Consider the following 113,750-nt stretch of genomic DNA (forward strand, 5'->3'; position numbering starts at 1 on the left):
CGGCACTGCGCGCCGCCGGTTGCGTCTTCGCCGAGGACGAGGCGGAGTTGATCCTCTCGACCTCCCGCACCCCGGACGAGGCCGCCGCCATGGTCGACCGGCGCGTCGCGGGCCTGCCCCTCGAACTCGTCCTCGGCTGGGCGGAGTTCGCCGGCCTGCGCATCACGGTGGAACCCGGCGTCTTCGTCCCCCGCCGCCGCACCGAGTTCCTCGTCGAGCAGGCCCTCGCCATCGCCCCCCGCGCCCGTGTCGTCGTCGACCTCTGCTGCGGCTCCGGCGCGGTGGGCGCCGCCCTGGCCGCGTCGCTCGACGGCGCCGAACTGCACGCCGCCGACATCGACCCGGTGGCGGTCCGCTGCGCCCGGCGCAACCTCGCGCCCTACGACGGCCACGCCCACGTGGGCGACCTCTACACCGCGCTCCCCGACCGACTGCGGGGCCGGATCGACATCCTCGCGGCGAACGTCCCCTACGTCCCCACCGGCGAGGTCCCGCTCCTGCCGAGCGAGGCCCGCGACCACGAGCCCCTGGTCGCCCTCGACGGCGGCACGGACGGCCTCGACGTCCTGCGCAGGGTCGTCGCCGAGGCCCCCGACTGGCTCGCCCCCGGCGGCTGCCTCCTCGTCGAGACCAGCCGCCGCCAGGCACCGCTCGCCCTCGACACCTTCCGCCGCTCCGGCCTCACCGCCCGCACGGCCGTCGCGGAGGAGGAACACGCCCACGTGGTGATCGGCACCAGAGCCTGAGGTCCCACCCGCCGGGTCCACGCGCCTGCCCCACCCGCCCGGCCCCTCGCGGCTTCCCGCACCTGATGTGGCCTTGCCCTCAGTCATTGTGCAACTAGTTGCACAATAGCCGTGGCGTCGCCTACAACCTTGCTGACGACGCCACACACGGAGGGCCCCATGAGCCGTTACCCGCATCTGCTGAGCCCGCTCGACCTGGGCTTCACCACACTCCCCAACCGCGTGCTCATGGGCTCCATGCACGTGGGCCTGGAGGAGGCCGAGCGCGGCTTCGAGCGCATGGCGGAGTTCTACGCCGCCCGGGCGCGCGGGGGAGTGGGCCTCATCGTCACCGGCGGCATCGCGCCCAACGAGGCAGGCCGTCCGTACGAGGGCGGCGCCAAGCTCACCACCGACGCCGAGGCCGACCAGCACCGCGAGATCACCGACGCCGTGCACCGCGAGGGCGGCCGGATCGCGATGCAGATCCTGCACTTCGGCCGGTACGCCTACCACCGCGACCTCGTCGCGCCGAGCGCCCTGCAGGCCCCGATCAGCCCGTTCGTCCCGCACGCGCTCACCGATGCCGAGGTCGAGCAGACGATCGACGACTACGCGAACGCGGCCCGCCTCGCCCGCCGGGCCGGGTACGACGGCGTCGAGATCATGGGCTCCGAGGGCTATCTGATCAACGAGTTCATCGCCGCCGCGACCAACCACCGCGACGACCGCTGGGGCGGTTCGTACGAGAACCGGATGCGTTTCCCCGCCGAGATCGTGCGCCGGGTGCGCGAGGCGGTCGGCGAGGACTTCATCGTCGTCTACCGGCTGTCGATGCTCGACCTGGTCCCCGGCGGCTCCACCCTCGACGAGGTGGTCACACTGGCGAAGGCCGTCGAGGCGGCCGGGGCGACCATCATCAACACGGGCATCGGCTGGCACGAGGCCCGTATCCCCACCATCGCGACCTCGGTGCCGCGCGGCGCGTACACCTGGGTGACGAAGAAGCTGATGGGCGAGGTCTCCGTCCCGCTCGTCACCACCAACCGCATCAACACCCCGGAACTGGCCGAGGAGTTGCTCGCCGACGGCCACGCCGACATGGTGTCCATGGCCCGCCCGATGCTCGCCGACCCGGACTTCGTCAACAAGGCGCGCGAGGACCGCTCCGACGCCATCAACACCTGCATCGGCTGCAACCAGGCCTGCCTGGACCACACCTTCAGCGGCAAGATCACCTCCTGCCTGGTCAATCCGCGCGCCTGCCACGAGACGGAACTCGTGCTCTCCCCGACCCGGCGGCGCAAGCGCGTCGCGGTCGTCGGCGCGGGCCCGGCGGGACTCGCCTGCGCGGTGAGCGCGGCCGAACGCGGGCACGAGGTCACCCTGTTCGACGCGGCGAGCGAGATCGGCGGCCAGCTGAACGTCGCCCGCAAGGTCCCCGGCAAGCAGGAGTTCGACGAGACGCTGCGCTACTTCCGCACCCAGCTCGACGCACACGGCGTCGACGTACGCCTGGACACCCGGGTCACGGCCGACGACCTCACGGCGACGGCGTACGACGAGGTCGTCGTCGCCACCGGTGTCACCCCCCGCACCCCCGAACTTCCCGGCGTCGACCACCCCAAGGTCCTGGGCTACCTGGACGTCCTGCGCGACGGCGCCCCCGTCGGCGACCGCGTCGCGATCCTCGGCGCCGGCGGTATCGGCTTCGACGTCGCCGAGTTCCTGACCGACGGCGGGGAGAAGACGAGCGAGGACCCGGCCGCGTACTTCCGGCAGTGGGGCGTCGACATGGACTACCGCGCCCCCGGCGGTCTCGCCGCCCCCGAGCGGCCCGCGCCGCCGCGCTCGGTCCACCTGCTCCAGCGCAAGACCACCAAGGTCGGCGCCGGACTGGGCAAGACCACCGGCTGGATCCACCGCACCGAACTCAAGCACCGCGGCGTCACCATGGTTCCCGGCGCCCAGTACGACCTGATCGACGACGCCGGGCTGCATGTCACCGTCGACGGCGTCCGCCAGGTGCTGGAGGTAGACACGGTCGTCCTGTGCACCGGTCAGGACCCGCGCCGCGACCTCTACGACGACCTGATCGCCGCCGGGCGCTCCGCGCACCTCATCGGCGGGGCCGACGTGGCGGCCGAACTGGACGCCAAGCGGGCGATCAAACAGGGGACGGAGCTGGCGGCGGCACTGTAGAAGGCGGTCGCGGGCGTCTGCTCGAGGGGGGCGGACCTCCGGCTGAGGGGGCGGGCCTCCGGTCTTCCTAGGATGAGCCCATGTCACTCCCGCACGCGATCCTCACCGCCCTGCTCGAGAAGCCCTCGTCGGGCCTGGAGCTGACCCGGCGGTTCGACAGGTCGATCGGCTACTTCTGGTCGGCCACGCACCAGCAGATCTATCGCGAGCTCGGGAAACTGGAGGGCGAGGGCTACATCCGGGCCCTGCCCTCCGAGCGGCCCGCCCGGGGCCAGAAGAAGAGCTACGAGGTGCTGCCCGCCGGCCGGGAGGAACTGGCCCGTTGGACCTCCGCGCCCCAGGACCCCAAGCCCTGGCGCGACGCGCTCTTCGTCCGGCTGCGCGCCGCCGCCGTGGTCGGCACCGACGGCCTGGAGGACGATCTGCGGCGCCATCTCGCGTTGCACCGACGGAAGTTGGCGGAGTACGAGCAGATCGAGAAGCGGGACTTCGGGCCCGGCCGGGACACCGCCCAGGACCGTCTCCAGCATCTGATCCTGCGGGCGGGGATCGATCTGCAGACCTTCTGGACGCAGTGGCTGAGCAACGCCCTGGAGGAGTTCTCGACGCTGCCGGGGGACACCGGCGGCGGCGAGGACGGCGGTGGGGCGGGCGCCGCGGAAGAGGTCGGTGCGGAAGACATGAGCGGGAAAGGCGTGAGCGTGAAGGACCTGAGCGCGGAAGGCGGCGGCAGGGTGGGGGGCGGCCGCGGTGAGGAAGAGCGCGCGAGGGAGGAGTAGCGGGCCCGGTGGTCACAGACGGTGCGGCTTGGCCCGGCGGCGCAGGTACCAGACGGCAGCTCCGGTGCCCAAGGCCACCAGCGCCCCGCCGCCGACGAGGGTGACGGTGCCGTACTCCCGGGTCGCGCCGCCGACGCCGCCCATGACGCCGCGCGCGGGCGAGGCCGTCGTGGAGATGGTCGGGGTGGCCGCCGTGACGATGACGGACTGGGTGCCCGCCGTGGTCCCGTCCTTGCACACCACGATCACGGTGTACGTGCCCGGGCCCACGTTCTCCCACGACGCGGACTGGGCGGTGCTGGTGCCGGTCAGGGTCACCTGACGCCCCTGGGAGAAGTTCGCCTGTCCGCCGGAGAGCAGCGAGGCGGTGCCGAACGTGCCGTTGGTGCTGTCGGGGCAATCGCTCGTGGTCACGCTGACCGAGGAACCCGTGGTGCTCACCGAGATGCCCGTCGGCACCGCCGAGGCCGGCTGCGCGGTCAGGGCGATCGGCAGCGCGGCGGCGGCCACCGTCAGGCCGGAGCGGAGGAGTAGCTGAGACGTACGCATGGTCTGCCCTCCAGCGGCACGGTCGCGGCACATCCCTTGCGCCGCCGAGGTTCGGGGGACCCGTGCTGCCTCAGGGTGAGCCAACGTGCCCGGCGCCCCGCCCGCATGCGGACGACACCCGGGCAGGTGACGGATACGGCCGTGCGGGGGACACCGCGGCCCTCACCCGCCGGTGGTGACCGTCCGCTCCACCGAGAACCCGCCCCAGGTCCCGTCCGGCAGCTTGGCCCGGATCCGCACGCGGTACGTCACCCCCTCCTCCCGGCCCACGTAGAAGTCGTACGAGGCCCGGCCCCGGGGCGGTGCTCCGCCCCACACGAGGGTGGTCGCCGGCCGTCCGTCGAGCTGGATCTCGTACTCCGTGACGATCCCGTCGACGGGCGGAGGAAGCCAGGACAGCTCGACGGAGTACGCCCCGTCGTCCCGGCGTGCTTCCGCACGGAACCCGGTGGGCGCGGTGCCCCGCCCGTCATCCGCTCCCGGACGGGTGCGGAGTCGTACCTCCGCACTCACGGGCGACACATTGTCCGCGGCGTCCCGGGCCCGCACGGTGAAGGAGTACCGGGTGCCGGGCCGCAACCCCGTGACCACGGCCGACGTCCGCTCCCCGCCCACACCGTGGATCTTCGAGCCGCTTTGCAGGATGTCGTACGACTCCACGTCCCGGTCGTCCGTCGACGGCTCCCACGACAACCGCACCGTGCCGCTCCCGAGCACCTTCCCGCCGAGGCGCTCCGGCCGACTCGGGGGCCGCCGGTCCGCCGGGCCGGCGGCGGGTGTCGTGGCGCGGACCCCCGCACTCGGCGGCCCGAGGTCCCCGGAGGTGCTGCGGGCCCGCACGGTGAACACATACGTGGTGGAGGGCTTGAGCCGGGTGACGTCCACCATGTGTTCGTCGCCCGGCACGTCCTTGACCTTGGTCCCGCCCCGGTACACCTCGTACGCGGCGATCTCCGTGTCCCCGGGTGCCCGGTTCCACATGACGTGCACGCTGGTGGCGCTGCCCGCGTCGGCGGTGACGCCGGGCGGGGCGGGCGGCGGGCGACCGCCGGGGCGCTCCTCGACCGCGCAGCCGGCCGTGAGGAGCAGCGAGCCACAGAGCGTGGGCACCAGGACGAGTGCCGCCACGGAAACGCGTCGCACGATCTGCTCCCCTCGATCGATGCGGGATTGGTCTGTACCTATCTCCATGTATGACATGACTGACGCGGTCACATCAAGAGGGGGGTTCGAGGTGGAGGCGGTTCACGGCTCCGTGGGCGGCTACGTATGCTGGTGCTCCGACACGGCGTGAACTCGCCTCTGTGCCAGGCCTGTTCATGCCGTAAGGCGCGGGCCGCTGTCGTCGCCGAACCCGCGCCGACGAGAGCGGCCGAGCGGCCGGGGCCGAGGCGGGCCCGGGCCCTCGGCCGCGCCCGTGGTCCGTCCGGCCCCCTTCCGGTGGCCGTCCTCTCCGACCCGCACCACCTTTGGGTGAGTGTCCGTCATGTCCCCCCAGGAGAGGGTTCCTCATCGTGCGAGTCCGCTCGTTGACGTTGGCCGCGGTCGGCGCCGCGCTGCTGGCCCCCGTCGCCCTGCCCGCCCTGGCCCATCCGCAGCGCCCCGCGCGGCACGAGGGCGGTGTGACCGCCGCCGAGCTGCTGGCCAGGGCGCGCGGCTGTGTCCGGGTCTCCGAGGGGCTGTACAGCAGTGACGCCGGGAAGCCCGCCGTGATCCCCGTCTGTGGTGTCGATGGCGCGGTCTACTGGAAGGCGGACATGGACATCGACTGCGACGGCCGGCCGAGCCCGCGCTGCAACCGCGAGACCGACCCGTGGTTCCAGCCCGCCACGTCCTTCCTTCAGTCCGACGGGCGCTACCTCCGCTCCGAGAGCCTGCCGTTCGTCGTCGTCCCCGCCCCGAGCCGCGTCTGGGACTTCCGGGTGCACGGCATCAAGGGCGGCTCCGTCGCCGCTGTCGTCCACGGGGACCGGGTCCAGTACGCCGTCGTGGGCGACACCGGCCCGCAGAACATCATCGGCGAGGCCTCCTACGCCACGGCCAAGAGGCTCGGCATCCGCCCCGACCCGCGCACCGGCGGCACGGCCTCCGGGGTCACCTACATCGTCTTCGAGGACTCCGAGGTGACCCCGATCGAGGACCACGGAGCGGCGGTCGAACTCGGCGAGGCACTCGCCCGAAAGTGGGTGGAGGGCGCGGGGCTGCGCCGAGGGGCGGCGATGCGGGGCGGGGCGACGAACTGATTCCGTCCGCGCTGGGGGCGCCGAACTGCCCTCGCCCGCCGCCGGCGGCCTGGCGGCACCGTGCCGATCGTCTGGCGGTACCGTGCGGACCGCCTGACGGCGCCGCGTCGGCGGCCCGCCGCCACCGAGCCGATCGCGCGACGGCGCCGCGTCGGCTGTTTGACACCATCGCGCCGATCTCCTTAACGGCGCCCACATCGGCCGCCTGGCACCAACGCGTCGATCCTCCGCCGTCACCGCGTCGATCTCCCCCGCCGCCACCGCATCGATCGCCGGACGGCGCGGCGTCGGCCGCCCGACACCGCCGTGCCGGGCGGACGAACGGCTTTCACCTCCCCGACTCGGCCGCTGGTCGCCGGCGGCTCGGGCCCCGTGAGTACCGTTCGTCGGTGGGGGTGGGGGTGGGGGTGGGGGTGGGGGTGGGGGTGGGGGTGGGGGTGGGGGTGGGGGGCGTGAGGTGCGGATGCTGGTGGGCTCGGCCGCGTGAGTTTCGATCGTCGGTGGGCTCGGGCCCGTGCGGGTCGGTCACTGGTGGGCTCGGGCCCCGTGGGTGTTGTCGCCCTCCCGTCGGCCGGAGTGTCACTCTTTCCGATACGTGTACGCCTCCGCGGCCGCGGCCGCCACCGTTGCGAGGTCCGCGCCCGTCGACGCCGTGACGACCGCCGCGACCGCGCCCTCGACGAACGGGGCGTCCACCAGACGCGTGTCCGCCGGGAGTTCGTCGCCCTCGGCGAGCAGCGCCTTCACGGTGAGGACCGCGCTGCCGAGGTCGGTCAGGACCGCGACCCCGGCACCCCGGTCCACGGAGGCGGCCGCCGCCGAGATCAGTTCCGCGCTGGTCCCCAACTCTCCGCCCTCGGTGCCCCCGGCCGGCGCGACGGGAACGGAGGCCCCCGCGCCGGCGAGCCCCTGTGCCAGCTCGGCCACCGAGGCGGCGACGGCGGCACTGTGCGACACCAGCACGATGCCGACCCGCTTCTCCTCAGCCATCGACGGCCTCCGGGTCGGCGGTGGCGGCGAGGGCCGCGATCAGCAGCGCGGCGGAGGTGGCACCGGGATCCTGGTGGCCGATGCTCCGCTCACCGAGATAGCTGGCCCTGCCCTTGCGGGCCTGCAGCGGCGTGGTCGCCAAGGCGCCCTCCTCGGCCGCGGCCCGCGCGGCGGCGAACGACCCCGCGAGCGCGTCGACCGCCGGGACCAGCGTGTCGATCATGGTCTTGTCCCCGGGTGCCGCACCGCCCAGCGTCATGACGGCGTCGACCCCGACGCGCAGGGCGTCCGTGAGCTGGGCCTCGCTCACCTCGGCGGCGTCGCCGAGCGCCTTGCCGGTCCGGCGCAACAGGGTGCCGTACAGCGGGCCGGACGCGCCGCCGACGGTCGAGATGAGCTGCCGCCCGGCGAGCACGAGGACGGCGCCGGGCGTGTCCGGGGCCTCCTTCTCCAGTACGGCCGCCACGGCGGTGAACCCGCGGTGCAGATTGCTGCCGTGGTCGGCGTCCCCGATCGGCGAGTCGAGCGCCGTGAGCCGCTCGGCCTCGCGTTCGACCGAGGCCGCGGTGGCCGTCATCCAGCGACGGAAGAAATCGGCGTCGAGCACGGAATCTCCTTGCTTGGTGAGTGAACTGACGGGCAGTGAGGGATGGAGCCGCGGCACCGGTGCGAGCGCGGCCGTCCGGTGTGCCCGCTCACACGCCCCAGCGCAGACCCGGCGTCCGCACCGGCGCGTCGTACAGCCGCAGCAGCTCCTCGTCGACCTGGCACAGCGTCACCGACGCGCCGGCCATGTCGAGGGAGGTGACGTAGTTGCCGACGAGGGTGCGGGCCACGGCCACGCCACGCTCGGTGAGCACCCGCTGCACCTCCGCGTTGAAGCCGTACAGCTCCAGCAGGGGCGTGGCGCCCATGCCGTTGACGAGCACGAGCACCGGGTTGCGGGGGCTCATGTCGTCCAGAATGGCGTTCACCGAGAAGTCGGCGATCTCCCGCGAGGTCATCATGGCGCGCCGTTCACGCCCCGGCTCACCGTGGATGCCGACGCCCAACTCCAGCTCTCCGGCGGGGAGTTCGAAGGTGGGGCTGCCCTTGGCCGGAGTGGTGCAGGCGCTCAGGGCGACCCCGAAACTGCGGGAGTTCTCGTTGACCTGCCGGGCCAGCGTCTCCACGCGCTCCAGCGGCTGCCCCTCCTCGGCGGCGGCCCCGGCGATCTTCTCCACGAACAGCGTCGCGCCCGTGCCGCGCCGCCCCGCGGTGTAGAGGCTGTCGGTGACGGCCACGTCGTCGTCGACGAGGACCTTGGAGATCTGGATGCCCTCGTCCTCGGCGAGCTCGGCCGCCATGTCGAAGTTCAGCACGTCCCCGGTGTAGTTCTTGACGATGAACAGCACCCCGGCGCCGCTGTCGACGGCCGCCGCGGCCCGCACCATCTGGTCCGGCACCGGGGACGTGAACACCTCCCCGGGACAGGCGGCCGACAGCATCCCGGGCCCCACGAACCCACCGTGCAACGGTTCGTGCCCCGAGCCACCCCCGGAGACCAGCCCCACCTTCCCGGCCACCGGCGCGTCCCGCCGCACCACTACCCGGTTCTCCACGTCCACGGTCAGCTCGGGATGCGCGGCCGCCATGCCCCGCAACGCATCAGCGACAACGCTCTCGGCCACGTTGATCAGCATCTTCACTGGTACCTCCCATAGACGTTATCAGGCGAGCGGATGACCTGCGTTTTTGCTGGTCAGTGCAGGTTTTCTCGGTTATTGATCTTGGCGGTTGACGGCGGTCCCACACGGTCTCCGGCGGTACTGGTGCTGACTTTGGTGACGGTGTGTCAGATGTAGGGGGTGGTAGAGACACAGGTCGGCGCGATCGCGTCTGCTGAAAGTATCGACCTTGCTGCAGCGAACGTCACGTGCGTGGGCGCCCATGAGCGTGCCGGGGCGCCCGAGGTTCTCTGTCGGTTCCTCCGTGGGCGGTTCAGAATGATGGGAGCGATGCGTACGCGCAGGCGCCTGGCGCGGCAGTGATGGGGGAGGGGACTCTCTGATCGGCACCCGCGCCTTGCCCGGCCGGGCCACCGCCCGCCCGGAGGTCTTCAGCTTCATCGAGACCTTCTACAACCGCCGCCGCCTGCGCAAGCACAAGATCTTCGGCTATCTCACCCGGGTCGAGACCAGGCAGCGGCATCGGCACGCCCTCGCGGCATCACGATCACGTGTCCGAGATCACGGAGACCTTCAGTGTCACTCTCGCGTGCAGTGCCCGAGTCGCATACGGCAAACAGCCCTCTCGACCTGGTGGTTGAGAGGGCTGTCGTGTTGGTAGCGGGGACAGGATTTGAACCTGCGACCTCTGGGTTATGAGCCCAGCGAGCTACCGAGCTGCTCCACCCCGCGTCGGTAGGACCACCCTACGCCACTGATGCCGTGCTCCCGACCGAATTCACGTAGACCATCAACAGGCCCTGGCGGGACGCGGCTCGTTCCCCTCCCGGGGCTGGCCCGCCCTTCCGTCTTGATTGCGACGGATACGAAGCGGGGGTTGCGGCATAGGAAGGGGTGCCTTGACCTGGTCGGAGCACCCGGTTTGGTGTGGGCCTGTTCAGGCCGCTGTGCGACGGTCGGGGGAGTCCTGCTGGACGGTGCGAGCCCAGACGTCTTTGGGTGGGATCACGCTGAAGGGGACTGGTCCGCCTCCGGTATGCCGATCGACCTTGGGAAGGACTACAAGGCAACAACGAGCGCGCAACGGGTGGGTGGCGACACTGCGGCCAGACGCCGCTCGCCCCCTACCATCCAGGGGCAGGGGGCCCACGCGCCCCCCGGACAGGGGCTAAGCATGTGGTCGACCACTTCACGTCCGGTGTTCCGGCGCTTCGTCGGCGCCGTCGCGGCCGGTGTGGCCCTGGCCGCAGCCTCAGGATGCAGCGTTCCCGTCGACGCCGTCGCCGGCATCTCCGTGACCGGCGACGGCCATCTGCTCGGCGTCATGATGGTCTGCGGACATCAGATCGATGGCGCGACCCTCTACGTGGACAGTGACGACATCGACAAGCAGCTGACGGTCGGTTCATGGACCGCCGACCGCCCCCTCATGCCGGGTCTCGCCACCTGGACCCTCGATTCTCCTGCCGCCGGCTGGACCGCAACCAGATCCCTCGCTCCGCTCACCGCCAAGACCACCTACGCGCTCTACGGCTGGACCAAGGACAACTCGTGGTCAGCGAGCAGCATCTCCTTCACCCTGGCCGACCGGGACCGGCTCACCCCGGGAAAGGTCCGCTACGCCAGCATCTCGGACAACGGCCACGAATCCGCAGTCACCGTCTCCATAGCGGAGTTCAAGGCCAGGGCCTGCCAGAACATGTAACGCCACGGCCCCTCGAGGCGCTCCCGCGGTCGGGAGGCACGCACTCAACCTTCGCCGCCGCAAGACACAAGATCACGATCTACAACCGGAGTACTAGTTCGGATAAGCACGCGTGTTCATGCTGGCAGGGGGTGCCGTAAGGGCGCCCGCAGGTGCCGAGGTCGAGTTCGACCTTGCGCTTGTCGAAGTGCTCTTCGAACTCGTCCCACTCGTCGCTGGTGACGTTGCGGCATTCGTCATCGGGGCGGAGCTGGCGACGTTCGTTGAGATGGGCGAGGTGGTGGCGGACGAAGTCTTCGTCGAACACGGCGACGTGGCCGCAGGTGGCCTGGATGTTGAGGTGGCCGAGCATCGGGGCGGGTGGCGCTGCCGCGAGAGAAGATCAGGTCACAGGGCTTCAACGTACCGCGCGGAGAAAGTCTTGCCCTCGTTGATCCCGAGACGGAAACGGAGTCCGTCTCCGTGGAGTCCAGGTCGGCGCCGGGGAAGGTGGCGGCGATCGCCTTCTGCGGGGCGGTTGCGGGGTCCTCCCACTGCGCGTAGGCATCGGGGTAGGCGGAACGCTGGACCTTCTGCGCGGTCTGGGTGACCGTCAGCTGCTCCCAGTCGTCCACCATGAGCAGCGCCTTGTAGAACCGTTGGCTCGCGTGGACGGGGTCGCGGATCTGGGCGGCGGTTCCCCAGCCCTGGCTCGGCGCTGCTGGAACAGCCCGAGGCTGTCGCGGTCGCCGGAGTTGAGGTTGCGCAGCAGGATTCCTGCATCGCGGTGGGGAGCACGATGATCTGGCCCTTCCTCGGCACATCCAGGCTGATGCCGGTGGCCACGATCGTGCGGGGCGTGAGGGATGACCTGCTCGACCTTGCCCGCCCACCACCTGCAGGCCGACTTGCGGACATGCCCGAAAGGCTTCGCGCGTGCAGCCGTCCGAATGGTGAGGTGGCACGGTGACCAACCATGATGAGGTGGCGAGAGGCCGACCGTTGACACTGGCCTGGGTGCGACGGCACCTGGAGGCCGGCGAGCGGATCGTCGGAGCCGAGGCGCTGTACGGCGGCGCCACCGCCGACATGCGGAAGCTGACCATCGGCACGCGGGACGGAGGCGCCCGGCACCTGGTGCTGCGCTCCTTCGTCGCCCCGACCCGGCAGGGGCCGGCCGAGGACCTGCTGCAGAGGGAGGCCGACGCCCTGACCACGCTCACCGGCACCGGCGTGTCGGCTCCCGAACTCGTCGCCGTCGATCCGATCGCCGCGCACTGTGAGTACCCCTCGCTCCTTATGACCCACCTGCCGGGCCGGCCGGTCCTCGATGACGAGGGGCTGGAGACGCGCCTGCCCCTGCTGGCCCGTCAACTTGTGGCGGTCCACGCGGTGCGGCCGGCCGTCCGTCCCCGGGAGTACGTGGCGCTGACGACCGCCGACACGGTCGTGACCCCCGAGGGTGCCGACGTCGCGGTCTGGGCCGCCGCGATCGACGTGATCCGCAGGCCCGCGCCGCGCTACGAAGGGAGGTTCCTGCACCGGGACTTCCAGCCAGGCAACGTGCTGTTTGACCTCCTGCCCGAGGATCCGGCCGGTGCCGTCGGTGTCCGGGTCACCGGCGTCGTCGACTGGGCGGCGGCCTCCTGGGGCCCGGCGGACCTCGACGTGGCGCACTGCTCCACCAATCTCGCGCTGCTGCACGGCCCGGCGTGGGGCCTGCGCTTCACCGAGGCGTACCAGGAGGCCGGCGGGATGCTGGCCGGGGCCGCGGACGAGCGGCTGTACTGGCAGGTGCGGGAGCCACTGGCGTTCTCGGAGGAAGTGCAATGGCTGGCTCAGCCGTGGCGGGAGGCAGGACGGACCGAGGTGACGACACGAGCCGTGGAGGAGCGGCTGGATGCCTATGTCATCTCCCTGATGGAGGCGCTGGGCTGAGCCGAGGCGGTCGGGGCGCGACCCCGACCTCATCTTTTACCGCTCAACTATGACAGAGCAGGCGGCGGGCCGACATGATCGCGATCTACGGCGGGAGACCAGGTCTGTCGGTGCGGTGAAGGCGGCGCGCCGGCACTCGAACGGGACGGGCGCAGCGCGTGGGCCGCGCGGGTCGGGCCCGGCTTCGGGCCGGAGGTCAGGTGCCCCCGGACGGGACGGGGGGCACCGTCCGGGCCGGGGCGGGTGGTCAGCCGGTCAGGCTGGGGAGGAAGGAGTCCAGCCTGTTGCCGCTCCGGGTGATCAGTACGTCCTCGTAGAGCAGGGCCTGGGGCATGGCCCCGTACTTGCCGGCGTCGACGTGACCGCGCCAGATCTGCTCGCCCGTGTCCGCGTCGAGGCCGGACAGATCGCCGTCGGGGCCGAAGAAGTACACGACGTTCCGGTGCGGCGACACCACCGGTCGTGCCAGGTCGGACCAGTTCGCCTCGCTGTCGGGCACCTTGATGCCGACCGGAGCGGTCCACAGGGTCTTTCCTGTCCTGAGCGAGTAGGAGGACGCCTGGCCCGCGCGGGACACGGAGATCAGACGGTCCCCGACGAGGGCCTTGGCGACCGGCGCCCCCTGGACCGGGTAGGACAGCGGGGTCTGCCTGCCCGAGCTGTCGATGACCGTCAGCCTCTCGGTCCTCGCCTTCTGCTCCTCCTTCTCGAAGACCACGCTCGTCCGCTCCGGCATCCAGGCCAGGACGATCCGGTCCCCCCAGGTCCCGACGACCTGCTGCCTGCCGGGGACGGACGTGACCTTGGTGGTCCGTCCGGTGGCCGGGTCGAGACGGAGGACGTCGGTCAGCCCGGGCTCCTTCGTGTCCGGCGAGCACAGCAGATAGGGGACGCCGCTCAGCGTTACCCGGTCGCACCAGATGCCCTTGCCCCAGCTGTGGCGCCACTTCACCTTGCCGGTCCGCGGATCGACGGCCGACAGCGTCCGGTCCCTCGGGGTGTTGGCCAGGACCGCGCCGTCGATGAGCAGGACGGCCTGGTCGTCGCGGTTGTCGCTCGCCAGCTCCACCGACCACAGCACCTTGCCGCTACCGGTGTCCACCGCCGTCAGGTCGGTGCCGGGGGCGTAGTTCCCGTCCGGCCCCTTCTCGGCGGTGTGGGCGCGGTAGACGTAGAGCACGCCGTCGCGCACGCCGACCGGTCGGCTGAGCACGGACACGGGCCCGGAGCCGTCGCCGATCGCCTTGACCGTCCACAGCCGTTCGCCGGTGTTCGCGTCGAACTTCACGGCGTCGTACTTGGACCCGGCGCAGTACAGCGCGGAGCCGTTTACCAGGCAGCCCCGGTCGACGGCGCCCCGGGCGTCGGTCCGCCACGGCTGCCAGCCCTCCGGCGACTGCGCCGCCGGCCGCGCCGGCCGGTCCTGGTCGCCGCCCCCGCCGTCCCCGAAACCGAACACCGCTCCCACGGTGATCGCGGCCACGGCCGCCGCCGTCCCCGCCACCTGCGAGAAGCGGCGCCGGGCGCGCCGCCGCAGCACCTTCTCGACCAGGTCGCCGGGCGCCCGTACGCGGTCCAGGTCGACGGCGTGCAGCGTCTCCCGGACCTTCTGCTCCACCAGTTCCGTCGTCATCCCTGAACCCCCTTCGGCGTAAAGCTGAGGTGCTGTGCCTGTTCGTCCGCGAGCCCGGCGGGCCCCAGTTCCGGTACGAGGGACCGGAGTTTGGCGAGCGATCTGTGTGCCGTGCTGCGCACGGTGCCGACCGGGCACCTCAGCAGCGCCGCGACCTCGGCCTCCGGCAGGTCCTCGAAGTAGCGCAGGACGACCACGGCCCGCTGCCGCTTCGTCAGTCGCGCGAGCGCCGCCCACAACGCGATCCGCAGCTCGGACTCCGCCCCGGCGTCGGCGTCGGTGCCCGATTCGGGCAGTACGGGCACCGTCGTCTCCGCGCGGTGTCCGCGCAGCCGCCACCGGTTGACCTGCTGGCGGTACATGACCTGGCGCACATACGCCTCGGGCTGCTCGATGCTCGACCAGCGCCCATAGACCTTCATCAGCGCGATCTGCAGCAGATCCTCGGCTCCATGCCGGTCCCCGCCCGTGAGCAGCACCGCGAGCCGCAGCAGCGCGGTGGAGCGCATCGCTACGAACTCCCGGAACTCGTCGTGACTCGACGCTTTCATCAACCCTCCCCCTTCTCGGCACGCCTTACGACGTGCCGAGCCGCGCACGGCTATCCCTCGTCGAGGAGGATTGTGCGTCCGCCTTCGGGGAGGGAAGCACGCGGCCGTCGAACGCACGGGTCCCCGCACCCCTTACGTAGGGGGCGGGGACCTGTCTCCATGTGCCGGCCGGCCGGGTCAGCGCAGTCCGGCGAAGAGGTCGTCCTCGGGTGTTGCCGTGCCGGTGGTGTCCCGGACGCGTACGAAGGTCTCCATGCCCATGTACTCGCCGAACCTCTCCTTGCCCATCTTGAGGAAGAAGATGTTCTCGCCCTGACTGGCGTGCGCGGCAAGCGCGTCGAATTTCTGACCACTGAACGCGGTGGTGTCCACCCACGTGGTGATCTCATCGTCGGGGAGACCGATCTCGGCCGTGGCGGCGGCCTCGGCAGGATCCGGTTCGGGCATGTCCGGATGGAACTCACGCATGATCTCGCCGAACCGCCTCATCATCGAGCGGGGCGCCGTGGTCCAGTACACCTTCGGCGTCAGCGCGGTCATGTCCAGCGCCGCCATCGTGATGCGGTGGGCCTGGATGTGGTCGGGGTGGCCGTAGAACCCGTTCTCGTCGTAGGTGACGACCACATCGGGCCGGTAGTGCTCCATGAGTTCCGCGAGCCGGGCCGCGCCCTCCTCCACAGGGGTCTGCCAGAAGGATCCGGGGGCGTCGTTGCTCGGCCAGCCGATCATCCCGGAGTCGGCGTAGTCCAGCATCTCCAGATCGCTGATCTTCAGGACGTCACAGCTCGCCTCGAGTTCTCGGCGGCGCAGCACGGCGACCGCCGCCGGATCGTGCCCCGGCTCACCCGGTTTGACGCCCCCTGGTCCGTCGCCGCAACCGCCGTCGGTACACGTCACGAGAACCGTGCGGATGCCTTCCGCCGCGTACCGCGCGAGGACTCCTCCGGTTCCGGTGGCCTCGTCGTCGGGGTGAGCGTGTACGGCCATGAGCGTCAAGGGGTGGTCAGTCATGCAACAGCCCTTCTGCAGAAGTACGTCTTGGTCTGGTGCGCGGTGAGAACTTCGCGCGCCCGGAGCTCGGATCGCGAGGAAGCGGACGGACGGACCGGTGATCGGACCGGTGATCCCCGCGCTTCCTGCCCCTCTGCCGATGCAACCGACCCGCCGGATGCGCTGTTCCCGGCGAGACAGCTTGATTTTCCGGTCAGGGCCGGCTTTCCGCGGGCAGGCAGTCGCCGGAGGTGAAGAGCTGGGGCCATGCGCTGTTCCCCTGGTACGCGGCGACGGTCCAGTGGGTGTAGTTCCAGCGCTTGTTGCGCTTGTACTCGGCGAGCAGCCTGGGGCAGGCGGTTCTGGTGACGACGTCCTGGAAGTGGGACTGCTGGGCGCGGCCGGAGAGCACCCCGGAGCCGTCCAGGGCCCACACGTACACCATCTTGTCGACGGGATCGAAACCGAGGGTGATCGCGTCGTCGTGGTCGAAGGGTTCCAGGCCGTGGCCCTCGGCGACGCGCGTGTCCCAGGCGGCGGTGATCGCCTCGACCGTGTCACCGGCGACACGGATCTCGTCCTTGTCGGCGCTGGGCACCTCGGCGGTGACGATGCCCTCGTCCGTGCCCTGGCGCTGTCCGGCCTCCTCGCTGTAGCAGCCGGTGGTGGCTCTGCCGAAACCGAGGATCGTGGCCTCGTCCTGGCCGTCGTGGTCCTTCCAGTAGACGGAGAACCTGCCGTACGGCCAGCTGCTCGGCGCGTCCTTGAGCCGGTGGGCCAGGGTGGTGCAGGCGGCCATCTCGCTCGCGCGACGGAAGACCTCCTTGTAGTCGTCGGTGAGGGTGGAGATCGGGCCTCCGGTGACCATCACCGTCTGCGCCCGGCGGTTGAAGGTGACCGTGGGTTTCATGAACGACATGTCCTTCGTGGTGAGCATGGCGGTCACCTCGTCGACGATGTCGGCCGCGGCCTTCCGCTCCTCCGCGCCGGTGGCGTACCGGCTGGCGCCCCACTCGCCGGGAACGGGCTGGGCCTCGTCGTCCGCGCGGGTGAAGGCGGGATCGGCCACCCCGGCGAGCGGGTCGGCCGGGACGGGCACGGCCCGTGGGTCGGTGACCGCCGGGCCGGTCGCCTCCGCGTCGGACACGGCGGAGGGCGACCGTCCGGCTCCCGCACCTGAGCCGCCCGTGCCCCTGGAGGTCGTCGAGGCCGTCGTTCCGGCACCGTCCGCCGAGTCCCTGCCGCTCCCGTCCTGGCGGAACGCCAGCACACCGCCGGCAGTCGCGCCGACGACGGCCGCCGCGACCAGGACGGCGACAACGGCCCGGCGTCGGGAGGGTTTCGCCGCAGGGACGTGTGCCGGTACGGGCCAGGACGGGTCGTCGGGGGCCGGGACGGACCACAGCGCGGTGACCAACTCGCCGACCGACAGGAGAGCGTCACCCTCTTCCGCCGCCTTGTCGCCGGCGAGCAGCTGGGTGGACTCCGCGGCCAGCAGCCGCGCGCAGGCGTCGGCCGCCCCGGCGGCGTCCGGCCGCTCGGCGGGTTCCTTGGCGAGGGCCTTCTCCAGGATCTCCCTGAGCGCGTCGGGGACACCGTCGAGATCCGGCTCGCCGGACAGGACCCGGTAGGCCACTGCCTCGGGAGCGCCGCTGCCGAACGGGAGGCGGCCGGTCGCCGCGTGGGCCACCAGCGCGCCCCAGGCGAACAGGTCGCCCTCGGCCGCGGTGACGCCGCCACGGTAGTGCTCGGGGCTGATCCAGCCAGGGGTGCCGGTCAGGATGCCGGTCCGCGTGACGCTGGTGCCGTCGGCGGCGTGCGCGATGCCGAAGTCCAGGACGCGGGGGCCGGCCGGCGTCAGCAGCACGTTCTGCGGTTTGACGTCCCGGTGCACGACGCCGGCGGCGTGGATCGCCGCGAGAGCCTGTGCGGTGCCGGTGGCGAAGGCGTACAACGTGCCCTCGCCCAGCGGTCCGTGGGCGGCCAGATGCTGAGCCAGGGTGGGGCCCGGGGCGTAGTCGGTCGCCAGCCAGGGGGCGTCGGCATCGGGGTCGGCCGCGAGGAGCGGCAGCAGGAAGGGGCCCTGGACCCGGGCGGAGAGCCGCACCTCACGGCGGAACCGCGCCCGGAACTCCGGATCGCCCGCCTGCAGGGGGTGGATCACCTTCACCGCCACCCGGGCGCCGTCGTCCGTGAGCGCGGCGTACACGGTTCCCATGCCGCCCGCACCGAGCCGGCCGACCACACGGTACGGGCCGACACGGGAGGGATCACCCGGGCGAGCGGGCTGTATCCGCCCGACCGATCCAGCAGCGCTCACAGACAGTCCGATCGGTCGTGCGGGAGACGTTCGAGGCTGGATGATATCCGGCTGTGCGTATCGGACAGCTGTCGTTCTGCGGCGTGATGGCGGCGCTCCCCATGGACCTCGCCGCTGGGACGTCTGCACCGCCAAGGGTGCCCGGCTCATCCAGTGGACTCGCGAAACCGGCTCCGACCCACTCTGCTCCAGTGATCGTGGAGAAGAGTCCACAGGGGTCGTGAAGATGAACTCAGGCGCGGTGCGGAGCTGTAGCACCCGTGCTGAAGATTGCCCCCCGAGGCCCGGAGCATGGCCACAGCACGGCGCCCCGGCCAACGGCGTCCGGTCCGGCCAACGAGCGTACGCGGCGGGAAAGTCGGGTCCTGCGGACGCCTGCCGGGCCACGGCACGGCTACGAACTGGGCGGGACCGGGAACACCATGCAACTGCTGGTGGCGTGGGCCAGCAGCCGGTCCTCGGAGTCGCGGAGCTCGGCCTGGGCCAGGGCGGTGCGGCGGCCGCTGTTGAGGACGGTGCCGATCGCACGGACCTTGCCGGTGTCCACGGTGACCGGGCGCAGGAACTTCAGGGTCAGGTCGAGCGAGGTGTAGCCCATGCCCCGCGGCAGCACGGACTGCACCGCGCAGCCGGCCGCCGAGTCCAGGAGGGTGGCGTACACCCCGCCGTGGACGCTCCCGATCGGGTTGTAGTGCTCCTCGCCCGGCACGAGGACGAAGACCACCCGGCCGTGCTCGGCCTCCTCCAGGGTGAAGCCCAGGGTGGCGGCCACCGGAGGGGCGGGCAGCCGCCCGGCGAGCATCTCCCGGAGGAAGTCGAGTCCGCTGTGGTCACCGACGGCTCGGGCGGAGACGGTGGGGTCCTCCCACGCGAACGTACGTGACCTGCGCATTTCGACTCCCGGAGTTAGCTGACTTCGCCAAATGAAGCTAGTTGGGTACACGTCTGGCTGTCAATCGCGAAGTCAGCCTAGGATGAGCACATGAGGTGGCTGGAGACGAGCGCGGAGAACTGCACGGTCCACCGGACGCTGGATCTGGTCGGCGAGAAGTGGTCGTTGCTGCTGCTGCGGGACGCCATGAACGGCGTACGGCGTTTCGACGACTTCCGGCGCCACGTCGGGCTGTCCGAGGCCGTCCTCGCGGACCGGCTGCGCAAGCTGGTCGCGGCCGGGATCCTGGAGACCGTCGCCTACCGCGAACCCGGCAGCCGCACCCGGCGCGAGTACCGGCTCACGCGCAAGGGCTGGGACCTGTGGCCCGCGATGATCGCCCTCAAGCAGTGGGGCGACCGGTACACGGCCGACCCCGAGGGGCCGCCGCTGGAGGTGAGTCACGCGGACTGCGGCGACACCGTGCGGACGGTGGTCGTCTGCGAGGAGGGCCACGGACCGCTGACCCCGTGGGAGGCCCGTACCCGCCCCGGACCCTCGGCGCGGTTCCTCGCCCGGGCGGACGTCCGCGGTGACGAGAACCGGCCCGCCACGGAACGGTCTTGACCCTCTTCATCGTGAAGCGCGAGGTGACGTTCGTGACCCGGGGGATGGTCTTCCCCCGCCCGCTGAGGAACGCCTCGTACGCGCCGAGATCGGCGACGGCCATCCGCACGAAGTAGTCCGGCGTACAGATCAGCAGCCCGAGCACCACGCCTGGGGGAAAGATGCCCAGGCCCGCCGAGAAGGAGTCGCGGACGCCCTGGGCGACTTGCACCCGCCCTCACCATCGGCGTCCACCTGGCCCTCGGCCGGTGCACCCTCCTCGGCGTCGGCGTCGGCGTCGGCACCGGCCTCTGAGTCCTCCTGCTCAACGCCCTCTGACGGGTCAGGGCTTGACGTAGGTGCAGATGGCGAGCGGCGAGTCCGGGCCGTACGGGGCCGCGTCGGACCAGTCGCCCAGGCGGCGCTCCGGTTCGAGGCCGGCGGCGCGGGCGTAGGCGTCGAACTCCTCCGGGGCGGTGAGTCGGGAGACCTCGGTGCCGACCCGGGTGGTGCCGTCGGACTCGTACCAGACGTGGGAGAGGTGCCACAGGGATCCCTCCGACAGGAGGACGGAGTGGCTCTGCAGTCCGGTGCCCGGCTCCGGGTAGGGCGAGAAGTACGTGGCGCGGGCGCTGCCCTCGTGCAGGGCGATGACGGCCGGCTTGTTGTGGGTCTCCACGACCAACCGGCCGCCGGGAGCGAGCAGATCGGCGGCGCGTCCCACGGCCTGCCGCTGCTCCTCCGGAGTCAGCAGCATGGAGAGGGTGGCGCAGATCGCGTACACGAGCCCCGCGGTGCCGTCGGCGGTGTAGGTGCGGATGTCGGCGTGCACGGGCTCAACGGGGGTGTCCTCGGTGAGGTCGCGGCGCAGCAGGGCGAGCATCTCCGGTGAGGAGTCGACGCCGGTGATCCTGCCGACCCGGCGGGAGAGCGGGAGGGCGATGCGCCCGTTCCCGACGCCGAACTCGACCGTCCCCGAGGCCGGGTCGGGGTGCAGCGAGGCCAGGAGATCCACCTCGGCGACGACGGACGCGTCGTCGGGGAAGAGACGGTGGTACCAGCCGTCGAACTGCCGGCCGTAGCCGATGTCGTCGACGATGCCGGAAGTGGTGGACGTGGTGGATGCGCTCATGGGTGGTGCCTCCGCTTCTTGGGTGTCGTGGTCCTCGGATGGGCGTTCCGTCTGGCCTGGGAGCAGGCACCGAGCAGCACCACGAGGGCGACGCCGAGAACGGCGGGGGTGCTGACGGCCCGGGTGGCGAGGAGGAAGCCGACGATGCCGAGGGCTACCACGGACGGGATGAGCAGAAAATCGTTCATGAACTTCTCCTGTCGGGATGTTTGCTCCTGTCGGGGGTGTCAGGACGCCAGGTCGCTGAGTTCCTGGAGCCGGGCGAGCCTGCGGTACAGCTCGCTGTGCCGGTGGAGTTCGTCGTGCGTGCCCACGGCGTGCACCCGCCCCCGGTCGAGCACGACGATCTGCTGGGCCTCGGTGACCGTGGACAGCCGGTGGGCGATGGCGATGACCGAGCAGAAGTCGGAGATCATCGCGATGCTGTCGCGCAGCGCGTTCTCCGACTCGGTGTCGAGGTTCGCGGTGGCCTCGTCCAGCAGCAGGAACCGGGGGGCCTGCAGCAACGTACGGGCGATGGCGAGGCGTTGGCGCTGACCGCCCGACAGCCCAGCGCCGCGGTCGCCGAGCGGGGTGTCCAGGCCCTGCGGCAGCGCGGCGATCACCTCGGTCAGGTTGGCCATGCGCAGTGCCTCGGCGATGTCCTTGTCGTCGGCGTCCGGCGCGCTGTAGGTGAGGTTCTCCCGGACGGTGCCGCGCAGCAGCGTGTGGTCCTGGTCGACGTAGCCCACGATGGACCGCAGCCGGTTGAGCGGCAGGTCGGTGATGTCCGTGCCGTCGATGCGGATCACGCCGGACACCGGGTCGAAGAGCCGCTCGATCAGCTGGAAGACCGTGGACTTGCCGCCGCCGGAGGGACCGACGACGGCGGTCAGCCCCTCGGCCGGGACGGTGAAGGAGACCCCGTCGAGGACGAGCTTGTCGCTGCCCGGATAGGAGAACCGGACACCCTCGAAGGTGAGTCCGGGCTCATACCCCCGCCCGAACGAGCGGGCGGCGCGCGGCCGTTCCGCCGGTCGGCCGTTCTCCGGTTCCGTCTCGACCTCGATCTTGCCCAGTTCCGCGAGCCGTTCCACCGAAGCCCTGCCGATCTGGAACTGCGCGATCGACTCGAACAGCGTCAGCAACGGCGCCACCAGATAGAACAGATAGAGGATGAACGCCGTCAGATCGGCGGTCGGCATGGCCCCGGTCGCGGTGCGGGCCGCGCCCAGACCGATGACGACCGTCAGGGCGAGCTGTGTGCCGATGCTCATGGTCGGGTCGAGCAGCGACGACATCACCGTCACCTTGATCCCCGACTTCCGGGCCCGCCGCGCGATGGCCGCGATCCCCTCGGCCTCCCTGGCCTCGGCCCGCGACGCCTTCACGGTGGGCATCGCCCCCAGCACCCGCAGCAGGGCGGTGCCGAAGGTACCCAGGTCGGTCTGGTTGCGCACCGACACCCTGCGCACCCCGCGCGCCAGGAAGAGCGAGACGACACTGGTCGCGCCGAGGCAGACCAGGGTGGCGGCCAGCAGCACGGTGTCGATCCAGGCCATCAGCACGATCCCGCCGACGACCAGGAAGCTGTTGTTGAGGATGCTGTCGATCGCGTGGGTCATCGTGGCGCGGGCCAGCATCGTGTCGCTGACCATCCGGGAGAACACATCCCCCTGCTGCAGACCGCTGTAGGCCTTGAACCGGGAGCGCAGCAGCCGTGCGGCCAGGGTCCGGCGGATGTCGTAGACGATGTTCTCCCCGGCCAGCCCGATGACATACGAGTGGGCTGCGCCGAGGAGCGCGTCGGCGATGAACAGCGCCGCACCCACCATGATCGGGCCGGTCAGCGAGCGGCCCTCGCCGACGGCGGCGACCAGGCCACCGATGACGGCGGGCTGGGCCAGGGACGTGGCGGCGCCGACCAGACCGAGGAAGATGCCGAGCAGGACCAGGCGGCGGTGCCGCCCCATGGCCCGCCATGGTTTGGCTCCCTCGCCCCACAGCAGATGCAGGTTGAGCTGGGGAACCGCCCGGTGGGCGGCGCGCCGCCCGGCACCGGCGCCGGTCTCCTTCTCCAGGTTCACCGGCGGGTCCTGCGGGCGAGTGTGCCGTCCGCGGCCGGCCGGGCGGTCACTCATCGCGAGCCCCCGGTGCCGCGGTGGCCGCCCGGACCCGGTTCACTCCTGCTCCCCGCCGTCCTCGTCCGACTCCGCGCGGTCCCGGGCGAGCCGCAGGCCCGCCTTGAGCAGGCCGACCGCGAAGATCAGCAGACCGAGGAGGATGAAGGGGGTCGCGTTGTCCATGGTCACACCTTTGCGGGGGTCTTGGCCGGGGCCCGCGTCAGCGGCATGCCCGGGGCCTGCGGGTCCAGGGGGACGAAGGGGGAGACGAACAGCAGTGAGGGACGGTGGCGCGTGTCGTAGCCGGTGTCCTTGGCCAGGGCGAACTGGAAGCCGCGGACGTCCGCGGGCACGGGCCCCCGGGACCTGACGAGGACGCGCAGGTGCTCGGTGATCATCCGGTATCCGGGGGTGCGCGCGGCGCTCTCGAAGCCGCCGAACTCCAGGGTCGGCAGGATGTCGGCGCACGCGTCGACGATCCCCTTGTCCGCGCGGCGGGTTGGGAACCACACGATGTGCTGGGGCTTGCGGGTCTCCGTCGCGAACGCGTCCTGCCATGCCGAGGCGCTGCCGTCCGCGTCCACCGTGCGGTACAGGAAGTGGCTGTCGTGCATACAGGGGTTGGGGGCGAAGAACCGCCAGTTCGGCACCAGGGACAGCACGTCCTTGGCACGGAACCGGGAGAACTGCTCGAAGGGGTGCTGGCCGGCGACGGTGACGACCAGCATGGCCGCGCCGGCGATCCGCCAGACCGCGCCCTCGCCGGTGAACGGGTTGCGCGACGGGAGACGTCGGGGGGTGCTCATCGGGCGGTCTCCTTGCCGAGCGTGACGTATCGGGCCGGCCGGGGAGCCCCGGCCGTGTCCTCGATGCCCTGGAAGAACGCGAGGACACGGTCGGTGACCTGGTGGGCGTAGCGGCTGTTGATCAGCAGCGAGTCGTGTCCCGCGCCCTCGACGACGACCGTCTCGCTGGGCGCCCGGCGGTGCGCCTCGGCGAGTTCACGGTGCATCAGCAGTTGCTCGGGGTCGCGGTCCACGGTCCGCTGGGCGGAGATCACCAGGGCGGGCACGCCGTCGATCCGGTCGAGCGGACCGGAGAACGTCTTGAAGTCCTCCTGCAGCGCCGCCCATTCGCGGCGGGCCGCGTACCACATCCGCGCGTCCCCGTACTGGGCGAAGACCTTGTCGTGGTAGGCGGCGGGCAGTTCCCTGATCCACCACGGGCGGGTCAGCAGGGCCCCGGTGCCCAGGCGCAGTGCCCGGCTCATGGACGCGAAGGAGCTGCCCAGACCGGCACCGGTCACGCGCTGCTGGGCGGAGCGGTTGAACTGGTCCGGGTGCGAGGAGTCGAGGTACACGATGCCGTGCACGCGGTCGCCGAGCTGCCGGAGGGCACGACGGGCGAGTTCGCCGCCGATCGAGTGGCCCACCAGGATCACCTTGCGGTGCGGTGCCACGGCCCCGTTCACCAGGTCGACGAGGTCGTCGACGGACTCCGTGAGCCGGTAGGCGGTGACCGCGCGGCGGCGGCTTCCGGCGTATCCGGCGCGGGCGTAGGTGATGACGCCGTACGTGGTCTCGTAGGACAGGCGCTCGCTGATCCAGGCGTAGTGCTCGCTGGTGGACAGCAGGCCGGCGGCCAGCACGAAGACCGGCCGGTCGGTGTCGCCCGCCGCCATCTCCTCGTACTGGAGCCGGTTGCCGTGACGGGTCGTCAGCACACGGGAGGTCCACCAGCCCTCGGTGGCACGCATGCGCCGCTGGACGGCGGTGACGGCCGCGGCCGCCGTCGCCCCCGCGAGCGCGGTCAGCGCCGCGGGCAGAGCGCGGTCGTCGCGTCCCGCGACGGCGGGGTGCGTGCGGGGAGCCGCGGTGTAGGCGATCAGGGGGTGCATCGCCGGGAACGCGGTCGCGAACCTGCCGAGCCCCATGAAGTAGCCGTTGGCCAGGTGGAACGCGGCGGCGCTCGCGAGCACCGGCCGGGTCAGCCGGCCGCCCTTGAGATAGGCCAGCGGGAAGAGGCACTCCAGCGCCAGCACGCTGTGGGCGAGCAGCCTGGCGGCCCGGGGGTTGTTCCGGATCCAGGTGTGCATGCCCTGGTGGCCGTAGGTGTGGGTGCGCATCACACCGGGCAGGGCGGAGCCGTCGCGCCAGTCGGGGCCCAGCAGCTTGACCCAGCCGGAGACCAGGTAGGAGAGGTTGGACTGCAGGGCGACGTACCACAGGAGGGCGTCCTTGGCGGCCGACGAGGGCACCAGACGGGCGCCTCCGGTGGCGAGTTGGACAAGGGTCGCCACCTGGTCGGCGCCATCGCTGCCGTAGTGCTGGCGGGGGCCGAGCAGGGCGGAGGTCGCGCCGAGGAAGAGGCTGCCCGCCCCACGCCAGGGCGACCTGCCCGGCAGCAGCATGGCGGAGGCGACCGCGGCGCGCGTCACGTGCAGGGCCGTCGTGGTCCGCGGACCGCTGGCGATGTCGATCAGTCGGCGCACCAGCGGGTTCGCGTGCGCGATGCTGTCCCTGGCGATCTCCCAGTCGTTCATGCCTCCTTTGCCCATCTCGTGGCGCTGGGTGAGGTATTCGAGGGACGAGGTGAGGCTCGTCGCGGCGGCCAGCCGCTCCGACAGGCCCAGCGCACGGTCCCGGCCCACCGGTATCGGGCTGAACACCGCGGAGGCGAACCGGCCCGGCAGGGCGGAATTGATCCTTCGGACGAGTTTCATGGAACCTCTTCTCCTGGTACTTTTGAGCACGTTTTGGCGTGCGGAGGAACCCGCTGCCGGACCAGAACAGCCCTCTGGTCCGGCAGCGGGTTCCTTATGCGTTCACCACCGGGTGTCCACCGCCGGGGGTCAGGAGGTGGGCGCGCCACCGACCGCGGCGAGAGCGGCGGCGTTCTGGGCGTTGGCCTCCGCCGCCAGGTTGTTGGCCTCGGCCGCCTGGGCGACACCGACCCCGGCGGTCGCCGCCGCCGCGATGGCCCCGACGCCCTCGGCCGCCTGGGCGATCCGGCCGACCCGCGCGATGCGCGGGGTGCCCAGGGTCGGGCGAGCGGCGACGTAGACGACACCCTCGACGGGGATTTCCACGCTGTTCAGCGCGTTCGCGGTGCTGCTCATTTCTTTTTTCCTCTCGCGTTCGGGGATTCGGAAGTTCTTTTCTTCCGGTGCCCTTATGGAGAAGACATTAGGCTCTCGCCGACCGCCTCCGCATCGATAAAAATACCTATTCTCGGCATCGTCCTCCGGGTGGCCTGAATTCCGTGGGAACGGCGAACGGAAAAGGCCTGGACCGATTGGGTCCAGGCCTTTCAGGAACGGGTGCGCTCAGGCCTTGCCGCGTCGCCGCCCGAGGTGACGCAGGGCGGACGCGGCGGCGTTCGCGCCGCACATGCCGTGGGCGCCGGCGCCCGGCGGCGTGGCCGCCGAACAGATGAACATGCCCGGCACGCCGGTGCTGTAGGGGTCGAGCGCGGCGCGAGGGCGCATGACCAGCTGGACGGCGGTGTTCGCCCCGGCGACGATGTCACCGCCGACGTAGTTCGGGTTGTACTCCTCGAACGCGGCCGGCGGGCGGACGGCCATGTCCAGGACCCGCTCGCGGAAGCCGGGCGCGAAGCGCTCGATCTGCGCGACGATCGCCTCCGTGGCGTCGCCGTCGTAGCCGTGCGGCACGTGCGCGTACGTCCACACGGGATGGAGGTCGCCCTTCGAGCGCCGGGGGTCGGCCAGATACTGCTGCCCGACCAGCACGAACGGCCTCTGAGGCATACGGCCGGCGTGCACGGCCCGCTCGGTGGCGGCGACCTCCGCGTAGGGCCCGCCGAGGTGGACGGTGCCCGCCCGGCGAGCCGCCGGGTTGGTCCAGGGCACTCCGCCCTGGACGGCGAAGTCCACCTTGAAGGCGCCGGGGCCCTGGCGGTAGCGCCGGTAGGCACGGGCCACCCGGCCCGGCAGCAGATCCCCCAGGATGTCGGCCACCGCCCCGGGGGCCACGTCGAAGAGGATCAGGTCGGCCGGGGGCAGGTCGGCCCGGGAACACACGCGCGTCCCGGTCTCGACGCGGCCGCCGAACTCCGTGAGCTGGGCGGCCAGCGCGTCGCTGATCGCCCGGGAGCCACCGGAGGCCACCGGCCAGCCGTGCCGATGGCCGGCGGCGATGATCGTCAGACCGATCGCGGCGCTCGCGGGCCGGTCGAACGGGCGGAAGGCGTGTGCGGCCACGCCGGCGAAGAGGGCGCGGGCGCTCTCGGACCGCCATCGCCGGGCCACCGCCGCGGTCGGCAGCAGGGCCCGGGGTCCGAAGGCCGCGAGGCGCACGGGATGGCGCGGCAGGTGCGCGAGGGGGCGCATGAGGTCCTCGGCCAGCGCGTCGTAGCCGTCCACGAGCGGCCCGAAGATCCGCCGCCACCTGCGGCCGTCGCCCGCGGGGAGGCCGTCCGCCGTCTCCTCGACCGACCGGTGCAGGACCCCTGCCTCGCCGGAGTCCAGCGGATGCGCGCAGTCGATCTCCGGCAGGCACCAGGTCAGCCCGTGGCGGGCGAGGTCCAGGCTCCGCAGGAACGGTGAGCCGACGGCCATGGGGTGGGTGGCGGAGCAGTGGTCGTGCAGGAGACCCGGCGTCAGTTCGCTGGTGCGGGTGCCCCCGCCGATGGTGTCGGCGGCTTCGAGGACGGTGACCTCGACGCCCTCCCGGGCGAGGAACACGGCCGCGGCGAGACCGTTCGGACCGCTGCCCACCACGACGGCCGTAGTCATACGTCTCCCGCGTCCGCTCGACGATCGTGCCTGGTCTGCCCGGCGGGCGCGAGGGTGGACGGAAAAGAATGGAACGGGCCCCGCGAAGGGCCCGTCCGAGCCGATTCACCACTCTGCGGGACGTAGGAAGGCTGTCCCGGCGCCTTTGGCTCTCCCACGATAGAGCGATCGGCCGTCCCGGCGCGATTCGCAGAATTGCCTAAATCGCGGCCGTCGGATCGCATAATTCTAACTGGCGTCCCAGCTCATGTCCGGTTCGGGCTCGGAGAGCGCGTGCGGCTTCGCGTGGCGTCCGGAGGTTCGACGGGAGACCGGACCCGACGCGGATCCCGGCGCGGCGCCCTCCTCGGATTCCTGGGGCTCGGATTCCTGGGGCTCGGCTTTCGGGAGCACCGGGAAATGCGCGATGAGCCACCAGCCGCCCTCGTCGTCCGGACCCGCCGTCAGGGAGCCGCCGACCGCCTCCGCCCGCTCCCGCAGCCCGATCAGGCCGTAGCCGCCACGACCGCCCGCGGGACGGGAGACCCGCCCCGCGGCCCCCTCGTTGTAGACGTCAACCCGCAGCAGGTCGTCGCGGGTGCGGTGGACGCGCACCGTGGCCTGGGTGCCCGGCGCGTGCCGCCGTACGTTGGTCAGCGCCTCCTGCACCACCCGGTGGACCGCCGAGCCCACCTCGGGCAACAGACCGCTTTTGCGGGCGGCTCCGGTGATCTCCAGCTGAGCGGTCGAACCGTCGCCCTGGCCGCTGAACTCCGAGACCAGTTTGGAGAGTTCGCCGTACGGCTCCTCGGGGCGTTCGAGGGAGACCTGTTCGCCGTCCTCGCGCAGTACCCGGATCAGACGGCGCATGGAGTCCATGGTCCGCTGCCCTGCCTCGGCGATGTTGTCCAGGATGGGGCCGACCTGGTGGGGCGCGCTCTCGTGGACGACACTGGCGGCGTGCGCCTGCGCGATGATGCCCGTCACGTGATGGGCGACGAAGTCGTGCAGTTCCCGGGCGAGTTGGATCCGCTCGGCGAGCCTGACGGCGGCGATCGTGCGACAGCGCCGGAGGTCCATGGTGCGCAGGTAGCACCCCGCGCCGATGGCGCCGCCGACCGCGAACGTCAGCAGGAACGGGTAGGTGAGGGTGATCCCCGTGCCCCCCGTGCGCAGGGGTTCGTCGATGACGCTGGCCCCCATCGCGGCGGCCAGCGCGAAGGCGACCCGGGGCCGGGCCACATGGCGGCAGGTGCGGGCGAGCAGGACCAGCATGCACGCCGTCTCCAGCAACCCCCACTGGGGCATGGCCCAGCCCATCAGGGAGATGCTCAGGGTCACCACTGACGAGCCGGCCGCGGAGGCAGCGGTACGCCAGGTGATACTCAGCCGTGAGTCGGGCACGAGCACCAGGGCCAGGGCGAGGGGGCCCGTCACCAGCGGCAACCAGTCGAGAGGGCCACGATGGTGCGACACGATGATGCCGACGTCGAGCAGCCACAGCACACCCAGCGCCGGGTACAGGGCGTGGCGGTCCAGCCGTCGCACGGGTAGCCGGGGGCGGCCGCGGTGTTGCGGCTGGGTTGCTTGTGCCGAGAGTGCCCCGAGTGACGAAGTTGTCATAGGACCGGAGGCTAGGCATGCACATGCCTCCCCGGCAGAAGGTGGATCGATGTGTGGGAAGCGTCATAGATCCATTACAGGGTGTTCGCGGAATCCCCGTCAGTGCCCGGTCCGTACCATCCCGTTGGCCCAGGCCCAGGCGGCCACCTCGACGCGGTTGCGTACGCCGAGCTTGTGATGGATGTGGCCCAGATGTGTCTTCACGGTTGACAGCGACAGACACAGCTCGTCGCTGATCTCCTGATTGGTCCGGCCCACCGCGACCAGACGGGCCACCTCCAACTCCCTTGCGCTGAGCGAGGATTCGGGCACCCCGGGGCCCTCCGCCGGGGCCGCCGACCGCTCCTCCAGATGCTTCAGCAGCCGGACCGTCACCGCGGGCGAGACCAGCGCGTCACCGCGGGCCGCCGCCCGCACCGCCTCGATCAGCAGCGCGGGCGCCGCGTCCTTGAGGAGGAAGCCGCACGCTCCGTTGCGCAGGGCGATGCTGAGGTAGTCGTCCTGGTCGAAGCTGGTGACCACCACCACCTGGGTCGGGTGTGTGGCCCCCGGTCCGGCCAGCAGCCGGGTCACCTCCAGCCCGTCGAGCTTCGGCATCCGGATGTCCACCAGACACACATCCGGCCGCAAGGCGCGCGCCGCCTCCACGCACGCGAGTCCGTCGGCTGCCTCTCCGATCACCTCGATGCCCTCCTGGGCGTCGAGGATGAGACGGAAACCGGCCCGGATCAGATCTTGGTCGTCGGCGATCATCACACGTGTGGGGGTGCTGCTCACGCGGCCGAGCATGCCATGGATCATCCGCCCGGTCCGGCGGTCCCGGGAAGCGGGCGGGCGAACTCCCTTGCTGAATAGGGCGGTTGGCGCATACCCCGCGAAAGTTCCGCCCCGGAGCGAGGGGCCGAGGCCGATCGGCCGATGACTACCGCCGGGTATCGGTCGAATGGTCGATGCCCATTGCCCGGGTGTCACGGAAGAGTCGCAGCGCAGCCAATGAACGACAGCGGGTTCTCGACCCCTACTTTGAACAAGGCAGGCACCCATGACAGTGGACAGCTCCGGCCGACTCAGCGCCCGGGAAATGGAGATCCTCCTTCTGGCAGCCCACGGCATGTCGGATGCGGACATGTCCCGTCAGCTGTCGATTTCACCCCGCACGGTGGCTTCCCATATGCGCAGCATCCGTGAGAAGTTGTGCGCCAAGAACCGTACGCATCTGGTGGTCACCGCGTTGCGCGCGGGAATCCTGACGCTGCGCACGGAACACACGGAACACACGGACCGGACGGCCTGGACGGACGGCATGGGGGAAACGTTCCGCTTGACGGGCCGGAGTGGAGTTCGTGCCCGGCCTGTCGGCATCGCCTGGCAAGTGGCCGAGCGTCGCATCGCCGAGTATCGGACGAACCGAGTGCCCCGGCCCTAGGGCCCTTCTGGGGCGCGTATGAGTCAGTCGCCGAACCAAGGCGGCGGCTTCGACCGCTGCCGTGACGGTGATCGTGCTGCTCGTGTGGACAGCAGAAGACAATCAGGGCGGACCGTGCAGGCTCAGGGCGCGCCGTCGACCGGCAGTTCCAGACGCAGCTCGTAGCCACCGTCGCCCAGATGCCTGGAGGTGACCGTGCCGCCGAGGAGTTCGGCCCGCTGGCGCAGACCGATCAGGCCGTGGTGGGCGCCCGGCAGCGAGAGGGCCGGGCGGCTGGGCGCGGTGTTCGTGACGGTCACCCGCAGCGTGGCGTCCTCCTGGCGCATCCGGATGGTGGCGGTGGCACCGGGGGCGTGCTTGCGGATGTTGGTGAGGGCTTCCTGCACGGTGCGGTAGACGGCACGCTGGACGGGCGGCGGCAGATCGCCCGGCAGGTCCGTCCGCAGGTCGGTGTCGATGCCGCTGCCGGTGACCAGCCGGTCGAGGTCGGCGAGCGAGGGCTGCGGGGTCAGTTCGGTGGGGCGGCTGCCGGAGGCCCGCAGTATGCCGACCATGTGCCGCAGCTCGTCCAGGGTCTGCACGCTCAGCCGCCGTATCGTGGCGGCCGCCTCCTTCGCCTCCGTGTCCCGGCTGCCCACCTGGAGGGCTCCGGCGCGCACGGCGATCAGACTGACCTGGTGGGAGACGGCGTCGTGCATCTCCCGGGCGAGCTGGGCGCGTTCCTTCGCCAGGACGCCCTGCGCGATCAGCAGCCGCTCGTGCTCGCGTGCCTCGGAGACCTCGACCAGACGCAGCGACAGCTCCCGGCGGGCCTGGACGAGCTGGCCGAGGAAGAGCGGCGCGGTCGCCTGCGCGACGCTGTAGGAGAGCGGGATCAGGGCCTGGCGGTCGTCGATGTCGGTGAACTCCGGTGACGGCCACGACCACCAGGTCAGGTCGCAGACCGCGAACCCCAGCGCGCACACGGCGAGCAGGACCCGGTGGTGGGTGCGCGAGGCGAGGGTGTACAGCGCCACCAGCGTGGCGAACACCGCGTCCGTGAACAGGGCCGTCGGCAGGGCGAGCAGGAAGGTCGGCAGTGGCAGCCGGCGGCGCACGACGAGCGCGGAGGCCGCGAGCAGGGCGGCGGCCAGCTCCGGGGGATGATGGGGGCCCACGTCGTGGATCCACACGTCCGCCAGGGAGACCGTGACGAGCACGGCGTCCGTGATCCACGGACGCGGGGCGCCGACGGGGGCCCTCATCCGACGCCACAGACGCGGGGCGCCGGAGAGGGCCCTCATCCGGCCTCCCGCCCGTGTCCGCCGCCACCGACGGACCGCGACCGCGACCGCCTGAGCAGACCGGCGCGTTCGGCCAGCAGCGCCGCCTGCACCCGGCTGCCCACCTCCAACTTGGTGAGCAGCGCGCTCACATGGTCCTTGACCGTGCCCGTGCTCAGATGCATCCGGTCAGCGATGTCGGTGTTGGACAGCCCCTCCGTGATGAGGACCAGGACGTCCCGCTCACGTTCGGTCAGCCGGTCCACGAGCCGGACGGCGGCCTCCCGGGGCCCGTTGTCCAGATAGCCGTCGACGACGGTCCGGGTCACCCGGGACGACAGCACGACCCCTCCGGCCGCCAACGTTCGTACGAGATACGGCAGTTGCTCCGGGTCGGTGTCCTTGAGGAGGAAGCCGGCCGCTCCCGAACCGAGGGCGGCCGCCACGTACTCGTCCATGTCGAAGGTGGTGAGCATGGCCACCACGGGAGGGCGGGGGAGTCTCCTGAGTTCGGCGAGGACGGTCAGCCCGTCCACGTCCGGCATACGGATGTCCAGCAGGACGACCTCGGGGCGCAGCTCCCGTACGGCGTGCACGGCCCGGCCGCCCGGAACCGCCGCGACCACGTCGATGTCGTCCGCGGAGTTGAGGATGTGCTCGAAGCCCGTACGGATCAGGGCTTCGTCGTCGACCACCAGTACCCGGATCACCTGTGCCCCGCTCGTCGTCGGACCACCACTGGACTTCTGCTGGAACCGCTACGACGCCCGAAGTCGCCGCCGGGTTCCCATTCCTCCCCATTTCCGGTCGCCTGGCGGGGAGGACTCCGGCTGGTCGGCGGGGATCTTCCAGCCACCCGCCGGATGGGAACGCGCCCCCCGCGCCCCCGACGCTGAAGGCCATGACACCAGACACGTCACCGGGCCTGTCGTCCCCACCCGCCGCGGCCCCAGCTCCCGCCCCCGCCGCAGCCCCGGCTCCCGCCCCGGCCCGCGCTCTCTCTCCCGTCCCGGCCCCCACGACCGTAGAAGGCTCCCAAGGGCCGTCCACCGGACGGCTGGTCGGCATCGATCTGGCCCGGGGCCTCGCGGTCTTCGGCATGTACGCCGCGCACGTCGGCCCGGACCCGGCGAACGGCGGGCCGCTGGGCTTCGTGATGGAACTGGCGCGGGGCCGCTCCTCCGCGCTGTTCGCGCTGCTCGCCGGCTTCACCCTCGTTCTGATCACCGGCCGCCCGCACCCCCGCACCGGGCGCGCCGGACGGCAGGCCGTCGCCCGGATGGTCATCCGTTCCCTCGTCCTGATCGTCCTCGGGTTCGCCCTGACCGCCCTCGACACCGAAGTCGACGTGATCCTCGCCTTCTACGGGCTGACCTTCCTCGCCGTCCTGCCGTTCCACCGCCTGCGCGTCCGGACGCTCGCGTTCCTCGCCGCCACGGGCGCCCTCGTCATGCCCCAAGTCCTGTACGGGGTAAGGCTGTCGATCGAGAACGGCCACTGGGCGGACGCGATCGTCGCCGCAGACCCGTTGGCCCGGGTCAGCGACACGGACGGCTTCATGGAGCTGCTGTTCACGGGCGAGTACCCGGTGCTCACCTGGATGTCGTTCATGCTGGCCGGCATGGCGGTGGGCCGGCTCGACCTCACCCGGAGCCCCGTCCGCGCCCGACTCGCGTCGGTCGCAGGCGCGTTGACCGTCCTCGGCTACGGAGGCTCCTGGCTGGCCCTGCGCCTCGTCCCGCACGCTCGGACAACCGTCGCCGCCGCCACGGACGGCGACGGGGCCGCCTCGGCCTGGTGGTCCGACACCGTCGGCTACCTCGTCGACGACACCCCGGCGGCCTGGCTCCTGGTGGGCGCGCCGCACAGCCAGACGACCTTCTCCGTCCTCGGCAACACCGGTGTCGCGCTGCTCGTCGTGGTGCTGTGCGTGACGGCCGTTGACCGGCTGCCGCGCTGCGCGCGCCTCACCCGGCCCGTGTGCGCCGTCGGCATGACGGCCCTGACGGCGTACGTCCTGCACATCCTCGCCATCCGGGAGTTCGGCATGGAGGAGGAGACCGGCCCGGCCCTCGTCGACCTCTTCCTCTACAGTCTGGTCGCCCTGCTGCTGGCCACCGCCTGGACCCGGTGGTTCCGCCGTGGACCGCTGGAACACCTGCTGCACGTCAGCACACTCCCGGCGCGCCACGTGAAGTGACCGGGATCGGGCGACGTGCGGGCGAACTTCGGCCAAACCACGTCCGTTTCACCACGTCGGCATGGACACCTCATGTCCGTCTGCGCGCAAGCTTCTCTCCGCACCATCGACTTGGTCCGATCATCGACCCGGCCCCGCCCATCGACGGCAGTCGGAACTCTCGACGGCAGTCAGAACCCTCGACGGCAGTCAGGACCATCGACAGCAGTCACGACGGTAAGGATGCGAACGCCTGTGAGAACGCCCCGCACTGCTCGAAGAGTCGCCCTTCTCGCCTCGGTCACCGCGCTGACCACCTTCCTCGCGGCGACCCCCGCCGGAGCAGGGACGGTCGCGCTCCCGACGGTGACCGCGACGAGCGAGTCCGCCGCGCTGTACGACGACGAGGCCGGTGGCAACTCCGACGCCGACGACCCGGCGATCTGGCGCGACCCCGCCGACCCGGACCGCAGCCTCGTCGTCGCCACCGCGAAGGAGGGCGGCCTGCGCGTCTACGACCTGGACGCCCACCTCGTGCAGTCCCTCGCCGCGCCCGAGCCGCCGACGCAGGACGACGCCCCGGGCCGCTACAACAACGTGGACCTCGTCACCGGCCTGCGCACCTCCGCGGGCCGGGCCGACGTGGCCGTGGTCAGCGACCGGGGCAACGACCGACTGCGGATCTACCGCATCGACCCCACCCGCCCGGACGGCCCGCTCACCGACGTCACCGACCCGGCCGCCGCCCCCGTCTTCTCCGCCGACCAGGCCGAGATCAACGACCAGCGCACCGCGTACGGCCTCGCCACCTGGACGGACAGGACCACCGGCCGGTCCTACGCCCTGGTCAGCCAACGCGAACGCACCCGCCTCGCCCTGCTCGAACTCCTCCCGGCGGCGAACGGCAGGGTCGGCTACCGCAAGATCCGCACCCTCGACCTGCCCGCCTCCTTCCGGCTGCCCGACGGCACCCGATGGAGCCCCTGCGCCGAACCCGGTGAACTCCCGCAGGTCGAGGGCATGGTCGTCGACCCCGCCACCGGCACCCTCTACGCCGGCCAGGAGGACATCGGCATCTGGCGCCTGCGCGCCGATCTCACCGGCAAGCCCGTCCTGATCGACAGGACCCGGGAGTACGGCGTCCCCGGCACGTTCGACGAGGAGACCGAGGAGTGCGTGCTCGGGGCCGACCCCGGCTACGGCGGGAAGCGGCTGTCGTCCGACGTCGAAGGACTGACGCTCTATCAGGAGCGGCACGGAGACGGCTACTTGCTCGCCTCCAGTCAGGGCGACGACACCTTCGCCCTGTACGACCGTGAGGTGAGCGAGGGCAACGAGTACGAGGGCGGCTTCCGCGTCGGGGCCGCGTCGGACACCCTCGACGGCGTGCAGGAGTGCGACGGCGCGGCCGTCCTCAACGCCCCGCTGGGCAGCCGCTACCCGCGCGGCCTGCTCGTCGTCCAGGACGGCCAGGAGACGCCCGAGGTCCCGGACGGTGAGGGCGGCACGCGCACCGCGACCGGCTTCAAGTTCGTCGACCTCGGTGAGCTGGCGGACGCCGCGGACCTGTAGCGCGGTCGGTCCTCTGCCGCCCCGAGGTGATCCTCCCCGGCGAGCCCGTCGACCTTGTCCACGCCTCGTCCGTGAGTGCACGAGGTGCCGCCCTGTACCGGGACCACTCCTGCTTCTCGCCCGAGGCGAAGCGCACACTGCCGAGGATCGGCACCGCACACACGATCCCGGTCCACCCGGATGCCGGCGGTGCGGGCCGCCTCGGCGTTGCCGCCGATCGCGTATGGCCACACCGATGAGGTGGGGGTCATCGGCCGGGTTCTCCTCAGCCCGGACAGGGAGGCCGCCCTCCGGGCCGTGCACGGCCCGGAGGGCGGGGAGGCGCAGCGGGGGCAACCGGTGGACGAGCGGCGGAGTTCAAAGGGACCACTACCTCGCTGGGGGCGGTGGAGTGATTCCTCCGAGTCCTCCGATGTATCTAGGACGTCGAGGACGCTACGACGGCATCACCGGGGCTGACGAGAGGGAGGTTGTCCAGCAGGAATTCGACCCTCTGTCCGGGCGGCACGGTCCGCACCTTCGGGGAACCCCCTGCGGGCAGCCAAGTCGTACATGTCGGATCTGTGAGCTGCGGAAAGCTCGGCGGCGGCCACATACATCCGAGGAATGCGTTGTCAGGGCGTCGAACTGCACCTAAAGTCGCGGTGCGCCATTCCTCCGATGAATGAACGAACCGCATGGCAAGGGAGCTGCCCCAATGAAACTGCTACGCGTCGGCGCTCCGGGAGAGGAGCGGCCCGCCGTCCGTACCGACGACGGCTCGCTGCTCGATCTGTCGTCCGTGGCCCGCGACATCGACGGCGCCTTCCTCGCGTCCGGGGGAGTCGACCGCGCCCGCGCGGCGATCGAGGCCGGCGCCCTTCCCGAGCTCGACCCCGACGGCCCGCGCATCGGCGCCCCGCTCGCCCGCCCCGGCAAGGTGATCTGCGTCGGACTCAACTACCGCGACCACGCCGCCGAGACCGGCGCCGCCATCCCGCCCCGCCCCGTGGTCTTCATGAAGGATCCGAGCACGGTTGTGGGCCCGTACGACGAGGTGCTGATCCCGCGCGGCTCGGTCAAGACCGACTGGGAGGTCGAACTGGGGGTCGTCATCGGGCGGCGGGCCCGCTACCTGGAGGGTCCCGAGGAGGCTGCCGAGGTGATCGCCGGGTACGTGGTCAGCCATGACGTCTCCGAGCGCGAGTTCCAGCTGGAGTACTCCTCGCAGTGGGACCTCGGCAAGTCCTGCGAGACCTTCAACCCGATGGGGCCCTGGCTGGTCACCGCCGACGAGGTCGGCGACCCGCAGGACCTCGGACTGCGGCTGACCGTCAACGGCGTCGAGCGCCAGCACGGGCACACCCGCGACATGATCTTCCCGGTCCACGAGATCGTCGCCTACCTCAGCCGGTACATGGTCCTGGAGCCCGGCGACGTGATCAACACCGGTACGCCCGCCGGCGTCGCCCTCGGCCTGCCCGGCACCCCCTATCTCCGCCCGGGTGACACCGTCGAGTTGGAGATCGACGGGCTCGGGAGCCAGCGCCAGACCTTCGGCCAAGCGTGAAGGGCACCCCCTTGAGCAGCCCCGTGACTGCAACCCACGCCAGGATCACCGCGGTCGACACCTACGACGTCCGGTTCCCCACCTCACGGGAGCTGGACGGGTCGGACGCCATGAACCCGGACCCCGACTACTCCGCCGCCTACGTCGTGCTGCGCACGGACGCCGGCGACGGTCTCGAAGGCCACGGCTTCACCTTCACCATCGGCCGCGGCAACGATGTCCAGGTCGCCGCCATCGGCGCCCTGCGGCCCCACCTGGTCGGCCGCTCGGTCGAGGAGCTGTGCGCGGACCCCGGCTCCGTCAACCGCGACCTGATCGGCGACAGCCAGCTGCGCTGGCTCGGCCCCGAGAAGGGCGTGATTCACATGGCCATCGGCGCCGTCGTCAACGCCGTCTGGGACCTGGCGGCCAAGCGCGCCGGCCTGCCCCTGTGGCGGCTGCTCGCCCAGGCCGACCCCGAGTGGCTGGTCTCCCAGGTCGACTTCCGCTACATCGCCGACGCCCTCACCCCCGAGGAAGCGCTCCGGCTGCTGCGCGAGGGCCGCGCCGGGCTCGCGGAGCGCGAGGCCGTGCTGCTGGAGCGCGGCTACCCTGGCTACACCACCTCACCCGGCTGGCTCGGCTACCCCGACGAGAAGCTCACCCGGCTGGCCAAGCAGGCCGTCGCCGACGGCTTCACCCAGATCAAGCTCAAGGTCGGCGCCGACCTCGATGACGACATCCGCCGTCTGCGCACCGCACGCGCCGCCGTCGGCGACGGCATCCGCATCGCCGTCGACGCCAACCAGCGCTGGAACATCGGCGAGGCGATCGAGTGGACCCGTGCCCTCGCCGACTTCGACCCCTACTGGATCGAGGAGCCCACCAGCCCCGACGACATCCTCGGCCACGCCGCCGTGCGCCGCGGCGTCGCCCCGGTGAAGGTCGCCACCGGCGAACACGTCCAGAACCGCATCGTCTTCAAACAGCTCCTCCAGGCCGAGGCCATCGACGTCCTCCAGATCGACGCGGCCCGCGTTGGGGGCGTCAACGAGAACCTGGCGATCCTGCTGCTCGCCGCCAAGTTCGGCGTCCCGGTCTGCCCGCACGCAGGCGGCGTGGGCCTGTGCGAACTCGTTCAGCACCTGTCCATGTTCGACTACCTCGCTCTCTGCGGCACCACCGAGAACCGCGTCATCGAGTACGTCGACCACCTCCACGAGCACTTCACCGCCCCCGTGGTGATGCGCGAGGGCCACTACGCCGCCCCCTTGACCCCGGGTTTCTCCGCGACCATGCGGGCCGGGTCGCTCGCCGAATACCGTTACCCGGACGGCACGTTCTGGGCCGCCGACCTCGCTGGACAGGAGGAAGTCGCATGACCGGGCAGACAGGTGAGCTGACGGGGCTCCGCGCGATCGTCACCGGAGGAGCGTCCGGGATAGGGCTCGCCACCGCCAGACTGCTGACCGCACGGGGCGCCCGGGTCGCGGTGCTCGACCTCGACCCCTCCGGGGCCTCGGCCCCGCTGATCGCCCTCAAGGCCGACGTCAGCGACGACGCCTCCGTACGGGCCGCCGTCACGGAGGCCGCCGAGCGGCTCGGCGGGCTCGACATCCTCGTCAACAACGCTGGCATCGGCGCGCAGGGCACCGTCGAGGACAACCCCGACCCCGAGTGGCAGCGCGTCCTCGACGTCAACGTCCTCGGCATGGTCCGCACCAGCCGCGCGGCCCTGCCCCACCTGCGCGCCTCCTCCTACGCGAGCATCGTCAACCTGGGCTCCATCGCCACCACCGCCGGCCTGCCCCAGCGCGCCCTGTACTCCGCCAGCAAGGGCGCCGTCCTCTCCCTGACCCTGGCCATGGCCGCCGACCACGTCCGCGAGGGCATCCGCGTCAACTGCGTCAACCCCGGCACCGCCGACACCCCCTGGGTCGGCCGCCTCCTCGACGCCGCCGACGACCCCGAAGCGGAGCGCGCCGCGCTCAGCGCCCGCCAGCCCCTGGGCCGTCTGGTCACCGCCGACGAGGTCGCCGCCGCCATCGTCTACCTGGCGAGCCCCGCCGCGGCGTCCGTCACCGGCACGGCCCTCGCCGTCGACGGCGGAGTGCAGGGCCTCAGACTCCGGCCGGCGGGCTCATGAGGAGCACGACCCTCGGCCGCACCGAAGTCCGCGTCACCGAGCTGGCCTACGGCGCCGCGGGCATCGGCAACCTCTTCCGCCCGGTGTCCGACCAGGAGGCCGCCGCCGCGATCGACGCGGCCTGGGACGCCGGCATCCGCACCTTCGACACCGCCCCCCACTACGGGCTCGGCCTGTCCGAACGCCGCCTCGGCGCCGCGCTCCGCGGCCGCCCCCGGGAGTCGTACACGATCTCCACCAAGGTCGGTCGGCTGCTGGTGGAGAACGAGTCCGCCGAGGGCGACGACCTGGGAAACGGCTTCGCGGTCCCCGCGACCCACCGCCGCGTCTGGGACTTCACCGCCGACGGCGTCCTGCGCTCCCTGGAGGCCAGCCTGCGACGGCTCGGTCTGGACCGGGTGGACGTGGTCCTCCTCCACGACCCCGACGACCACGTCGAACAGGCCCTGCGGGAGGCCTACCCGGCGCTGGAGCGGCTGCGCGACGAGGGAGTCGTCGGCGCCATCGGCGTCGGCATGAACCAGTGCGCCGTGCCCACCCGCTTCCTGCGCGAGACCGACATCGACGTGGTGCTGCTGGCCGGCCGCTACACCCTCCTCGAACAGGAGGGCCTGGCGGAACTGCTGCCCGAGGCCACCGCCCGGGGACGCAGCGTGCTCATCGGCGGCGTTTTCAACTCCGGCCTGCTGATCGACCCGAAGCCGCAGGCCACGTACGACTACGCCCCCGTGCGGAAGCCCGTGCTCGATCGCGCCCTGCGGCTGGGGGCGGTCACCGAGCGCCACGGCGTACCGCTGCGCGGCGCGGCCCTGGCGTTCCCCTCCGCTCACCCGGCGGTCGCGGCCGTGCTCACGGGCGCGCGCTCCGCCGAGGAGGTGCGCGACACGGTCGACCTGCACGGCCGCCCCGTCCCGGCCGCCCTCTGGGACGAGTTGCGCGCCGAGGGGCTGCTGAGCCCGAGCACCCCCGTCCCGCAGCCGAAGGAGCCGTCGTGAGGGTCGCCCTGCACACCAAGGTCCGCGCCGACCGCGTCGAGGAGTACGAGGCGGCCCACCGCGAGGTCCCCGGGGAACTGACCACCGCCATCCGCGCCGCCGGGGTGAGCGAGTGGACGATCTGGCGCAGCGGCACGGACCGACCTCGTCCCGTACGCCGACACCGTGCTGGACGCCTTCGGGCCCGAGCGGCTGATGTACGGCTCCGACTGGCCGGTCTGCCGACTCGCCTCCGACTACGCCGAAGTCCTGGACGTCGCCGACGCGTTGATGTCCGGACTCGGTGAGGCCGAACGCCGGGAGGTCTTCGCGGGCACCGCCGTGCGCGTCTACGGCCTGCGGATCTGAGGCTGAGGCAGCCGCGAGCCCGGTCCGGCGTCCGCCTCCGCGAGGGCCGCCAACTCGTCCGGTGTGCGCGGGCCCGCCTCCTCCCGCTCCAACAGCCCCTGCCCACGCAGCAGCCGGGCGACCGCGACACCCCAGGGGAGCCGCAGCCCCGCCTGGTGCAGGAGATCCGTGCGGGCGAGCATCTCCGCCACCGGGCCCGTGCGCGCGCCGGTCGGGGTGAGCAGCGCCGCGTCGTCGGCCCAGCGCAGCGCGAGGTCGACGTCATGGGTGGCCATCACGACGGTGGTGCCGGAGCGGCGCAGCTCGTCCAGGGTGGCGAGGAGCCGCTCCTGTCCGTCCGGGTCGAGTCCGGCGGTCGGCTCGTCGAGGATCAGGACCCGGGGCCGCATCGCGACCGCCCCGGCGATGGCGGTCCGCTTGCGCTGGCCGTAGGAGAGCAGATGGGTCGGCCGGTCGGCGAGGGCGGCGATACCGAGCGCGCCGAGCGCCTCGTCCACCCGGTCCCGCACCTGCGCGTCGGGCAGTCCGAGGTTCAGCGGTCCGAACGACACGTCCTGCGCGACGGACGCCGCGAAGAGCTGGTCGTCCGGGTCCTGGACGACCAGCTGGACCGTCGTCCTGAGCCGGGTGAGCCCCTTGCGGTCGTACGACACCGGCCGCCCCTCGACGGCCAACTCGCCCGCGCGGGGCCGCAGTCCGCCGCTGAGCAGCCGCATCAGCGTCGTCTTGCCGCTGCCGTTGCGGCCCAGCAGGGCGAGCGCTCGCCCCGCGCGCACCTCGAAGTCGAGTTCGCTGAGCACGGGCGGTCCGTCCTCGTACGCGAACGACGCGCCCCGCAGGGCGACGAGTACGGGCTCGCTCATGTCAGCGGCCTTTCCAGGACGAGGGTGAGGGCGGCGACGGCCGCCAGGAGCGCGACACTGGCCGTGGTGAACCGCACGGAGACCCGGGCCTCGGGCACCAGGACGCGCAGAGTGCCGTCGTACCCCCGTCCGGCGAGCCCGGTCTGCAGCCGTGCCGCCCGGTCGAAGGCCCGTACGAACGCGGTGGCGCCGAGCCCGGCGAGGGAACGCCAGGTGGCGGCCCGGGTGGTGTGCCCCAGCCGCGCCGCCTGCGCCTCCCGGATCCGGCGCATCGAGTCCAGGAGCAGAAAGCTCATCCGGTAGGTGACCAGGGCCACGTCCACGACCGGCGCGGGCACCCCGGCCCGGACCAGCCGGGGCAGCAGGTCCGACATCGGGGTGGTGAAGGCGAACAGGAGGACGCCGAGGGAGGCGGCCGAGGTGCGCAGCAACAGTTCCCCGGCGCGGACCGCTCCGCCGTCGGCCGGCGTGACGAACCCCTGCGGCCCGCCCACCTGCACGAGCAGCGGCAGCGCGCCGGTCACGCAGAAGCCCAACGGAACGCGGTAGGCCCGCCACAGCCGGCGGCCGGGCACGCCCGCGGGGCCCAGCAGCACCACGAGCGAGGTCAGCAGGACCAGGGCCGCGCCAGGCCAGGGCGGCAGGGAGATCGCGAGCACGGTGAGGCCGAGCCCGAGCACGGCCTTGTCCACGGGATGACGGCGGCGCCAGCGACTGCTGTGCGCCGCCGCGTCGATCGGCAGCACCCGGGTCAGCCCCGCCCGGCCGGGGCAGCCCCGGAGCGACCGGACGAGCCTTCGTCGCCGGTCGGGTCGGGGGTGTCGGACGCCCCCGACGCGCCCTTCGGGGCCGCGGCCGCCGGAACGCTCGCCGCAGGGCTGGACGCGCTCACCGTCGGGCCGGACGCGCTCGTGGTCGAGGCCGCCACGGTCGCGTCCACCGGCTTCTCCGGGGCCTTGTCGGTCTCCCCGGCCGCGTCCAGCAGCGCCCGCGCCCGGGCCTCGCCCTGGCGCCGGCCTTGGCGGACGCCGAAGTAGTAGGCGAGGACGCCCGCGCCGAGGGCCGCCTGGAGGGAGAAGAGCGCCGACTCGATCTCACCCGACGGCGGCTCGTACAGCGGGGAGAACCACGGCTCGTAGTCCGGCTCGATCTCGGTGATCGCTGTCTCCGCCTCGCCGTCGGCGCCCGAGAACGGCTCCTCCTTGTGGTCACCGAGGCCGAGGGCCAGCGGCAGGACGGCGAGCGCGGCCACGACGAGCAGCAGCAGTACGTTGATCTTCGTGTTCCGGTTCATCGGGCCACCGCCTCGGTCTCGTTCTCCCTCTCGGCCCCGGTGCGGCCCTGCCTGCCGGTCAGGAGCACGCCGAGCCGGGTGAGTTCGCCCTTGCTCGACTGCACCAGCAGACGCATCACCAGCACGGTGAGCAGACCCTCGCTGACCGCGAGCGGGATCTGGGTGACGGCGAAGATGGAGCCGAACTTGCCGAGCGCGCCCAGGAAACCGCTGCTCGGGTCGGGGAAGGCGAGCGCCAACTGCACGCTGGTGGCGCAGTAGGTGACCAGGTCGGCGACGAACGCGCCGAAGAACACCGTCACCATCAGCGGCACGTCGAAGCGTCGCAACAGCCGGTAGACGCCGTACCCCGCCCAGGGGCCGGCGATCGCCATGGAGAAGACGTTGGCGCCGAGCGTGGTCAGACCCCCGTGGGCGAGCAACAGGGCCTGGAAGAGCAGGGTGATGGTGCCGAGGACCGCCATGATCGGCGGCCGGAACAGGATGGCGCCGAGGCCGGTGCCGGTGGGGTGGGAGCAACTCCCGGTGACCGACGGCAGCTTCAGCGCGGACAGGACGAAGGTGAAGGCACCCGAGGCACCGAGCAGCAGTGTGCTCTCGGGGTGCTCCCTGACCTCACGGGTGAGTGCCCGTACTCCGTGGACGACGAACGGCGCGGACGCGACACCCCAGGCGATCGCGTGCGCCGGAGGAAGGAAACCCTCGGCTATGTGCATGGCTCAGCAGACCCTCTCCAGCACCTCGTGGATGGTTGACGCGCCTTGGCCGGTCTCCTGGCTTACGGGTGACACCGCCCGTGCTCCGCCTTCCCGGGTCCGAAGACCCAGTGGCTGTCCGTGAGGACCGGAGCCGGACTTCCCGATCACAGTGGCGAGGGCCGCACCGGCATCACACCGGATTTCCCGTTCACCAAGGCGTGGTGACAGTAGTGCCCAGATAAGGACGCTGACAAGCGGAGGCCAGGGGCGCGCGGGCGCCGTGCGACAGCTCACACCCGGGCGCACGCTCCGGCGCACGCCTCGCGCGTCGACAGGAGCCCACGGCTGACCGAAAGCAGACGCGAGCTTTACTGCGAGATAGTTGCAGCTGCCAACATGGCGCACAAGGCTGAGAGGACGCGACCGCACGCACCCATGGAAGAAGAGGCGCACGCCCCATGGCTCCTGGCACCGACACCGCCCCCTCGGCCACCGCCGGGCCGGGCGGACTCTCCTGGCGGCGGATCCGCTCCTCCCTGACGCGCGGGGAGTGGGCGAGCCTGGCCGGGATGGCCGGGTTCATCCTCGCTCTGCACCTCATCGGCTGGTTCACGCTCGTGGTGATCGTCGCCCCCGAGCACCACAGCGTCGGCAGCAAGACCTTCGGCGTCGGCATGGGCGTCACCGCCTACACCCTGGGCATGCGGCACGCCTTCGACGCCGACCACATCGCCGCCATCGACAACACAGCCCTGCTGGTCTGGCGGTTCGCGCGGATCGAGCAGAAGTGGACGACCGGCTGACCGCCGCACCTCGGCCACTCCCTAGTGCGCGTGCAGCCCGTCCCCGAGATGGCCGTGACTGTGCCGCCATCCGGCCCGGACGCGTCGGGCGCCCACCAGATGGGGGTGACCGGAGGGGAGCCCGGCGTGCACGTGGGACGTCGACGACGCAGGCCACAGCCGTACGGCCGTCAGCGCCGCGCCCAGCGCGAGCGAACCCAGGGCGAGCACGGCCCAGTTCAGCCCTGCCGTCGCCCCCAGCCATCCGGCCAGCGGATACGTCAGCAGCCAGCAGCCGTGCGAGAGGGAGAACTGGGCCGCGAACGCGGCCGTACGCTCCCCGGGCGCCACCGAGCGGCGGACCAGACGCCCGGCCGGAGTGAGCACCGCCGAGCACGCGGCACCGAACGCGGCCCAGAGCACCAGCAGCGCGGGCAGCCGCCAACTCCCGCCCTGCGCGCCGGTGACGGCCCCGAGCCCGGCGAAGACGCCGGCCAGCGACAGCGCGCCCGGCAGCATCACGGCACGGTCGGGGACCTTCTCCAGCACCCGGGGCAGCACCAGCGCCACGGCCATTGACCCCGCCCCGTACGCCCCGAGCGCCAGCGGCAGGGCGCTCGCGGACAGGCCGAGCACATCACGGACGTAGACGACGGAGTTCACCGTCACCATCGCCCCGGCCGCCGCGACCGCGAGGTTCAGGACGAGCAGGGCCCGCAGCTCGGGTACGCCGAGGAAGAGACGCGTCCCGGCGGTGGCCCTGGCGTACGCGCCGCCCGCCCACGGGGCGGTGCCGGCGGCCCGCTCGGGCAGGGCGGTGGAGACGACCAGCGCGGCCGAGGCGAGGAACCCGAGGACCGTGCCGGTGAACAGCCCGTCGTAGGTCGTCACGGACAACAGCGCGGCCGCGAGCGCGGGGGAGAAGAGGCTCTCCAGGTCATAGGCGAGCCGGGACATCGACAGGGCCCGGGTGTAGTCGCGTTCCTCGGGCAGCACATCGGGGATGACGGCCTGGAAGGTGGGCGTGAACACGGCCGACGCGGACTGCAGGAGGAACACCAGGACGTAGACCTGCCAGACCTCGCCGACGAACGGCAGGGACACGGCGATCCCCGCCCGCACCAGGTCCGCCGCCACCATCAGGGCCCGGCGGGGCAGCCGGTCGGCGACCGCGCCCACGACGGGGGCGATCACCACGTACGCCACCATCTTGATCGCGAGCGCCGTACCGAGGACGGAACCGGCGTCGGCGCCCGCGAGGTCGTACGCCAGCAGCCCGAGCGCGACGGTCGCGAGCCCGGTCCCCACCAGGGCCACGACCTGGGCGGCGAAGAGCCGCCGATAGGCACGATGACGCAGTACGGCAAGCATGAACAGATGATAGCCGTCATGTGCGCACCTATGCACATGAGAGCGTCCCGCAGTGGCGCGGGGAACCGCGCGACCAGCCCCCACGAACCCGCGGCCAAGAGCCGACCCCCCCGCACCCCCGGCGGAGCGCCTACGCTGGGCGCATGCCTGAACGCCATGCCGTGTCACCTGCGTCCGGTGCGCATCTGCGCGCCCCCGACAGCGCACGGCTCACCGAGGCGACCGGAGTGTTCGCGATGCTCTCCGACGTCACCCGGCTGCATCTGCTGTGGCTGCTCGCTCAGGGCGAGTCGGACGTCGGCTCACTGGCCGACCGCTGCGAGGCGTCCCGCACGGCCGTCAGCCAGCATCTGGCGAAGCTGCGGCTGGCCGGGCTCGTGGACACCCGCCGCGAAGGCCGGCACATCTACTACAGCCTCGCCGACGGGCACCTCAAGCGCCTGGTCGTGGAGGCGCTCAGCCACGCCGACCACCGGGTCAGCGGCCAGGCCCCGCACGACTGAGGACGGCCGATGACCGCCGGACATCCACCGTCCCCTCCGCCGTCCTCTCCACCGTCCCTTGTGCCGTCTCCTGACCGCGTGCGGCCGGACCGCCCCGGTGCCGGACGGGTGAGCGCCGCGGCGGCCGGGCTGACAGCCGGGCTCGTGCTGTTCCCCGGCCTGGTCCCCAACTCCGTGGGCCGGCTGGGCAGTCTGCTGGAGGCGTTCCTGCCCTGGCTCGGCCTGGTGGTCGTGGTCCTGCTCGGCGTGGGGCTGCTGCACCGCTCGGCCGTCACGCTGCTGGCGCTCCTGCTTCCGGCGGCGGCCTGGACGTACACCTTCGGCGGTCTGCTGCTGCCCGGCGCGTCCCCCGGGGCGCGGGATCTCGTCGTGGTGCAGCACAACGTGAGCGACGAGAACACCGACCCGGCGGGTACGGCCCGCGCCCTGGCCGAGGCCGGGCCCGACCTCGTCGCGCTGGAGGAACTGGTGCCCTCGGCACTGCCGGTCTACGAGAGGACGCTCGCCCGGGAGTACCCGCACCACGCGGTCCGCGGCACCGTCGGACTCTGGTCACGGCATCCGCTGACCGGGACCCGCTCGCTGGACATCAAGCCCGAGGGGATCGAGGAGGACTGGCGCCGCGGGCTCAGGACCTCGGTCCGTACCCCGCACGGCGACATCGCGGTGTACGTCGCCCACCTGCCGTCCGTCCGCCTCGGCTCGGGCGGACTCGCGTCACACCGGCGTGACGAGAGCGCCGGCCTGCTGGGCCGGGCCGTCGCCGCCGAGACGCGCGACCCGGTGGTCCTCCTCGGCGACCTCAACGGCACGGTCGACGACCGCGGCCTGGCACCGCTCACCACACGAATGAACGTGGCGGAGCGCGGCTTCGCCTTCAGCTACCCCGCCGGTCTCCCGCTCGCCCGGATCGACCAGGTCATGGCCCGCTCGGCGACCGTCGCCGACATCCGCGCCCTGCCCGCCACCGGCAGTGACCACCTGCCCGTCGCCGCCCGGATCACCCTGGACTGACCACCGGCCCGATGGACTCCAGCGTCGGCACGACCTCCTCGATCGAGCCGTCGGTCGCGAACACCAGCCGGTCCAGGGTGGATTCGCGGTGGACGCCGTCACCGCGCGGGGTGCCGGGGCCCGGGATCGCGAACCGGTGGTAGCAGATGAACCAGTCGTCCGTGCCGGGGACGTTCACGACCGTGTGATGGCCGGTCGCGAGGATCCCGTGCTCCGGGCGCTTCCGCAGGATCACGCCCTTCTCGGTCCACGGGCCGAGCGGGGTGGGGCCGGTGGCGTAGGCGACGCGGTAGTCCTCGCTGCGGGTGTCGTCCTCCGACCACATGTAGTAGTAGACACCCCTTCGCTTGAGGACGAAGGCGCCCTCGCGGAAGTCCTTGGGCGTGAACCGCCTTACCCGCGCCGGGTCGAAGGAGACCATGTCCTCGTCGAGCGGGACCCCGTACGCCTCGCTGTTGCCCCAGTAGAGATACGCGGTGCCGTCGTCGTCCGTGAAGACGGCCGGGTCGATCATCTGCCCCGCGTAGTCGTCGCGCCCGATGAGCGGCCGGTCCAGGGCGTCCCGGAAGGGCCCGGTGGGGCTGTCGGCGACGGCCACACCGATCTGCTGGTCGGCGCAGAAGTAGAAGTAGTAGGACCCGTTCCGTTCCCCGGCGGCCGGGGCCCAGGCGTGGCGCTCCGCCCAGCTCACGTCGGACTCCAGGTCGAGGACGACGCCGTGGTTCTCCCAGGTGACCAGGTCGTCGGAGGAGAACACCTCGAACCGGGTGCCGCCCCAGCCCTCGAAGCCGTCCGTCGTCGGATAGAGGTAGTAACGGCCGTGGAACTCCTGGATGTTGGGGTCGGCGTACAGCCCCGGCAGCAGGGGGCTGCGCATCGGCACCGCCTCGACCGTCCAGGTGCGAGCAGTGCCGTCGGCCGCTGTGACGGTGTAGCTCTGCGGGGTGCGGAAATCGCGCTCGGTGCCCGACGGCGGGTCGATCCGGGAGTCCGCCGACAGGTCGAACTCCGGCGCCAGACGGGCGAGTTCGGTGCCCGGGTGCAGAGGCAGGACGACCTTCGACGCGGTGTCGTCCACGAGCGCGTACGCCTTCAGGCCGTCCGGCACGGTGGCGTCGACCACGGACGCCGGCGGCGCGTACCCGGCGAGGAGCCGCTCGTACTCGGCCCGTGTCACGGGCAGCACCGAGCCGTGCCGCGCACCCGGCGGCAGCGCGAACTCCTCGCAGGGCGTCCACTTCCCGGAGTCCAGGTCGGTGGTCTCGAAGGGTACGTAGCCGCGTCCGCTGAACTCGTCGACGAACAGGTACCACGTGCGGTCGTCCGTGTTCGACCTGAAGACGATCGGCCCCTCGCCCTGCTCCACGGCCCCGTGACCGATCCGGTCGGCCACGAAGGCGTACGCGGTGTCGCGCAGCCGAGGCGACTTCTCCGCCGTGATGAACTTGCCGCCGGGCGCGGCGGGGGAGTGGTCTCGCTCGTCCTTGGTGAAGCGGTAGTGGATGCCGTCGTGCCGGACGACGGTCGAGTCGATGACCGAGTGGCCGGGGTCGTTCCACAGATGGGGCTCGCTGAACTCGCGGAAGTCACGGGTGGTCGCGTACAGCATCCTGTTGTGGGTGTCGGCGCTGTGGTCCGGGTCGTCCTCCGCGTACAGCTTCGACGCCCAGAAGACGACGAACGCGCCGAGCTCCGGGTCGTGGACGGCCTCGGGCGCCCAGACGTTGCCGGCCGTGTCGGGGGCGACGCGCACCAGCCGGCGGTCGGTCCAGCGCACCAGATCGGTGCTCTCCCAGACCATGAGCGAGGTGCTTCCGGTGCGCTGCACCCGGTCCCAGTCGCCGTGCGGCTCCCCGTGCATCCTGAGGTCGGTGGCGATCAGATAGAACCGGTCGCCCTCCGGGGCGCGCACGAGGAACGGGTCGCGCAGCCCGCCCGTCCCGAGGTCCGAGGTCAGCACCGGCGCCCCGCCGTTCAGCTCACGCCAGCGCAGCGGGTCGTCGCCCCGGCTGAGCGCGAACCTGATCCGCTCGCCGTCCGGGCTGCCCTCGCCGGTGAAGTAGACGAAGACGTATCCGGCGTACTCCTGCAAACCGACCTCCAGCACTGCGACCTTTTGGCATGTCCTGTGGGAAAGCCCGTCGAAGAGTGTTGCTATCTGCGCCGAGCGGCGTCAATCGGCTCAGAGGTCCGGGGTGGGAGCGAAAGTTTCGGTGAGAGGGCCTGCCCGTGCGGTCAGCCCTCCAGTCGGCGCAGGCGTTCCGCGTCGCAGGTGCGCGGGCAGGTGGAGCAGGCCTCGGCCGGGCGGATCGTGTAGTAGAGACAGCAGCCCAGACGGGTACGGGTCGGGTGCTCGCGACCGTCGCTCGTGCGCAGGGAGCGGAAGTCCGCGCCGCCGGGGAAGGGAGCCTGGGCGCCGGGCAGGACGGCGGAAGCGGCCCGGACGCCGGCGGCCTCGTCGCCGCGTGTCCGCCCGAGGTACCAGAGGCCGGAGACCAGGTCGTCGGAGACCAGCCCCCACAGCGCGCGCGAGCCCCGGCGGACGTACGGGCCGAGCGTATCCAGCACCGGACCCATGTGGTCCGCCACGGCGGTCCGCAACTCGGCGCGCAGCGCGTCCTGATGGGCGGCGACCCGGGTGCCGGGGAGGAGTGCGGCCGGGTCGCCCGGGAGGCAGACGAGCTCGGCGCCCGGGGTGACTTCGAAGGCGCCCGAGGCGAGGTCGACGCGTATGTCGCCGGGGGCGATCCAGGGCACGCGCCGCTCCAGGAACCACACTCCGCTCATCAACAGGCCCACCGACCAGGCGTAGTCGTGCAGAGCGCGGGAGGCGGCGACGTGCCGGGGCGCGGTGTGGTCGTGGCGCTCCCGGATACGGGCGGCCTCCGCCTCCACGAAGGCCTCGACGCCCTCCTGACCGTCCATCAGGCCGACGGTGCGGGCGGGTGACGGACCCGGTTCGGCGATCCGTACGGACAGTGCCTCGCACATCGTGTCCAGGCGGCGGTACGCGGCGGTGAGGAGTACCGGGACGGGTGTGGCGGTGTCGGCCTGGGTGGTTTCCAGGTGGGCCACGGTCATCGGTAACTCCAGAGCGTGAAGGGTTTGGCTAGAGAGGCAGGTAAGCCTTACCTTAGCTGCAAGATCACGCGGTGCTCGCCGAATGGGGTGTGAAGTAGTTGTGCACGTCGTTGACCAGTGAAGTTACCGGCTGGTTGATCAAGGGCGTTGTGGATCACAGCAACTCCACAGCCATTGAAAACTAAACCATGCCTAACCTAAGCTCACGTTTCGTGACTGCGACCGACCGGGCCGCGCCGACCGGCGTGCCCCCGCATGCGCTGAGGCACCTGACCCTGTTCCTCGGCGGAATCGGCGCGCTGACGCTGTGCGCCGCGCTGAGCCTCGCCCTCGGAACCCGCTCCGTCCCCCTCCCCGCCGTGCTCGACGCGCTGGCCGGGCACGCGGAGGGCCGGGACGCCCTGGTGGTGACGGGACTTCGGGTGCCGCGGACGGTCATCGGCCTCGCGGTCGGCGCCGCCCTCGGAGTCGCGGGCGCCGTGGCCCAGGGCATCACCCGCAACCCGCTCGCCTCCCCGACCACCCTGGGCATCAACGCGGGCGCGGGCTTCGCGGTCGTCGTCGCCATTTTCGCGCTGCGGCTCACCGACCCCGTCGAGTACGTGTGGTTCGCGTTCGCCGGAGCCGCCGCGGCCGCCGTCCTCGCCCAGGCGCTGGCCCGCCGCGCCGGGGACATCGACCCGGTACGGCTCGCCCTCGGTGGCACGGTGCTCCAACTGGTGCTGCTGTCCTGGACGTCGGCCGTCATGCTGGCCAGTCAGCGCACGCTCGACGAGGCCCGCTTCTGGCTGGCGGGGTCCCTAGCGGGACGCCAACTCGACACCCTCTGGCCGGTGTTGCCGACTCTCCTTGTGGGACTCCTGCTCGCCGGGGCCGTCGCGCCCGCCCTCAACGCCCTCGCCCTGGGCGACGACTCGGCCCAGGCGCTCGGTGTCCCCGTCACCCGTGTCCGGCTCGCCGGCGGCCTCGCGGTCGTCCTGCTCGCCGGATCCGCCGTCGCCGTGGCCGGCCCGGTCGCGTTCATCGGACTCGCCGCGCCCCACCTCGTCCGCCCGCTCCTCGGCGGCGACCACCGCCTGCTCGTCCCCGGATGCCTCCTCGCCGGCCCGCTGCTCCTCCTCACCGCCGACATCCTCGGCCGCCTGGTCGTCCGCCCCGCCGAACTGGAGGTCGGCATCGTCACCGCGTTCCTCGGCGCGCCCCTGCTGGCCCTGCTCGCCCGGAAGGCCGCCCGATGACACTGACGTACAAGGCTGCGGTACGACGCGGCACACACCGCCCGCCCGGCCGGGCCCGGCTCCTCGCCCACGGCGCGACCGGACTCCTCGCCCTGCTCGCGCTGGTCACGGTCGCCGTCTCCACGGGGGAGATGGACATGCCCGCCTCCGTGGCGCTCCGCGCGCTGGCCGGGTTCGGCGACCCGGGCGATGTGCTGGTGGTGCGGGAGTTCCGTGCGCCGCGCGCCGTAGCCGCCGTGGTGGCCGGCGCCGGACTGGGAGCGGCGGGCTGCGTCCTGCAACGGCTGTTCCGCAACCCCCTCGCCTCCCCGGACGTGATGGGCGTGACCGGCGGGGCCTCGCTCGGCGCGGTCGCCCTGCTTGCCGCCGGTGCCTCCCAACTGCTCATCCCCGTCGGCGCGTTGGCCGGTGGCCTGCTGGCCGCGCTGCTGCTCGGGGTGTTCGCCTGGCGCTCCGGGCTCGCCGTCACCCGGCTCGTCCTCACCGGCCTCGCCGTCCAGGCGGGCCTGGCCGCCGCGGTCAACCTGATGATCGTCCGCTTCCCCGCCGAACTCGCGGGCTCGGCGCTCCAGTGGACGACCGGATCGGTGTACGGCCGCACCTGGACGGAGGTCTGGGGCGCGGGCGCCGCCGTGCTGGTCGCCCTGGCCGTCGCGCTGGTCACCCACCGCCGTCTCGCTGTGCTCGACCTGGGCGACGACTCGGCTGGCGCGCTCGGTCTCCACACGTCCGCCGCGCGCCTCCAACTGCTGCTCGTGGCCGTCACGTTGGCCTCGCTGGCGGCGGCCCTCGCCGGGCCGGTCACCTTCGTCGCCCTCGCCGTCCCGCACATCGTCCGCTTCCTCACCGGCCCACCCACGGCGGCGACGCTCGCCCTGGCGGCCCTCACCGGGGCGGTTCTGCTGCTCGCCGCCGATCTCGTGGTCCAGCACGTGCTCCCGGTGGAGGGTCTGCCGGTCGGGGCCGCGACGGCGACGTTGGGGGCGCCGTGGTTGCTGGTGCTGATGTTCCGTCAGAGTGCGGCGGTGCGCGGGTGAAGGGGCGGCGTGTTGTCGGGTGCGGGTGGGTGGGGGCCGGCCGCGCAGTTCCCCGCGCCCCTGAAAAGCAGGGGCTGCGCCCCATGCTTTTCACCTCCGCGCGACTGCTGTCTTCCGTCCCCGAGCGACGGCTGTCTTCCGTCCCCGCGCGACTGCTGTCTCTCAGGCCCGGGCGACCGTCGCCTTTCGCGCGCACGACTGTCGCCTTCAGGCCCGTAGAGCCTGGTCTTTTGGGGGCGCGGGGAACTGCGCGAGAAGCCCCACCGGACCCGCACCCGACAACGCACGGCTCATCCCCCGTACCCGTTACCCGTGCGCGTTCCCGCCCTCCGCGTACCGCACAACGAACCGCTCGCCCCAGGAGCCCCCATGCCCCCCACCAACGAACTCCGCACCCGGCGCCTCGACCTGCGCTACGGCGACCGGCTCGTGGTCGGCGGGCTCGACCTGACGCTGCCCGGCGGCGCCGTGACCGCGATCGTGGGCCCCAACGCCTGTGGTAAATCAACCCTGTTGAGAGGCCTCAGCCGACTGCTCGCCCCCACCGCCGGCACGGTCACCCTCGACGGCTCCGACATCCACCGCATGTCCGCCCGCGCCCTGGCCCTACGGATGGGCCTGCTGCCGCAACAGCCCGTCACCCCCGAGGCGATCACCGTCGAGGCACTCGTACGCCTCGGCCGCTACCCGCACCAGCGCCTGCTCAGCCCCTGGTCGACCGCCCACCAGCGTGCCGTCGACGAGGCACTGGACCGCACCGGCACGACGGCGCTGCGCGACCACCCCGTCGACAGACTCTCCGGCGGCCAGCGCCAACGCGCCTGGATCGCCCTGGCGTTGGCGCAGGACACCGACCTGCTCCTGCTCGACGAACCGACCACCTTCCTCGACCTCCGGCACCAGCTCGACGTCCTCGACCTGGTCGCCGCCCTGCACGCCGAGGCCGGCCGCACCGTGGTGATGGTGCTGCACGACCTCGGACAGGCCGCCCGTTACGCCGACCACATGGTCGTGCTCAAGGACGGGCGCCTCGCCGCCGCCGGCCCACCGGCCGACGTGCTCGACGCGGACCTGGTCAAGTCCGTGTTCGACGTGGACTGCCGGGTCATTCCCGACCCGGAGACCGGCACACCGCTGGTCGTCCCGAAGAGCGGCGCGACACGGCACATCACCGCGCCCTCCACCACCTGACTGCTCATCAACTCACCCACCCACACCTTCACACCTTCACCTGTTCATCCCATTCCCTGATCAAGAAAGACCACCCCCTCATGCTCAAGCGATCACCCCTGCGCGGATTCGGCCGCCCCGCCGCCGCACTGCTCACCGTCGTCCTCGGCACGGGCCTCCTCGCCGCCTGCGGCGACTCCGGCACGACGAAGGCGGACGCCGCCGCCCAGGCCGGCGCGGACAGCGCCGCCTTTCCCCGCACCCTGAAGACCGTGATGGGCGACGTCAAGATCCCCGCGCAGCCGAAGAAGGTCGTCGTCCTCGACACCGGTGAGCTCGACGACGTCACCCTGCTCGGCGTCGACCCGGTCGGCGCCGTCGCCCCGCACTTCAAGACGGAGGGCGGCTTCCCCACGTATCTGGAGGGCGACCTCAAGAACACCACGGACGTCGGACCGCTCCTGGAGCCGAACCTGGAGAAGATCGCCTCCCTGCGGCCCGACCTGATCCTGTCCTCCAAGGTCCGGCACGAGAAGGTCTACGACAAGCTCAGCGCCATCGCCCCGACGGTCTTCACCGAGACCACCGGCGGTGTCTGGAAGGAGAACCTCAAGGTCCACGCCGAGGCGCTGGGCCTGGAGGACGAGGCCGCCGCCAAGCTCAAGGAGTACGAGACGCGGGCCAAGGCGCTCGGTGAGGCGATCAAGAAGAAGGACGGCGCCCTGCCGACCGTCTCCGTGGTCCGCTTCGTCGCCGGCCCGACCCGGCTCTACGCCTCCAACTCCTACAGCGGTGTCGTCCTGAGCGACGTCGGCTTCCGGCGCCCGGCGTCCCAGGTCTCCGACGACCCGGCCGTCACCATGAAGGACGTCGGCCCGGAGGAGATCGACCAGGCCGACGCGGACCTGATCTTCGTCACCACCGCCGACACCCCGGACAAGACCCAGCAGAAGCAGGTCACCTCCAACCCCGTCTGGAAGGACCTGCCCGCCGTCGAGGACGGCAAGGTCTTCGAGGTCCCGGACGAGACCTGGATGTCCGGCATCGGCGTCCAGGCCGCCGAGGAGATGCTCGCCGACATCGCGAAGGCAACCGGCGTCGAACTGCCGAAGCAGTAACTCCCGCGGTACCCGGGGCGGGCCCCACCACGAGACGGGCCCGCCCCGCCCCACCCCCCACCCGCTAGCGGAAGCCGTGCACCACCCCATGCGCCTGTACCTGCTCGCCCTCAACCCCACCGACTCCGTCACCGAGGGCTTCCTGCCCGCCGCCGTACGGCTGGGCCTGGACGTCACCCTCCTCACCGACCAGCCCGACGCGCACCGCGCCGCCTACCCGGAGCATCCCGGGATCGAGATCCTCGACTGCGACGTACGGGACCACCGCGCCGTCATCTCCCGGATCTCCACCCGTCACCGGCCCGACGCGGTCTTCACCAACAGCGACCACCTCCAGACCCAGGCCGCCCTCGCCGCCCACTACTTCGACCTCCCAGGCAAGGACTGGCGGGCCGCGCTGCGCGCCAAGGACAAGGGCGAGATGCGGCGCCACCTCGCCGTGGCCGGCGTGGACACCGTGTGGTCCGCAGAGATCACCGCCCCGGCCGACCTCACCGGCCCCCTCGTCGCCGACGCCCCGTACCCGTGCGTCGTCAAGCCCCGTGAGGGCGTCGCCAGCGAGGACGTCGTGCTCGTCGACACCGCCGAGGACCTCGTGGCGCGCGCCAAGGAGATCCTGGCCCGCCGACCGGGCGGCACCCTGGTCGTCGAGGAGTACCTGCCGGGGGAGCTGTACACCCTGGAGACCCTCGGCGACGGCCGTGTCCGGCACGTGCTCGGCGGCTTCCACACCGAGCTGTCCCCGCCGCCGTACTTCATCGAGGAGCGGCTCACCTTCGTCCCGGCCCACCCCGAACCGGTCGTCGCGCAGGTGCTCGCCCAACTCGACGCGCTGGGCGTCGGGTTCGGGGCCTGTCACACCGAGTTCGTCGTCCACGAGGGCCGTGCCCGCGTGATCGAGGTCAACTACCGTGCCATCGGCGACCAGTGCGACCTGCTGCTCGCCCAGCTCCTCGACCTTCCGCTGTTCGAGCACATCCTCCGCACCCACCTCGGGGAGCCGCTCCCCGCCGACCTCGGCGTCCGGCGCGACGGCGCGGCCCGCCTGGAGTACCCCTGTGCCGACCGGGCCGGCACCCTCGTCGCCGCTCCCGCCGCGACCGACGTCACCGTCGACGGCGTGCGTCTGACGTACCGACCGCTGCGCGCACTCGGCGAACACCATCAGCTGTACCGCACCAACCGCGACTACCTCGGCGTCCTCCGCGCCACCGCCACCGCCACCGGTCAGCGGACCGTGGACCGGGTGGTGGCGGACTTCCTCGCCGCCCAGCGCTGGGAGATCCAGCCGTGACCGCCATCACTGCCGTGACCGCCGCGCCCGCCCCGCTCGCCGTGGACGCCATGACCGCCGCGCCCGCCATGACGGCCACGTCCGACGCGCCCGCCGTGGACGCCGCCGAAGCCGAACTGCTCACCCGGGTGCTCGGCGCCCTGCTCCGCGAGGACGTGGTCGGCCTGCGCACCCGCAGCACGCCCGTCGACCACCCGGACGGGGCCTGGCTGCGCCTGCCCACCGCCGACGGCGACGACGCCCTCCTCCTCCCGGTCACCGAGGACGGCTTCCAGCACACCCACGCCGCCCGACTGCCCCTCCTCGTCCGGGAGTCGGACGGCACACCCCTGACCACCTGCGACACCGTCCTCGCCGCACTGCGCACCCTCGCCGACCCCGTCGACCGCGACGGCTTCGACGCCTTCGCCGAGGAGTGCCGCCAGACCCTCGCCACGATGCGGCTGCACGAGGCGACGGCGGACGAGATCGCCGAGGGGCTCACCGACCTCTACGGCGCCGACCTCGCCGACTGGACGGGGCTGCGCGGCGGCCTGGCGTACGAGACGCTCGCGGCACGCCTCGACCACCCGGTCTACCCGACCGCACGCGGCCGCGCCGGACTCGACGAGCAGCAACTGCGCCACTACGCACCCGAGTTCCACCCGACCTTCGCGCTCCAGTGGCTCGCCCTGCCCAAGGAGTCCCTCACCGTCGCCGGGGACCTCCCCGACGGCTGGCCCACCCCCTCCGGGCTCGGGCTCGCGGACCTCGACCACACCCATGTCACCCTGCCCGTCCACCCGCTGACCGTCGGCGCGCCCCTGGACGCGGCACTGCGCGAGGCGGGGCTCGCGGACCGGGCCGTACTCGCCGACCGGGCGTACCTGCCGGTCGTCCCCACCCTGTCGATGCGCACGGTCGCACCCGCCGCCGCGCCCTCCCTGCACCTCAAACTGCCCCTGGCCACCGCCACGTTGGGCCTGCGCAACAAGCGGTCCATCAAGCCCGGGACCCTCGTCGACGGTGCCGCCGGGCAGCGGCTGCTCGCGGCGGTGACCGACCGCGAGCCCCGCTTCCGGGGCCGGGTGCTGCACGCCGACGAGACGGTGTACGCGCACGCCGGACACGAACTCCTCGCCGTCCTGTGCCGCCGCTACCCGACAGACCTCGACGACTGTGCCGTCGTGCCCATGGCCGCCCTGCTCGCCCAGGCCCCCGGCGGCCGACTGGTCATCGACCACCTCGCCGACCGCTACCACGGCGGTGACCCGACCGCACTGCTCGACGCCGTGCTCACCCTGCTGTTCGACTGGCAGACCACGCTCTTCGGCTACGGCATCGCCCTGGAGTCGCACCAGCAGAACGTCTCCCTCGTGTTCGGCCCCGGACCCGGAGACCTGCGGCTGCTGCTGAAGGACAACGACGGCCCCCGCATCAACGTCGCCCGCCTGACCGCCAAGCTCGGTGCGGATCCCGCGAGGTGGGGATTCGACGACGCCCGCACCTTCACCACCGACGACCGCGCCGTGGCCGACCTCTTCACCACCATCACCGTCCATCTGTGCGCCGGCGCCTACGCGTTCGGCCTGGCCCGCCACGGCCGCGCCCCGCTGCCCGAGCTGCTGCGCCTCGTCCGGAACCGCCTCACCGAGGCCGTCGACCGGCTCGGCGGCGGCGCGGCGGCCGTCCTGCGCGAGCGGGTGCTGAACGCCCCCGAGCTGCCGGTGAAGGCGATGGTGACCGCCGGGACGCTGCTCGGCAAGGAGCGGTCGGGCGCCGCCGACATCAACAAGCACTACACCACCGGGCCCAACTACCTGCTGGGACAGGGGAGTCCGGCATGACCGCCGAGGCGCTCGCGGTGTCGCGCCCCGCGTTCGGCCGCCGCCAGGTGCACGCCGTGGCCGCCTGCTACTTCGTGGCGTCGTTCGCCGCGCTGGGGCTGCCGCCGTACTTCACCGAGATACTGCCCGGCCTGGGCGACCGCGCGGCCCGCTGGGCGGGTGTGCTGTACGTCGTGCCCACCGTGTTCAGCGCGCTCGCGGCACCCCTGTGGGGGCGGCTCGCCGACCGCTTCGGGCGAAAACCTCTGCTGCTGCGGGCCCAACTGGGCCTCGCAGTCTCCTTCCTGCTGGCGGGCTGGGCCGACTCGCTCACGATGTTCACGGTCGCCCTGGTGCTCCAGGGCATCCTGGGCGGCACGTTCGCCGCCTCCAACGGCTATCTGGGCGCCGCCCTGGACGGCCCGCGGCTGTCGAAGGCGCTGACCCTGATGCAGGGCAGCGCGCGGGCCGCACTCGTCTTCGCGCCGATCGTCGTCGGCGCGCTGTCGCCGTGGCTGTCCCCGCACCGCCAGTACGCGTTCCTCGCCCTGCTCCCGCTCGCCGCCGCCCTGCTGCTCGCCGCGCTGCCCGAACCGGCCGAGGCCGAGGCGCCGGCGGAGCGCGAGCCGGAGGCCGCCGACCCCGCCCCGAGGGCCGCACTGCGCCGGCTCTACGCCCTGGAGTTCGCCTTCGTGTTCTCCACGGTGATCTCCTTCCCCTATCTCATCTCCCTCGTCGAGGAACGCCTCCCCGGCGCCTCCGCCGCCTTCTCCGGCCTGCTCTTCGCCCTGCCGCACCTCTGCTACCTGCTCACAGCCCTGACCGTGCACCGTGTGATCCACGCCCGCCCCCGGCACGGCATCGCCCTCGGCTTCGCACTGATCGCCCTCGGACTGGCCGGTCACGGCGTCGCCGACAGCCTGCCCGCCCTCGTCGGCGTACGGCTGCTCCTCGGCGCCGGCCTCACCCTCGGCATGGTCGGTCTGTCGGTCCTGGCCGCCGACTGCGCCCGGGGCCGCGCCCCCGGCGGGATGTTCGGCTCCCTGGAGTTCTTCTCCAAGGCCGGCGCCGTCGCCGCCGGAGTGACCGCAGCCGTGGGCAGCGCCCGGTTCGGGCCCGCCGCCCCGGTGCTCATAGGCGGCGGCATGGCCGCCCTCACCGTCCTCGCGACCCTCCTGCCCCCACGTACCCGCTGGAGCCACTGAATGCCCCCGCTCACCGACTCGCTCGGTACCACCCAGCCGCCCACAGCCGACGAGGCCGTGGCCCGCATCCTTCCCACCGCCGAGGAGGCCGTGGCCCTCCCCCTCCCCACCGCCGACGACGCCGTGGCCCACACCCTCCTCAACTGCCTGCTGCGCGAGGTCTCCGGCCCCGAGCACCAGACCGCCGTCATCGACGGCCACCTCCTGCTGCGCCTGCCCCGCCGCGGCGTCCTCCTCCGGGTCGCCTTGCGCCGCAGGTCCCTGCTGGGTGCCCACCGTTTCACCGGCCCCGTCCAGGAGCAGTCCGACACCGGCTGGACCGTACTCGCCTGGCGCCGCCTCGCCGAATACGTCCATGACGAACTGTCCCTGCGCACCGGCGTCCGCAACGACGAGTTCCTGGACCAGATCGACTCCAGCCACCGCACCGTCGCCACCGCGCTCGCCCGCCGCGAGACCGGCGTGCGCACCGGGACCCGTGGGGCCGAGGACCCGGCCCCGCACGCCTCCGCCTCCCACGGGCTCCCGGACTATCTCGCCTCCGAACAGTCCCTGCTCTTCGGCCACCGCTTCCACCCCACCCCCAAGGCCCGCACGGGCGACGCGGACGCCTGGCAGTCGTACGCCCCCGAGGCCGGCGCCTCCTTCCCGTTGCGCCACCTCGCCGTCCGCGACCACCTGATCGCCGAGGAGACCGCCGAGGCGGGCGCCACCGCCGTGCTCGACCAAGAACGCGGCGACGTCCCCGACGGCTACCGACTGCTGCCCGCCCACCCCTGGCAGTACGCGATGCTCCGCGAACACCGGCTGCTGCGGGAGGCGTTGGGCCGCGGCGACATCCTCGACCTGGGGCCCGGCGGCCGAGAGTACGCGGCGACCGCCTCAGTCCGCACTCTCTTCGACGGCGACTCCTTCCTGAAGTTCAGCCTCAACGTCCGCATCACCAACTGCCTGCGCAAGAACGCCAGTTACGAACTCTCCGGCGCCGTCGCGCTCACCCGTGTGCTCGCACCCGCCCTCACCGACCTGGAGACCCGCTTCCCCGGCAGCGCGATGCTCCGCGAACCCGCCTACCGCAGCCTCGCCGTCCCCGGCCCCGACGGCACCCCCGACCGGGCCCTCCTCGAAGGCTTCGGCGTCATCGTCCGCGAGGGCCTGTCCCGGCGGCTGCTGCCCGGCACGACCCCGCTGCTCGCGGCCGCCGTCGCCGACGAGTACCCGACCAGCGCCGCCCATGTCTCCCGCCTTCTCGGCGGAGCCGGTCCGGGGACCGCGCTGCACTGGTGGCAGGCGTATCTGCGCCTCCTCGTCCCGCCCGTGCTCTCCGCCTACTTCGACCACGGCCTGGTCCTGGAACCCCACCTCCAGAACGTGCTGATCTGCGTCGACGGCGACGGGATGCCCGCCCAGGTCCTCTTCCGCGACCTGGAGGGCACCAAGCTCGTCCCCGACCACCACGCCGACACCCTCGCCGCGCTCCCGCCGGAGGTCGCCGGTCCGTTGTCGTACGACGCCCGGCGCGGCTGGGACCGTGTCGTGTACTGCCTGCTCGTCAACCACGTCGCTGAACTGCTCGCCGCGCTCGCCGACCTGCACCCCGAGAGCGAGGCCGACCTATGGGCCACGGTTCGGGCGACCCTGCGGGACTACGCCGACGAGGAGGGCTGCCCACCCCGCCTCGCTGCCCTCCTGGCGGGGGTCCCGCTCCCCGCCAAGACCAACCTCCTCACCCGCTGGGAACGCAAGGCCGACCGCGAGGCCGGTTACGTCCGTCTCCCCTCCCCGCTCGCCGAGGACGTCCTGCGCTGGAGCCCCCGGTGAACCACGAAGCCCGGACGAGCCACCGGCGCGTCATGAGCCAGGAGTCCTCCATGCCCCTCCCCACCCCCGCCGTCCGCGACCGCGTCCTGACCCTCGCGCCCGCCGAACTGCCCGCCTATCTCTACGACTTGACGGCCCTGCGGGAACACGCGGCGCACGTACGGGCCGCGCTCCCCGAGCGGGTCGAGCTGTACTACGCGGCCAAGGCCAACCCCGAACCGGCGATCCTGGCCGCGCTCGCCCCGTACGTCGACGGCTACGAGGTCTCCTCCGGCGGCGAACTCGCCCACGTCGCCGAGGTGGTCCCGGGCCGTCCGCTGGCCTTCGGCGGGCCCGGCAAGACCCCCGACGAGATCCGGGCCGCCCTGGAGCGGGGAGTCGAACGTCTCCACGTGGAGAGCGAGCACGATCTGCGCGTGCTCGCCGAGCTGGCACGCCAGGTGGCACCGGACGCGCGCGTCGGGGTGCTGCTCCGCTTCAACCTCGCGGTGGCGGACGGCTCGCTGGCGGGCAGCGCGCTCGCCATGGGCGGACGGCCCACCCCGTTCGGCCTGGACCCCGAGCGGGCACCGGACGTGCTCCGCCTTCTCACGGACGGCACCCACCCCCGTCTCGAACTGCGAGGCGTCCACGCCCACTTGGCGAGCGGACTCGACGCACCCGAACAGCTCTCCGTCGCCCGCTCGATCGTGGAGTGGGCGACCGGCCTGGGCGTACCGATCTCCGAGGTGAACGTGGGCGGAGGCATGGCCGTCGACTACACCCGCCCCGAGAGCCGCTTCGACTGGCAGGCGTACGGCAAGGGCCTGGCCGAACTCGCCGACGCGCACCCGGAGCTGACGCTGCGTATCGAACCGGGCCGCGCGCTCACCGCCTACTGCGGCTGGTACGCCACCGAGGTGCTGGACGTGAAGCGCAGCCACGGCGAGGAGTTCGCCGTGGTCCGGGGCGGCACCCACCATCTGCGCACTCCCGCCACCAAGGGACACGACCAGCCGTGTTCGGTCCTGCCGGTGGAGGAGTGGCCCCACCCCTGGCCGCGCCCGGAGGCCCAGGGAGAGTACGTCAGCCTCGCCGGACAGCTCTGCACGCCGAAGGACCTGCTCGCCCGGGCCGCCCACGCTCCCGGACTGCGCGCGGGGGACCGGGTGGCCTTCGGCCTCGCGGGCGCGTATGCCTGGAACATCTCGCACCACGACTTCCTGATGCATCCGCGCCCCGGTTTCCACTTCCTCGACCGAACCGATGGGGGAGTGTGACCGTTGACAGGCGGACGGGGCGGGCGCAAACTCATCCTCGATAAGTGAAGTGAAGTTCACTAGACGAACAAGGTCGGGGCCCGGAGGACGGGACGCGGCTCGTCCTCAACGACGAGGAGTACTCAATGCACACCACCGTCGGCATCATCGGCGGCGGCCCCGCGGGGCTGCTGCTGGCCCGACTGCTGCACAACGCGGGAATCGACAGTGTGGTCCTGGAGCGCAAGGACCGCACCTATGTCGAGCAGCGTCAGCGCGCCGGAATCCTGGAGCAGGCCACCGTCGACGTCCTGCGCTCCGCCGGGGCGGGCGCGCGGCTGGACGCCGAGGGCATGCCGCACGACGGCATCGAGCTGCGCTTCGACGGCCGCGCGCACCGCGTCGACTTCCCCGAGCTGACCGGCGGCCGCCGGGTCTGGGTCTACGCCCAGACCGAGGTGGTCAAGGACCTCATCGCCCTCCAGCTCACCGACGGCGGACCCCTGCTGTTCGAGGCGGAGGTGCACGCGGTGGAGGGCGCCGACACCGACCGGCCCGTGGTCCGGTACACCCACGAGGGCCGCGAGCAGACGCTGACCTGCGACTACGTGGTCGGGTGCGACGGCTTCCACGGGGTGGCCCGGAACGCGGTGCCCGAGGGGGTGCGGACGTCGTACGAGCGGACGTACCCCTACTCCTGGCTGGGCATCCTCGCCGACGCCCCGCCCGTCTACGACGAGCTGATCTACGCCCACTCCGAGCGCGGGTTCGCGCTGGCGAGCATGCGGTCGCCGTCCGTGAGCCGTCTCTACCTCCAGGTCCCGAACGGAACCGACCCGGCGGACTGGTCCGACGAACGCATCTGGGACGAGCTGGACGCCCGGTTCGCGCTCACCGCCCAGCCCGGCTGGCGGCTCAAGCGGGGGCCCGTCACGTCCAAGGCGGTCCTGCCGATGCGCAGCCACGTCACCGAGCCGATGCGCCACGGCCGGCTCTTCCTGGCCGGGGACGCCGCCCACATCGTGCCGCCCACCGGTGCCAAGGGGCTCAACCTGGCCGCCACGGACGTCATCGTGCTGGCCCGCGCTTTCGCCCAGCTCAAGGAGACCGGCTCGACCGAGCTGCTCGACGCCTACTCCGACACCTGTCTGCGCCGGGTCTGGCGGGCCGAGCACTTCTCGTACTTCATGACCACGACGCTCCACGCCGACCCGGGACAGTCCCCGTTCGAGACCCGGCTCCAGCTCTCCCAGCTCGACCGCGTCGCCACCTCACGGCACGCGGCGGCCGAACTCGCCGAGAACTACACGGGGCTGCCGCTCGACACCGACCTCGGGTCGTCGTAGCTCCGCGACGACACGGCCGGCTCCGCGACGGCACAGCCATGGGCGCTCCCCCTGCCGCGCGCAGGGGGAGCGCCCAGAAAAGCCGGTGATGCGCCGGTGATGCGCCGATGGTGTCCCAGTGGTGTCCCCGGGCCTCAGTGGGCGCCGAGGCCGCCGCTGCCGAAGCCGCCGCTGCTGTTCTTGCTCCAGCGCGGCCGCTTCTTCTCCGGGCTCGGCCGGGTCCCCTGGTTGCCGTGCACCTCGTACGGTGTCAGCCGACGGTCGCTCTGGGGGATCTCGTCCGGTTCGCGGGACAGCCGTTCCTCGTGGACAGGGCCCCCCTCGGGGATCCGGGGCTGCTCGTCGGGGCGCGGCCGACGCGGCTCACGGGCGCGTACACGCGCGCCCAGCCAGAGTGCGCCGATCAGCATGGCCACCACCACGACGCCCGCCAGGAACGGTGCGATACCGCCCAGTACGCTGCGTTCTGCGGCTATATCAGTCCATTCCATGTTCATAAGGGACGAATACCCCCAATATGTTGAGTGAACCGGCCCTGTTTCGCGCGAGCGGACCGCGAGCGGACGGGTGCCCGCCCCGCGCAGGCGGAAACGGAATCCCGTGAACCGGGTGCGGGGCGGACATCGCGCCCCGTGTTTGGTGGGGGCGCCTCCGGCTACCCGCCCTGGGTGACCACGACGACATCCCACCAGGAACTCATCCGGTTCCTCGAGGACCGCTTCGCGTGCGCTCAGGCCTGCACCGAATGTGCCCGCGCGTGCGCGCTGCGGGCGAGCCTCGCCGATCCGGACGGCCCCGAGGGCCAGGAGAAGATGCGACGCAAGGGCATCATGTGCGCGGAGGTGTGCGACGCCACCTGCAGAATGCTCTCCGAGCAGACCAGCCTGGACGAGGCCGCCATCCGCCTCCAGGTCGAATGGTGCCGAACCGTCGCGCTGGAGTGCGCCCGTGTCTTCGACGACACCCCCGGCGCCGAGGACGGCGCCAAGTCCTGCCGCGAGTGCGCACAGGCATGCACGGACTTCCTCGCCATCCTGCGCTGAGCCGCTGAGCCGCTGAGCCGCTGAGCCGGGTCCCGCGCGCCGCGAACGGGGCCGCCCCGCCTGTTCCCAATTACTGGAACACGTTCTAGCGTGTGCGCCGTCAGGTCGGCCTTGGGGAGCCTGGAGGCGCCGTGCACCTCGAATACACGCCCGAGCAGCAGCGGCTGCGCACCGAACTGCGCGCCTACTTCGCCGAGTTGGTCCCGGACGGCGCCTACACACGCCATGCCGACCCGGCGGCGCAGAAGCGGTTCTACCGCGAGACCATCCGACGGCTCGGCAGCGACGGCTGGCTCGGCGTGGGCTGGCCGAAGGAGTACGGCGGACGCGGTCTGACCGCCATCGAACAGTTCATCTTCTTCGACGAGGCCGCGCAGGCGGGCGTTCCGCTGCCCCTGATGGCGCTCAACACCGTCGGACCGACGATCATGCAGTACGGCACAGAGGAACAGAAGTCGTACTTCCTGCCGCGGATCCTCTCGGGCGAGCTGGACTTCGCCATCGGCTACAGCGAACCCGACGCCGGCACGGACCTGGCCTCGCTCAAGACCCGCGCGGTCCGGGACGGCGACGAGGCCACCGGCCACTACACGGTCAACGGGCAGAAGATCTGGACGACCAACGGCGACACGGCCGACTGGGTGTGGCTGGCGACCCGCACCGACCCCGACGCCCCGCCCCACAAGGGCATCACCATGCTCCTCGTGCCGACGACGGAGCCCGGCTACTCCTGCACCCTCATCAACACCCTCGCCTCCCACGACACCACCGCGAGCTACTACGAGAACATCCGCGTCCCCGTCTCCCGGCGCGTCGGCGAGGAGAACAAGGGCTGGCGGCTGATCACCAACCAGCTCAACCACGAACGCGTCACCCTCGCCGCCCACGGCACCATGGCCATCCGCTCCCTGCACAACGTCCAGCGCTGGGCCATGGACACCAAGCTCGCCGACGGCCGCCGCGTCATCGACCTGCCCTGGGTCCGCCGCCGCCTCGCCCAGACCCACACCCGGCTCGACGCCCTCAAACTGCTCAACTGGCGCATGGTCAGCGCCCTGCAGGAAGGCACCCTCACCCCGCAGGACGCCTCCGCCGTCAAGGTCTACGGCTCCGAGGCGCGCCGCGACGCCTACGCCTGGCTCATGGAGATCGTCGCCGCCGCCGGCGCCCTCAAGGAGGGCTCCGCGGGCGCGGTCCTCCACGGCGAACTCGAACGCGGCTACCGCTCGGCCGTCATCTTCACCTTCGGCGGCGGCAACAACGAGATCCAGCGCGAGATCATCTCCTGGATCGGCCTCGGCATGCCCAGGGTGCGGCGCTAGGGCGTGTTTCGAGTACGCCCAGTACGAGACCTTTCGTCCGGCACGCCGAGAGCACGCACCGGACGCCGCAGAGCCGCCCTTCGGGCGACGAAGGGACTTCCGAAACACGCCCCTTAGCCGGGGCCGCCCAGCATGATCTTCCACACCCGGGTCGCGACCTGCAGGTTGAGGCGGTCCTCCACGTTCGTGAGGTCATGGCCGCTGATCTCGCGGATGCGCTGGAGCCGGTAGCGAAGCGTGCTGCGGTGGATCGCGAGGGATTCGGCGGTCTCGGCGTAGTTGCCGCCGCAGTCGAAGTACCGGGACAGAGTCTCCACGAGCGCCGCACGGTGCCGGCCGTCGTAGTCGACGAGCTGTCCGAGCCATTCCCGAACGAACCCCTCCAACTCCTGGTGGTCGTTCCCAGGTCCCAGGATGCGGTAGAGGCCCAGATCGTCGAAGAACGTCATGCCGTACTGACTTCGCGACCGGCGGCGTACCTCCAGGGCACGCAGTGCTTCCTGGTAGCGGCCGGGAATGCCGTCCGGGGTGTCGCAGCGGGCGCTCACCCCGATCGCCCCGTCCGGTGTGCCGGTCGCCCGGGCGAGCGTCTCGTACAAGGCGTGGTCGTCGGGCCTGCCCTCGGCGACCAGCACCACGTGGTCGGAACGCCGAGCCACCAGCGACGGCATACCCGCGGCCGCGGCCGCCCGGCCCACGGTCCGCGCGAAGGCGTCGTCCACGACCCGACCCTTCCACTGCACGACGACCACGTACTGGATGCGGTGCAGGTCGTGTCCGAACGCCTCGGACCGGGCGTAGGCGCTCGCCTTGTCCGTGCCCCCCAGGAGATCGTCGACCAGTGCTCGGCGCAGTCGCAGCTCCACCTCCGCCAGATCGCGCAGATGCGACAGTTCCAGGGCGAGTGACGTGACGGCGTGCTCCAGAGCGAACACGGTGTACTCGTCGGCGTCGCCCCGGGGATCCACCAGGGCCAGCACTCCGAGAACCTCACCGTGGGGGCGTACCAGGGAGATCAGCCGGTCCTTGACGCGCACCACGGGCCCGCCTCTCCGGGCGACCTCCTGGAGCATCGCTTCATGGCGTACGGCGTCCGGTTCCGGATAGGGGTCGGGCCGGCCGGGACCGGTCCAGGACCGCAGCCGGCCGAAGCGGTCCTCCACCAGCACCGGAAATCCGGTGAGCTCATGCAGCGCGCTGGTGATGGCCTCCTCGCCGCCGCCCGCCGCCGCGGCCTCGGCGAGTGCGTCGTGCACGGCCCGCTGGTATCCCGACCTGACCACGAGGGAGATCAGCTGCTGCTGGAGGGTCGCTCGTTCTCGTCGCAGTCGGTGCAGTTCCAGCGCGTCTTCCTGCTGGCGGCGGTGCGCGACGGCGACCGACAGGGCCGCGCCGGTGAGGCGTGCCAGCACGGCGAGCAGGAAGTGCTGAGCATGGGTGGGCCGGGAGCGAGAGGTCACCACGAGGTAGCCGTGCAGTCCACCGGGTCCGTGCAGGGCCAGTGCCCGGCCCCGTGACCGGCCGGGAACGGCCACGGGGCCGTCCCGCCCCGTCAGCTCTCGCACCGTCCGGTCGACGCCTGACGCATGGTCCGGCCCGCCCTGCGGGCTGGGGACCAGATGGCCGTCCACCCTGAGGTATCCGGCCTCGGCTCTGTACGGGCCGACGGCCGACACGTGGTCCATGGCCAGACGCAGGATCTCGCCCTCGTTCCGGGTGTCGAACAGGGCACGGAAGACTGCCGACAGTTCGCGGGGGGGCCGGTTCGCCCGGGCCGGGAAGGTGTCGGCGGGACCCTCTCCACGAGACCGCGGGGTGCCGCCCGGACGGCTCCGCACCATGGGATCACTCCCTTTCCCGAGCCCTCATGGAGGTGGGCGTACTCCGCGTACCCCTCTGCGACCGGCTCACCCGAGGTCTTCGGAGATTCGCCTCGTGCTCGTGGGGGGACGGGCGCCGTCGTTCTTCGACCTGCCGGGCGCAGGCGTAGATCTGCTCGGTTCGCCAGTCTAGGGCGTGCCGGGGGCCGCCGTGCATACCGGCAGGAAGGACTGGGCGATGACCGAGCAGCCGCGCAGGCCCGTTGCCGCGTACGAGACGTACCAGGAAGCCGAACGCGCCGTCGACCACCTCTCGGACCAGGGGTTTCCCGTGGAGCGGGTGGCCATCATCGGACAGGACGTCCGCCTCGTCGAGCAGGTCGTCGGACGGATGAACTACGGCCGGGCCGCCCTGCACGGTGCGGCGAGCGGGGCCCTTCCCGGTGCACTGATCGGCTGGCTCTTCGGCCTGGCCGACTGGGTGGACCCGCTCGTCTCCGCCCTGCTCGTCGCCCTCTACGGCCTGATCTTCGGGGCGATCGTGGGCGCGCTGCTCGGTCTGCTGCTGTACGCGCTGCAGGGCGGCCGCCGGGACTTCGCCTCGGTCCGCTCGATGCAGCCCAGCCGGTACGACGTCGTCGTGGACGAAGCGGTCGCCGACGAGGCCGTACGGCTGCTCGGCGGGCTGCGGACCACCGACGCCGCCGGACGTCCCGCCCATACGTGAACGATCGGATCCGCAGCTGCGGCGCATGCCGCAGCACCGGGAGGAGCTCCTCATGGCCAAGGCAGTGGGCATCGACCTGGGCACCACGAACTCGGTGATCGCCGTGTGGGAGGGCGGCGAGCCTTCCGTCGTGCCCAACACCGAGGGGAACCGTACGACACCGTCCGTGGTGGCCTTCACCGACACCGGGGAACGGCTGGTGGGCCAGCTGGCCCGGCGCCAGGCGATCCTCAACCCCAAGGGCACCATCTACTCGGCGAAGCGGTTCATCGGCCGGCACTTCGACGAGGTCTCGGAAGAGGCCAGGGCGGTGGCGTACGACGTCGTCGAGGGTCCGGGCGGCGTCGCCCGCTTCGAGGTGCGCGACAAGCTCTACGCGCCCGAGGAGATCAGCGCCCAGGTGCTGCGCAAGCTCGCCGACGACGCGTCCAAGCAGCTCGGGGAGCGGGTCACGGAGGCGGTCATCACCGTGCCCGCCTACTTCAACGACGCCCAGCGCACCGCCACCAAGGACGCCGGGCGGATCGCGGGCCTTGAGGTGCTGCGGATCATCAACGAGCCGACCGCAGCCGCCCTCGCGTACGGCATGGACAAGAAGGAGCACGAGACCGTCCTCGTCTTCGACCTGGGCGGCGGCACCTTCGACGTGAGCATCCTCGACGTGGGCGACGGCGTGGTGGAGGTGCGATCCACCGCGGGCGACAGCCACCTGGGCGGTGACGACTTCGACCGGCGCCTGGTGGACTACCTCGCGGACGACTTCCAGAAGGAGTACGGCATCGATCTGCGCAAGGACCCGCAGGCCCTGCAACGCCTGTTCGAAGCAGCGGAGAAGGCCAAGACCGAGCTGAGCTCGGTGACGCAGACGCAGGTCAGCCTGCCGTTCATCACGGCCGATGCCTCGGGGCCCAAGCATCTGACCGACTCGGTCATGCGGTCCACGTTCGAGCAGATCACCAGCGATCTGGTGGAGCGGTGCCTGGGGCCGGTCCAGCAGTCGATGGCCGATGCCAAGGTCGGGGAGAGCGACATCGACGAGGTGATCCTCGTCGGGGGTTCCACCCGCATTCCCGCCGTCCAGGCGCTGGTGCGCCGGCTGACCGGCGGCAAGGAACCCAACATGAGCGTCAACCCCGACGAGGTCGTGGCCCTGGGCGCCGCGATCCAGGCCGGGGTGCTCAAGGGCGAGGTCAAGGACGTCCTGCTGCTCGACGTCACGCCCCTGTCGCTGGGTGTCGAGACACGGGGCGGCGTGATGACGAAGATCATCGAGCGGAACACCACCATCCCCGTGCGCCGCGCCGAGACCTTCTCCACCGCCGAGGACAACCAGCCCGCCGTCGACATCGTCGTCCTCCAGGGCGAGCGCGAACGGGCCGCCGACAACCGGGTGCTCGGCCGCTTCCAGCTCACCGACATCCGCCCGGCGCCGCGCGGCGAACCGCAGGTCGAGGTCACCTTCGACGTCGATGCCAACGGCATTCTCAACGTCAAGGCCCGAGACCGGGACACCGGCAAGGAACAGGGCATCACCATCACCGAGAGCTCCAACCTCGACCGCGGCGAGGTCGAACGCATGGTCCAGGAGGCCGAGCGCAACCAGGGCGAGGACCAGGCCCTGCGCGAGGCCGTCGACGCCCGCAACGAGCTCGACGCCGTCGCGTACCAGGTCGAAAAGCGCCTCGCCGAGCTGGGCGACGCCGCACCCGCGCACGAGAAGGCACGCGCCGAAATGCTGGTGTCGGATGCCCGGGCGGCGGTCAAGGAGGAGGCAGCCGTGGAGCGGGTGCGGCCCCTGACCTCCGAACTCCAGCAGGTGCTGTCCGGGCTGCTGGCGCATCAGGGCGGCGCCACCACGGGTGGTCCCGACCAGGACACCACCGGGGACGGTGCGACCGGCGGCGGCCCGAGCGGCGGTGGCGGTGACGACGACGTCATCGATGCCGAGTTCGACAAGGACTGAGGAACCGCCATGCCGATCCACCCCAGGGAATCCGACCCGGCCGTGCCGGACCCGGCCGACCCGGCTCCGGAGGGCACCGTACGCCCTCCCCGAGGGGATCTTCCGCGTCCGGGTTCGCCGGCCGGGCCTGGGCCTGACACGGACGACGAACCCGGCCCCGACGCGGCCCGCGGCCCCGCCCCGTCCGAGGACGTGCACCTGGCCGAGCTCAAGGAACTCGAGGACCGCTGGCGGCGCGCGCTCGCCGACCTCGACAACCTTCGCAAGCGCCACGCCAGGGAACTGGAGCGGGAGCGGACGGTCGAGCGGTCCCGCACGGCCGCGGCCTTCCTGCCCGTCGTGGACAACCTCGAACTCGCCCTGACCCATGCGGGATCCGACCCCGGCGCGATCGTGGAGGGCGTCCGGGCCGTCCGTGACCAGGCGGTGAACGTCCTCGAACTGCTCGGCCACCCGCGGCACGCGGAGACCGGCGTGGCCTTCGACCCGGCCCGGCACGAGGTGGTCGGCGTCGTCCAGGACCCCGACGCCCCACCGGGCACGGTCGTCGAGGTGCTCCGCCCGGGCTACGGCGACGGTGAGAGGCAGCTCAGGCCGGCCGCCGTGACCGTCGCGAAGCGGGAGTGAGCGGTCATGGCACAGGACTTCTACGAGGTACTGGGCGTGTCACGGACCGCGAGCCAGGACGAGATCCAGCAGGCCTATCGCAAACTCGCCCGCAAGTACCACCCCGACGTCAACAAGGACCCGGGGGCGGAGGAACGCTTCAAGGACCTCAACGAGGCGTACAGCGTGCTGTCGGACCCCAAGACCCGGGCCCGCTACGACCGCTTCGGCGAGGACTTCCGCCAGATTCCCGAAGACTTCGACGAACGGGTCGCGGCCGGCGCCGGCAGCGGCTTCCGCACGCGGAGGACCGCGGGCGCGGGCGGCCCCCGTGTCCGGTACACCACCGGCTTCGGCGACGACTTCACAGGGGAGGGCATCGACATCGACGACCTGCTCGGCTCGCTCTTCGGAGCGGGCGGCGCCCCCGGCCGTGTACCGGGAGCCGACCAGGAGGCCGAGCTGCCGCTCACCGTCGAGGAGGCCTACCGGGGCGGCCGCCGCAGTGTCACGCTCGCCGGCCCCACCGGACAGCCGCGGCGGTACGAGGTCGACGTACCGCCCGGCGTCACCGACGGGCAGCGCATCCGGCTCGCGGGCGAGGGCGGCCGGGGAAGTGGCGACGCCCCCGCGGGCGATCTGTACCTGCGGGTGCGCATCCAGCCCGACTCCCGGTTCCGGTTGGACGGCCGCGACGTCCACGTCCAGGTCCCCGTCACCCCCTGGGAGGCGGCCCTGGGCGCGACCGTACCGGTGCCCACCCCCGGCGGCGGCACGGCCAAGGTCACGGTGCCCGCGGGCTCCTCCAGCGGCCGGCGGCTGCGACTGCGCGGCGAGGGCATGCCGAACCCGCGCGGCGCGAACGGCGACCTGTACGCCGAACTCCGCGTCATGGTGCCGCCCAAGCTCAGCGACCGGGAGCGCGAGCTGTTCGAGGAGCTCGCCGCCACCACTTCGTACGACCCCAGGAGGACGCGATGAGCGACCGACCCTCATGGGCTGAGACCGGCGGCCGGACCGCCCGGGCCGACGCGGGCGGGCATCCCGTACGGACGAGCGCCGGCTCCACGGCCGTGCGGTACGCGCTCGTCCCCGTGCCCAGGCTCTCCCTGGACACCGTGGCCCGCCGCGCCGGCGTCCATCCCGACCTGGTCCGCCGGTTCGTCGCCCTGGGCCTGGTCGACGCCGAGCGCGACGCCGCGGGGCGCCTGGTGTTCGACTCCGCGGCCCCGGCCGTTGTCGCCCGCGTTCAGCGGCTGCGCTCCGGTCTGTGTCTCAACTACGCATCCATCGGTCTGGTGCTCGATCTGCTGGACCGCATCAGCCTGCTCGAAGCCGCACTGCGCCGCGCCGGTACGAGGAGTGACATACCGCCATGGACATGAACCGTCTCACCCAGAAGTCACAGGAAGCGCTCCAGGAGGCACAGACCGCCGCCGTCCGCATGGGCCAGACCGAGGTCGACGGCGAGCATCTGCTGCTCGCACTCCTCGACCAGGAGGACGGCCTGATCCCCCGGCTGCTGCAACAGGCGGGCAGGCAACCCGAGGAGCTCGGCGCGGCCGTGCGTGAGGAACTTTCCCGCCGCCCCAAGGTGACCGGTCCGGGTGCGGCGCCGGGTCAGGTGTTCGTCACCCAGCGCCTGTCCCGGCTGCTGGACGCGGCCGATCGGGAGGCCAAACGCCTCAAGGACGAGTACGTGTCCGTGGAGCACCTCCTGCTCGCCCTGGCCGAGGAGGGCTCGTCCACCGCCGCCGGACGGCTCCTCAAGGAGCACGGCATCACCCGGGACTCGTTCCTGAGCGCGCTCACCCAGATCCGCGGCAACCAGCGCGTGACCTCGGCCAACCCCGAAGTGGCGTACGAGGCCCTGGAGAAGTACGGCCGCGACCTGGTCGCCGAGGCCAGGGACGGCAAGCTCGACCCGGTCATCGGCCGTGACGCCGAGATCCGCCGCGTCACCCAGATCCTCAGCCGCAAGACCAAGAACAACCCGGTCCTCATCGGCGACCCCGGCGTCGGCAAGACCGCCATCGTCGAGGGCCTCGCCCAGCGCATCGTCCGGGGCGACGTACCCGAAGGACTGCGCGACAAGACCGTGTTCGCACTCGACATGGGCTCCCTGGTGGCCGGAGCCAAGTACCGGGGCGAGTTCGAGGAGCGCCTCAAGGCCGTGCTGTCCGAGGTGAAGGCGGCCCAGGGGCACATCCTGCTCTTCGTCGACGAACTCCACACCGTCGTCGGCGCGGGCGCCGCCGAAGGAGCCATGGACGCGGGCAACATGCTCAAGCCGATGCTCGCCCGCGGTGAACTCCACATGATCGGCGCCACCACCCTCGACGAGTACCGCAAGCACATCGAGAAGGACGCCGCCCTCGAACGCCGCTTCCAGCAGGTCCTGGTCGACGAGCCGAGCGTGGAGGACACCATCTCCATCCTGCGCGGACTGCGCGAACGCCTGGAGATCTTCCACGGCGTGAAGATCCAGGACACCGCAATGGTCTCCGCGGCCACCCTCAGCCACCGCTACATCACCGACCGGTTCCTGCCCGACAAGGCCATCGACCTCGTCGACGAAGCCTGCGCCCGGCTGCGCACCGAGATCGACTCGATGCCCGCCGAACTCGACGAGATCACCCGCCGCGTCACCCGCCTGGAGATCGAGGAGGCCGCCCTCTCCAAGGAGACCGACCCCGCGAGCAAGGCCCGCCTGGAGGAACTGCGCAAGGAACTCGCCGACCTGCGCGGCGAGGCCGACGCCAAACACGCCCAGTGGGAGGCCGAACGGCAGGCGATCCGCCGCGTGCAGGAACTGCGCCAGGAACTGGAACAGGTCCGCCACGAGGCGGAGGAGGCCGAACGCGCCTACGACCTCAACCGCGCCGCCGAACTCCGCTACGGCCGCCTCCAGGACGTGGAACGCCGGCTGAAGGCGGAGGAGGAGCAACTGGCCTCCAAGCAGGGGCAGAACCGGCTGCTGCGCGAGGTCGTCACCGAGGAGGAGATCGCCGAGATCGTCGCCGCCTGGACCGGCGTTCCCGTCGCCCGCCTCCAGGAGGGCGAACGCGAGAAACTGCTGCGCCTCGACGAGATCCTGCGCGAGCGCGTCATCGGCCAGGACGAGCCTGTCAAGCTCGTCGCCGACGCCATCATCCGCGCCCGCTCCGGCATCCGGGATCCGCGCCGCCCCATCGGCTCGTTCATCTTCCTCGGCCCGACCGGCGTCGGGAAGACCGAGCTGGCCAAGACCCTCGCGGCGGCCCTGTTCGACTCCGAGGAGAACATGGTCCGCCTCGACATGAGCGAGTACCAGGAGCGGCACACCGTCAGCCGGCTGATGGGGGCCCCGCCCGGGTACGTCGGCTACGAGGAGGGCGGTCAGCTCACCGAGGCCGTACGCCGCAAGCCGTACTCGGTCGTACTGTTCGACGAGATCGAGAAGGCGCACACCGACGTCTTCAACACCCTGCTGCAGGTCCTCGACGACGGTCGCATCACCGACGCCCAGGGCCGCACCGTCGACTTCCGCAACACCGTGATCATCATGACGTCCAACATCGGCTCCGAGCACCTCCTCGACGGCGCCACCGCCGAGGGTGAGATCAAGCCGGACGCCCGCGCCCTGGTGATGGGCGAGCTGCGCGGGCACTTCCGCCCGGAGTTCCTCAACCGCGTCGACGACATCGTGCTGTTCAAGCCGCTCGGTGAGCGGCAGATCGAGCGGATCGTAGAGCTGCAGTTCGACGAACTGCGCCGCCGCCTCGCCGAGCGCCGCATCACCGTCGAACTCACCGAGACCGCCCGAGAGTTGATCGCCCACCAGGGCTACGACCCGGTGTACGGGGCCCGGCCGCTGCGGCGTTACATCTCCCACGAGGTCGAGACGCTGGTCGGGCGCGCCCTGCTGCGCGGCGACGTACAGGACGGCGCGACGGTCCGCGTCGACGCCGAGCACGGAGAGCTGGTGGTCACCTACGACCAGCCCGAGGACGAGACGGAGGCGAGGGCGGCATGAGTACCGTGCAGGCCACCAACGTCACCTGCCCGCACTGCGGGCGCACCAACCGGGTACCCGTGGCCGCCGAGGGCCACCCCACGTGCGGCAACTGCAAACAGCCGCTGCCGTGGACGGCCGACGCGGGCGACGACGACTTCGCCGAGGTCGTCGAGCAGGCCACCGTGCCCGTCGTCGTCGACCTGTGGGCCACCTGGTGCGGCCCCTGCCGCATGGTGAGCCCCGCGCTGGAGAAGGTCGCCACCGATCTCGCGGGAAAGATCAAGCTGGTCAAGGTCGACGTCGACAAGAACCCACGCCTGGCGCAGCGGTTCGAGGTCCAGGCGGTACCGACACTGCTGGTCCTCGACAAGGGACGGACCATCGCCCGGCAGGCGGGCGCCGCACCTGCCCCGGCCCTGCGGCGGTGGGTGGAGCAGTCGATAGCGGGCCGCGAACCGGCCGGGAAAGGGTGATCAGCCATGACCGTACGAACCGACCCCCACCTCGCGCTCGTCCGGCCGGTCCAGCCACTGACCCCCGAAGGGTGTGAAGAGTGTCTGCTGCTCGGCTCCCCGTGGGTCCACCTCAGGCTCTGCCTGACCTGCGGCCACGTCGGCTGCTGTGATTCCTCGCCGAACCGGCACGCGCGCCGTCACGCCGCCGCCGACGGCCATCCGATCGCGGCGTCGCTGGAGCCCGGCGAGGACTGGCGATGGTGCTTCGTCCACGAGGCGTTCGTGTGATGTCCGGCGACGAGACGCGGCCGAGCGCAGCGCAGGTTCCGGACGAGACGCAGCAGAGCGTCCCCTTCGAGACCGCCGACATCTACGGCGCCTATCCCCGCCTGCCGGAGGACCAGATCGACCGCCTGGCGCAGCGCGGCCGGCGGCGCGAGGTCGACGCCGGCGATGTGCTGATCCGGGAGGGGGAGCGGTGCGAGACGTTCTACGTCGTCCTCAGCGGCTCGGTCGCCGTCGTCGAGGGTCACGGCACGCCCGACGAGCGTCTGCTGCGTGTGCACGGCCCCGGCCGCTTCATCGGCGAACTCGGCCTCCTGAACGGGCAGGTGGCCTTCTACACCGCCACGGTCAGGGACCCCGGTGAGGTCCTCGCCCTGTCCATGGATCAGCTGCGTGACCTGGTGACCCGGGACTCCGTCCTCGGCGATCTGGTGCTGCGCGCCTGCCTGGGCCGCCGTGCCCTGCTCGTCGGGCAGGGCGCCGGTTTCCGCATCGTCGGCTCGCACTATTCGCCCGACACCCGGCGGCTGCGTGAGTTCGCCGCCCGCAACCGGCTGCCGTACCGCTGGATCGATCTGGAGACGGACGAGGAGGCCGAGGCGCTGCTGCGCCGCTTCGGCGTCGGCCCGGAGGAGACACCCCTCGTCGTGTGGCGGGACACCACTCTGCTGCGCAACCCCAGCAACGCGGAACTGGCCCGGCTCATGGGCCTGCCCTCGCTGCCTGCGGGAAACCATCACGGCGATCTCCTGATCATCGGCTCCGGACCCGCCGGTCTCGCCGCCGCGGTGAACGCCGCCTCGGAGGGCCTCGGTACGACCCTGGTCGAGGCGATGGCCACCGGCGGCCAGGCCGGGACGTCGTCCCGCATCGAGAATCTGCTCGGCTTCCCCTCCGGCATCTCCGGCGCCGAACTCACCGACCGCGCCGTGCTCCAGGCCGGCAAGTTCGGCGCCCGGATCAGCGTCCCGGCGGAGGCGGCCCGCCTCGAACCGCGGGACGGCCACTACGCCGTCGGGTTCGCCGACGGCAGCGAGATCACCGCCCGCACCGTCGTCCTCGCCACCGGCGCCCGCTACCGCCGCCTCCACGTGCCCGGCATCGAACGCCTGGAGGGAACGAGCGTCCACTACTCGGCGACCCTCTACGAGGCCCAGCAGTGCCGCACCGACCCGGTCGCCGTCGTCGGGGGCGGCAACTCCGCGGGCCAGGCCGTACTCTTCCTGGCCGGGTACGCAGCGCAGGTGTATCTGCTCGTGCGTGGGCCGAGTCTTGAGGCGCACATGTCCCGCTACCTGATCGATCAGGTCGAGCGCCACCCGCGGGTGCGCGTGCTGCTGCACACCGAGGTGACCGAGGCGCTCGGCGACAAGGTGCTGGAAGCCGTCGACGTGGTCGACCACCGTACGGGCGAACATCGGCAGCTCGCGGTGCGGGCCCTGTTCGTCTTCACCGGCGCCGAGCCCCACACCGAGTGGCTGTCCAATGCGCTCGCCCTCGACGCGCGCGGCTTCGTGCTCACCGGCGCGGAGGCGCAGGACCGCTCCGGTCCCGAAGTCTGGCAGAGCCAGGGCCGCGACTGCCTGATGCTGGAGACCAGCCTGCCCGGCGTCTTCGCCGCCGGCGACGTCCGCAGCGGCTCGGTGAAACGCGTGGCCTCCGCGGTCGGCGAAGGCGCGATGAGCATCCACTTCGTGCACCGCTACCTGGGCCACACGGCCGCGCCCGGCGGCACCGACAGCTCCCCGCACACCCGTCCGAAGGAGTCCGCTTGGCTCGGATGACCCCAGAGAGCGACGAGATCCGAGAGGGAGAGGGAGAGGGAGAAGTAGAAGGAGGTGAGGGGATGACTTCGCCCGTCCGGCACCAACGGGGTGCCGCAGTGCAGGCCAGGCCCGCTGCACTCGGGACCAGCGGGACAGCCGATGAGGAGGGTCCAGCCATGGAGGTGTCCTCTCAGGGCGTCACGGTCGTGGCTCTCCTGGCGGATCCGGACACGCCGACGGAGATCGCGCAGCGCATGGCCCGGACGCTTTCTGCTCGGCTCGCCGACAAGTCGGGCCAGGGGCGACGGTTCGACGTCGAGGTGGTCAGTGAGCCCTTCACCGCCGGGGCGGAAGACCCGCCCACCTTGATGCGCCGGATCATGGACCGTGGGAGTGCGGAGAACTGGGACATCGTGGTGGCCCTCACCGACCTTCCGCTGCACTCACACGGGCGCAGGCTCGCTGTGAATCTGAATCACGAACACGGCTTGGCGCTGCTCTCTCTTCCTTCACTGGGAGGCCTGCGGCTGCAGACGAGGGCCCGGCGGGCCGTCGAAGAAGCCGTGCTCGGCATGGCGGGTCCGCACACCACCGATGCTGAAGGACCTCCACGAAGTCAGCCGCGTCCCGGGCCCTCCGTCAAACGTCTCGCGCCTGTTCAACCGGGCCGAACCGACGACGAGAAGGAGACCGACGATCTTCGGTACGTCGTCGGCGGGCCGCGCGGTTACCTGCGCGTGCTCGCCGGTATGGTCCGCGCCAACCGGCCGTGGCGGTTGGTGCCGGGCTTGTCGAAAGCCCTGGCGGCCGCGCTCGCCACGGGGGCAGTCGCCACCGTGAACTCCACCGTCTGGAGCCTGGCCGCGTCTCTCAGCACGCCACGCCTTGTGATCGCCGCCGTCGGATCTGTCGCGATCATGATCGGCTGGCTGATCATAGACGCGGACCTGTGGCATCGATCAGCAGAGAGCTCGCCGGAGGCGAGGCAGAGGGCGCGGCTCTACAACGCCTCGACGGTCGTGACCGTGGGTATCGGGGTGCTTGTCTGCTACGTGGGTCTGATGCTCATCAACTGGGTGTGGGCGCTGTTCATCCTCAACGACCAAGTGTTCGCTTCCATGACGCAAACCCCGCTCCACGCCGAGGAGTACGTGACGCTGGCCTGGTTCGTCGCTGCGGTCGCCACCGTGGGCGGTGCACTGGGATCAGGCTTGGAGAGCGACGAGGCGATCCGGGCGGCCGCCTACTCCAAGCGCGAACAGGAACGTCGCCGCACACTTCAGAACGCCCAACATGAGTAACGAGCTCGTCAGCCCGGCGACGCGGGCGAGGGCGCACTGCAGAGCGTCCAGCGAGGATGGTCCCAACTGTTGGGGCGTTCATTGGGGCGCTCGGCGGGGCCGGCCGAGTACTGCCGCCGGACGCAGGTTCTCCTCGAGCTTTTCGGCCATGGCCGCGCCGGCCAATGCCCGTCCCAGTCGAGGTGCCTGCTTGAAGAGGTTGTGCCCGGCTGCGAAAAAAATTCTGTCGGCTTCCCAGACCGCTATGCCGTCTTCGCTCCACGGCAGGCTCGTCACCCAGCAGTGCAGGTGCTCGACGGGCTCGGGGTCGAGGCGGGGCAACGCGCGGGAGACGTACGCGCCGGCGCGGTCGCTGAGTGCCGCCAGGGTTTCGGGGTCCACGACGCTGCCGTCCTCCCGCACCTCGACCGTCTGGCTGAGGCCCACCGCATAGCGGCTGTTGCCCGGGTAGGGGGCTGCGTAGACGCCGACCTCCCCGAAGTCGCCGCTGCTGTCCTGCAGACAGGCGACCCGTTCCGGGGGCGCTCCCCTGACCTGGAAGGTGAGGCGGACGTGTGCCGCCGACCGTATGGGGAGCGAGAGCCCCACGTTGCGCGCCAGCCGCGCGGTGCCCACGCCCGCGCACACCACGACGCTGGCGTACTCTTCGCGGCCGACGGTGCTGAGCACCTCCACCGTGCCGCGGCCCGTGGGATGCAGCGAGAGGACCTCGTCGGTGACCACTGAGTCACCCAGTGCGTCGGCCAGGCACTGGACCGCGACACGGGTGCGGATGGCACCGCCGTCCTCATCAAGCATCGCGGGACCGCTGTAGTCCGCGAGCAGCGGCATGCTGGCCTGTAGCTCGGCGCTGTCCACGCTCCGGACCGCTATGCCGCCGGCCTCCTGCAGAATGCGAAGTCTCCCAGGAACGGGATCGCCCAGGGCGACCACTCCGTCCTGGGAGATCAGTTCGGCGCCCAACCGGTCGGCCCACTCGTTCCAGACGGCGCGGCCCTGCCGGGTGAATTCGACCAGGCGGGCGTCGTCGTGCGCGTGACGGAATATGCGGGACTCGCCACCGGATTGTCCGTTGCCCGGAACGCCGCTTTCGTAGACCCGCGCCGTCGTTCCGCGTTCGGCCAGTGCATAGGCGGTGCAGAGTCCGACGATGCCGGCTCCTACCACGGCCACCTCGGGAACCCGGTCCATTCGATCGCCTCACTTCGCGTCCCGGGGACATACCCCCTACGGAGCAGGGGGCAGATCATCTGTCGCCGCCGCGAACTGGTGGGTGGCTGGACCGATGGGCGGCACTGCACTGCCAGGCTCTACGCGATACGGCGGCGGAACCGCCTCTCCTCCAGCGTCACACCGGTCTGAAATATGTCAAGCGGCCACCTCGGACGGCGGCCCTGACCGACCGGCGGAGAGTCGCGGGGCGGACGCCCTGGTCGAGCCTGGGAGGACTCAGATCTGCCTACGAAACGGCATCGGCCGAATCGCAGGCGACCTCATCATTCGGCTGGCCGCCCTCGACTTCCACAACACGGCCTAGCCGAAATCCCAGTCGGGGATATGGCGGTGGCCGGTGGCCGGCGGTCGTCCGGATGGAAATCCCCGCCGGGCATACGGTGCGAGGCAGACCCCGGGCCTGATGAGGCCGCATGCTCCAGTCGGTGCCCGCCTGGTGGGCCTCGACCCCGCCGAAGTGCCCCGGAACACGGCTGAGTTGGCCGCCTGCTTCGAGCGGGTGCGGCCGCGGCTGGCGGTCGGCCCCGAGGCACGGGAGGTCGACGACTTCCTGCGGCGGCCGCCCACCCACCCGTTGCTCGTACCGGCACGTGAGGCACTGTGGCGGCGCGTGGCGAACCTGGCGTACGCCTCCCTGCCGCCGTACGCCCATGAGTTGTACGGCCCACCCGGCCCCGCACCCGACGTGGTCACCCGTCGCCTGCGGCTCACCGGAACCTTTCTGCGCTGTGTTCCCGCACGTCTGCGCCGGCAACGCCCGCCCAAGCACATCCTGCGCGCCATGTCACGGCTCGGCCCCGGCTCCCGCCCCGCACCGTACAAAGTCGGCAGATAGGCCGCCATACTGGACGGGCCAGGGGAGGGCGGGTCCGTTCGGATACGGGGGCGATCGTCGGCGATGGGGGACACCAGGCTGATCCAGGGCCGGTACCGGCTGCTCGATCTGATCGGGCGCGGGGGAATGGGCGAGGTCTGGCGGGCGAGGGACGAGTCACTGGGGCGGCAGGTCGCGGTCAAGTGCCTCAAACCCCTCAACGCCCAGCCCGACCAGTCCTTCACCCGGGTCCTGCGGGAACGCTTCCGGCGCGAGGCGCGCGTCGCGGCGGCCCTCCAGCACCGGGGCGTGACCGTCGTCCACGACTTCGGCGAGTCCGACGGAGTGCTGTTCCTCGTCATGGAGTTGCTGGAGGGCCGCAACCTCAGCCAGCTCCTGGAGGACAACAGGCACCATCCGCTGGCCGTCCCCGCGGTCGTCGAGATCGCCGACCAGGTGGCCTCCGCCCTCGCCTACACCCACCTCCAGGGCATCGTGCACCGCGACCTGAAGCCCGCCAACATCATGCTGCTCACCGACGGCACCGTGAAGATCTGCGACTTCGGCATAGCGCGCCTGGGCCGTGACGTCACCTTCACCTCCCGCCTCACCGGCACCGGCATCGCGATGGGCACCCCGCACTACATGTCGCCCGAGCAGATCGTCGGCGCTCAGGTCGACCGGCGCAGCGACCTCTACTCGTTCGGCTGCGTGCTCTACGAGATCGTCACCGGTGTGCCGCCGTTCGACCTCGACGACGCCTGGGCGGTGCTCATGGGCCACCGCGACACCGCGCCGACACCCCCGCGCAGCCACCGCGACGAGGTGCCCGAGTACCTCGACCGGATCATCCTCGACCTGCTCGCCAAGGAGCCGGAGCAACGCCCCCACGACGCCCGTGAAGTGGGCCGCAGGGTCGACGAGGGGCGGGCGGCGACGGCCCCGGCGCGCGCCGCCCGCGTCCCGGTGGTCGCCCCGTCCCCGGTCGTCCCCGAAGCCGTTCCCGGCGAGGTCCGGCCCCGGACCCGCCCCGGCCGACCGCCGTCGCGCGAACCCCGGCTGCCCTCCTGGACCCGGGGCATGACCACCGGCCACAAGGCCACGGGAACCGGACCGGGCCTACCCCCGCCGGACCCCTCCGCAGGCCTCACCGGGGACTGGATCGCCCGCCCCGCCACCGGCCGCGTCGAACACCCCGCACCGGACGAACGCCCCGCCCCGCCACCGGAGTTGATCACCACCCTGGCCGGCCGGCACAACGCGGGCCTGAGCCTCGGCCGCCTCGGCCGCTGGACGGAGGCCGGCGAGGTGCACCGCGCGGTCGCCGCCGAACGCGAGCACGCCCTCGGCCCCGACCACCCCGACACGCTCTCCAGCCGCTACGAGGTCGGCTTCACCCTCAGCCGCACCGGACGCCCCGCCGACGCGCTGCGCGAGTTCGCCCACGTGGCCCGCGCCCGCGAGCACGTCCTCGGCCCCGAGCACCCCGAGACCCTCGCCGCCCGGCAGGAACTGGCCTATGTGCTGGGCCAGTTGGGCCGCCACCTGGAAGCACACCAGGCCTACACCTCGGTCCTCGCAGTCCGCGAGCGCCTGGTCGGACCCGACCACCCGGACACCCTGCGCTGCCGCCACAACCTGGCCTTCAACCTCAGCAGGCTCGGCCGCCTGGAGGACTCGTACCGCATGGCGGACGAGGTGGCCGCCGTCCGCGCCCGGGTGCTCGGCGCCAACCACCCCGACACCCTCGTCACCCGGTACGAGGTCGCCTACGCCCTCGGCCAGTTGGGCCGCTGGCCCGAGGCGCTGCGGACCTACCAGGAGGTCGCCGACTCCCGAGCCCAGGCCCTCGGCCCCGACCACCCCGACACGCTCGCCGCCCGCCACGAGGTCGGCATCAGCCTCGGCAGGCTCGGCCGCAGCGCCGACGCGCTCGGCCTCTACCGCGCCCTCGTCGACGACCGCACCCGCGTCCACGGCCCCGCCCACACCGAGACGCTCCGTGCCCGCCACGGCCTCGGCGTCAACCTCGGCCGCCTCGGCCGCTGGGAGGAGGCCCTCGCCGAGTCCCGTGACGTGTGCGCCCTGCGCGAGCGTGTCCTCGGCCCGGACCACCCCGACACCCTCGTCAGCCGCCGTGAGGTCGCCGTCGGCCTCGGCTGGCTCGGCCGCTGGGGCGACGCCCTCACCGAGTACCGGCGGGTCGCCGACGCCCGCGAGCGTGTCCTCGGCCCCGACCACCCCGACGCCCTCGCCAGCCGCAACGACGAGGCGCACTGCCTGGAGCAGCTCGGTCGCGGCCAGGAGGCGGTCGAGCTGTACCGACGTGTGGCGGAGTTACGCCGGCGGCGGCCGACCGGCCACCCCTGAGCCCCGGCCACCGCTGAGCCCCGGCCACCGCTGAGCCCCGGGCCCCCGCCGCCCGCTGTTGATCCGCCTGACCCGTTCCCCTGGCCGACCCCGATCGGCGCGTGTTACCAAGAGCCATGCCTGCCACCCCCGCACCCTCAGCACGCCCCGTACGCCCGAGCGGGCCCCGGTCGCACGACTCCTACGACGCCGTGATCGTCGGAGGCGGTCACAACGGTCTGGTCGCCGCCGCGTACCTCGCGCGCGCGGGCCGGTCCGTCCTCGTGCTGGAGCGGCTGGACCACACGGGCGGAGCCGCCGTCTCCACACGCCCCTTCGCCGGCGTCGACGCCCGGCTGTCGCGCTACTCCTACCTGGTCAGCCTGCTGCCCCGGAAGATCGTGCGGGACCTGGACCTCGACTTCCGGGTCCGCGGCCGCACGATCTCCTCGTACACCCCCGTCGAACGCGACGGCCGCCCCACCGGACTGCTTGTCGGCGGCGGCGAGCACCGCACCCGCGAGGCGTTCGGCCGACTGACCGGTTCGGGCCGCGAGTACGAGGCCTGGCAGCGGTTCTACGGGATGACGGGCCGAGTCGCCGAACGGGTGTTCCCCACGCTCACCGAGCCCCTCCCCACCCGGGACGAACTGCGCCGACGCGTCGACGACGCCGAGGCGTGGCGGATGCTCTTCGAGGAGCCGATCGGCGCCGCCGTCGAGTCGACGTTCACGGACGACCTCGTACGCGGTGTCGTCCTCACCGACGCGCTCATCGGCACCTTCGCGGACGCCCACGACCCCTCGCTGCGCCAGAACCGCTGCTTCCTCTACCACGTGATCGGCGGCGGCACGGGCGCCTGGGACGTGCCCGTCGGCGGCATGGGCGCCCTCACGGACGCGCTGGCCAGGGCCGCGCGCGACGCCGGTGCCGTGATCGCCACGGGCCACGAGGCCCGGCACATCGCCACGGACGGCCGGTCCGCCGAGATCACCTACCGGACCGCCGACTCGGAGGGCACGGTCGCCGCCCGGCACGTCCTGGTGAACGCCTCGCCGCGGGAGCTGGCCGCCCTGACCGGCGACGAACCGCCCGCTCCGGCCGAGGGCGCCCAGCTCAAGGTGAACATGCTGCTCAAGCGGCTCCCCAGGCTCCGGGACGAGTCCGTCGATCCGCACGAGGCCTTCGCCGGGACCTTCCACATCGCCGAGGGGTACGGCCAACTGGCGGCCGCCCACGCCCAGGCCGCCTCCGGCGCACTGCCCGAGGCCCCGCCCTCCGAGATCTACTGCCACTCCCTCACCGATCCGACCATCCTCGGCCCGGACCTCGTCGAGCAGGGCTACCACACGCTCACCCTGTTCGGCCTGCACACACCCGCGCGGCTGTTCGAGGCCGACAACGACGGCGTACGCGAGGAACTCCTCAAGTCGACCCTCGCCCAGCTGGACGCCCATCTTGCCGAGCCCCTCGCGGACTGCCTGGCCACGGACGCCGACGGACGCCCCTGCATCGAGGCGAGGACCCCTCTCGACCTGGAACGCGACCTGGGCCTCCCGGGCGGCAACATCTTCCACGGCGACCTCGCCTGGCCCTACGCCCAGGAGGGCATCGGCCGCTGGGGTGTGGAGACCCGCCACGCCAACGTCCTGCTGTGCGGCGCGGGCGCGGTACGCGGCGGCGGCGTGAGCGGCGTCCCCGGTCACAACGCGGCGATGGCCGTCCTGGAGGAGTGAGACAGGGGCACCTCCGACCACCCGGACCATTGTCCGGTCGCCAGACCCCCCTGCCAAACAATGCGCCGTGCGCTGAAATCGACGCCAGGAGCGGCGACGGGGGGCCGTTCACGGGGGAAGGGCCCTGCTGATTGCCCGCGATCAGCAGGGCCACACTCCGTCAGGGCCAGACTCAGTCAGGGTCCCGCCCCGTAAGGGGCGCGGGGAACTGCGCGACAAGCCCCCACCCACCCGCACCCGCCCCCCCCAACCTCCCGAGGCGCCCCGTAGGCGCCCAGTCCCGCGCACCCTCCCGCCCAGCCAAATCTGACGAGGCATCAGAAAACCCCTTCCCTCGTCCGGAGGACTACGGCATCCTGCGCACCATGCAGACGGAGCTGAGCAACACCCTCGGAGTCCAGTACGCCGTCTTCGGCTTCACCCCGTTCCCCGCGGTCGCGGCCGCCATCAGCCGGGCCGGCGGCTTCGGGGTGCTCGGCGCGGTTCGCTACACGGCCCCCGACGACCTCAAACGCGACCTCGACTGGATCGAGGCCCATGTCGACGGCATGCCGTACGGCCTGGACGTCGTGATGCCGGCCAAGAAGGTCGAGGGCGTGACGGAGGCCGACATCGAGGCGATGATCCCCGAGTCGCACCGGCAGTTCGTCAAGGACACCCTCGCCCAGTACGGCGTCCCCGAACTCGCCGAGGGGGAGGCCTCCGGCTGGCGCATCACCGGCTGGATGGAACAGGTCGCCCGCAGCCAGCTCGACGTCGCCTTCGACTACCCGATCAAGCTGCTCGCCAACGCCCTCGGCTCCCCGCCCGCCGATGTCGTCGACCGCGCCCATGAGCGGGGGGTCCTCGTCGCCGCGCTCGCCGGCAGCGCCCGCCACGCCCGCAAGCACGCGGACGCCGGTATCGACATCGTCGTGGCCCAGGGCTACGAGGCCGGCGGCCACACCGGCGAGATCGCCTCCATGGTGCTGACCCCCGAAGTCGTCGACGCCGTCGCCCCGTTGCCGGTGCTGGCCGCCGGGGGCATCGGCAGCGGACAACAGGTGGCCGCCGCCCTCGCGCTGGGCGCCGAGGGCGTCTGGCTCGGCTCGCTCTGGCTGACCACGACCGAGGCCGAACTGCCCTCGCCCCGGCTGATCGAGAAGCTGCTCGCCGCCGGTTCCGGCGACACCGTCCGCTCCCGTGCCCTCACCGGGAAACCCGCCCGCCAGCTGCGTACCGAATGGACCGACGCCTGGGACGACCCCACCGGGCCGGGCACCCTCCCCATGCCCCTGCAGGGCCTGCTCGTCGCCGAGGCGGTGTCCCGCATCCAGAAGTACGAGGTGGAGCCGCTGCTCGGCACCCCGGTCGGGCAGATCGTCGGCCGGATGAACAGCCAACGCAGCGTCCAGGCCGTTTTCGACGACCTCACCCGGGGCTTCGAGAAGGCCGTGGACCGCGTCAACCGGATCGCCGGAAGGAGCGAGGGACAGTGAGTCAAGCCTCCCCAGGCCCAGCCTCCCAGGGCCAAGCCTCCCCAGGGCAAGCCCTCCGAAGCCAGCCTCCCCAGGGCTTCTGGGCCCAGGCCACCGCGGACCCCGACCGTACGGTGCTCGTCGCGCCCGACGGGGAGGAGTGGACCGCCGGACGGCTGCACGCCGAGACCAACCGGCTGGTCCACGGACTGCGCGCGGCCGGCCTCGAACGCGGCGACGCCTTCGCGGTCGTCCTGCCCAACGGCGTCGAGTTCCTCGTCGCCTACCTGGCCGCCACCCAGGCCGGCTTCTACCTCGTGCCCGTCAACCACCACCTCGTGGGCCCCGAGATAGCGTGGATCGTCTCCGACTCCGGCGCCAAGGTGCTCATCGCGCACGAGCGGTTCGCCGACGCCGCCCGGAACGCCGCCGACGAGGCGAAGCTCCCCGAGAACCGGCGCTATGCGGTCGGCACGGTCGAGGGCTTCCGGCCGTACGCCGAACTCCCGGACGGACAGCCTGAGTCGGCGCCCTCGGAACGCACCCTCGGCTGGGTCATGAACTACACCTCGGGCACCACCGGCCGCCCCCGGGGCATCCGCCGTCCGTTGCCCGGCAAACTCCCCGAGGAGTCCTACCTCGGCGGCTTCCTCGGCATCTTCGGCATCCGGCCGTTCGACGACAACGTCCACCTGGTCTGCTCGCCGCTCTACCACACGGCCGTCCTGCAGTTCGCCGGCGCGTCCCTGCACATCGGACACCGTCTGGTGCTGATGGACAAGTGGACGCCCGAGGGGATGCTCCGCGCCATCGACGCCCACCGCTGCACGCACACCCACATGGTGCCGACCCAGTTCCACCGGCTCCTCGCGCTCCCGGAGGAGGTGCGCTCCCGCTACGACGTGTCGTCGATGCGGCACGCCATCCACGGGGCCGCGCCCTGCCCGGACCATGTGAAGCGGGCCATGATCGAGTGGTGGGGCGAGTGCGTCGAGGAGTACTACGCGGCCAGCGAGGGCGGCGGCGCCTTCGCCACCGCCGAGGACTGGCTGAAGAAGCCCGGCACGGTCGGCAAGGCCTGGCCCATCAGCGAGCTCGCGGTCTTCGACGACGACGGCAACCGGCTGCCGCCCGGTGAACTCGGCACCGTCTACATGAAGATGAGCACCGGCGGTTTCTCGTACCACAAGGACGAGGGCAAGACGCGGAAGAACCGCATCGGGGACTTCTTCACCGTCGGCGACCTCGGTGTTCTCGACGAGGACGGCTATCTCTTCCTCCGGGACCGCAAGATCGACCTGATCATCTCCGGCGGCGTCAACATCTACCCCGCCGAGATCGAGGCCGCCCTGCTCACCCATCCCGCCGTCGCCGACGCCGCCGCCTTCGGCATCCCGCACGACGACTGGGGCGAGGAGGTCAAGGCCGTGGTCGAACCGGCCCCCGGGTTCACACCGGGGCCGGTCCTGGCCGAGGAGATCCTGGCCCACTGCGCCCGCCGACTGGCCGGGTACAAGCGCCCGAGGAGCGTCGACTTCACCGAGGCGATGCCCCGCGACCCCAACGGCAAGCTCTACAAACGGCGGTTGCGGGAGCCGTACTGGGAGGGCCGGGAGAAAGCCGTCTGAGACCCCGGACGGCATCGGCGCCGGTATCGGCTGCGATGTCGGGGCACTGGCGCAGTGGCACCGTCTTCGGCATCGGCATCGGCATCGGAACCGGCACGGCGTCGCGGCACCGCCACGGGTGTCGGCATCGGCATCGACGTCGCGTCACGGTTTGCGCGCGACCCCGCCCAGTGCGATGACTTCGCCGTGGACCGGGGTCGCGGGGCCGGGGCGCCAGTCGTTCAGCGGGACGACACCCGGTGCCAGCAGCTCCAATCCGTCGAAGAAACCGGCCAGTTCGGCCGGGCTGCGCAGGAAGTAGGGGACCGCGCCACTCTCGTTGTAGCGGCGAGTGGCCTCGGCGTTCGCCTCGTGCGTGTCCACGCTGTCGTTGAACGCGAACCAACTCCCGGGCGGCAGCGCGCCCATCAGGGCGTCCACGATGGCGCGAGCCTCGGCGTAGTCGGCGATGTGGCCGCTGACCTGCATCATCGTCAGCCCGACCGGCCGGGAGAGATCGAGAGTCTTCGCGGCTTCCCGCAACACGGTCTCGGGGTCGTGCAGATCGGAGTCGACATAGTCGGTCGCCCCTTCGGGCGTGCTGGTGAGGAGCGCCCGCGCGTGCGTCAGGACGAGTGGGTCGTTGTCCACGTAGACGATCCGCGCGTCCGGGGCGGTCCGCTGCGCGATCTCGTGTGTGTTGTCCGCCGTCGGCAGCCCCGTGCCGATGTCCAGGAACTGACGTATCCCCGCCTCACCGGCCAGGAAGGCGACCGCCCGGCCGAGGAACGCCCGGGAGTCGCGGGCGAGATCGGTGATGCCGGGGAACACCGCGCGGAAGGCGTCGCCCGCCGCGTGGTCGACCGGGTAGTTGTCCTTGCCGCCCAGCCAGTAGTTCCAGATCCGGGCCGAATGCGGCACCGACGTGTCGATCATGGTCGTCGAGTCCGTCTCCGGACGTAACGAGTCCTGCGCCACCGAGGGGCCTCCTCAAGAGGAAGGGTGATATGCCAATGGCATGGTGCTGTCACAAGAATGGTGCCGCCCCGAGCGGGGCGGCACCACACCCCCTCGCTCATTGGCTCACACGCACCACCTTCAGCTTCGGCGAGGAGAGGATGTCCTTCTCGCAGAACCGGGAGGTCACCCGCTTCTCCACCGAGAACAGCCGCGTCTGGTCAGGGAAGCGGGGTGAATTCGGGTTGGACGACTGCGAGTACGTCAGCAGCGTGCGGGCCACCGGGCAGCAGTCGCCGTCCCAGCCGACCGCCTGGATGTGGCCGGAACCCGACGAGACCTCCGCGTAGCCGCCCTCGGCTGACCGCCACGCCGACTCGATCTTGTTCCACACGCCCAGAGACTCCGTGCCGCCGGACACCGGGACGCGCGATCCGTTCCGTACGGCGAACTGGTGGTCGCCGAGCTTCGCGTCCAACGCGCCGCCCGCCGCCCGCAGTTCCGCCAACGTCTCCGCCAGGGCCGTCTCGAAGCCGGGCGCGTCGGTGTTGAGGGTGTTCGGGGTGTTGACCGCGTCCGCCGCCGAGAACGGCACCTTCCACAGCTGCGGGCGCGGCACCGTGGCGTCGCGTTCAGCCGCCTCCAGAAGCGGTCGAAGAGCAACGCGCCCCGGCTGTCGCTGTCGACGGTCCGGTCCCAATTCCGCAGCACCCGGCACGCCTCCGCGTACGGCGCGTCCTTCAGCGTCGGCATCCTCGCGGGCCCGAAGACACCCGGCTGAACGGCGTCGGCGTCGCTGCCGAGCGCGCAGTCCGAGCGCGAGCCGTACAGGATCGCCACGCCCGCCGAGGGATAGGTGGCCCTGCCCAGCGGTGTCGAGCAGCGGGCCGCCAGGTCGTCGGTGATCCGGGGGAGGGGCTGCGACTGGGCGAAGAGGACGTGCCCCGGTGCCCGACCCGGCCGACGTCGATCCGGAGCCCGCGACCGCGCCCGCCGGGCCTGCGCGTACCAGGGAGACCGCCCCGGACGGCTACCGCCGCGCGCTCGCCGCGCACCAGGGTCCCGACATTCGCGACTGAACACCCACCCATGTTCGCCGGCATGAAGGCGTCCAAGGAGTCGACCCAGATTCGAGCCGCCCCGCGACCCATAGGCCGACGAACGCCTCCGGTATCCCGGAAGTCATGACCAAAAATCCCTCCCCATTCGCATCGGCCAGCGGAATTCCCGAGTGCGAAACGCCCCACGGGCCTACCGTAAATGACCGGTGAATACCTCATAAATCACCCCCTTGCAAATTACACCGACTGCTGAGTAACATCCCGTCCCGGCTGCTGAACGCATTCCGGCTCAGTGAAACATTGCTGCCATGTTAACAGCGGAAGTCACACAATGACGCCCGTCCGGACAATCGACTGCTCTTTACGCTCACGCCACCCCACATCGTTTACGAGCGACAGGCAGACACGTGAAATTCATCGATATGCACGACCTTGATGTCCTGCCAGGACTGCTCACCGTCTGGCGACCCGCGCCCGCAGGACCCCACTCGACCCCCTGGATACCGGATCCACGACCGGCGTCGTACCTCCAGGAGGCGCACATCAGGGAAGCACGCATCACCGGCCCCGGCCCGCGCCCACCCTCCTGGCTGGCGACCGTCTTCGAACTGCCCGGAGAACTGAACGCCGGCGCCCTGGAGCGGGCACTGCTCGGCTGGATCGACCGGCACGAATCGCTGCGCAGCCGACTGCTCCCCCACGGCGGGCCCGGTGCCGGGCCCATGGGCGGTCGGGTGAGCCGGGCGACGCTGCGGGCGGGGACGGTTGCCATGCTGCGTACCGTCGTCGGTGACTTTCCGAGCGGCGACGAACTCTCGCACCGTATCGAGGCATTGTTCGACCAGGAGACGGATCCGCTCACCTGGCCGTCGTTCGTCTTCGCCACCGTCGGACACACCGACACCGAATCCACCACGCTCTATGTGGGCTTCGACCACTCCAACGTGGACGGCTACTCCATCTTTCTCATCGCACACGAGATCCGTGAGCTGTACGCGGCAGCGTTGCGGGGCAGGCCTGCGGAACTGGCCGAGGTGGGGAGCTTTCTCGACTTCGCCGGGAGCGAGCGGGCGGGCGCGGCGCTGGTGCACAGCGAGCATGAGGCGGTCGCCGGGTGGCGCGACTTCGTCGCGACGAACGGCGGGGAGTTGCCGGGCTTCCCAGCTCCGCCGGGCACACCGGCGAGCGGTACCAGGGCCGTCGGCGACGTCACCGGTCAGGGCCTGGGCCATGGACACGCCGGGGCCCAGGCGCAGGCCGGCGGCTGCGAGTGGCTCCTCGACGCGCAGGGGGCACAGGCCTTCCAGGACGCCTGCGTCAGGGAGGGCGGGAACTTCTTCTCCGGGGCGCTCGCGTGCCTGGCGATCGTGGCGCACGAGAACACGGGGCAGCAGCAGTTCCGTGCGATCGCACCCTTCCACACCCGGACCGATCCGCAGTGGGCCCAGTCGGTCGGCTGGTACGTCGGACTGGCGCCGGTCGGATTCGCGGTGCGCGGCACCGACGCCTTCCGTGAAGTGATGGCGGAAGCCGGCCTGGCGTTGAAACGCGCGAAACCCCTGGCGGCCGTGCCGCTTCCCCGCATCACCGAATTACTCGGGATGCCACTCGAACCACGGTTCATGGTCTCGTACATGGATATACGCAGAACTCCGGGCGCGGAACAGTGGGGCGAATGGCGGGCGTTCGCGCTGCGTAGCCGCAGGATACATCCCCACGAAGTTTTCCTCTGGATCATGCGCTCACGCCACGGCGTCTACCTGAGTTTCCGGTACCCAGATATCGAGGGCATCAGAACCGCCGTTCCACGCTATATCGAACAGGCCGGATGGCTCATGGAACAGATCGCCAACGAAGGCAGTGAAGACTGTCGAGGAAAGGAATCCGCAACATGCTGATGACACCGATTCTCGAATACACTCCGGAACCCGGTGAACTGGTCGAATTCAGGGTACCCGCTGCGGTACTGGCGCTCACCGCCACGGCGCCCGAGCACCCGGCACCGCCGTCCTATGTACAGGAGAACCACATCTGGCGGCGGCTGGCCAACCAGATCGCGGGCAAACGGCACTCGGGGTGGCTGGGCATCGTGTTCGACGTGCCCGGCAGACTCGACACCAAGGCGATGGCGATGGCGCTGGACAAGTGGGTACGTCGCCATCCCACGCTGCTGACCTGGTTCGACGTGGAAACGGTCGCAACGGGTGCGGATACCCTTCCACGCCTGCGGCGCCATGCGCTCAACCCGGAGACGGAAACGTTGTCATCCCTGTTGGAGCCGGTCACCCTCGGCTCTTACGGCTCGGGGTCCGCCGTCCGCGACCACCTGGTGAAGCTGTTCGACAACGGCACGGACCCACTGCGCTGGCCGCCGTTCGTCGCCGGCGCCGTCGTACGTGACGACGGGACCGCGTCCACGGTGTTCTTCGCCGTCGACCACACCCACTCCGACGGGTTCTCGGTCGTGCTGGTATTCGATGAACTGCGCACGCTGTACGAGGCCGAAGTGAGCGGAATCAAGGCGGAGTTGCCCGCCGTCGGCAGCTATGTCGACTACTGTGCCCTCGACCGCGAACGGTCCGCGGCGATCACCGTGGACTCGCCCGAGGTACGCCGCTGGCTGGAGTTCTACCTGGCCGGGCCGCCGCCCACGTTCCCGCTGGACATCGGAGTGGAGCCGGGGAAGACGTACCCCAGCATCCCGATCGAGATGGATCTGCTGGATACGGCGGAGGCCGAGGCGTTCTCCAAGGCGTGCAAGGCGCAAGGGGCCGGTTTCTCGGCCGGGCTGCTGGCGGCCCTGGCCCTCAGCGGATACGAACTCGGCGGCCATGAGTCCTACCGGGGGCTGACCGTCGTCCATACCCGGGACGAAGCACGCTGGCAGTACACCCAGGGCTGGTTCATCAATCTGGCGCCGGTCGAGTTCCCGGTCGGCGGGAGCCCGTTCAGCCAGGTCGTGCGCGATGCGCAGCGGGCCTTCGACGGAGCGCGGGAGCTGGCGCGGGTGTCGCCTCTGCGGGTGGCGGAACTGATGCCGGGGCTGTCCGCCACCGTGCAGTCGGACGCCGCGGCCGTGCCGCCCATGACCTCGTACATCGACGTGCGGCACGCGCCCGGGTCGAAGGACTGGGCAGCGGCCAACTGCAACGCGCTGGTGGGGCCCGGGGACAGCAGGGAGGTACCGATCTGGGTGAACCGGCTGCGAGGTCGCACCTATCTGAAGACGAGGTATCCGGACACCGAGGCCGCCCGGGGCAATGTGCCGCGGTTCTTCGGACATCTGCGGGACGTGCTGCGCGAGATCGCGCGCACTGGTGAATACGGCACGGGCAGGGCCTGATTCACCGTGCACGTGACCACGATCGACCGTTTCGTCCCCGCGCCCGGCCGGGTCGTGGAGTTCGCGACGTCCGCCGCGACCCTGGCCGTTGCGGACGTCGCTCCCGCCTCCCCAGTACCGCCGTCCTTCAACCAGCGGTTCCACCTGGCGGGGGCCCCGGGCCACTGGCTGGCGTGCGCCTTCGACATCAGCGGGCCAGTCGACACGGAGGCCCTGCGCACGGCCTTCGAGACCTTCGCGGGCCGGCACGAGACGCTGCGCAGTGGATTCCGTTCGGCCGGGCCCGCGGGACCCGAGCGGTTCGTACTGCCCGCCGAGAAGCTTGAGTTGGTGATGGTACGCGACGGTGAGACGTACGCGACCGGCGAGGAGCTGCGTACATGGCTCAGAAACCGTCTGGCGGCCAACTGCCGCCCGATGTCCTGGCCCTCCTACGTCTTCGCGGCGATCCTGCGCCCCGACGGTGGCACCGTCGTCTGCGGCTTCGACCACTGCGACGCCGACGGTTACTCGCTGGCGGTGGCGGTGCACGAACTGCACGAGCTCTACACCGGCCGCCCGGCGTCGTCTCTTCCGCCCACGGGCAGCTTCGTGGACTACTGCGCCCTCGAACAGGAGCAGTCTTCAAGCTCTCTTTCGGACTTCGCCGACCCTCTCGTCCAGTCCTGGTCGTCCTTCTTCGCCGACTGCGACGGCACCACCCCGTCGTTCCCGCTCCCGCTGGGCATGGCACCCGGCGAACGGGCCCCGCAGGGCACCGATGTCCGCCGGCTCCTGGACTCCGACGCCACCGACGAGTTCGAACGCCGCTGCCGAGCGGCCGGAGGCAGCGTCTTCACCGGCCTGCTCACCGCCCTCGGCCTGGCCGCACACCGGCTCGGCGCGGACAAGGTGATCAGGCTGCTCGTCCCGCTCCACACGCGCCATGAGGAGCGGTGGCAGCATGCGATGGGCTGGTTCACCACCGTCGCCCCGCTCACTCTCGACGTCAGCGACGCGACCGACCCCGCCGAAGGGTCATCGCGGACCCGGGCCGCGTTCCGCAAGGCTCGCGCCCTGGCCGAACTACCGGTCGCGCAGGTCCTCCCGGCCCTTGGCGACAGCTTCCGGCGCACCCGGACCGACGTCTTCATGGCCTCCTACATCGACTACCGCCGCTTCTCCGGCTCCGCCACCCACCTCGCCCGCCGGGCCCACCACATCAGCAGCGTGACGGTGGCCGACGACGCACAGTTCTGGTTCTCCCGCACCCATGAGGGCCTCTTCCTGCGCTCCCGCTACCCCGCGACGACGGCGGCGGAACCGATCGTCCTGTCCTTCGCCGACGCGGTGGGGGTACTGCTGGGGAGGCGCTCCACTCCGTCGCGCGGCCCACGTAGTGAACCGACTGCCGGAAGGTGATCTCGAACCCTTCACGCCCTCTGTGCGACATCCCGTGAGTTCCTCTGAGCCCCGCTGAGTGCCTGCCCCGGTGGCCAGGGTGTTCTGTCTCCTTGGGGTGTTCTTGGAGCTGGTGACGTAACTTCAGGATTCTTGAAGCGCTCTCACTTCGTCCGATCGAGCTGTGATCGGCGTGAAGGCGAGGAGGCTCGGGTTGCTGCTGGCAGCCGTACGCGATCTGCGCGAGTTCCGCGATCCGGTCTCGGCGGAGGAACTGGAGCAGTTCGAGACCGACGTGCTCGCCGGGTTCGTCCTCTCGCGAGCCTCGGCAGGGCTGGCGGACGGCACCATCCGCGGGGACGTCGGGCACCTGGACCAGATGCGGGCCTGGTTCGGCCAGCAGCTGTGGGATATGGAGCCGGCCGATGCCGACGGGTACTTCGGGAAGGTGCTGCGGGGCTCGCCGAGCGGCACCCGGCTGGCCCGCGCGCAGGCGCTGACCACGTACTTCCTGTTCCTGGAGCTGCGGCACAAGGTCGAGATCCACCGCATGACCGGTCGGGTCGTCGAGTGCCCGATCGACGAGAGGAACCGCCCGCGGGGATCCAAGGACGCCGTTCCTGCGGATCCCGCCGACCGCGCCGGAGATCAAGACACTGTTCACCGGCTGGGGCGGCGAGCTGGCAACCTACCGCAAGTTCGCCCCCCCCACCGCGCGGAACTACACCGCATCGAAGCTGATGCCGCAGGTCGGACTCAGGGTGAGCGGGGCATGCAAACTCGACCTTGTTCTTCGCGAACCTCCAGCGGCCCAAGAACGGAGGGCCCCGGGTCGGCAAGGCCGGGCGGCGCGTGCTGGAGCCGCCACCGGTTCCCGAACCACACCGCGTGATCACCACGACGCAACTGACGCTGTTCACTGCCACTCGGGACTTCCGCCGGTTCGACCGGGAACTCCATGCCGACCTGGCCAACCCCTGGCTGGTCCGGGCCCGGCATGCCGCTCGGGCGCTGGGAGAGTCCCGCGGCTGGAGCCGCTGGATCGCCAGCGACGTGAACCGAGCCCTGGTCATCGTGCTGTCCGGCTTCCGCGACGGCGAGTCGATCCGGTACTCCGAACTCTTCCCGGCCCTGCGAGTCCGGGGGCTTCCGGTCGTGCGGACTGCCGAAGTCCTCGACCGTCTCGGCCTGTTCGCCGATGACCGGGCCCCTGCCGTCGACCGGTGGCGGGAACGGAAACTCGATGGGATCCCCACGGGCATTCATCGCGCCGTCGAAGCCTGGGTTCGCACTCTCCTCGACGGCGGCCCCCGGTCTGAGCCTCGCTCCCGGCATACGGCACGGGCCTGCCTGGGGGGAAGTCCAGCCGGTGCTGCTGGAGTGGTCCAGCCGCTACGACCACCTGCGAGAGGTCCCCCGGGAGGACATCATCGCGGTCCGGGACGCCGCTACCGGCAAGCAGCGCGAGAGGCGGATCGTCGCCCTGCGGTCACTGTTCCGGCACGCGAAGAAGAACAGTCAGATCTTCCGCAATCCCATGATCCGCATCCGTGTCCCTCGGCAGACCGGCGGCGTCCTCCAAGCCCTCGTCCAGGCGGACATCGACGAGGCCATCGCCGCAGCGAGCCCCCGGACGTCCGGCTCATCGTCGCCCTGGCCGCCGTTCACGCGGCACGGCCGAAGATGATCCGCCCCATGCAGTTGGACGACGTCGACCTGGGCAACCGGCGCATCACCGTCGGCGGCCACATCCGCCCGCTCGACGACCTCACCCGCCGTGCTGTCCTGGACTGGCTCGGCCACCGACACAGCCGCTGGCCGAACACGGCCAACCCCCACCTGCTGATCACCCAGAAGACCGCCGTCGAACTCGGCCCGGCCGGCAAGCTCTGGACCACCCGGGCCCCCCGCAACCTCACCGCCCCCTGGAACGGCTCCGCGTTGACCGCCAGCTCGAAGAGGCCCTCACCCACGGCGCCGACCCCCTCCACCTCGCACTCGTCTTCGGCATCGACGAGAAGACCGCCATCCGCTACGCGGACTCAGCACGAGCGCTTTTGGGCGAAGAAGCCGAGCAGGCTTCGCAGTGAAACCCGCTCGACCTGCTTAACCCCATGACGAGATCATGGCCCCATGCCGTCGACCGAATCAGCCGCCCGCGAGCTTCAGGACCGCGCCGTTCTCTGGAGCATGGGCGAGATCCGCGCAACCGACGTCGTCACCGCTGCCTGTGATGCACTCGTTGCCGGCCTCGACAGTCCTGCCCTACGGATCCTGGCCGCGTGCACGCGCGCGGAGGCGGACTACGACGTCCCCGACCTCCTTCCCCCGGCACTCGACGAACTGGGCCTCACCTTCCACCCAGCGGGCAGCGTTGCTGGACAGGAAGCCGCGGCGCGAGCACTTGCCGCCCGGATGCTGGCCGGCGAACTGACGCCACGCGAGCTGGCCTTCAGGATCCATCAGCGCTTCGGGCACGAGCTGCCTCTGGCCGAGCAACTCGCCAACCTGGACGACGACTACGACGTCCTCGAATACGGCGACAGAACACAGGCGCAGGTCGACGCTGATGTCACGACCGAAGCTCTTCGACTCACGCAGCACCCTCGTGTTCCGACCGAACCCACGGGTCTACCGACCTGAAGCAGACCGGTGCGCCCGTGGGTTCAGGCTGAAGGACCTTCGGTTTCCTTGAACCCACGGGGATCAAGGCCCCGGTGTCCCATCTCTGACCCACGGTGCGAAGTAGCGGCCTCAACCTCCTGATCCGAGGGTCTGCCTGCCAGACGGTGGCGGCTATGGGTCAGGGAGGCCACCTATGCCTGGACGTTCGGTCTCATCGGTGCGGATCCGCGGGCCTCGATGATGCACGCGCCGGCGATGCCCAGGCCGGCCACCGCCATGACGACACCGAACACGACGTCCGGGCCGGGGTCTTGGCCGAAGACGTTGATCAGTGCGCGTGCGGTGATGGCGACCTGGCCCAGCGCGACGGCCCCCAGCCATCCCGCGCGCACTGCCCGCGGGATACGTGCGCGAGTCTTCTCCAGCGCGAGGAGGACGGCGGCCCCTAGGAGGGCGGCCACGATGGCGAGCAGGGTCGCGGCATACAGGGCCGTCTCGCGTGCCGAGGTGTCGGTGTGGTCGAGTTCTGCCGTCTCCGGAAGGAGGGTCGTGGTCAGGACGGTGAAGAGACCGATGTAGGCCACCTGCAGGAGCAGAAGGACGGGTGCCACGCGCTGGCTGAGTACCGAGGTCACTTGTTGCTCCTGACGAGGCCGACGCTCTTGATGATCCACAGGCTGCCACTCCTCTGAGCGTTGGTGCATGCCTTCTTGCTGTCGGTGTGCCGGCACCGGTCTTGCCGTCATTCACGCGTCCGGGGGCACGGCCGATGGAGCACTTGCGCAGGTCCATCGTCATGTCGGCCCCGGCGGTCTTGGACTCGTGCCGTGCCGACGCCCGTTTCTGCCCGTACCCACACACGTAGACGCGGCCGCCCGGGGCGAACTACCTGCCGCATTGCCACTGACCCACGTGATCGGCACCCTCGAAAGCTGTTTCAGCGGGCACGTGTGTTCTGCCGGCCTGCCTGCGACACGTGCGGCGAAGTCGGATGCGCCAAGGCCGCGCGACCGTGCAGCCGACCTGTCCGCCACCCGTACTGGCCGCCGGCGCTGTCTCGCGGTCTGCTTCCCGTCCCGGGACAAGATCGCCCCAGCAGGCCAGGAACGGGTCTGTCCCGACATCGGTGAAGCAGGCGGGATCAGGTTGTGGCAGGGCTGTGAGCTGCACAAACTCATCTCACCGACCCAGCGGTTCACCTCCCACGGTGAGCGTGCGTCGGTTCCTGTGGCCATTCCGGCCGACTCCTGCCATCCCTTGGAAGGGACTTCCACATGGCTTCCGTACGCATCACCCTGCCCTCCCTCACGGCAGCCGCCGTGACCGTGCTCGGTGCGGCTCCCCTCACTCCCGTGTCCGCCATCTCCGCACCTGTCGCCCACGCGGCGGCCGCGGAGACGTACCGCAACGTGCACACGGGGCTGTGCATGGACGACAGCGACGGCGGCGGACTTCGGGGGTGGCAGTGCAACGGGCTCAACCACCAGAAGTGGGTGGTCACTCGGCACGCCGACGGCACCCGGCAGCTCTCGAACATGTCCACGGGCAGGTGTCTGGACGACAGTCCTGCCGGCCTGCGCACCTGGCCGTGCAACGGACTCGACTACCAGAAGTGGACGGTCGAGAAGCTCACCCAGAGCCGTATCACGTTCAAGAACGTGAAGACCGGGGCGTGCGCCGCCGACCCGGGCGAGAACAAGCGCCTGGTCGCCCTGCCGTGCGTGACCAACTCGGCGAACCAGCAGTGGCAGTAGAGGGCCGGACCCCGACCTCTCGCCCGGCAACCCCACCTCGAACATCTCGAACCAGGAGAACCACCATGTCCCTCCGCTCCGGCAGTCTGCGCAGGATCCTGCCCACCCTTGCCCTCGCCTGCCTGACGGCCCCGGCTCTCGTCCTGCCCGCCAACGCCACGAACACGACCGCCCGGACCGCGACGCCGACGAGCGTCTCCCAGGCCGCGGCCTCCTTCCCCACCTGGGGGACGCGATGGGTCGTGCACGCAACGCCGGACATCAACTCACCCTCCGTCGGCATGATCAACAAGAACTCGGCAGGTCAGGACCGCATCACCGCCGACTACCAGGTCAACACCGGCCGCCGAGTGTGCGAGGGCAGTGCCTGCTCCACCTTCATGGCCCGCATCACCTCACCCGTCACGGGCTTCCTGACCGTCGTCGCGGTGGACATCCCCGAGGACCGGCTTCCCGGTGTCCCCGTACAGGGCGATCCCGGCGGTGGTTCCCCGACCGGCTCGCGGCAGCAGACGTTGGAGCGTGCAGCGACCTGGCTCACCGCCAACGGCGGTCGCCCCGTCCCCTACAGCCAGTCCGCGCACTGGCGGGACGGTTACCGGCAGGACTGCTCCGGCTACGCCTCCATGGCACTCGGCCTGCCGGCGCCCGGAACCAACACCGTGGGGCTGGCCACCAACCGGAACCTCACCCGCCCCATCGCGATGGCCGAGCTCCAGCCCGGTGACCTCGTCATCGACGCCCTCGGCAACAGCAACACCCGGCACGTCGTCATCTTCGAACGGTGGAACGACCCGGCCCACACCTCCTACCTGGCCTACGAGCAGCGCGGCGGCCCCGGCACCACGCACCGGACGCTGACCTACGGCCTGAACGCGGGCAGCGAGTACCGGGCCTACCGGCCTGTCCAGTACGGCGACTGACCCGTCACAGGGTGTGCGCTCAGCCCTTCTCGGGCTGAGCGCACCGCGGCCCGCCTTCGGCCGGGCCATACACGTCTGATGCGGCCATCCGGGTGAACTGTGCACCTGGTGAATCGACTCTGCAACCGGTCACCGCCCCAGGCCGGTTGCACCTCGTATGTCGCCATAAATACAGTCCTGACCTGCTGGGGCAGCTCGTCCCAGGCCATGAAGCAGCCAACGGGACACCGTGGCCGAACCTCAGGAGACGTCCGCCATGACCGACAGCGGACAGAGTGACCGCCTGGCCGCGCAGCGACAGCTCGGCGCGGCGCTGCGTGCTCTGCAGCACCAGTCGGGGCGCACGCTGCGAGAGCTGGAGAAACAGGTTCACGTCAGCGATTCGTCACTGTCGCGCTACTTCCGCGGTGACGCCGTCGTGCCCTGGGCTGTGGTCGTCGAGATCTGCCAGGCGCTCGACGGCGAACCGAGCGAGTTCCGCGGCCTGTGGGAGAGGGCTTCCGGGATGTCGCCGGCCCCGTCCGCAGGCATTTCCACGCCTGCGTCCGCGCCGGCGGACGGCCCGCGCTCTGCTGCTCCGGGCCCCCTCCGGCGCCACCTGAGGCTGCCGACCGGCCTGTCCCGCCCCCGGCTCAGGGGCATCGCCGTAGTGGTCAGCACCGTGGTGGTCGGTGCCGCTCTGGCCGCGTACGGGGTGCAGTTCGCCGCCGAGTCCATGAGCTGGAACAAGGGCAAGGCTTCGGAGGGGAAGGCGGCTTCAGTCAACGCGACGGACGAGCGGCGCGCCGTCTTCCACGAGGCGGAGAAGGCGCGGATCAACCAGGTGACCGTCCGCGACGCCATCGGGGCCCGAAGCGGTAAGGCCATCGCCCGCATGGACTACCGCGACAGCTTCGTCGAGTTCACCCTCGTCGCGGCGTCGGCGGGCCCCCGGGCTATGCGCGTGCGGTTCAGCAACGGCTCACAGGACGACGCCGACGGTCCGTCATGCGCTTCGCACAGCCTGTCGGTCAACGGCGTCGTCGCGAACCCCGTCCACTACCAGTACACCGGCTGGGAGAACTGGCGGATGACCGAACCGGTGACGGTCGTCCTCCGCGAAGGCAGCAACACGATCCGATTCTCCAGAGGTGACCTCTTCACCGAGTTGGACGGCATCGAGCTGACCTGAACCCGCGCCATCACGCACAGCCTTCACACCTCGATCATCCATGCCCTGAACTTCAGGAGGGCCCTATGCCCGTCCCGCACATGATCCGCCGGTGGGGGAGAACACTCGCTCTGATGACAGCTGCCATATGTCTCGCCGCCGGACACCCCGCAACTGCCGTGAACGGATCGCCGCCGGTCGTGATCGACCATGACTTCGCTGACCCGGACATCGTCAGGGCCGACGGCATCTACCACGCCTACGCCACCAACAGCGGCGGCCGCCATGTCCAACACGCCACTTCACGTGACCTGCGGCACTGGACTCTTGATGACCGGGACGTCTTGCCCGCCCTCGGCGGGTGGGCTCTGTCCCGGCCCGATCTCGTGTGGGCACCAGAGGTCTTCGACAACGGCAGCGGCTTCACGATGCAGTACACCGCCCGAGACCGGGCCAGCGACCGGCAGTGCATCGGTGTGGCCAGGTCGGTCTCGCCGGACGGTCCCTTCCACCCGGTCGGTGACGCTCCGCTGATCTGCCCGGCACCGGCGGGCGGCGCCATTGACGCCTCCACCTACACCGAGGGCGGGCGGCGCTACATCCTGTGGAAGAACGACGGCAACTGCTGTCACCTCGACAAGGACACCTGGCTGCACCTCCAGCCCACCTCGTGGGACGGCACCCTCGTCACCGGAGATCCGATCCGGCTGATCCGCCAGGACCAGCCCTGGGAGAACCACCTCGTGGAGGCCCCCACGCTGATCAAGCGCGCCGGGCGCTACGTCCTCTTCTACTCCGCGAATGCCTACGACGGCAGCGCGTACGCAACCGGCTATGCCGTGTCCCCGAGCCTGACCGGCCCCTACACCAAGGCTCCACGGCCCCTGATGACGACGAACAGCTTCTCCGACACCGTGCAGGGCCCCGGAGGGCAGGACGTGGTCGCGGGCCCCGACGGGCACGACCGCATCGTCTTCCACGGCTGGAACGGAACAAGCCGGGTCATGCATCTGGCCGACCTGGGCTGGGCCAACGGCTACCCAGTGGTACGCGGCAGCAAAGTGGTCTACCAGGCAGAGAACGCACACGTGCACAACGCAACCGTCCGCGCTGCTCCCGAAGCATCCGACGGCAAGGTGGTCGGCCACATCGACCACGCCGACAGCCACGTCACATTCCGGGTATTCGCCGCCTCCGCAGGTACCCACACACTCTCCGTGCGCTTCGCGAACGGCTCACGGGACACAGGAGGTTCACCAGCCCCGGCAACCCACCGCCTGTCCGTCAACGGAACCGATACCGGCACCCTCCACTACCCTCACACCTCTTGGAGCAGCTGGCAGACAGCCACCAAGCCCATCACGCTGAAGACCGGCTGGAACACCATCACCCTGTCCAAAGGCACACTCTTCGCCGAACTGGATTTCATCGAAGTCGGCTGAACACTGGCCAGACGCCTACGGCCGCCGGGAAAGCGCCGGCACCCCGGCCAGGCGCACCACAGGATGGTCTTGCGGCCGGCGATGGTCGGCCTGTCCCCGAAGTCGTACTGGATCCACAGTCCAGGCTCGGGCGTGTTGACTGAACTACGGGACATTCTCTTCTTGTTCTTCGGACAGGCGGGAAGCTGGGTGGTTACCGTCCCCGTCCATGGCTGAAGGTGGGGATGTTCCAAGGGACTTGAGCTCGCTGGTGGTTCCTCGGGTGGGCTCGCTCGTGGAGGCTGGCAATCTATGGGAGCCGTATGAGCTGGTTGATCCTGCGGGGCTCCCGGTGGGTGCGGTCACCACGTATCTGCACGAGTTGCAGGCGATGGGTCGGCCCGCGACGACGCAGCGTTCCTATGGCATGGATCTGCTGCGGTGGTTCCGCTTCTTGTGGGCGATCGAGATGCCATGGCACGAGGCGACGAGGATCGAGGCCCGCGACTTCTCGCGGTGGATCCAGATCACCCTCAAGCCTCCCCGACGCCGACGTACAGCCCAACGTGCACAACCGCGTACAGATCGGGCCGTGAATCCGATCAACGGGAAGCGGCCGATCGGGACGACCTACGCCTCCTCGACGGTCGCACACAGCGAGACGGTGCTCCGCAGCTTCTACGCCCACCACCTGGAGGCCGGAACCGGCCCGCTGGTGAACCCGTTTCCACTGGCCAGGGCGCCTCGGGTGAACTCGCACCACAACCCGATAGAGCCGTGGCGCCCCCAGCAGTCGGGGCTGTTCCGGCCGCGGCAGCCTCAGCGAATTCCCCGGCAGATCCCCGATGTGGTCTTCAACGAACTGTTCGCGCGGCTGTCCTCGGACCGCGACCGGGCTCTGGTCGCCTTCTGGATCTCGACCGGAGCCAGGGCCTCGGAACTGCTCGGCGTCGTGTCCTCGGGCACGGATCCGGGGCGGCAGCTGGTCACGGTGGTCCGCAAAGGGTCACGCGCGATGCAGCAGCTGCCGGCCTCGCCGGACGCGTTCGTCTGGCTGCGGCTCTACCAGCAACAGATGCACGGGCTGGTGCCCACCGGCCCGGATGTCCCGCTGTGGTGGACGCTGCGACGGCCGTTGCGCGCACTCAACTACCACGCCGCGCGGGCGATGTTCGTCCGCGCGAACACTGCGCTCGGGTCGAACTGGTCGCTGCACGACCTTCGGCACACTGCGGCCTACCGGCTGGCCCGCGACCCGCTCATGCCGATCACAGACATCCAATGGGTTCTCGGACATGCCCGTTTGTCCATGACTCAACGGTATGTCACGCCCACCGCGGAGGACGTCATCGAAGGAGTCCTGGCCCACCACCGCCGTCGGACGGAAGAACAGACAGAGCCCACAGCGCCGTCGCTGCACTACCGTCCGGAGAGGCTGGACGTCCTGTTCGGCCGGGGACGGCCGTGACCACCCCCGCGATCACCGCCGCGGTGGCCACTCGGCCATGGCAGCTCAGCTCGGAGGCCGTGGCCCTCTGGAAGAGGTTCCCGCCTCGCAGCAACCCGAAGAGCTGGCCCGCGACGCGACAATCCCGGGCCACCGTGGTGGCCCGGATGCTTACGCCGCCGTTCCTGGGACACGATTCCCAGACGCGCTGCAATCGGAAGCTGAGCCTGCTCAAGGTGCTCGACTGGCTGGAGATGCAGCCCGGCAGCACCTGGCAGGAACGGTGGAACGCCAGCGGGGCGGGCATCGACGGACGCGTGGACTGGCGGATCCGCCTCATCAGCGACCTGAAGGGTGTCGACAACCTTGGCCCTCGCGGCGAGCGGATCTTCAGCATCCTCGGCATGGGCCTGGTCCACTTGATCGGTGGCGATGTCCTACGGCCTGATCTGGGCTGGCTGTTGGCCACCGGTTCACCACTTCGGATCGCGAACGAGATGGAGCGCGTCCGCGACGGCGAGGCCATCGCAAAGCTTCGAGCCCTGCGAACCGCGAGCACGGTCGGTGACTCCACGGTGCTTCCCGCGATCGAGAAGATTGCGCTCATGATGGCGGCCAAGGGCGGCACGGCCGTGGATGTCACCCCTGGCGACTGCCTGGAACTGCTCAAGACCAGCCGGGAAGTCTTCCCAGGGCCGGCCAAGTCCACCCGACATAGCCCGTTCTTCTACCAACTACTGCACTCCCTCGGCGTCTTCCCCGTCGACGCGCCGTCTTCGGTCCGCATGTTCAGCACACGCTTCCCCGGCCAGCTCGCGGTCGAGCAGCTCGTCGACCGCTACGACCTGGCCTGCCGCCCCGTCCGCGACCTGCTGGTCGACTGCCTGCGGGAACGTCAGCCGTCCGTCGACTACAACACCCTGACCGGCCTGGCGACCGCGCTTGCCCTGTGGTTCTGGAAGGACCTGGAAACGCACCACCCCGGCATCGACTCGCTCCGGCTCGCACCGGACGTCGCCGCCGCCTGGAAGCGGCGTCTGCAGGTCCGGACCGTCCGTACCACCGACGAGCACGGCCAGGTCGTGGAAACCACAGTGGAACGGGCCACCGCCTCCGACACCCTGATGACCGTCCGCGCCTTTTACCTGGACCTGGCGCAGTGGGCACTCGACGAACCCTCCCGCTGGGCCCCTGGGCCGTCCCCTGCCCGGTCCGCGCGGACGATGTCCAGCACCGCAAGATGAAGTCCCGGCAGAAGGCCCGGATGGACCAGCGCACCCGCGAGCGCCTCCCCGTCCTGCCGACTCTGATCGGCGCCGTCGACCGGAATCGCAAAGCCGCCGCGGCCCGCCTGGAGTCCGCCGAACGCGTCCGGCCCGGTGAACTGTTCACCGCGGGCGGGCAGACGCTACGACGCGCAGCCCTCAAGCGGCACTCCCCCCACCTTTGGGCTGAAGAACCCGAAACCGGCCAGCGCCGGAATCTGGCGCGGGAGGAGAGCAACGCCTTCTGGGGCTGGGCCGCGATCGAGGTCCTGCGCATGACCGGCATCCGGATCGAGGAGCTGAGCGAGATCTCGCACCACAGTCTGGTCCAATACCGGCTGCCGAGCACCGGCGAGCTCGTTCCGCTCCTGCAGATCGCCCCGTCCAAGACCGACGAGGAACGGTTGCTGGTCATCTCGCCGGAACTCGCCGATGTCCTCTCCGCAATCATCTGCCGTGTTCGCACTGCTGACGGCGCCGTCCCCCTTGTGATCGCCTACGACCACCACGAGAAGGTCTGGAACCCACCCATGCCGCTGCTGTTCCAGCGCAAGATCGGCCTGGAGGATCGGCCGATCCCCATCGCCGGCCTCCGTGACCTCCTGCAGGACGCGCTGGCCTGCACTGGGCTGACCGACACGAGCGGCAAGCCGCTGCACTTCGCGCCGCACGACTTCCGGAGGATCTTCACCACCGACGCCGTCATGAATGGCATGCCGCCCCACATCGCCCAGTTGATCCTCGGACATCGCGACATCAACACGACCATGGGCTACAAGGCTGTCTATCCCGAGGAGGCCATCAACGGGCACCGCGCCTTCATCGCCCGCCGCCGGGAACTGCGACCCAGCGAGGAGTACCGCCGCCCCACCGAGGAAGAGTGGGAAGAGTTCCTCAGCCATTTCGAACGACGCAAGGTCGCCCTCGGCGACTGCGGGCGAGCCTACGGCACCAGCTGCATTCACGAGCACAGCTGCTTATCCGAACCAGCCCAGCTCGACGCTTAGCTCGTCATCGAAGTGCCTTCGCAACGGAAAGTAGTCGTGAAGTCGCCGGACAAGAGCCGGTCTCGGGCGTGTCGCGCTCCGGGGCGGCCGTTCAGCGTGCCTACTGAGAGAACGCGTAGGTTCGGACGGGGTCGAGATGCAGTTCGTAGGGCCCGAAGCAGTCTGCCGCTAGCGTCGCGACCGGGGCGCCGCAGGGACAGGCTCGGTTGAGTCCTTCGTCACCCGTCGGCCCGCAGCAGCCGGTGCTGTTCTCCCAGTTAGGCAGCGGTTGAAGGTCGGGGGCGTCCTCAGGATGCATCAGCACCGTGCCCGGGACGCCCGCAGAGATGACGAAGCCCTCCTCGCGGCAGACCAGCGGCCCTCGGGACTGAGCCGGCTTCGCATCCTCCTGATCGTCCTGCACGACGTAGGGAGGCCCCCAGGGCTCAGGATTGATCGCGTAGCGGCCCCGCGGAACGGTGGAGGGTGCCCGGCGTGTCTCCTTGTCCCGGTCGTGTTCGTCGTCGGAGGGGTCGGGGACGGCGGCCAGCTCGGCCAGCTCCGGCGTGATCGCGGTGCCGCACTTGGAACAGAGGAAGACGGTCATCCCCTCGTTGTAGTCCTCAGAACTACTGCTTCGCACCTTCGTTTGACGACTCGGAGTCGATGCGCGCGACGACGCTGCGGAAATCGGGCATACCGAGATCGACGGTGCTGTGTCGGGCCACGAAGTCGCGCATGGCGGCGAGCTCCTGTTCGGCGGCGGCAAGGCTGGCCTCGATCGCGGCGACTTCGCCCAGCCAACCCTGTTCCTGGGCCTCACGGAGCCGATCGTATGGCCCAGCCACGGCAATTGAGGTCGCGCCGCCTCGCACCTGAGCCCACTTCACGGGTATCCAGGGGCGAGCGCACCGAGCACCCCATAGCCGTCATTGCTTATCGGAGCTCAGGCAGTGGTCCAGAGTTCTTTGGGTAGCAGCCCTCTTCAAGCCGGAAGAGGTACCTCCGGAGGTCCGCGCCGAGCCCTTCAGTGATGTAGGCGGCAAAGTCCCTCAGCCCCTCCGCGGCTTCCCGCTCGTCAGACCTGTCGCTGGAGGACCATGTGGGCAGGAGGGACTCCAGGTACTCGGTGACCCGCCCACGGTCGCGCCACCAGTCCCGAACAGCCTCGGGTGTCCATCGGCTGTCGCCGTCGCAGGCATAGCCGCGGTACGGATCTTCCTGGGCTGCTGTCACCAGGTTCAGGACCTCGGCCGTGGTCGCCGGCTGGCGATACACATATTCACCGAAGTACTCGCCGCCGTAGAGCACATGACGCGGTGCGTGCAGCCTGCCCGTCCAACAGTTATCGGCGATGCCGGTATAGAAGGGGCCAGGAACGTTCAACCAGAGCCGGTCCTCCCAACGCCCACCGAAGGACGTCTCGGGCTCTCCTTCTGGAAGCGCCGCTATCGGTTCCCAGCACAACTCTTCATAGGTCATCCGCGAAGCTTAGGATCCGATGGGAAGGATCTCTCAACGTCTGCGCTGCTTCGTCCGGTGTCGCGCCGGATGTCGGGCATGCCGAGGTGGACCGTGGACGGCTGAGTTGCACGCTCGCGCATGGCCTCCAGCTTCTGCGCGGCGGCGGCCATGGTGGTCTCGATGGCGGCGACCTCACCAAGCCAGCCCTGGTCGCGGGCCTCCTGGAGGCGGTCGACGAGGTTGGCGTGGATCTCCTGGAGACGTGGCATCTGGGCCGGGTCCACGAGAAGTAGGGGGCATCTGACACAGGCGTTTTCATGCTGGCACGGGGTCGCGTAGTCGCGGCCGCAGGTTCCCAGGGCTACCTTGCGGAGTTCGAAGTGGGCCAGGAACTCGTTCCACTCGGTGGTGGTGAGCTCGCGGTGCTCCTCGCTGGGCCGTTCGGTTCTGCGACGGGCGATGAAGGCCCGGTGATGGGAGATCACGTCCTCTGGGTAGATCGCGGCATAGCCCATGGTTGTGTCCAGAGCGGCGTGTCCGCAGATTTTCGCGGCGATGTGCGGGGGCAGTCCGGAGCGGATGGCGTCGGTCACGAAGATCCTTCTGAAGTCGTGGGGGCGCCATTCGAGCGGGTCGCCGGCCACGGTGATCTGGGCGGACTGCGAGGTCGCGACCAGGCACTCGCGAATGTAGCTGCGGGTCAGCGGCCGGTCCTCGGTGCCGTACCGGCGTTGGAACAGGAACGGCATGGGCGGGCTCCAGGTCTGCTCGAACACGTCGTAGGCCGACACCAGCGGCAGAGCGGCGTTCCCGGCCCGGACCCGGAAGATGACCGCGGTCAGCACCTCCGCCAGCTCCGGGGAGACCAGCAGCAGTCGCTCCGCATCGGTCTTGGACGGGGCGACCTGCAGCATCGGCACCACCTCGCCGGTGGTGGGCAGGGTGTAGGCGATGAAGCTGTGGTGGGTGAGCTCCAGCATCTCCTCGATCCGGATGCCGGTGTGCCGCAGCACCTCCACCGTCGCCCAGGACCAGAACGCCGCCTCCTCCTCGTGGGTCAGGTTCCGCCGCCTGCCGACGGCCACCTCGGTGACGTAGACGCGGCGGGCCTGCCCGGACCCGCAGCGTTCGAACTCCTCCCCGGCAACGAGGAACCGTCCACCGGCTGGCGTCGCGCGGGCCGCGGTGATGCGAGCCTCGGCGTCCTTGCGCTGCCGCTCGACGGCGCGAAGCAGGGCGGGCAGTAGCGGCAGCTGGGTCCGGGTCCGCTGGTCCATCCGGGACTTCACCCCGGACCTGGACTTCTTCATCGCGCACTCGTTCGCCTTGATCGGACACGGTGCCACCCAGGGCGCCCACCGCGCTGGATCGTCGGCGGCCCAGCGTGCGATGTCCTGGTAGAACGCCCGGACGAACACCAGCTCGCTGCGGAAGTTCACCCGCTCCCGCACCGGCTGGCCCTGGGCGTCACGGATGAAGGCCAGTCGTTCCTTCCACGCCTTCGCGACCTCGGGCGTCAGTCGCAGCGAGTCGATGCCCGGACGGTGGATCTCCAGGTCGCGCCAGAACAACCGGCACAGGTTGCGGGCGATGGACCGCAGCGAGACGTGATCGAGCTCGGGAGCCCGCTCAGTGAAGTACTCGACCAGCAGGTCCCGGACGGGCCGGCACTCGATGCCGTACGCGTCGACGATCTGCTCGACGCTGCGGCGGCCCTCGATGCGAAGCGCCCGCAGCCGCAGCGGTGCGCTGGCCGGGAGCACGCCGGTCTCCTTGAGCAGAGCGTAGAACAGCGGCCGGCCGGCGCTGCCGCGGAAGTGGTGTTCCTCCAGTGCGGCGGTCAGCTCGATGCAGTCGCCGACGGTGATTTCGCTGACCAGCCCGCCCTTGCGGATCACGATCCAGGTGAGCTTGTTCAGGGCGTCGGACCTCGCTGTCGGGGTCGCGTGCTGGGCCAGTTGTTCGAGCCGCTGGAAGGCATCGGGGTCGCTGGCGGCCCGGGTCTCGGTGAGCATCACCGTCACGCGCTGCCGCAGCAGCCACGGGTAGCTGGGGCGGATCGCCTGCCCGGCGACCAGGAGCACCAGGCCCGTGGCCAGTTCATCGCGCCAGTGGCTCTTGGGAGTGCCGCGTCCCTGGAGGGGCAGATCGGTCCACTCGAAACCGGCGTCGTCCGCCCCGCTGGCCATCCAGCGATCCTGCCAGGTCTCTCCGGGCTGGCCTTCGAGCCAGTCCAGCAGCTTGCCCAGGCCCCGCCGCCGGGTCTTGTCGCGGGTCAGGCCCGCACCGGGGTCGGTGAACAATCCAAGCAGCCGCTCGACCAGGCTCTCCCGGCTCTGACGGGTCTGCCACCAGCTCGCTTCGCCGACTCGCGGTTCCCACTCCAGCGCTTTGTCTACCTCATGTGGCTCGACGGCCCTGGCGACGTCGACGTTCGCGGTCGGGTTCACCGGTTTTCGCCGCCCGCAGCCGAAGTGCCGAACAGCGCTGCCAGCACCTCGAGGCGGTAACCCGGCGCCGGCGGGGCCGGCGGCTTGGCCTGCTCGGCGCGCTGTCGTTCATGGTGGGCCAGGACGTGGGCGACGACCTCGTCGGGCGTGGGAGCGATGTAAATTTCCGTGGTGGTGATGTGGGCATGTCCCATAACCCACTGCACGTCGGCGAGGGTCAGGTTCGGATCGCGGACCATCCTCTTGGCCGCGCTGTGCCGCAGGTCGTGCAGGGTCCAGTTCGCGCCGAGCAGCTGGTTGGCACGGGTGAAGACCATCCGGGTCGCGTCGTACTCCAGAGGGCGGAAGGGCCGTCGCAGCGTCCACCACAGCGGTTCCGACGGGTGCTTGGGAACCATGCCGCACAGTTCTTGCTGGTAGAGCCGCAGCCACACGAACGCGTCGGCGGAGGCGGGAAGGTGCTGCAGGACCTGGTTGCCCTTGCGGACCACGCCGATCGTCTGGTCCCCGGGAGCGACCAGGCCCTGCGGGACGCCGAGCAGTTCAGAGGCGCGGGCTCCGGTGGAGATGTAGAACGCGATCAGAGCCCTGTCCCGGTTGTACTTCAACCCGGCGAACAGGTCGTTGAATGCCTGCTCAGGAATGATCCTCGGGGTCGGCTTGGGCTCCTTGGGCTGATAGGTGCCCCGGCGCGAGGGCTGCCGGAATGGCTGCATCGGGTTGTGATGTGCGTTCGGACTCCCCTCGTCGGCAGCTCCGCCCTGCGGGAACGGGTTGATCAGCGGTCGGCCGTGGGTCTCGCGGTGGTACTCGTAAAACGAGCGGATCACCGCGCGAGCGTGCCGTCTGGTCCGAGCGGCATAGTTCTCGCCGGGTGTGGCCTTCCCCGTGACCGGGTTCACCGAGCCCGGGGCGGGCGCGTCGGGACGGCGCCGCCGGGGCGGCTTCTTCGTGGTCTTCAGCCACAGTGCGAAGTCACGGGCCTCGACGCGGCTCGCCAGATGCCAGGGAACGTCCACGGCGCGTAAGAACCGGACCCACGCCAACAGCTCATAGGCGTAGGACCGCAGCGACGTCGGACTCGCGTCGTCGGCGAGCATGTGGTGCAGGAATTCACTGACCGCCGCCACCTCGGTGCCATCGGCGTCTACGAGCCGGAACGGCCGCAGAGGGTCATCGGTCTTCTCGACGCGGCCGACCCTCGCCACCTACAGCGTCGCCACGTTCCGGACCGTCGCGCTGTGCTCTGGCATCCATTCCTCCACGGGCCGACCTACTGGACGACACGCGATGAAACCAGATCCACCACCACACGCGCAGTCACCGCCACCCGTCAGCGGGAGGCACAACCCCCTTGTCATCACTAAGAGTTGACCTCGAAGGGAGCCCAAGCTAGTTCGGTCAACGGGACATCCGATGCCCGCTATTGCGGGCCGATCCGGCCCAACGGCCACGCCTGATCGAAATCCGCGACAACCTGATCGCCCGCATTGCCGAGGCCGAACGCGAAGGCTGGGGCGGCGAGGCCGAAGGGCTCAAGGTCAGCCTGGCCGCAGCGAACGCCAAACTCGCCCAGCTCGACAACCTCATCGCCCAACGCGCTGCCGCCGTCGACCTCGGCATGCCCACCTTCGCCGACATCGCCGTCCGTACGACATCGGCCGACCCGCACCAGCCCTCAATATCCGTAGTCGCCGCGAAGCCGCACCACCTACGCTCCATCACATGCGCAGCGTTTTCGTGTTCCCCGCAGGTGAGCGAGCTGAGACCATCGCCTCTCTCGATCAGCACCTGCCCCAGCAGCGGGATCCGTGGACTCTGGACGGCAACCTATACATAGACATCGACGATGAGCAGACCGGCTACCTCTTCTCCGACTGGGATCCCGACGACGTCGCGGTTCTCGACGCGGCCGTCGGACACCACCCCAGCTGGGCGGTGCAGATCGATGTCACCGGGCGGATCGACGACACCGCAGAGGTTCACCAACTGGTCGCGCTGCTGCTTGAGCATGGAGGAGTGGCCACCGACGACTACTCCGCCCATCCCTGGACTCTGCAGGAAATCCAGTCCGGAACCGTGATCGACGGCCTGCGCTTCTTCGGCTCCCGCACCTACCACGAACTCCACCGCGAGTACTGAGACGACGGACTCGATCATCGCTCAGGCAAGTTCAGAGAAGTGACCCACGGCCTATGGACCCGCCGCCGACCAGCCCTGAACCGGGCTTTCGCCTCGGCAACCGTGCGGCGGGTCGTGCGTTCCCCGCCGGTGAAGCCCATCGCGACGATCCCCTTGTGCACCATATCCGAGTGGATCTTGTCCTGCGAACGGACCACCAGTTCCTCGATCTTCGGCAGATAGTCGTCGATCGCGCGGGCCCAGTGACGGCGCTGGTCGGGATGCTGACCAGCGGCCCGCATCTTCACATACCGGGCCACCGTGTGGTGGTCGACACCGATCGACAAACCCGGCACATCCTCGAAAGGCTGATCAGATCACCGGCGGCCCCGCCTCGATCCGGCGCATTACCGGAGGCAAGCGGTCCAGATCGGGGCCGATCTGGACCTGCCGTTCGTCCCACCAAGTGGCGCCGGCGTCACGCAGCGGACCGATCACATCCTTGGCCTTCACGGCATCCGAGGGCGTGGCACCGCCGAGCACGAGCTCGAAAGGCCGCTCGGCCCCACCCGCACGGTGCTTGCGCACATAACCGACAAGCTCCCGAACCGCAGCCACATCGGGCACATGGCCGTGCCGGGCCGTCTCGAAGAGAGGCACCGCCCCGTCCCACCGCGCTGCCCGCCGCATCGGCGGGCGACGCGGCCAGAACCCGCCGATCCACACCGGCGGGCCAGGCCGCTGCACGGTTGCGGGCAGCAATGTCACGTCCCGGACCTCGTAGTGCCGGCCACGATGGTCCACCGCCTCGCCGGACCACCAGCGCCTCAACAGCTCCAGCCCCTCGTCCAGCCGCTCGGCGAGGAGCTGTGGTTCGGCGGTGTCGCCGAAGCTGCGGTACTCGTCCTCGACCGGCCCGCCCAGGCCAGCTGCGAAGATCACCCGGCCGCCGCTGAGATGGTCCAGGGTTGCCACCTGGCGGGCAAGTTGCTGCGGACGATAACGGGGGACCGGCGTCAGTAAGGTGCCCAGCCGGATCCGCGAGGTCGCCAGCGCGGCCGCGGTCAGCAGCATCCAGGGGTCTGCGAAGGGGCGCCCTTGGTGTTGTCGATGCAGTACGTGGTCCCAGACGAAGAGTCCGTCCCAGCTGGCCTGTTCGGCGGCCGCCGCTACAGTCGCGACGTTACGGGGGTCGGCGAAGTCACCGAAGTTGGGGATGTTGATGGAGAAGCGCATCCGAGCAGGATG

Annotated in this window: 98 protein-coding genes, 1 tRNA gene, 9 pseudogenes and 1 riboswitch (1 of these 109 cut by a window edge); of the genes and pseudogenes, 61 read left to right on the forward strand and 47 right to left on the reverse strand. The window is 71.0% G+C overall.

Annotated features, from left to right (window positions below):
* The 3 genes and pseudogenes from ACZ9QC_RS39845 to ACZ9QC_RS39855 all read left to right on the forward strand — a co-directional run.
* Positions 1-746: the 3' portion of a putative protein N(5)-glutamine methyltransferase gene (locus tag ACZ9QC_RS39845; protein ID WP_472917568.1), read on the forward strand. Its footprint begins 31 nt before the window's first position; the window shows 746 of its 777 coding nt (coding positions 32-777); the start codon falls outside the window, past its left edge; it ends in the stop codon at positions 744-746.
* 159 nt (positions 747-905) lie between these two features.
* Complete coding sequence (locus tag ACZ9QC_RS39850; RefSeq protein ID WP_472917569.1) at positions 906-2,927, forward strand: FAD-dependent oxidoreductase; 2,022 nt, start codon at positions 906-908, stop codon at positions 2,925-2,927.
* Between the two features lie 80 nt (positions 2,928-3,007).
* A pseudogene (locus tag ACZ9QC_RS39855) lies at positions 3,008-3,547 on the forward strand (PadR family transcriptional regulator); the annotation flags it as partial.
* A gap of 171 nt (positions 3,548-3,718) precedes the next feature.
* Here ACZ9QC_RS39855 and ACZ9QC_RS39860 read toward each other — a convergent pair.
* Positions 3,719-4,255, reverse strand: coding sequence for a hypothetical protein (locus tag ACZ9QC_RS39860; protein WP_472917570.1), 537 nt, complete (start codon positions 4,253-4,255; stop codon positions 3,719-3,721).
* A 162-nt stretch (positions 4,256-4,417) separates the two neighbouring features.
* The gene (locus tag ACZ9QC_RS39865) at positions 4,418-5,398 is read right to left on the reverse strand and encodes a fibronectin type III domain-containing protein (protein WP_472917571.1); all 981 of its coding nucleotides are present in this window, start codon (positions 5,396-5,398) and stop codon (positions 4,418-4,420) included.
* A 371-nt stretch (positions 5,399-5,769) separates the two neighbouring features.
* Here ACZ9QC_RS39865 and ACZ9QC_RS39870 point away from each other — a divergent pair, with 371 nt between their 5' ends.
* Positions 5,770-6,498: a glycoside hydrolase family 75 protein gene (locus tag ACZ9QC_RS39870; RefSeq protein WP_472917572.1), complete on the forward strand. Its 729-nt coding sequence runs from the start codon at positions 5,770-5,772 to the stop codon at positions 6,496-6,498.
* A gap of 579 nt (positions 6,499-7,077) precedes the next feature.
* Here ACZ9QC_RS39870 and ACZ9QC_RS39875 read toward each other — a convergent pair.
* The 4 genes from ACZ9QC_RS39875 to ACZ9QC_RS39890 all read right to left on the reverse strand — a co-directional run bounded on the left by ACZ9QC_RS39875 (position 7,078) and on the right by ACZ9QC_RS39890 (position 9,887).
* Positions 7,078-7,488 carry a PTS-dependent dihydroxyacetone kinase phosphotransferase subunit DhaM gene (locus tag ACZ9QC_RS39875; protein ID WP_472917573.1) on the reverse strand — a complete coding sequence of 137 codons (411 nt, stop codon included), beginning with the start codon at positions 7,486-7,488 and terminating at the stop codon, positions 7,078-7,080.
* Positions 7,481-8,095 carry a dihydroxyacetone kinase subunit DhaL gene (gene dhaL, locus ACZ9QC_RS39880; protein ID WP_472917574.1) on the reverse strand — a complete coding sequence of 205 codons (615 nt, stop codon included), beginning with the start codon at positions 8,093-8,095 and terminating at the stop codon, positions 7,481-7,483. Before dhaL ends, ACZ9QC_RS39875 begins: the two co-directional genes overlap by 8 nt.
* A gap of 88 nt (positions 8,096-8,183) precedes the next feature.
* The gene (gene dhaK / locus ACZ9QC_RS39885) at positions 8,184-9,176 is read right to left on the reverse strand and encodes a dihydroxyacetone kinase subunit DhaK (RefSeq protein ID WP_472917575.1); all 993 of its coding nucleotides are present in this window, start codon (positions 9,174-9,176) and stop codon (positions 8,184-8,186) included.
* Between the two features lie 634 nt (positions 9,177-9,810).
* Positions 9,811-9,887 (reverse strand) — tRNA-Met (locus ACZ9QC_RS39890).
* A 442-nt stretch (positions 9,888-10,329) separates the two neighbouring features.
* Between ACZ9QC_RS39890 and ACZ9QC_RS39895 the strand changes: the two genes are divergently transcribed.
* Positions 10,330-10,860 carry a hypothetical protein gene (locus tag ACZ9QC_RS39895; protein ID WP_472917576.1) on the forward strand — a complete coding sequence of 177 codons (531 nt, stop codon included), beginning with the start codon at positions 10,330-10,332 and terminating at the stop codon, positions 10,858-10,860.
* A 79-nt stretch (positions 10,861-10,939) separates the two neighbouring features.
* Here ACZ9QC_RS39895 and ACZ9QC_RS39900 read toward each other — a convergent pair whose 3' ends face one another.
* A complete protein-coding gene (locus ACZ9QC_RS39900; protein WP_472921998.1) occupies positions 10,940-11,212 on the reverse strand; it encodes a hypothetical protein in 273 nt (90 codons plus the stop codon).
* Positions 11,213-11,309: 97 nt separating this feature from the next.
* Positions 11,310-11,694: pseudogene (locus ACZ9QC_RS39905) on the reverse strand (hypothetical protein); the annotation flags it as partial.
* 111 nt (positions 11,695-11,805) lie between these two features.
* On the opposite strand from ACZ9QC_RS39905, the gene ACZ9QC_RS39910 reads away from it, so the two are divergent.
* On the forward strand, positions 11,806-12,777 hold the full coding sequence (locus ACZ9QC_RS39910; protein WP_472917577.1) for a phosphotransferase family protein: 972 nt from the start codon (positions 11,806-11,808) through the stop codon (positions 12,775-12,777).
* A gap of 247 nt (positions 12,778-13,024) precedes the next feature.
* Here the strand turns inward: ACZ9QC_RS39910 and ACZ9QC_RS39915 are convergent, their stop codons facing one another.
* The 5 genes from ACZ9QC_RS39915 to ACZ9QC_RS39935 form a co-directional block, all read right to left on the reverse strand.
* Positions 13,025-14,410: an outer membrane protein assembly factor BamB family protein gene (locus tag ACZ9QC_RS39915; RefSeq protein ID WP_472917578.1), complete on the reverse strand. Its 1,386-nt coding sequence runs from the start codon at positions 14,408-14,410 to the stop codon at positions 13,025-13,027.
* Entirely contained in the window at positions 14,407-14,961 is a 555-nt protein-coding gene (locus ACZ9QC_RS39920) for a SigE family RNA polymerase sigma factor (protein WP_472917579.1), read from the reverse strand. Before ACZ9QC_RS39920 ends, ACZ9QC_RS39915 begins: the two co-directional genes overlap by 4 nt.
* Before the next feature lie 177 nt (positions 14,962-15,138).
* Complete coding sequence (locus ACZ9QC_RS39925) at positions 15,139-15,972, reverse strand: PIG-L family deacetylase (RefSeq protein WP_472917580.1); 834 nt, start codon at positions 15,970-15,972, stop codon at positions 15,139-15,141.
* Between the two features lie 193 nt (positions 15,973-16,165).
* The gene (locus ACZ9QC_RS39930; protein ID WP_472917581.1) at positions 16,166-18,169 is read right to left on the reverse strand and encodes a serine/threonine protein kinase; all 2,004 of its coding nucleotides are present in this window, start codon (positions 18,167-18,169) and stop codon (positions 16,166-16,168) included.
* Positions 18,170-18,665: 496 nt separating this feature from the next.
* The gene (locus ACZ9QC_RS39935) at positions 18,666-19,163 is read right to left on the reverse strand and encodes a PaaI family thioesterase (protein WP_472917582.1); all 498 of its coding nucleotides are present in this window, start codon (positions 19,161-19,163) and stop codon (positions 18,666-18,668) included.
* Positions 19,164-19,253: 90 nt separating this feature from the next.
* Here ACZ9QC_RS39935 and ACZ9QC_RS39940 point away from each other — a divergent pair, with 90 nt between their 5' ends.
* A complete protein-coding gene (locus tag ACZ9QC_RS39940) occupies positions 19,254-19,769 on the forward strand; it encodes a winged helix-turn-helix transcriptional regulator (RefSeq protein WP_472917583.1) in 516 nt (171 codons plus the stop codon).
* A 58-nt stretch (positions 19,770-19,827) separates the two neighbouring features.
* On the opposite strand, the pseudogene ACZ9QC_RS39945 reads toward ACZ9QC_RS39940, so the two are convergent.
* The 11 genes and pseudogenes from ACZ9QC_RS39945 to ACZ9QC_RS39995 all read right to left on the reverse strand — a co-directional run.
* Positions 19,828-19,872, reverse strand: a pseudogene (locus ACZ9QC_RS39945) (hypothetical protein); the annotation flags it as partial.
* A gap of 219 nt (positions 19,873-20,091) precedes the next feature.
* On the reverse strand, positions 20,092-20,880 hold the full coding sequence (locus ACZ9QC_RS39950; protein ID WP_472917584.1) for a class I SAM-dependent methyltransferase: 789 nt from the start codon (positions 20,878-20,880) through the stop codon (positions 20,092-20,094).
* The gene (locus ACZ9QC_RS39955; RefSeq protein WP_316731146.1) at positions 20,877-21,068 is read right to left on the reverse strand and encodes a hypothetical protein; all 192 of its coding nucleotides are present in this window, start codon (positions 21,066-21,068) and stop codon (positions 20,877-20,879) included. The genes ACZ9QC_RS39950 and ACZ9QC_RS39955 overlap by 4 nt, the downstream gene beginning before the upstream one ends.
* A 39-nt stretch (positions 21,069-21,107) precedes the next feature.
* Positions 21,108-23,000 (reverse strand): ABC transporter ATP-binding protein, encoded by a 1,893-nt coding sequence (locus ACZ9QC_RS39960; protein ID WP_472917585.1) that lies wholly within the window; start codon positions 22,998-23,000, stop codon positions 21,108-21,110.
* Positions 23,001-23,039: 39 nt separating this feature from the next.
* Positions 23,040-23,165, reverse strand: coding sequence for a hypothetical protein (locus ACZ9QC_RS39965; protein ID WP_472917586.1), 126 nt, complete (start codon positions 23,163-23,165; stop codon positions 23,040-23,042).
* A 2-nt stretch (positions 23,166-23,167) separates the two neighbouring features.
* Positions 23,168-23,788 (reverse strand): hypothetical protein, encoded by a 621-nt coding sequence (locus ACZ9QC_RS39970; protein ID WP_472917587.1) that lies wholly within the window; start codon positions 23,786-23,788, stop codon positions 23,168-23,170.
* Positions 23,785-25,704: an alpha/beta fold hydrolase gene (locus tag ACZ9QC_RS39975; protein WP_472917588.1), complete on the reverse strand. Its 1,920-nt coding sequence runs from the start codon at positions 25,702-25,704 to the stop codon at positions 23,785-23,787. The genes ACZ9QC_RS39970 and ACZ9QC_RS39975 overlap by 4 nt, the downstream gene beginning before the upstream one ends.
* Positions 25,705-25,833: 129 nt before the next feature.
* Complete coding sequence (locus ACZ9QC_RS39980; RefSeq protein WP_472917589.1) at positions 25,834-26,100, reverse strand: hypothetical protein; 267 nt, start codon at positions 26,098-26,100, stop codon at positions 25,834-25,836.
* Positions 26,101-26,307: 207 nt separating this feature from the next.
* On the reverse strand, positions 26,308-27,738 hold the full coding sequence (locus tag ACZ9QC_RS39985) for a phytoene desaturase family protein (protein ID WP_472917590.1): 1,431 nt from the start codon (positions 27,736-27,738) through the stop codon (positions 26,308-26,310).
* A gap of 228 nt (positions 27,739-27,966) precedes the next feature.
* A complete protein-coding gene (locus ACZ9QC_RS39990; RefSeq protein WP_472917591.1) occupies positions 27,967-29,265 on the reverse strand; it encodes a sensor histidine kinase in 1,299 nt (432 codons plus the stop codon).
* Positions 29,266-29,439: 174 nt separating this feature from the next.
* The gene (locus ACZ9QC_RS39995) at positions 29,440-30,129 is read right to left on the reverse strand and encodes a response regulator (protein ID WP_472917592.1); all 690 of its coding nucleotides are present in this window, start codon (positions 30,127-30,129) and stop codon (positions 29,440-29,442) included.
* Positions 30,130-30,382: 253 nt separating this feature from the next.
* Between ACZ9QC_RS39995 and ACZ9QC_RS40000 the strand changes: the two genes are divergently transcribed.
* Positions 30,383-30,766 carry a response regulator transcription factor gene (locus ACZ9QC_RS40000; RefSeq protein ID WP_472917593.1) on the forward strand — a complete coding sequence of 128 codons (384 nt, stop codon included), beginning with the start codon at positions 30,383-30,385 and terminating at the stop codon, positions 30,764-30,766.
* A gap of 122 nt (positions 30,767-30,888) precedes the next feature.
* Here the strand turns inward: ACZ9QC_RS40000 and ACZ9QC_RS40005 are convergent, their stop codons facing one another.
* Both ACZ9QC_RS40005 and ACZ9QC_RS40010 read right to left on the reverse strand, forming a co-directional pair.
* Positions 30,889-32,010, reverse strand: a complete 1,122-nt coding sequence (locus ACZ9QC_RS40005; RefSeq protein WP_472921945.1) for a sensor histidine kinase — start codon at positions 32,008-32,010, stop codon at positions 30,889-30,891.
* Between the two features lie 35 nt (positions 32,011-32,045).
* Positions 32,046-32,738, reverse strand: a complete 693-nt coding sequence (locus tag ACZ9QC_RS40010) for a response regulator (protein ID WP_472917594.1) — start codon at positions 32,736-32,738, stop codon at positions 32,046-32,048.
* Between the two features lie 191 nt (positions 32,739-32,929).
* Between ACZ9QC_RS40010 and ACZ9QC_RS40015 the strand changes: the two genes are divergently transcribed.
* The 8 genes and pseudogenes from ACZ9QC_RS40015 to ACZ9QC_RS40050 form a co-directional block, all read left to right on the forward strand.
* Complete coding sequence (locus ACZ9QC_RS40015; protein ID WP_472917595.1) at positions 32,930-34,228, forward strand: DUF418 domain-containing protein; 1,299 nt, start codon at positions 32,930-32,932, stop codon at positions 34,226-34,228.
* Positions 34,229-34,462: 234 nt separating this feature from the next.
* Complete coding sequence (locus tag ACZ9QC_RS40020; RefSeq protein WP_472917596.1) at positions 34,463-35,779, forward strand: phytase; 1,317 nt, start codon at positions 34,463-34,465, stop codon at positions 35,777-35,779.
* 697 nt (positions 35,780-36,476) lie between these two features.
* The gene (locus ACZ9QC_RS40025; protein ID WP_472917597.1) at positions 36,477-37,328 is read left to right on the forward strand and encodes a fumarylacetoacetate hydrolase family protein; all 852 of its coding nucleotides are present in this window, start codon (positions 36,477-36,479) and stop codon (positions 37,326-37,328) included.
* A gap of 23 nt (positions 37,329-37,351) precedes the next feature.
* Positions 37,352-38,689, forward strand: coding sequence for an L-fuconate dehydratase (locus ACZ9QC_RS40030; protein ID WP_472917598.1), 1,338 nt, complete (start codon positions 37,352-37,354; stop codon positions 38,687-38,689).
* Complete coding sequence (locus tag ACZ9QC_RS40035; protein WP_472917599.1) at positions 38,686-39,453, forward strand: SDR family NAD(P)-dependent oxidoreductase; 768 nt, start codon at positions 38,686-38,688, stop codon at positions 39,451-39,453. The genes ACZ9QC_RS40030 and ACZ9QC_RS40035 overlap by 4 nt, the downstream gene beginning before the upstream one ends.
* Positions 39,450-40,448, forward strand: coding sequence for an aldo/keto reductase (locus ACZ9QC_RS40040; RefSeq protein ID WP_472917600.1), 999 nt, complete (start codon positions 39,450-39,452; stop codon positions 40,446-40,448). Before ACZ9QC_RS40035 ends, ACZ9QC_RS40040 begins: the two co-directional genes overlap by 4 nt.
* Positions 40,445-40,588, forward strand: a pseudogene (locus ACZ9QC_RS40045) (L-rhamnose mutarotase); the annotation flags it as partial. The gene ACZ9QC_RS40040 and the pseudogene ACZ9QC_RS40045, both read left to right, overlap by 4 nt.
* Before the next feature lie 4 nt (positions 40,589-40,592).
* Positions 40,593-40,796 (forward strand): annotated as a pseudogene (locus ACZ9QC_RS40050) (amidohydrolase family protein); the annotation flags it as partial.
* On the opposite strand, the gene ACZ9QC_RS40055 reads toward ACZ9QC_RS40050, so the two are convergent.
* From ACZ9QC_RS40055 to ACZ9QC_RS40070, 4 genes are read right to left on the reverse strand one after another with little or no spacing between them, the layout of a single operon-like run.
* Entirely contained in the window at positions 40,778-41,659 is an 882-nt protein-coding gene (locus tag ACZ9QC_RS40055; protein WP_472917601.1) for an energy-coupling factor ABC transporter ATP-binding protein, read from the reverse strand. The pseudogene ACZ9QC_RS40050 and the gene ACZ9QC_RS40055 sit on opposite strands and share 19 nt — an antisense overlap.
* The gene (gene cbiQ / locus ACZ9QC_RS40060) at positions 41,656-42,405 is read right to left on the reverse strand and encodes a cobalt ECF transporter T component CbiQ (protein WP_472917602.1); all 750 of its coding nucleotides are present in this window, start codon (positions 42,403-42,405) and stop codon (positions 41,656-41,658) included. Before cbiQ ends, ACZ9QC_RS40055 begins: the two co-directional genes overlap by 4 nt.
* Before the next feature lie 5 nt (positions 42,406-42,410).
* Complete coding sequence (locus ACZ9QC_RS40065; RefSeq protein WP_472917603.1) at positions 42,411-42,953, reverse strand: energy-coupling factor ABC transporter substrate-binding protein; 543 nt, start codon at positions 42,951-42,953, stop codon at positions 42,411-42,413.
* A complete protein-coding gene (locus ACZ9QC_RS40070) occupies positions 42,950-43,669 on the reverse strand; it encodes an energy-coupling factor ABC transporter permease (protein WP_472917604.1) in 720 nt (239 codons plus the stop codon). The genes ACZ9QC_RS40065 and ACZ9QC_RS40070 overlap by 4 nt, the downstream gene beginning before the upstream one ends.
* A gap of 30 nt (positions 43,670-43,699) precedes the next feature.
* Positions 43,700-43,882: riboswitch (cobalamin riboswitch) on the reverse strand.
* A gap of 305 nt (positions 43,883-44,187) precedes the next feature.
* Between ACZ9QC_RS40070 and ACZ9QC_RS40075 the strand changes: the two are divergent.
* Positions 44,188-44,400 (forward strand): annotated as a pseudogene (locus ACZ9QC_RS40075) (HoxN/HupN/NixA family nickel/cobalt transporter); the annotation flags it as partial.
* 75 nt (positions 44,401-44,475) lie between these two features.
* On the opposite strand, the gene ACZ9QC_RS40080 reads toward ACZ9QC_RS40075, so the two are convergent.
* The gene (locus tag ACZ9QC_RS40080; protein WP_472917605.1) at positions 44,476-45,804 is read right to left on the reverse strand and encodes an MFS transporter; all 1,329 of its coding nucleotides are present in this window, start codon (positions 45,802-45,804) and stop codon (positions 44,476-44,478) included.
* Between the two features lie 143 nt (positions 45,805-45,947).
* On the opposite strand from ACZ9QC_RS40080, the gene ACZ9QC_RS40085 reads away from it, so the two are divergent.
* Complete coding sequence (locus ACZ9QC_RS40085) at positions 45,948-46,307, forward strand: ArsR/SmtB family transcription factor (protein ID WP_033526294.1); 360 nt, start codon at positions 45,948-45,950, stop codon at positions 46,305-46,307.
* Positions 46,308-46,385: 78 nt separating this feature from the next.
* Entirely contained in the window at positions 46,386-47,321 is a 936-nt protein-coding gene (locus tag ACZ9QC_RS40090; RefSeq protein WP_472917606.1) for an endonuclease/exonuclease/phosphatase family protein, read from the forward strand.
* On the opposite strand, the gene ACZ9QC_RS40095 is transcribed toward ACZ9QC_RS40090, so the two are convergent.
* The gene (locus ACZ9QC_RS40095) at positions 47,308-49,413 is read right to left on the reverse strand and encodes a glycoside hydrolase family 43 protein (protein WP_472921946.1); all 2,106 of its coding nucleotides are present in this window, start codon (positions 49,411-49,413) and stop codon (positions 47,308-47,310) included. The genes ACZ9QC_RS40090 and ACZ9QC_RS40095 overlap by 14 nt on opposite strands.
* Positions 49,414-49,556: 143 nt before the next feature.
* A complete protein-coding gene (locus ACZ9QC_RS40100) occupies positions 49,557-50,402 on the reverse strand; it encodes a (2Fe-2S)-binding protein (RefSeq protein WP_472917607.1) in 846 nt (281 codons plus the stop codon).
* Positions 50,403-50,590: 188 nt separating this feature from the next.
* Between ACZ9QC_RS40100 and ACZ9QC_RS40105 the strand changes: the two genes are divergently transcribed.
* From ACZ9QC_RS40105 to ACZ9QC_RS40150, 10 genes are all read left to right on the forward strand, one after another.
* Positions 50,591-51,640 carry a FecCD family ABC transporter permease gene (locus tag ACZ9QC_RS40105; RefSeq protein ID WP_472917608.1) on the forward strand — a complete coding sequence of 350 codons (1,050 nt, stop codon included), beginning with the start codon at positions 50,591-50,593 and terminating at the stop codon, positions 51,638-51,640.
* Positions 51,637-52,677 (forward strand): iron chelate uptake ABC transporter family permease subunit, encoded by a 1,041-nt coding sequence (locus tag ACZ9QC_RS40110; protein ID WP_472917609.1) that lies wholly within the window; start codon positions 51,637-51,639, stop codon positions 52,675-52,677. Before ACZ9QC_RS40105 ends, ACZ9QC_RS40110 begins: the two co-directional genes overlap by 4 nt.
* A gap of 369 nt (positions 52,678-53,046) precedes the next feature.
* Entirely contained in the window at positions 53,047-53,868 is an 822-nt protein-coding gene (locus ACZ9QC_RS40115; protein WP_472917610.1) for an ABC transporter ATP-binding protein, read from the forward strand.
* 80 nt (positions 53,869-53,948) lie between these two features.
* Complete coding sequence (locus tag ACZ9QC_RS40120) at positions 53,949-54,965, forward strand: ABC transporter substrate-binding protein (RefSeq protein ID WP_472917611.1); 1,017 nt, start codon at positions 53,949-53,951, stop codon at positions 54,963-54,965.
* Between the two features lie 88 nt (positions 54,966-55,053).
* Complete coding sequence (locus ACZ9QC_RS40125) at positions 55,054-56,259, forward strand: ATP-grasp domain-containing protein (RefSeq protein WP_472917612.1); 1,206 nt, start codon at positions 55,054-55,056, stop codon at positions 56,257-56,259.
* Between the two features lie 50 nt (positions 56,260-56,309).
* Positions 56,310-58,085 (forward strand): IucA/IucC family protein, encoded by a 1,776-nt coding sequence (locus tag ACZ9QC_RS40130; protein WP_472921947.1) that lies wholly within the window; start codon positions 56,310-56,312, stop codon positions 58,083-58,085.
* Complete coding sequence (locus ACZ9QC_RS40135) at positions 58,082-59,269, forward strand: MFS transporter (protein WP_472917613.1); 1,188 nt, start codon at positions 58,082-58,084, stop codon at positions 59,267-59,269. The genes ACZ9QC_RS40130 and ACZ9QC_RS40135 overlap by 4 nt, the downstream gene beginning before the upstream one ends.
* Positions 59,270-61,090, forward strand: a complete 1,821-nt coding sequence (locus ACZ9QC_RS40140) for an IucA/IucC family protein (RefSeq protein ID WP_472917614.1) — start codon at positions 59,270-59,272, stop codon at positions 61,088-61,090. It abuts the gene before it with no gap.
* 50 nt (positions 61,091-61,140) lie between these two features.
* Positions 61,141-62,349, forward strand: a complete 1,209-nt coding sequence (locus ACZ9QC_RS40145) for a type III PLP-dependent enzyme (protein ID WP_472917615.1) — start codon at positions 61,141-61,143, stop codon at positions 62,347-62,349.
* A gap of 125 nt (positions 62,350-62,474) precedes the next feature.
* Complete coding sequence (locus ACZ9QC_RS40150) at positions 62,475-63,674, forward strand: 4-hydroxybenzoate 3-monooxygenase (RefSeq protein WP_472917616.1); 1,200 nt, start codon at positions 62,475-62,477, stop codon at positions 63,672-63,674.
* Between the two features lie 134 nt (positions 63,675-63,808).
* Here ACZ9QC_RS40150 and ACZ9QC_RS40155 read toward each other — a convergent pair whose 3' ends face one another.
* Positions 63,809-64,171, reverse strand: a complete 363-nt coding sequence (locus ACZ9QC_RS40155) for a DUF6479 family protein (RefSeq protein ID WP_472917617.1) — start codon at positions 64,169-64,171, stop codon at positions 63,809-63,811.
* A 171-nt stretch (positions 64,172-64,342) separates the two neighbouring features.
* Between ACZ9QC_RS40155 and ACZ9QC_RS40160 the strand changes: the two genes are divergently transcribed.
* Both ACZ9QC_RS40160 and ACZ9QC_RS40165 read left to right on the forward strand, forming a co-directional pair.
* Positions 64,343-64,717, forward strand: coding sequence for a four-helix bundle copper-binding protein (locus tag ACZ9QC_RS40160; protein ID WP_215452204.1), 375 nt, complete (start codon positions 64,343-64,345; stop codon positions 64,715-64,717).
* A gap of 131 nt (positions 64,718-64,848) precedes the next feature.
* A complete protein-coding gene (locus ACZ9QC_RS40165) occupies positions 64,849-66,039 on the forward strand; it encodes an acyl-CoA dehydrogenase family protein (protein WP_472917618.1) in 1,191 nt (396 codons plus the stop codon).
* 113 nt (positions 66,040-66,152) lie between these two features.
* On the opposite strand, the gene ACZ9QC_RS40170 is transcribed toward ACZ9QC_RS40165, so the two are convergent.
* Complete coding sequence (locus ACZ9QC_RS40170; RefSeq protein ID WP_472917619.1) at positions 66,153-67,880, reverse strand: PucR family transcriptional regulator; 1,728 nt, start codon at positions 67,878-67,880, stop codon at positions 66,153-66,155.
* Between the two features lie 217 nt (positions 67,881-68,097).
* On the opposite strand from ACZ9QC_RS40170, the gene ACZ9QC_RS40175 reads away from it, so the two are divergent.
* The 10 genes from ACZ9QC_RS40175 (at position 68,098) to ACZ9QC_RS40220 (ending at position 78,959) form a co-directional block, all read left to right on the forward strand.
* Positions 68,098-68,586, forward strand: coding sequence for a YflT domain-containing protein (locus ACZ9QC_RS40175; protein ID WP_472917620.1), 489 nt, complete (start codon positions 68,098-68,100; stop codon positions 68,584-68,586).
* Between the two features lie 52 nt (positions 68,587-68,638).
* The gene (gene dnaK / locus ACZ9QC_RS40180) at positions 68,639-70,549 is read left to right on the forward strand and encodes a molecular chaperone DnaK (RefSeq protein WP_472917621.1); all 1,911 of its coding nucleotides are present in this window, start codon (positions 68,639-68,641) and stop codon (positions 70,547-70,549) included.
* Between the two features lie 9 nt (positions 70,550-70,558).
* Positions 70,559-71,176 (forward strand): nucleotide exchange factor GrpE, encoded by a 618-nt coding sequence (locus tag ACZ9QC_RS40185; RefSeq protein ID WP_472917622.1) that lies wholly within the window; start codon positions 70,559-70,561, stop codon positions 71,174-71,176.
* A gap of 6 nt (positions 71,177-71,182) precedes the next feature.
* Entirely contained in the window at positions 71,183-72,136 is a 954-nt protein-coding gene (locus ACZ9QC_RS40190) for a DnaJ C-terminal domain-containing protein (RefSeq protein ID WP_472917623.1), read from the forward strand.
* Positions 72,133-72,540 (forward strand): chaperone modulator CbpM, encoded by a 408-nt coding sequence (locus ACZ9QC_RS40195; protein ID WP_472917624.1) that lies wholly within the window; start codon positions 72,133-72,135, stop codon positions 72,538-72,540. The genes ACZ9QC_RS40190 and ACZ9QC_RS40195 overlap by 4 nt, the downstream gene beginning before the upstream one ends.
* Positions 72,531-75,170 (forward strand): ATP-dependent chaperone ClpB, encoded by a 2,640-nt coding sequence (gene clpB / locus ACZ9QC_RS40200; protein ID WP_472917625.1) that lies wholly within the window; start codon positions 72,531-72,533, stop codon positions 75,168-75,170. The genes ACZ9QC_RS40195 and clpB overlap by 10 nt, the downstream gene beginning before the upstream one ends.
* On the forward strand, positions 75,167-75,625 hold the full coding sequence (gene trxA, locus ACZ9QC_RS40205; RefSeq protein WP_472917626.1) for a thioredoxin: 459 nt from the start codon (positions 75,167-75,169) through the stop codon (positions 75,623-75,625). Before clpB ends, trxA begins: the two co-directional genes overlap by 4 nt.
* Positions 75,626-75,631: 6 nt before the next feature.
* On the forward strand, positions 75,632-75,895 hold the full coding sequence (locus ACZ9QC_RS40210) for a UBP-type zinc finger domain-containing protein (protein ID WP_472917627.1): 264 nt from the start codon (positions 75,632-75,634) through the stop codon (positions 75,893-75,895).
* Positions 75,895-77,676 (forward strand): FAD-dependent oxidoreductase, encoded by a 1,782-nt coding sequence (locus ACZ9QC_RS40215; RefSeq protein ID WP_472917628.1) that lies wholly within the window; start codon positions 75,895-75,897, stop codon positions 77,674-77,676. The genes ACZ9QC_RS40210 and ACZ9QC_RS40215 overlap by 1 nt, the downstream gene beginning before the upstream one ends.
* 158 nt (positions 77,677-77,834) lie before the next feature.
* Complete coding sequence (locus ACZ9QC_RS40220; RefSeq protein ID WP_472917629.1) at positions 77,835-78,959, forward strand: hypothetical protein; 1,125 nt, start codon at positions 77,835-77,837, stop codon at positions 78,957-78,959.
* Positions 78,960-79,037: 78 nt separating this feature from the next.
* Here the strand turns inward: ACZ9QC_RS40220 and ACZ9QC_RS40225 are convergent, their stop codons facing one another.
* Entirely contained in the window at positions 79,038-80,150 is a 1,113-nt protein-coding gene (locus tag ACZ9QC_RS40225) for an NAD(P)/FAD-dependent oxidoreductase (RefSeq protein WP_472917630.1), read from the reverse strand.
* Between the two features lie 463 nt (positions 80,151-80,613).
* On the opposite strand from ACZ9QC_RS40225, the pseudogene ACZ9QC_RS40230 reads away from it, so the two are divergent.
* From ACZ9QC_RS40230 to ACZ9QC_RS40250, 5 genes and pseudogenes are all read left to right on the forward strand, one after another.
* A pseudogene (locus ACZ9QC_RS40230) lies at positions 80,614-81,027 on the forward strand (oxygenase MpaB family protein); the annotation flags it as partial.
* Between the two features lie 63 nt (positions 81,028-81,090).
* On the forward strand, positions 81,091-83,376 hold the full coding sequence (locus ACZ9QC_RS40235) for a serine/threonine-protein kinase (protein WP_472917631.1): 2,286 nt from the start codon (positions 81,091-81,093) through the stop codon (positions 83,374-83,376).
* Positions 83,377-83,492: 116 nt separating this feature from the next.
* A complete protein-coding gene (locus ACZ9QC_RS40240; protein WP_472917632.1) occupies positions 83,493-85,091 on the forward strand; it encodes a phytoene desaturase family protein in 1,599 nt (532 codons plus the stop codon).
* A 365-nt stretch (positions 85,092-85,456) separates the two neighbouring features.
* Positions 85,457-86,569: a nitronate monooxygenase gene (locus ACZ9QC_RS40245; RefSeq protein ID WP_472917633.1), complete on the forward strand. Its 1,113-nt coding sequence runs from the start codon at positions 85,457-85,459 to the stop codon at positions 86,567-86,569.
* Positions 86,570-86,682: 113 nt separating this feature from the next.
* The gene (locus ACZ9QC_RS40250; protein ID WP_472917634.1) at positions 86,683-88,176 is read left to right on the forward strand and encodes an acyl-CoA synthetase; all 1,494 of its coding nucleotides are present in this window, start codon (positions 86,683-86,685) and stop codon (positions 88,174-88,176) included.
* Between the two features lie 144 nt (positions 88,177-88,320).
* Here the strand turns inward: ACZ9QC_RS40250 and ACZ9QC_RS40255 are convergent, their stop codons facing one another.
* Together ACZ9QC_RS40255 and ACZ9QC_RS40260 are read right to left on the reverse strand one after the other, a co-directional pair.
* A complete protein-coding gene (locus ACZ9QC_RS40255) occupies positions 88,321-89,133 on the reverse strand; it encodes an SAM-dependent methyltransferase (RefSeq protein WP_472917635.1) in 813 nt (270 codons plus the stop codon).
* 97 nt (positions 89,134-89,230) lie between these two features.
* A pseudogene (locus ACZ9QC_RS40260) lies at positions 89,231-89,865 on the reverse strand (penicillin acylase family protein).
* 730 nt (positions 89,866-90,595) lie between these two features.
* Here ACZ9QC_RS40260 and ACZ9QC_RS40265 point away from each other — a divergent pair.
* The 7 genes from ACZ9QC_RS40265 to ACZ9QC_RS40295 all read left to right on the forward strand — a co-directional run bounded on the left by ACZ9QC_RS40265 (position 90,596) and on the right by ACZ9QC_RS40295 (position 97,539).
* Positions 90,596-92,071: a condensation domain-containing protein gene (locus ACZ9QC_RS40265; protein ID WP_472917636.1), complete on the forward strand. Its 1,476-nt coding sequence runs from the start codon at positions 90,596-90,598 to the stop codon at positions 92,069-92,071.
* Positions 92,065-93,516 (forward strand): condensation domain-containing protein, encoded by a 1,452-nt coding sequence (locus tag ACZ9QC_RS40270; protein WP_472917637.1) that lies wholly within the window; start codon positions 92,065-92,067, stop codon positions 93,514-93,516. Before ACZ9QC_RS40265 ends, ACZ9QC_RS40270 begins: the two co-directional genes overlap by 7 nt.
* Before the next feature lie 12 nt (positions 93,517-93,528).
* Positions 93,529-94,917 (forward strand): condensation domain-containing protein, encoded by a 1,389-nt coding sequence (locus ACZ9QC_RS40275; protein WP_472917638.1) that lies wholly within the window; start codon positions 93,529-93,531, stop codon positions 94,915-94,917.
* 163 nt (positions 94,918-95,080) lie between these two features.
* Positions 95,081-95,788, forward strand: coding sequence for a hypothetical protein (locus tag ACZ9QC_RS40280; RefSeq protein WP_472917639.1), 708 nt, complete (start codon positions 95,081-95,083; stop codon positions 95,786-95,788).
* Between the two features lie 351 nt (positions 95,789-96,139).
* Positions 96,140-96,583 carry a hypothetical protein gene (locus tag ACZ9QC_RS40285; protein WP_472917640.1) on the forward strand — a complete coding sequence of 148 codons (444 nt, stop codon included), beginning with the start codon at positions 96,140-96,142 and terminating at the stop codon, positions 96,581-96,583.
* 8 nt (positions 96,584-96,591) lie between these two features.
* Positions 96,592-97,014, forward strand: a complete 423-nt coding sequence (locus ACZ9QC_RS40290; protein ID WP_472917641.1) for a hypothetical protein — start codon at positions 96,592-96,594, stop codon at positions 97,012-97,014.
* 15 nt (positions 97,015-97,029) lie between these two features.
* Complete coding sequence (locus ACZ9QC_RS40295) at positions 97,030-97,539, forward strand: hypothetical protein (protein ID WP_472917642.1); 510 nt, start codon at positions 97,030-97,032, stop codon at positions 97,537-97,539.
* Between the two features lie 173 nt (positions 97,540-97,712).
* Here the strand turns inward: ACZ9QC_RS40295 and ACZ9QC_RS40300 are convergent, their stop codons facing one another.
* Positions 97,713-98,156 carry a hypothetical protein gene (locus ACZ9QC_RS40300; RefSeq protein ID WP_472917643.1) on the reverse strand — a complete coding sequence of 148 codons (444 nt, stop codon included), beginning with the start codon at positions 98,154-98,156 and terminating at the stop codon, positions 97,713-97,715.
* Positions 98,157-98,795: 639 nt separating this feature from the next.
* Here ACZ9QC_RS40300 and ACZ9QC_RS40305 point away from each other — a divergent pair.
* From ACZ9QC_RS40305 to ACZ9QC_RS40335, 7 genes are all read left to right on the forward strand, one after another.
* Complete coding sequence (locus tag ACZ9QC_RS40305; protein WP_472917644.1) at positions 98,796-99,275, forward strand: RICIN domain-containing protein; 480 nt, start codon at positions 98,796-98,798, stop codon at positions 99,273-99,275.
* 65 nt (positions 99,276-99,340) lie between these two features.
* On the forward strand, positions 99,341-100,198 hold the full coding sequence (locus ACZ9QC_RS40310) for an NlpC/P60 family protein (RefSeq protein WP_472917645.1): 858 nt from the start codon (positions 99,341-99,343) through the stop codon (positions 100,196-100,198).
* Between the two features lie 256 nt (positions 100,199-100,454).
* Positions 100,455-101,369, forward strand: coding sequence for a helix-turn-helix domain-containing protein (locus ACZ9QC_RS40315; protein WP_472917646.1), 915 nt, complete (start codon positions 100,455-100,457; stop codon positions 101,367-101,369).
* Between the two features lie 113 nt (positions 101,370-101,482).
* Positions 101,483-102,790 carry a family 43 glycosylhydrolase gene (locus ACZ9QC_RS40320; protein ID WP_472917647.1) on the forward strand — a complete coding sequence of 436 codons (1,308 nt, stop codon included), beginning with the start codon at positions 101,483-101,485 and terminating at the stop codon, positions 102,788-102,790.
* 238 nt (positions 102,791-103,028) lie between these two features.
* The gene (locus ACZ9QC_RS40325) at positions 103,029-104,237 is read left to right on the forward strand and encodes a tyrosine-type recombinase/integrase (protein WP_472917648.1); all 1,209 of its coding nucleotides are present in this window, start codon (positions 103,029-103,031) and stop codon (positions 104,235-104,237) included.
* A complete protein-coding gene (locus ACZ9QC_RS40330; protein WP_472917649.1) occupies positions 104,234-105,460 on the forward strand; it encodes a hypothetical protein in 1,227 nt (408 codons plus the stop codon). The genes ACZ9QC_RS40325 and ACZ9QC_RS40330 overlap by 4 nt, the downstream gene beginning before the upstream one ends.
* 20 nt (positions 105,461-105,480) lie before the next feature.
* Entirely contained in the window at positions 105,481-106,488 is a 1,008-nt protein-coding gene (locus ACZ9QC_RS40335; protein WP_472917650.1) for a tyrosine-type recombinase/integrase, read from the forward strand.
* Positions 106,489-106,588: 100 nt separating this feature from the next.
* Here ACZ9QC_RS40335 and ACZ9QC_RS40340 read toward each other — a convergent pair whose 3' ends face one another.
* From ACZ9QC_RS40340 to ACZ9QC_RS40365, 6 genes are all read right to left on the reverse strand, one after another.
* On the reverse strand, positions 106,589-107,074 hold the full coding sequence (locus ACZ9QC_RS40340) for a hypothetical protein (RefSeq protein ID WP_472917651.1): 486 nt from the start codon (positions 107,072-107,074) through the stop codon (positions 106,589-106,591).
* 22 nt (positions 107,075-107,096) lie between these two features.
* Positions 107,097-107,357: a hypothetical protein gene (locus tag ACZ9QC_RS40345; protein WP_472917652.1), complete on the reverse strand. Its 261-nt coding sequence runs from the start codon at positions 107,355-107,357 to the stop codon at positions 107,097-107,099.
* A gap of 46 nt (positions 107,358-107,403) precedes the next feature.
* On the reverse strand, positions 107,404-107,949 hold the full coding sequence (locus ACZ9QC_RS40350; RefSeq protein WP_472917653.1) for a hypothetical protein: 546 nt from the start codon (positions 107,947-107,949) through the stop codon (positions 107,404-107,406).
* The gene (locus ACZ9QC_RS40355; RefSeq protein WP_472917654.1) at positions 107,946-110,381 is read right to left on the reverse strand and encodes a tyrosine-type recombinase/integrase; all 2,436 of its coding nucleotides are present in this window, start codon (positions 110,379-110,381) and stop codon (positions 107,946-107,948) included. Before ACZ9QC_RS40355 ends, ACZ9QC_RS40350 begins: the two co-directional genes overlap by 4 nt.
* On the reverse strand, positions 110,378-111,589 hold the full coding sequence (locus ACZ9QC_RS40360) for a tyrosine-type recombinase/integrase (protein ID WP_472917655.1): 1,212 nt from the start codon (positions 111,587-111,589) through the stop codon (positions 110,378-110,380). Before ACZ9QC_RS40360 ends, ACZ9QC_RS40355 begins: the two co-directional genes overlap by 4 nt.
* A 215-nt stretch (positions 111,590-111,804) precedes the next feature.
* Complete coding sequence (locus ACZ9QC_RS40365; protein ID WP_472917656.1) at positions 111,805-112,053, reverse strand: hypothetical protein; 249 nt, start codon at positions 112,051-112,053, stop codon at positions 111,805-111,807.
* Positions 112,054-112,106: 53 nt separating this feature from the next.
* On the opposite strand from ACZ9QC_RS40365, the gene ACZ9QC_RS40370 reads away from it, so the two are divergent.
* Complete coding sequence (locus ACZ9QC_RS40370) at positions 112,107-112,523, forward strand: hypothetical protein (protein WP_472917657.1); 417 nt, start codon at positions 112,107-112,109, stop codon at positions 112,521-112,523.
* A gap of 26 nt (positions 112,524-112,549) precedes the next feature.
* Here ACZ9QC_RS40370 and ACZ9QC_RS40375 read toward each other — a convergent pair.
* Together ACZ9QC_RS40375 and ACZ9QC_RS40380 are read right to left on the reverse strand one after the other, a co-directional pair.
* Positions 112,550-112,840: pseudogene (locus ACZ9QC_RS40375) on the reverse strand (IS21 family transposase); the annotation flags it as partial.
* Between the two features lie 34 nt (positions 112,841-112,874).
* The gene (locus ACZ9QC_RS40380; protein WP_472917658.1) at positions 112,875-113,738 is read right to left on the reverse strand and encodes an LLM class flavin-dependent oxidoreductase; all 864 of its coding nucleotides are present in this window, start codon (positions 113,736-113,738) and stop codon (positions 112,875-112,877) included.
* Positions 113,739-113,750: the final 12 nt, after the last annotated feature.

The sequence above is a fragment of the Streptomyces sp. HUAS MS02 genome, assembly GCF_055702265.1.

What these genes read in the sequence shown, in the direction of transcription:
- ACZ9QC_RS39850 (WP_472917569.1), top strand. Translation starts at nt 906, where the DNA reads ATGAGCCGTTACCCGCATCTGCTGAGCCCGCTCGACCTGGGCTTCACC.
- ACZ9QC_RS39860 (WP_472917570.1), bottom strand. Translation starts at nt 4,255, where the DNA reads ATGCGTACGTCTCAGCTACTCCTCCGCTCCGGCCTGACGGTGGCCGCC.
- ACZ9QC_RS39875 (WP_472917573.1), bottom strand. Translation starts at nt 7,488, where the DNA reads ATGGCTGAGGAGAAGCGGGTCGGCATCGTGCTGGTGTCGCACAGTGCC.
- ACZ9QC_RS39895 (WP_472917576.1), top strand. Translation starts at nt 10,330, where the DNA reads ATGTGGTCGACCACTTCACGTCCGGTGTTCCGGCGCTTCGTCGGCGCC.
- ACZ9QC_RS39900 (WP_472921998.1), bottom strand. Translation starts at nt 11,212, where the DNA reads ATGCTCGGCCACCTCAACATCCAGGCCACCTGCGGCCACGTCGCCGTG.
- ACZ9QC_RS39915 (WP_472917578.1), bottom strand. Translation starts at nt 14,410, where the DNA reads ATGACGACGGAACTGGTGGAGCAGAAGGTCCGGGAGACGCTGCACGCC.
- ACZ9QC_RS39920 (WP_472917579.1), bottom strand. Translation starts at nt 14,961, where the DNA reads ATGAAAGCGTCGAGTCACGACGAGTTCCGGGAGTTCGTAGCGATGCGC.
- ACZ9QC_RS39925 (WP_472917580.1), bottom strand. Translation starts at nt 15,972, where the DNA reads ATGACTGACCACCCCTTGACGCTCATGGCCGTACACGCTCACCCCGAC.
- ACZ9QC_RS39930 (WP_472917581.1), bottom strand. Translation starts at nt 18,169, where the DNA reads ATGGGAACCGTGTACGCCGCGCTCACGGACGACGGCGCCCGGGTGGCG.
- ACZ9QC_RS39935 (WP_472917582.1), bottom strand. Translation starts at nt 19,163, where the DNA reads ATGCGCAGGTCACGTACGTTCGCGTGGGAGGACCCCACCGTCTCCGCC.
- ACZ9QC_RS39940 (WP_472917583.1), top strand. Translation starts at nt 19,254, where the DNA reads ATGAGGTGGCTGGAGACGAGCGCGGAGAACTGCACGGTCCACCGGACG.
- ACZ9QC_RS39950 (WP_472917584.1), bottom strand. Translation starts at nt 20,880, where the DNA reads ATGAGCGCATCCACCACGTCCACCACTTCCGGCATCGTCGACGACATC.
- ACZ9QC_RS39955 (WP_316731146.1), bottom strand. Translation starts at nt 21,068, where the DNA reads ATGAACGATTTTCTGCTCATCCCGTCCGTGGTAGCCCTCGGCATCGTC.
- ACZ9QC_RS39960 (WP_472917585.1), bottom strand. Translation starts at nt 23,000, where the DNA reads ATGAGTGACCGCCCGGCCGGCCGCGGACGGCACACTCGCCCGCAGGAC.
- ACZ9QC_RS39965 (WP_472917586.1), bottom strand. Translation starts at nt 23,165, where the DNA reads ATGGACAACGCGACCCCCTTCATCCTCCTCGGTCTGCTGATCTTCGCG.
- ACZ9QC_RS39970 (WP_472917587.1), bottom strand. Translation starts at nt 23,788, where the DNA reads ATGAGCACCCCCCGACGTCTCCCGTCGCGCAACCCGTTCACCGGCGAG.
- ACZ9QC_RS39975 (WP_472917588.1), bottom strand. Translation starts at nt 25,704, where the DNA reads ATGAAACTCGTCCGAAGGATCAATTCCGCCCTGCCGGGCCGGTTCGCC.
- ACZ9QC_RS39980 (WP_472917589.1), bottom strand. Translation starts at nt 26,100, where the DNA reads ATGAGCAGCACCGCGAACGCGCTGAACAGCGTGGAAATCCCCGTCGAG.
- ACZ9QC_RS39985 (WP_472917590.1), bottom strand. Translation starts at nt 27,738, where the DNA reads ATGACTACGGCCGTCGTGGTGGGCAGCGGTCCGAACGGTCTCGCCGCG.
- ACZ9QC_RS39995 (WP_472917592.1), bottom strand. Translation starts at nt 30,129, where the DNA reads ATGCTCGGCCGCGTGAGCAGCACCCCCACACGTGTGATGATCGCCGAC.
- ACZ9QC_RS40000 (WP_472917593.1), top strand. Translation starts at nt 30,383, where the DNA reads ATGACAGTGGACAGCTCCGGCCGACTCAGCGCCCGGGAAATGGAGATC.
- ACZ9QC_RS40005 (WP_472921945.1), bottom strand. Translation starts at nt 32,010, where the DNA reads ATGAGGGCCCCCGTCGGCGCCCCGCGTCCGTGGATCACGGACGCCGTG.
- ACZ9QC_RS40015 (WP_472917595.1), top strand. Translation starts at nt 32,930, where the DNA reads ATGACACCAGACACGTCACCGGGCCTGTCGTCCCCACCCGCCGCGGCC.
- ACZ9QC_RS40025 (WP_472917597.1), top strand. Translation starts at nt 36,477, where the DNA reads ATGAAACTGCTACGCGTCGGCGCTCCGGGAGAGGAGCGGCCCGCCGTC.
- ACZ9QC_RS40035 (WP_472917599.1), top strand. Translation starts at nt 38,686, where the DNA reads ATGACCGGGCAGACAGGTGAGCTGACGGGGCTCCGCGCGATCGTCACC.
- ACZ9QC_RS40040 (WP_472917600.1), top strand. Translation starts at nt 39,450, where the DNA reads ATGAGGAGCACGACCCTCGGCCGCACCGAAGTCCGCGTCACCGAGCTG.
- ACZ9QC_RS40055 (WP_472917601.1), bottom strand. Translation starts at nt 41,659, where the DNA reads ATGAGCGAGCCCGTACTCGTCGCCCTGCGGGGCGCGTCGTTCGCGTAC.
- ACZ9QC_RS40065 (WP_472917603.1), bottom strand. Translation starts at nt 42,953, where the DNA reads ATGAACCGGAACACGAAGATCAACGTACTGCTGCTGCTCGTCGTGGCC.
- ACZ9QC_RS40070 (WP_472917604.1), bottom strand. Translation starts at nt 43,669, where the DNA reads ATGCACATAGCCGAGGGTTTCCTTCCTCCGGCGCACGCGATCGCCTGG.
- ACZ9QC_RS40080 (WP_472917605.1), bottom strand. Translation starts at nt 45,804, where the DNA reads ATGCTTGCCGTACTGCGTCATCGTGCCTATCGGCGGCTCTTCGCCGCC.
- ACZ9QC_RS40085 (WP_033526294.1), top strand. Translation starts at nt 45,948, where the DNA reads ATGCCTGAACGCCATGCCGTGTCACCTGCGTCCGGTGCGCATCTGCGC.
- ACZ9QC_RS40100 (WP_472917607.1), bottom strand. Translation starts at nt 50,402, where the DNA reads ATGACCGTGGCCCACCTGGAAACCACCCAGGCCGACACCGCCACACCC.
- ACZ9QC_RS40105 (WP_472917608.1), top strand. Translation starts at nt 50,591, where the DNA reads ATGCCTAACCTAAGCTCACGTTTCGTGACTGCGACCGACCGGGCCGCG.
- ACZ9QC_RS40110 (WP_472917609.1), top strand. Translation starts at nt 51,637, where the DNA reads ATGACACTGACGTACAAGGCTGCGGTACGACGCGGCACACACCGCCCG.
- ACZ9QC_RS40115 (WP_472917610.1), top strand. Translation starts at nt 53,047, where the DNA reads ATGCCCCCCACCAACGAACTCCGCACCCGGCGCCTCGACCTGCGCTAC.
- ACZ9QC_RS40120 (WP_472917611.1), top strand. Translation starts at nt 53,949, where the DNA reads ATGCTCAAGCGATCACCCCTGCGCGGATTCGGCCGCCCCGCCGCCGCA.
- ACZ9QC_RS40125 (WP_472917612.1), top strand. Translation starts at nt 55,054, where the DNA reads ATGCGCCTGTACCTGCTCGCCCTCAACCCCACCGACTCCGTCACCGAG.
- ACZ9QC_RS40130 (WP_472921947.1), top strand. Translation starts at nt 56,310, where the DNA reads ATGACCGCCGCGCCCGCCATGACGGCCACGTCCGACGCGCCCGCCGTG.
- ACZ9QC_RS40135 (WP_472917613.1), top strand. Translation starts at nt 58,082, where the DNA reads ATGACCGCCGAGGCGCTCGCGGTGTCGCGCCCCGCGTTCGGCCGCCGC.
- ACZ9QC_RS40140 (WP_472917614.1), top strand. Translation starts at nt 59,270, where the DNA reads ATGCCCCCGCTCACCGACTCGCTCGGTACCACCCAGCCGCCCACAGCC.
- ACZ9QC_RS40145 (WP_472917615.1), top strand. Translation starts at nt 61,141, where the DNA reads ATGCCCCTCCCCACCCCCGCCGTCCGCGACCGCGTCCTGACCCTCGCG.
- ACZ9QC_RS40150 (WP_472917616.1), top strand. Translation starts at nt 62,475, where the DNA reads ATGCACACCACCGTCGGCATCATCGGCGGCGGCCCCGCGGGGCTGCTG.
- ACZ9QC_RS40155 (WP_472917617.1), bottom strand. Translation starts at nt 64,171, where the DNA reads ATGAACATGGAATGGACTGATATAGCCGCAGAACGCAGCGTACTGGGC.
- ACZ9QC_RS40170 (WP_472917619.1), bottom strand. Translation starts at nt 67,880, where the DNA reads ATGGTGCGGAGCCGTCCGGGCGGCACCCCGCGGTCTCGTGGAGAGGGT.
- ACZ9QC_RS40175 (WP_472917620.1), top strand. Translation starts at nt 68,098, where the DNA reads ATGACCGAGCAGCCGCGCAGGCCCGTTGCCGCGTACGAGACGTACCAG.
- dnaK (WP_472917621.1), top strand. Translation starts at nt 68,639, where the DNA reads ATGGCCAAGGCAGTGGGCATCGACCTGGGCACCACGAACTCGGTGATC.
- ACZ9QC_RS40185 (WP_472917622.1), top strand. Translation starts at nt 70,559, where the DNA reads ATGCCGATCCACCCCAGGGAATCCGACCCGGCCGTGCCGGACCCGGCC.
- ACZ9QC_RS40190 (WP_472917623.1), top strand. Translation starts at nt 71,183, where the DNA reads ATGGCACAGGACTTCTACGAGGTACTGGGCGTGTCACGGACCGCGAGC.
- ACZ9QC_RS40195 (WP_472917624.1), top strand. Translation starts at nt 72,133, where the DNA reads ATGAGCGACCGACCCTCATGGGCTGAGACCGGCGGCCGGACCGCCCGG.
- clpB (WP_472917625.1), top strand. Translation starts at nt 72,531, where the DNA reads ATGGACATGAACCGTCTCACCCAGAAGTCACAGGAAGCGCTCCAGGAG.
- trxA (WP_472917626.1), top strand. Translation starts at nt 75,167, where the DNA reads ATGAGTACCGTGCAGGCCACCAACGTCACCTGCCCGCACTGCGGGCGC.
- ACZ9QC_RS40210 (WP_472917627.1), top strand. Translation starts at nt 75,632, where the DNA reads ATGACCGTACGAACCGACCCCCACCTCGCGCTCGTCCGGCCGGTCCAG.
- ACZ9QC_RS40215 (WP_472917628.1), top strand. Translation starts at nt 75,895, where the DNA reads ATGTCCGGCGACGAGACGCGGCCGAGCGCAGCGCAGGTTCCGGACGAG.
- ACZ9QC_RS40220 (WP_472917629.1), top strand. Translation starts at nt 77,835, where the DNA reads ATGGAGGTGTCCTCTCAGGGCGTCACGGTCGTGGCTCTCCTGGCGGAT.
- ACZ9QC_RS40225 (WP_472917630.1), bottom strand. Translation starts at nt 80,150, where the DNA reads ATGGACCGGGTTCCCGAGGTGGCCGTGGTAGGAGCCGGCATCGTCGGA.
- ACZ9QC_RS40235 (WP_472917631.1), top strand. Translation starts at nt 81,091, where the DNA reads ATGGGGGACACCAGGCTGATCCAGGGCCGGTACCGGCTGCTCGATCTG.
- ACZ9QC_RS40240 (WP_472917632.1), top strand. Translation starts at nt 83,493, where the DNA reads ATGCCTGCCACCCCCGCACCCTCAGCACGCCCCGTACGCCCGAGCGGG.
- ACZ9QC_RS40245 (WP_472917633.1), top strand. Translation starts at nt 85,457, where the DNA reads ATGCAGACGGAGCTGAGCAACACCCTCGGAGTCCAGTACGCCGTCTTC.
- ACZ9QC_RS40265 (WP_472917636.1), top strand. Translation starts at nt 90,596, where the DNA reads ATGCACGACCTTGATGTCCTGCCAGGACTGCTCACCGTCTGGCGACCC.
- ACZ9QC_RS40270 (WP_472917637.1), top strand. Translation starts at nt 92,065, where the DNA reads ATGCTGATGACACCGATTCTCGAATACACTCCGGAACCCGGTGAACTG.
- ACZ9QC_RS40285 (WP_472917640.1), top strand. Translation starts at nt 96,140, where the DNA reads ATGGGATCCCCACGGGCATTCATCGCGCCGTCGAAGCCTGGGTTCGCA.
- ACZ9QC_RS40290 (WP_472917641.1), top strand. Translation starts at nt 96,592, where the DNA reads ATGCAGTTGGACGACGTCGACCTGGGCAACCGGCGCATCACCGTCGGC.
- ACZ9QC_RS40295 (WP_472917642.1), top strand. Translation starts at nt 97,030, where the DNA reads ATGCCGTCGACCGAATCAGCCGCCCGCGAGCTTCAGGACCGCGCCGTT.
- ACZ9QC_RS40305 (WP_472917644.1), top strand. Translation starts at nt 98,796, where the DNA reads ATGGCTTCCGTACGCATCACCCTGCCCTCCCTCACGGCAGCCGCCGTG.
- ACZ9QC_RS40310 (WP_472917645.1), top strand. Translation starts at nt 99,341, where the DNA reads ATGTCCCTCCGCTCCGGCAGTCTGCGCAGGATCCTGCCCACCCTTGCC.
- ACZ9QC_RS40315 (WP_472917646.1), top strand. Translation starts at nt 100,455, where the DNA reads ATGACCGACAGCGGACAGAGTGACCGCCTGGCCGCGCAGCGACAGCTC.
- ACZ9QC_RS40320 (WP_472917647.1), top strand. Translation starts at nt 101,483, where the DNA reads ATGACAGCTGCCATATGTCTCGCCGCCGGACACCCCGCAACTGCCGTG.
- ACZ9QC_RS40335 (WP_472917650.1), top strand. Translation starts at nt 105,481, where the DNA reads ATGGACCAGCGCACCCGCGAGCGCCTCCCCGTCCTGCCGACTCTGATC.
- ACZ9QC_RS40340 (WP_472917651.1), bottom strand. Translation starts at nt 107,074, where the DNA reads ATGACCGTCTTCCTCTGTTCCAAGTGCGGCACCGCGATCACGCCGGAG.
- ACZ9QC_RS40350 (WP_472917653.1), bottom strand. Translation starts at nt 107,949, where the DNA reads ATGACCTATGAAGAGTTGTGCTGGGAACCGATAGCGGCGCTTCCAGAA.
- ACZ9QC_RS40370 (WP_472917657.1), top strand. Translation starts at nt 112,107, where the DNA reads ATGCGCAGCGTTTTCGTGTTCCCCGCAGGTGAGCGAGCTGAGACCATC.
- ACZ9QC_RS40380 (WP_472917658.1), bottom strand. Translation starts at nt 113,738, where the DNA reads ATGCGCTTCTCCATCAACATCCCCAACTTCGGTGACTTCGCCGACCCC.